Genomic DNA, 115,343 nt, shown 5'->3' on the forward strand with positions numbered 1-115,343 from the left:
GCATAAAGCGGAATACACTCCGCACGTTGATACTGGTGATTACATCATCGTTCTGAACGCAGAAAAAGTTGCCGTAACCGGTAACAAGCGTAGCGATAAGATCTATTACCATCACACCGGTCACATCGGTGGTATCAAGCAAGCGACCTTCGAAGAGATGATTGCTCGCCGTCCTGAGCGCGTAATTGAAATCGCGGTTAAAGGTATGCTGCCGAAGGGCCCGCTGGGTCGTGCTATGTACCGTAAACTGAAAGTTTACGCGGGCAACGAGCACAACCATGCGGCACAGCAACCGCAAGTTCTTGACATTTAATCGGGATTACAGGCAATGGCTGAGAATCAAAACTACGGCACTGGTCGCCGCAAAAGCTCTTCCGCTCGCGTCTTTATCAAGCCGGGTAGCGGTAACATCGTTATCAACCAGCGTTCTCTGGAACAGTACTTCGGTCGTGAAACTGCCCGCATGGTAGTTCGTCAGCCGCTGGAACTGCTGGATCTGGTTGGTAAATTCGATCTCTACATCACCGTTAAAGGTGGTGGTATCTCTGGTCAGGCTGGTGCGATCCGTCACGGTATCACCCGCGCTCTGATGGAGTACGACGAGTCCCTGCGTGGCGAACTGCGTAAAGCTGGCTTCGTTACTCGTGATGCTCGTGAAGTTGAACGTAAGAAAGTCGGCCTGCGTAAAGCACGTCGTCGTCCGCAGTTCTCCAAACGTTAATTGTTTCTGCCTCGGCAGCAGCAGTTGCAAAAAACCCGGCGCTTCGCGCTGGGTTTTTTTATGCGTAAAAAGCGCTAAAACGGAGGTGAATCCTGCCTTTTTAGCGGCAATTCTTTTTCCCCATCCCCACAAGCTGCCTAAAATCTGGTAAACTGACTGTCACTTTGCGCCCGTTAAACGGAGAGCGTCCTGACAGGAAGAGGATTGACGTCGCTCCGGCTGGCGGGTGGTTTCGTCAAGCAGGTTAGTCGCCGCGCGGTTGGCTATTCGCACTGTATTCTGGATAAACTTGGAGGTTTTCATGGCTGTCGCTGCCAACAAACGTTCGGTAATGACGCTGTTTTCTGGTCCGACTGACATTTTCAGCCATCAGGTGCGTATCGTACTGGCAGAAAAAGGTGTCAGCGTAGAGATCGAGCAGGTTGAAATGGATAATCTGCCGCAGGATCTGATTGACCTCAACCCGTATCGTACCGTGCCTACGCTGGTCGATCGTGAGCTGACGCTGTATCAATCACGCATCATTATGGAATACCTCGACGAACGCTTCCCGCATCCGCCGTTGATGCCTGTTTATCCGGTCGCACGTGGTGAAAGCCGTCTGATGATGCACCGTATCGAGCAGGACTGGTACAGCCTGATGCGCACCATCGAAACCGGCTCCGCTCAGCAGGCGGAAACGGCACGTAAGCAGCTGCGTGAAGAGCTGCTGGCCATTGCGCCGCTGTTTACCCGTACGCCTTTCTTCCTGAGCGAAGAGTTCAGCCTGGTTGATTGCTATCTGGCTCCGCTGCTGTGGCGTTTGCCGCTGCTTGGCGTGGAACTGGTGGGTAGCGGTACGAAAGAACTTAAAGGCTATATGACGCGCGTATTCGAGCGTGACTCTTTCCTCGCTTCGTTGACCGAAGCAGAACGCGAAATGCGCCTGCAAGCCCGGGGCTAACGTATGGAAATGTCTCAGCTTACCGCTCGCCGTCCTTACCTGCTGCGCGCTTTCTATGAGTGGCTGTTAGACAACCAGCTTACGCCGCATCTGGTGGTGGATATTAATCTGCCTGGCGTACTGGTGCCGCTTGAATATGCCCGTGACGGACAGATTGTGTTAAACATCGCACCACGTGCGGTGGGCAATCTGGAATTAGGAAATGACGAAGTGCGTTTTAACGCGCGCTTCGGCGGCGTTCCTCGCCAGGTTACCGTACCCATTGCGGCGGTACTGGCTATCTATGCGCGTGAGAATGGGGCGGGCACTATGTTTGAGCCTGAACCCGCTTATGAACTGCAGGATACCGATGATCTGGCAACGGGGCAGGAAGAAACGGTCATGTCCGTGATTGACGGCGACCGCCCTGATGATGCCGAACCCGACGGTGATAATCCTGATGACGATCCGCCGCCACGCGGCGGGCGTCCAGCCTTACGCGTCGTTAAGTAATCATAAAAAAAGCCCGCGGATAAACCTGCGGGCTTTTTTGATCGACAGCCTAATCAGACTTCCAGGTAATTCATAATCCCTTCTGCGGCTTTACGCCCTTCAGCAATGGCGGTGACCACTAAATCGGAACCGCGAACCGCATCACCGCCGGCGAAAATTTTCGGGTTAGTGGTCTGGAAGGCATTCTCATGCCCTTCCGGCGCGATGATACGGCCCTGCGCGTCAAGCTCAACGCTAAACTGCTCCAGCCATTCCATCTTATGCGGACGGAAGCCAAAAGCGACCACCACCGCGTCAGCAGGCAAAATATGCTCGGAGCCGGCCACGATCTCAGCGCGACGGCGACCCTGCGCATCGGGCTGGCCCATTTCCGTACGGGCAACCCGGACGCCGCAGACGCGGCCGTTCCCGTTCACTTCCACCCCTAACGGCTGCAGATTGAACTGGAACTCTACACCTTCTTCACGCGCATTTTTAACTTCACGGCGCGAACCCGGCATGTTCTCTTCATCACGACGATAGGCGCAGGTGACGTGCGTCGCGCCCTGACGGATAGAGGTGCGCACGCAGTCCATCGCCGTATCGCCGCCGCCCAGTACTACTACGCGTTTGCCTTGCATATTGATATAAGGCTGCTCTGCCAGCTCGTCAAAGCCCATGATATGACGCGTATTGGCAATCAGGAACGGCAGGGCATCGAACACGCCCGGCGCATCTTCATTTTCCAGGCCGCCACGCATCGACTGATAGGTGCCAACACCAAGGAATACCGCGTCGTAATCACCAAGCAGATCGCTTAACTGGATATCGCGGCCCACTTCGGTATTAAGCTGGAACTCAATGCCCATGCCGGTAAACAGCTCGCGGCGACGCGTCATCACCTCTTTTTCCAGCTTGAAGGCTGGGATACCGAAGGTCAACAAACCGCCAATCTCCGGGTGACGATCGTAAACCACCGCTTTAACGCCGTTGCGGGTTAAGACATCAGCGCAGGCGAGACCGGCCGGACCCGCGCCGATAATCGCCACGCGCTTCCCGGTGGGTTTAACGTGCGACAGATCGGGACGCCAGCCCATCTCCATCGCTTTATCGTTGATATAGCGTTCAATATTGCCGATGGTGACGGCACCAAACTCGTCGTTAAGCGTACAGGAGCCTTCGCACAGGCGATCCTGCGGGCAAACGCGCCCGCAGACCTCCGGCAGACTGTTAGTCTGGTGCGATAGCTCGGCCGCTTCGATAATTCTTCCCTCATTAGCCAGCTTCAGCCAGTTTGGGATGTAGTTATGAACCGGACACTTCCATTCGCAGTAGGGGTTACCGCATGACAAACAGCGATCCGCCTGGGCTTTCGCCTGGCTTCCCGAAAAAGGTTCGTAGATTTCTACAAACTCAATTTTACGGATCTTGAGCGGCTTCTTCGGCGGATCAACGCGCTGCAAGTCGATAAACTGATAAACGTTTTGACTCATTGTGACCTCTTACTGCGCCTGCACCCGCAGCTCGGCTGCGGAACGACTACGATGCCCCAACAATGCTTTGACATCACTGGATTTAGGTTTGACCAGCGCAAACCGGGACGACCATTCTGGCCAGTTAGCCAGCATCTCTTCGCCACGCGCCGATCCGGTATGCTGAACATGCTCGGTGATTAAGCCGCGCAGATGCTCTTCATGAATCGCCAGCTCATCCACGCTCAGCACTTCCACCAGCTCCGGGTTAACGCGTTTGCGGAACTCGCCATCTTCATCCAGCACATAGGCAAAACCGCCGGTCATGCCTGCGCCAAAGTTGACGCCGGTTTTACCCAGGATACAAACAATGCCGCCGGTCATATATTCACAACCGTTATCGCCAATGCCTTCCACCACGGTAATCGCGCCAGAGTTACGCACGGCGAAACGCTCGCCTGCGCGGCCTGCCGCAAACAATTTGCCGCCGGTCGCGCCATACAGGCAGGTATTGCCGGCGATTGTCGCTTCGTGGCTGCGGAATGCCGAACCGACCGGCGGACGAATAGCCAGAATACCGCCAGCCATCCCTTTGCCGACATAGTCATTGGCGTCGCCGGTCAGGGTTTGCTCTACGCCGCCAGCGTTCCACACGCCGAAGCTTTGACCTGCCGTACCGCTGTAGTGCACGCGGATCGGATCGGCGGCCAGCCCCTGATCGCCATGGATCGCGGCGATAGCGCCGGAAAGCGTAGCGCCGACGGAGCGATCGGTGTTGCGAATATCAAACCAGAAGGTTTTGCTCTGTTTCGCTTCCACGTAAGGCATCGCCTGCTGCAACAACGCTTTGTTCAGATCGCCATTATCAAACGGCGGATTGCTGCTCTCGGTGCAGTAAACCGCTTTACCGGGCATTGGCGTGGCCGTCACCAGCAGCGAAGAGAGATCCAGGTTCTGCTGTTTCGCCGTGAAGCCATCCAGCACTTTTAACAGATCGGTGCGGCCAATCAGATCCACCAGCCGTTTCACTCCCAGCTCCGCCATGATTTCTCGCGTTTCCTGCGCGATAAACTGGAAGTAGTTAGTGACGCGATACGGCAGCCCGTGATAGTGATTTTTACGCAGCTTTTCATCCTGGGTTGCCACGCCGGTCGCGCAGTTATTCAGGTGGCAAATACGCAGGTATTTACAGCCCAGCGCCACCATCGGCCCGGTGCCAAAGCCAAAGCTTTCGGCGCCGAGGATCGCGGCTTTAATGATATCGCGGCCGGTTTTCAGACCGCCGTCAACCTGCAGGCGAATCTTATGACGCAGACCGTTGGCCACCAGCGCCTGCTGCGTTTCCACCAGCCCCAGCTCCCACGGACAGCCGGCATATTTTACCGAGCTGAGCGGGCTGGCGCCGGTGCCGCCGTCATAGCCAGCGATAGTGATCAGATCGGCATAGGCTTTCGCCACGCCGGTAGCGATGGTGCCCACGCCCGGTTCGGAAACCAGCTTCACGGAGATCATCGCCTTAGGGTTAACCTGTTTCAGATCGAAAATCAGCTGCGCCAGATCCTCAATCGAATAGATGTCATGATGCGGCGGCGGTGAAATCAGGGTAACGCCCGGTACGGAATAACGCAGCTTAGCGATATAAGGGGTCACCTTATCGCCCGGCAGCTGACCGCCTTCGCCAGGTTTCGCGCCCTGCGCCACTTTAATCTGGATAACATCCGCGTTAACCAGATAAGCCGGCGTTACGCCAAAGCGGCCGGAAGCCACCTGTTTAATGCGCGAGACCTTATTCGTGCCGTAACGCGCCGGATCTTCGCCGCCTTCGCCGGAGTTAGAATAACCGCCCAGGCTGTTCATCGCCTCGGCCAGGGATTCATGGGCTTCCGGGCTCAGCGCGCCGATAGACATCGCCGCGGTATCAAAGCGTTTGTAAAGCTCGCTGGCGGGCTCAACCTCATCCAGCCTGACCGGCTGGGTGCCCGGCTGGATCGCCAGCAGATCGCGCAGAGTAGCGACCGGGCGCTCATTAACTTCGCGGGCGTAGTGCTGATAATCGCTATATTCGCCGCTCTGTACCGCTTTTTGCAGCGTGGCCACCACGTCCGGGTTATAGGCGTGATATTCCCCGCCATGCACATACTTCAGCAGCCCGCCCTGATCGAGCGGCTTACGCTGCAGCCAGGCGCGTTTCGCCAGGTTGACCAGGTCCTGCTGGAAATCAGCGAAGCTGGCACCATTAATACGGCTGACGACGCCCTGGAAGCAGAGCGAAGAAACCTCTTTATGCAGGCCAACCGCTTCGAACAGCTTAGAGCAGCGGTACGAGGCGATGGTAGAGATGCCCATTTTGGACATGATCTTGTACAGGCCTTTGTTGATACCGTTACGGTAGTTCAACATCAGCGTACGGTAATCTTTCTCGATCACGCCGCTGTCTGCCATTTTCGCCAGCGACTCATAGGCGAGATAAGGATAAATAGCCGTCGCGCCGAAGCCCAGCAGCACGGCGAAATGGTGCGGATCGCGCGCGCTGGCGGTTTCGACAATGATATTGGCATCGCAGCGCAGATTTTTTTCCACCAGGCGTGCCTGAATGGCACCAACCGCCATCGGGGCCGGCACCGGCAGACGCTGTTCCGCAATGGCGCGATCGGAGAGCACCAGCAGCACCGTACCGTTACGCACCATGCTTTCAGCGCGATCGCACAGCTGGTGCATCGTCGCTTCCAGCGTCTGTTCGGCTGGGTTAAAGGTACAGTCCAGCGTATCGGCGCGGTAGTATTCGCCCTCCATCGTCGTCAGCTGACGGAAATCAGAATAGAGCAGGATCGGCGATTTAAACGAGACGCGATGCGCCTGGCCTTCCGCTTCGCAGAAGACATTCATCTCACGACCGATACTGGTCGCCAGCGACATCACATGATTTTCGCGCAGCGGATCGATCGGCGGGTTAGTGACCTGCGCGAACTGCTGGCGGAAGTAGTCATAGATAATGCGCGGACGGCTGGAGAGCACGGCGAACGGCGTATCATCACCCATCGAGCCAACCGCTTCCTGGCCGTTTTCGCCCAGTACGCGGATAATCTGATCCAGCTCTTCGCTGCTGTAGCCGAACTGCTTCTGATAAGTGGCCAGGGTGGTGTCATCCAGTTCACGGCTGCCAACCTGATCGTCAGGCAACTCTTCGAACGGCACCAGGCGCTTAACGTTCTTCTCCATCCATGACTGATAGGGATGGCGGCTCTTCAGATCGTTATCGGTCTCGGCGGAATGCAGAATACGACCGGCACGCGTATCGATAACCATCAGCTCGCCCGGTCCGACGCGGCCTTTTTCCAGCACTTCATCCGGCTGGTAATCCCAGATGCCCACTTCAGAGGCGCAGGTGATCAGCTTATCTTTGGTAATCACATAGCGTGCCGGACGCAGACCGTTACGGTCGAGGTTACAGGCGGCATAGCGGCCGTCAGACATGACGATGCCTGCCGGGCCGTCCCACGGCTCCATATGCATAGAGTTGAAGTCAAAGAAGGCGCGCAGCTCGGGATCCATATTCGGATTGTTTTGCCAGGCCGGCGGCACCAGCAGGCGCATCGCACGGATCAGATCCATCCCGCCATTCAGGAACAGCTCCAGCATATTATCCATTGAGCTGGAATCGGAGCCGGTCTCGTTAACGAACGGGGAGGCATCCTGCAAATCAGGGATTAGCGGCGTCTGGAATTTATAGGCGCGCGCGCGCGCCCACTGACGGTTGCCGGCAATGGTATTGATCTCACCGTTGTGCGCCATATAGCGGAACGGCTGAGCCAGCGGCCAACGCGGTACGGTATTGGTGGAGAAGCGCTGATGGAACAGGCAAATGGCCGATTCCAGACGCAGGTCCGCCAGGTCAAGGTAAAAGCGCGGCAGATCGGCCGGCATACAGAGACCTTTATAAATATTGACCTGATTGGAGAAGCTGCAGATATAGAACTCTTTATCGCCCAGCGCTTCAATACGCTTTTCAATACGACGGCGCGCCATATAGAGACGGCGTTCCATATCACGCGGACGCCAGCCGGCCGGGGCGTTAATAAAAATTTGCTCAATGCGCGGCAGAGAGGACAGGGCGATCTCGCCCAGCACGTCCTGGTTGGTCGGCACGTCACGCCAGCCGACGATCGATAAGGTTTCGCGCAGCACTTCTTCTTCGACAATGCGACGGCTGGCACGCGCTTGCTCATCGTCCTGGCTCAGGAACAGCATGCCGACCGCGTAATTTTTGGCTAAACGCCAGTTCTGTTCCTGGGCAACGATACGGAAAAAACGATCGGGTTTTTGTAATAGCAGGCCGCAGCCGTCACCGGTTTTGCCATCCGCGAGAATTGCGCCGCGGTGCTGCATACGAGCCAGGGCGTGAATTGCGGTGCGTACTACTTTATGGCTGGGTTCGCCTTCAATATGAGCGATCAGGCCGAAACCACAGTTATCCTTTTCAAGGGATTTATCGTACAACATTTCAGTGAACCTCCCCAGGCTCTGCGGATTCCCGTTGCCGACGTCGGGCGTAGAAAGGGCTGGCGGCAGGATTGCGCTTCATACGCGCACATGTCGCATGCTCCCATTCATAGCCTCAGGCATCGGTGTCACAAGTATTGCGGACTTGTTTCAGAGGGAATCTCAATTACTGCATAAATATGATGAGTGGAACACTCATCCGAAAAGCTTCCAGCGGATTTCCAACTTATCGGGAAAGCGTAAAGAGGTCAAATAGCGTTCTTACTTATGCTTTTTCACGCTTTGCTTGCTTAACTTTTTGTTTAAAAAGGTTTTTGTGGGTTATTTTGTGTTGGGCGGCCCTACGCCGTTAGCTGAAAGAATGTGAGCTGTCTCACTATAGTGCAGCGGCCAAATCCCTGCACCATGCTGGTGCTGGCGAGTATCGCAGTATTATCTGCTGCTAAATGGTGTTGAAAGGCAGGATGCATCTGTTTTGCTTATGTCGCTTTTTTTGTCTTAATCGGCGACGAGTTATAAGTAAAATTAATCAAGCGAATAATGACTAAAAAGCTGCTTAATTTGAATGATTATTCGATGAGGTAAAAGGAAGTCAAAGACATTGCGCCGGCATTGCCTTGAAAAGCATCAGATATGTGTTAAGAGGCCTGTAACGAACAGGGCCTTCCAATGTATGCGACTTAAGAAAATAGTCAATGTTTTTAACCCGCTAACCTTCCTTTCCAGGAAAAACAGGTTTATTTGCACTTTAATAGTGCAGACGCGGCGATTTATCTGTTCAGGGCGAGTTTGAGCTTGTCACGTCCCGCTGGCGATAAAGTGGGGTATGATGGCCCAAGAGACCCGGAAGGAAGCTGATATGAAACAAATTCGCCTGTTGGCGCAATATTATGTCGATTTAATGGTAAAGCTGGGACTGATTCGCTTTTCTCTGCTGTTAGCCTCGGCGCTGGTGGTGCTGGCGATGGTGGTGCAGATGGCGGTCACCATGCTGCTGCGCGGTCATGTTGAAAGTATTGATATGGTCCGCTCTGTTTTCTTTGGGCTGCTGATTACTCCGTGGGCCGTCTACTTTCTGTCGGTGGTGGTGGAGCAGCTGGAAGAGTCGCGACAGCGGCTTTCACGGCTGGTAGATAAGCTGGAGGAGATGCGCAACCGCGATCTGGAGCTAAACCAGCAGATGAAGGAGACCATCAGCCAGCTTAACCAGGAGATCGCCGACCGTATCAAAGCGGAAGAGGCGCGTTTGCTGGTAGTTGACAAGCTAAAAGAAGAGATGGCGCGTCGTGAGCAGGCTCAAATCGAACTGGAACAGCAATCCTCTTTCCTGCGCTCTTTCCTGGACGCTTCGCCGGATCTGGTGTTTTACCGCAATATCGATCAGCAATTTTCCGGCTGTAACCGGGCAATGGAACTGCTGACCGGAAAAAGTGAAAAGCAGCTGATCGGCCTGACGCCAAAAGATGTCTACGATGAAGAAGCGGCAACCAAGGTGCTGGAAACGGATGAGAAAGTTTTCCGCCATAACGTTTCTCTGACTTATGAGCAGTGGCTGCAATATCCCGATGGCCGCAAAGCCTGCTTTGAAATTCGTAAGGTGCCTTACTACGATCGCGTGGGCAAACGCAGCGGCCTGATGGGCTTTGGCCGCGATATTACCGAGCGTAAGCGCTATCAGGACGCGCTGGAGAATGCCAGCCGTGAGAAGACGACCTTTATCTCAACTATCAGCCATGAGCTGCGTACGCCGCTTAACGGTATCGTTGGGCTTAGCCGCATTCTGCTGGATACCGAACTGAATCAGGAACAGCTGAAATATCTCAAAACTATCCATGTCTCAGCGATAACGCTGGGTAATATTTTCAATGATGTCATTGAAATGGATAAGATCGAGCGGCGTAAGGTACAGCTTGATAATCAGCCGCTCGACTTTACCGGTTTTCTCGCGGACCTGGAGAACCTCTCCGGCCTGCTGGCTCAGCCGAAAGGTCTCAAATTCGTGCTGCAGCCTCAACTGCCGCTGCCGCATAAAATCATCGCCGACGGTACGCGCCTGCGTCAGATTTTATGGAACCTGATCGGTAACGCGGTGAAGTTTACGCAACAGGGCGCCATTACCGTCCGGGTTGCCTATGAGGCAGAAAAACTGCGCTTTGAAGTAGAGGATTCCGGGATGGGGATTCCGCTTGATGAGCAGGATAAAATCTTTGCCATGTACTATCAGGTTAAAGATCAGCATGGCGGCAAACCCGCTACCGGCACCGGCATCGGCCTGGCGGTATCACGCCGTTTAGCCCAGGCGATGGGCGGCGATATCACCGTGCGCAGTCAGCCGGGCGAAGGGGCATGCTTTACGGTGACGCTGAGCGCGCCGCAAATCGCGGAAGAGGTGCAGGATGAAATGCCGGCTGATGAGATGCCGCTGCCTGCGCTGCACGTGCTGCTGGTTGAGGATATTGAGCTTAACGTTATTGTCGCGCGTTCCGTATTAGAGAAGCTGGGAAATAGCGTGGAAGTGGCCATGACCGGACAGGCGGCGCTGGATATGTTCGATCCTGATGAGTTTGATCTGGTGTTGCTGGATATTCAGCTGCCGGATATGACCGGTCTGGATGTGGCGCGCGCCATTCATCAGCGCTTCAGCGGGCAGACCTTGCCACCGTTGGTGGCCCTGACGGCCAATGTACTGAAAGACAAAAAAGAGTATCTGGATGCCGGTATGGATGACGTACTCAGCAAACCGCTGGCGGTGCCGGCGTTAACCGCGATGATTAAAAAGTTCTGGGATTATCAGGAAAGCGATCTGAGCGAAGCGCATACGCAGCTGGACGACAAAAAACTGGCGTTACTCGATCTGCCGATGCTGGAGCAATATAACGAGCTGGTTGGCCCTTCATTGATTACCCGCAGTCTGGATATGTTCGAGCAGCTGATGCCGGGCTATCTGGCGGTGCTGGATTCCAACATGATGGCGCGCGATCAAAAAGGCATTGCGGAAGAGGGGCATAAAATCAAAGGCGCCGCAGGCTCGGTGGGCTTACAACATCTGCAGCAGTTAGCGAAACAGATCCAAAGTCCGGAGTTGCCTGCCTGGTGGGATAACGTTCAGGAATGGATTGACGAACTTAAACAAGAGTGGCGACAAGATGTGGCCGTACTGCGTGAATGGGTTGAACAACAGAAAGTAGGACACTGAAAAAAATGACCCCGGCTTGTGCCGGGGTGCGCGAATACTGCGCCAACACCAGGGAAAAGGTTTGCTCAGGCCATTTCTTGGAAGAGTTAACAAGCGGCACAAGCATGGTATTGGTTAACGCTTTGACACACCTTAGCAAATCTCAACGACTCTGTTAAATGATTCATTAAAATCTGTGATGTGCGCCAGCGTTCGTATACAGAAAACATTAATTTACTGACACAGTCAAGCAAGGAATTAACTGAGACCCTATATTGGCGTCAATTTAAGCTTTTGTAAAGGATTTCATTACAAAATTCTTTTATGTTTACCCTGCTCTGATGAGGTTGTGAAGTTTTAGCCGCTATCGCAACGCAGGCATGGCTTTTACACCCATTAACTAATTGTATTTAAATGTTTTATTTTAATGCGGCTAGCGTAAAAAACAGGCGATAAGAAAGAGCAGACTTATGTTTTAGCCGGTTAATTTGCAGACCGGCGGCGAGAAAGGGCAAAAGGACTGTCAGGGTAAAAGAACAAAGCGTAAAAGGAGAGTCGGAGCGGCGAGTAACCCGCAGTTTACTTCAGTTAATTTTGCCTTTTTGTTGTTTTGGTTGATGGTTTATCACCCTACATATAAGTTAATTGAAAGTTTTGCTTTATGGTTCACTGGCGCTTTTTTAGGGTAACAGGTAAGAAAGTAGCAAGCAGGTTAAACTTTGGAACCGATTCCTAAGCAACGGAAACCTTTGATGTAAGTGGGATTTTACAAATTCAGAATTTATGAATCAGGAAATGTAACCAGGAAAAGTCGGTTTTAAGCCGTTTTTTTCTCCTCTGGGCAACAGGCAGTTGCAGGCAATAACAACCGTGATTAATAAGTGATAAAACCAGTGATGGAAGAAAGCAAATGAAGAAAAATAAAGGAGGCTTCCTAAGCATGACGCGGCGCTGGCTGGCGCGTATCGTGATAGCGATCGGGGGTATCTGGCTGGCTGGCATTGCGCTTTTTGCCTTTTTGCCGGTGCCCTTTTCCGCTGTGATGGCAGAGCGTCAGGTTTCGGCATGGCTGACGGGCAATTTCTCCTGGGTGGCGCATTCTGATTGGGTCGCCAGAGATGACATCTCTCCATGGATGCCGCTGGCGGTGATTGCCGCAGAAGACCAGAAATTCCCGTCTCACTGGGGTTTTGATGTCGAAGCGATCGAATCCGTACTGGATAAGCAAAATGGGCGGCTGCGCGGTGCTTCCACGCTGTCGCAACAAACGGCTAAGAATCTGTTTCTGTGGGATGGACGCAGCTGGGTGCGTAAAGGGCTGGAGGCAGGATTAACGCTGGGATTGGAAGGGGTATGGAGTAAAAGACGTATTCTGACGGTCTATCTGAATATCGCTGAATTCGGCGATGGAATATTCGGCGTAGAAGCCGCGTCGCAGAAGTATTTTCATAAGCCCGCCAGTCGGCTGACGATGTCAGAAGCGGCGTTGCTGGCTGCCGTGCTGCCGAATCCGCTGCGCTTTCGCGTCGCTGCGCCCTCCGGCTATGTACGACAACGTCAGGCGTGGATTATGCGCCAGATGAGCCAGCTGGGCGGCGTCGGCTTTATTCAACAGCATAACCTGTAGCGATGCCTACTCTTCGTCGAAGCCTGCTTCAAATAGCTCTATCACCGCTGCCAGCGCCTGCTGCTCCTGTGGGCCGCTGGCTTCGATTTCAATATGGCCGCCTTTGGCCGAATCAAGCATCAACAGCGCAATAACGCTGCTGGCTTCAGCTTCGGTGCCGGCCTCATTGCGCAGCAGCACTTCAGCGTCAAAACTCTGTACCAGTTCAAACAGCTTCATCGCTGGGCGCGCATGCATGCCCAGCTTATTTTTGATTTCAACGGTTTGTCTGACGGTCATGATTTACGTTTTTCCAGCGTACGATGACGGGACTGAACATTTTTACCGCGTGAGCGGAAGTAATCAGCTAACTGTTCGGCAATATAAACGGAACGGTGTTTCCCGCCGGTACAGCCAATGGCGACGGTTAAGTAGCTGCGATTATTGGTTTCCAGCATCGGTAGCCACAGTTCCAGGTAACTGCGCGTCTGGTAGATAAAGTTATGTACTTCGGTATGACGATCGAGGAAGGCGGCAACGGGACGATCGAGGCCGGTCATTGGACGCAGTTTGGGATCCCAATGCGGGTTCGGCAAAAAACGCACGTCAAAAACATAGTCGGCATCAATAGGGATACCGTGCTTATAGCCGAACGATTCAAACACCATTGTCAGTTCGCGCTCGCGTTTGCCAAGCAGACGGGTACGCAGCATTTCCGCCAGTTCATGCACGGACATTTCGGAAGTATCAACAATCAGATCGGCGCGTGAGCGTAACGGCTCTAAAAGATCGTTCTCTTCATCAATGGCGCTTTCCAGCGACAGGTTTTTACTGGAAAGCGGATGCAGGCGGCGGGTATCACTATAGCGGCGGATAAGCGTATTTCGATCGGCGTCCAGGAACAGCAGCTGAGGCGAAAAGCTGCTGGGCAGGCTGGTTAAGGCTTTTTCCAGGACATCCGGCGATTCCGGCATATTGCGCACATCAATGCTGACTGCGGCAGAAATATTGCGCTCGGCCAGCGAGCTTGCCAGATCGGGCAGTAACGTTACCGGCAGGTTGTCTACACAGTAAAACCCCATATCTTCCAGCGCGCGTAACGCGACGGATTTCCCTGAGCCTGAACGACCGCTGACGATCATCAGCACCATTAAGTTATCTCCCCATTCAACCCGCGATCACCGGGGAGACCCCGGTACGGGCAAAAGTGCAAGCTGACTAATTAGTGATTTTCTTCTGGCGTCGCAGTGATGATGTCATACAAATCTTCATCGCTTTGCGCAGCCCGCAGACGACGGCAAACGGTTTTGTCGGCCAGTCGCTTGGCTACCAGTGAAAGGGTATGTAGATGTGTTTTACATTGATCCGCCGGCACCAGCAAGGCAAACAGGATATCAACCGGCTGGTTATCAATCGCATCAAAGGCGATAGGCTGATCGAGGCGGATAAAAACGCCCACGGCGCGCAGCGTATCCTCTTCCAGCTTGCCGTGAGGAATAGCAATACCGTTACCGATACCGGTACTGCCCATGCGTTCGCGCGTCAGAATGGCTTCAAAAACCGTCTGATGGGGCAGGTTAAGCTGTTTAGCAGCCAGTTCACTGATGATTTCCAGTGCCCGCTTTTTACTCTGGCAGTGTACGCCGCTGCGGGTACAGTCAAGGCTAAGTACAGAGCTGAGTTCCAGTGAGAGTTCGTTGTTCATCATAGTTTCACTTGCGTGTTCACATTTACTGACACATCGCGCTACTTTACGCGTCTTGCGACGAGAAAGAAAAGCGGCAACGCTTCGCCAGCCGGCATGAATGGAAAAACGGGGCGAAAAAGCTCGCCCCCGGTCTGTCATGTTACCGCATCCGGCAACCTGACGGCCTGTTTTTCCTTCAGCCGCGTGAAGGTTAGTGTTGTTTTAACTTGTCTTTATGCTTGGTTAGCTGGCGCGCCAGCTTATCGATTAAACTATCAATCGCCGCGTACATATCATCTGCTTCAGACGTTGCGTGCAGTTCGCCGCCGCTAACATGCAGCGTCGCCTCCGCTATCTGCTGCACTCTTTCTACCTTTAGCACAATACGAACCTGGGTTATCCGGTCGGAATATTGCGCCAGTTTGGCAAATTTGGTGTTCACAAACTCACGTAACGCGGTCGTGATTTCAACGTGTTGCCCGGTAATATTGAGTTGCATAGCGTCTTCCTTCTCAGTGATGATCAAACCAATTGTTTACGCTGATTTGATGGCGGGATGGATAAAGACTCGCGATACTTCGCGACGGTACGGCGTGCCACCATAATGCCTTGTTCAGACAACAGGGTAGTGAGCTTACTGTCGCTCAGTGGTTTGGCGGGGTTTTCCGCCGAGATCAGCTTTTTCACCAACGCGCGAATAGCGGTTGAGGAGGCCTCGCCGCCGCCCTCGGTATTCACATGGCTGGAGAAAAAGTATTTCAGTTCGAAAATGCCGCGTGGGCTGTGCAGATATTTTTGGGTGGTAACGCGGGAAATGGTGGATTCATGCATATCAACGGCCTGAGCGATATCCGCCAGCACCATCGGGCGCATAAATTCTTCGCCCTGCTCAAAAAAAGCCTGCTGCTGCTCAACGATACAGCGCGTTACTTTCAATAGCGTATCGTTGCGGCTTTCCAGGCTTTTAATCAGCCACTTCGCATCCTGTAAATTGGTACGAATAAACTGGCTATCGCTGTCGCTACGCGCAGAGCTACCCAGCGCGGCGTATTGCTGATTAATCTGCAGGCGCGGCACGCTGTCGCCGTTTAACTCCACGGTCCAGCGGTTGGCGGTTTTGCGCACCAGCACATCAGGAATGACATATTCCGGCTCGCGGGTGTTCACCGACTGGCCCGGCCGCGGATCGAGCGACTGAATCAGCGCCAGCGCGGTTTTTAACACATCCTCTTTCAGGCGCGTCACCCGCATCAGGCTGCGGAAATCATGGTTCGCCAGCAGATCGAGGTACTGATCGACAATCAGCTGCGCTTCAGCCAAAAAGGGCGTATCACGCGCGAATTGAGAAAGCTGGACCAGTAGGCAGTCGCGCAGGTTACGGGCACCAACGCCAACCGGATCGAAACGTTGCACTCGTTTGAGTACTGCTTCGACCTCATCCAGCGCCACATCTTCATCGCCGATGCTATCGCGGATCTCATCAAGCGTAACGGTAAGATAACCGGTGTCATCAATGGCGTCGACGATAGAGGTGGCGATGGCGCGGTCGGTATCGCTAAACGGCGTTAGCTCTACCTGCCACATCAGGTAATCCTGCAAGGTCTGGGTAGTTTCGCCCTGATAAACCGGTAGTTCGTCATCGCGGTAATCATTACCGGTGCCGGAAGGCGTACCGGCGGTATAGATCTCATCCCAGGTTGCATCAAGCGGCAACTCTTCCGGCATATCCTTTTGTTCCAACGCCTCACGTGTGTCGAGCGCTTCGCTTTCGACATAGTCGCGTGAGTCGACTTCCTCGTGGATATCGGTCTGCTCAAGCAACGGATTACTCTCCAGCGCCAGCTGTATCTCCTGTTGAAGTTCCAGCGTAGAAAGCTGCAGCAAACGAATTGCCTGCTGTAGCTGCGGAGTCATCGCAAGCTGTTGACTGAGCCTGAGTTGCAAACCTTGCTTCATATTCAGAATAAAGATTCCTGATAAAACACCGTCATAACTGACACCATATCAGAGTCTGAACTCTTCACCCAAATAGACACGTTTTACCTGCTCATCGGCCAGGATCGCTTCCGGGGTGCCGTGGGCGATTAAACGGCCCTGGCTGACGATATAAGCGCGTTCGCAGACGGCAAGGGTTTCACGCACGTTATGGTCAGTAATCAGCACGCCGAGCCCGCTGTCGCGCAGATGCTCGATGATTTTTTTGATATCAATAACTGAAATAGGGTCAACCCCGGCGAACGGCTCATCCAGCAGAATAAACTTGGGGTTGGCCGCCAGCGCGCGCGCAATTTCAACGCGGCGGCGTTCACCGCCTGACAGCGCCTGGCCGAGGCTGTCGCGCAGATGCTCAATATGGAACTCCTCCATCAGCTCTTTGGCGCGGTCTTCACGCTGCTCGGTGGTGAGATCTTCACGTATCTGCAGCACCGCCATCAGGTTGTCATACACGCTCAGACGACGAAAGATGGATGCCTCCTGCGGCAGGTAGCCGATACCGCGTCTGGCGCGGGCGTGCAGCGGCAGAATACTGATATCTTCGTCATCAATCACAATGCGGCCCGCATCACGCGGCACAATTCCCACCACCATATAAAACGTTGTGGTTTTGCCGGCGCCGTTCGGACCAAGCAGGCCGACGATCTCGCCTGATTTAACCTGCAGGCTGACATCTTCCACCACGCGGCGGCCTTTGTAGGCTTTTGCCAGATTTTCAGCGATTAGTGTTGCCATAGGAATCAGCGGCTCTTCTGTTGGCTAGTAGATGAAGCGGGTTTGTCCTGCAACTGCGAAGGCACCAGCACCGTGGTGACGCGCTTATTATCGCCTTCGCTCCAGGCCTGCATTTTCTGCTCTTTGACCAGATAGGTAATGCGATCGCCTTTAACATTGCTGTCCAGCTGCTCAATATAGGCGTTGCCGGTGAGCTCGACGAAATCTTTCGCCAGTTCATAGTGCATTTTCGCCGCGTGGCCTTTTACTGGTTTGCCATCGTCCTGCAGCTGATAAAAGGTGGCCGGATTGCCGTAGGCGTCAACAACGGTCTTTTTACTGTCGCCGCCGGGACGCGTCACGACCACTTTATCGGCGGTGATTTTAATCGAGCCCTGGGTCACGATAACGTTGCCGGTGAAGGTCGCGACATTGCCCTGCATATCCAGCGCCTGATTGGCCGAATTGATATTAACCGGCTTTTCAGAGTCGCCGGTTAACGCCAGGGCCGGCAGGCTGGTGGCCAGCAAAGAGCCGATCAGCAGGAGTTTAAGGCTGTGGTTGTTCATTGATTTCATAATTTGTTTTGACCTTTTCAATCAGCTCGGCCGTTTTCGTCCGTAAATTACCGCGCATCTTCATACCAGTGGAATTAAAGCTGCGGCCATAAAGAGTGACCTGGTCGTTGGACATCACATCCTGCGTAACCAGGTTAACCTGCGCATTATCGGTCTTGATCCGCTCGAGCTGGGCATCTTTAGCCAGACTGTTGACTTCAACGTGACCGTAGAGATAAAGCATGCGATCTTTTGTCAGTTTGGCTTTATCGGCGCGTACTGACCAGGCTGGAACCTTATTTTCGTCGTAGGTGGTCATCAGCGGATTATCGAACCAGCTGATCTCATCGGTAGAAAAGTAGGTCACCTTATCGGACACCAGCTTGTAGCTCAGGCTGCCGGTAGGGTTATAGACCACGGTACTGGAATTCGCGCTGGTGTAGGTTGGTTCCTGACCGTTTGTTTCCACCTGACCCTGATCGTCATCGTTGCCGGCCAGCGTCCAGCCGATCAAGATAATGGCAATTAACGCCAACAGTAGCGTTATCCAACGCCTGGTTTTACTCATACCGATTGCCCTTTGGCATCATCAAACTTATCCTGGGCGATCAAAATAAGATCGCAGACTTCGCGTACCGCGCCGCGCCCACCGGCGATGCGGGTTACATAGTGAGCGCGCCCCAGCAGCAACGGATGCGCATCGGCCACCGCAACGCTTAAGCCAACATTGGCCATTACCGGCCAGTCAATTAAATCGTCGCCGACGTAGGCAACCTGATTCGGGGTTAGCGACAGTTTATCCAGGAGTTCCCGGAAGGCCAAAAGCTTATCGGACTGCCCCTGGTAAAGATGTGTAATGCCCAGCGTCTGGCAACGGTCTTCCAGCAGCTTAGCCCGGCGGCCAGTAATAATCGCGACCTCGATATCCGAGGTCAGCAGGCAGCGAATGCCATAACCGTCACGCACGTTAAACGCTTTCAGCTCTTCGCCGCTGTTGCCCATATAAATCAGGCCGTCGGACATTACGCCGTCCACGTCGCAGATTAACAGGCGAATCTCGCCGGCGCGTGTCATTACGTCCTGGCTGACCGCGCCGTAGCAGGTCTCCACGACGTCTGTTGCTTGCGTCATTCTTATTTCCATCCGGTTTATACTACGCCAGCGCGCAGCATGTCATGCATATGTACAATACCGATCAGCTGGTCGCCGTCGGCCACCATCACGGCAGTGATATGCTTACTTTGCATCAGGTTCAGGGCGTCAACCGCCAGCATGTTGGGCCGTACGCGAATGCCGCCCGGCGTCATCACGCTGGCAATGGAAGCGTTTTGAAAATCGATGCCCATATCAAAAACGCGGCGTAAATCGCCGTCGGTGAAAATCCCCTTGATATGCATCAGATCGTCCACAATCGCCGTCATGCCCAGGTTTTTACGCGTAATTTCCAGCAGCGCATCGCGCAGCGACGCTTCCTGGGTCACATGGGGGATCTCATCGCCGCTGTGCATAATATCACTGACGCGCAGTAACAGCTTGCGGCCCAGCGCGCCGCCAGGGTGAGAAAGGGCAAAGTCTTCGGCAGTAAAGCCGCGCGCCTTAAGCAGGGCAACCGCCAGCGCATCGCCCATCACCAGCGTCGCCGTGGTGCTGGAGGTTGGCGCCAGGCCGAGCGGACAAGCCTCATGCGGCACTTTAACACACAGGTGAATATCCGCTGCACGCGCCATGCTGCTTTCCGGGCGGCTGGTAATGCAAATCAGCGCCACTTTAAGCCGCTTCAGCACCGGGATCAGCGCCAGGATTTCGTTCGATTCGCCGGAATTGGAAATGGCGATCACAATGTCACTGGTGCTGACCATGCCCAGATCGCCATGGCTGGCTTCGGCGGGATGAACAAAAAAGGCGGGCGTGCCGGTACTGGCGAAAGTCGCCGCCATTTTCTTGCCGATATGCCCCGATTTTCCCATCCCCATCACCACGACTTTTCCCTGGCAATAGAACATCATTTCGCAGGCGCGGGTAAAATCATCATTAATATATTGATCGAGCTGTTCCAGCCCCTGACGTTCAATATCCAGCACTTCTTTACCGGCCTGTTGGAAATCAAATCCGGGCTCGAGCATGATGTGAGTCATTGATATTCAGTCCTTTATCCGTTGAGACTAAATGGCTGCAGGTAGAGCACCGCTACCCAGGCGATAAAGCCGGCCAATAAAATAGCCCCGGCGCGACGACCAATACGGCGGCTGCGCTGTAGGCAAATAAGCATAAACAGGGCGCTGACGCCCAGCATTACCCAATAGTCGCGCTCAAAAGCGGCGCTATCGAACTCGCCGGGCTGAATCAGCGCCGGCAGCCCGAGGACAATAGCCAGATTATAAATGTTAGAGCCGATAAGGTTGCCAATGGCGATGTCATCTTCCCCTTTTAATGCGCCCGCGATCACGGTCGCCAGCTCCGGCAGGCTGGTGCCGACAGAGATAATGGTTAATCCAATCACCAGTTCGCTGACGCCAAAGTAATCGGCAATCACCGTGGCGTTATCGATCACCATGCGGGTCGACATCGGCAGAATAATCAGCGCAACCGCCAGCCACAGAAAGGACACCGTATTGCCTGAATCGTCACGCGGCAGTTCAGCCAGCTGTTCCCGCGTGAGCGTATCGCTGTTATCCCGTTCGGCGCGACGGGCAATGCGAATAATAAATAGCAGGTAGAGCAGGGCAAACGCCAGCAGCGCAATGCCGTCAACACGGCTTAGCTGGCCATCGCACAGGATGATACCGCCCAGCAAGGTGACCAGCAGCATTAACGGCAGCTCGCGCCGCACCAGATTGGAATGTACCGTGAGGGGATGCAGCAGCGCCGCGCCGCCGAGAATCAGCAAGATATTGGTAATGTTAGAGCCCATCGCGGTGCCGACCGCCATATCCATCTGCCCGTGGGCGGCGGCAGTAAAGGAGACAATCAGCTCCGGCAGCGAGGTACCGATACCCACAATGGTCATACCGATGACCAGGGGGGGAACGCCCAGCGAACGACAGAGAATGGCGGCACTAAACACTAAACGATCGGCTCCATAGACCAGTAAAACTAAACCGATAACTAACAGTGCAGCGGCTAAAAGCATGAAAAATCCTTGGATCGGTTATACTCGTCGGTTTGCCAGACTCGTCATTTTGCAGGCGATATAAAGAATGGCGATGATTTTGACCGTCTGCGAGCAAAAAGTAAAACTTATGCCGGTTTTCGCCACGACGAAGCATCCTATTTCTGCAAAACTTGCGGCTAATGTTAGTTGGAGGCGATTAACATAAATAATTTGCATCGCCTAAAATGGATAACAGAGGTATCAATGCACCAGCCATCCACGAATCTGGTCGAGGTTCACGGCGTCAGCTTTAGCCGCGGCAATCGCACCATTTTCGACAATATCTCGTTAACGGTGCCAAAAGGGAAAGTCACCGCCATCATGGGGCCTTCCGGTATCGGTAAAACCACCTTGCTGCGTCTTATTGGCGGTCAGCTGCAGCCTGATGCCGGCGATATCTGGTTTGACGGCGAAAATATTCCCAAGCTTTCGCGCTCGCGCCTGTACGAAACGCGCAAGCGGATGAGCATGCTATTTCAGTCCGGGGCGCTGTTTACCGATCTGAACGTATATGAGAATGTCGCCTGGCCGCTGCGGGAGCATACCCGGCTGCCCGCGCCGCTGTTGCACAGCACGGTGATGATGAAGCTGGAGGCGGTCGGCCTGCGCGGTGCGGCGAAATTAATGCCTTCAGAATTGTCAGGCGGGATGGCGCGCCGCGCCGCGCTGGCCCGCGCGATTGCACTGGAGCCGGATCTGATCATGTTCGATGAGCCTTTTGTCGGCCAGGATCCCATTACCATGGGGGTACTGGTAAAGCTGATAGACGAGCTGAATCATTCGCTGGGCATGACCTGCATCGTGGTTTCACATGATGTGCCTGAGGTCTTGAGCATCGCCGATTACGCCTATATTGTTGCAGGGCAAAAAATCATTGCGCAGGGAACAACGCAAGCGCTACAGGATAATCCTGACGCGCGCGTACGCCAGTTCATCGATGGAATCGCTGATGGACCGGTGCCTTTCCGCTATCCGGCTGGCGACTATTTTGCCGACCTCACCGGTTCAGGGAGTCAATAAACTGATGTTTTTACATGCGCTGGCACTCCTGGGTCGCCAGGGGATCCAAACCTGTGCCTCGTTTGGCCGTGCTGGTCTGATGCTGTTTCACGCGCTGGCCGGTAAACCGCAATTTCGCAAACACGCCCCGCTGCTGATTAAGCAGCTCTACAGCGTAGGGGTGATGTCCTTACTGATCATTCTGGTTTCTGGCCTGTTTATCGGCATGGTGCTGGGGCTGCAGGGTTTCCTGGTGCTCACCACTTATGGCGCCGAAACCAGCCTCGGCATGCTGGTGGCGCTGTCGCTGCTGCGTGAGCTGGGGCCGGTGGTAACGGCACTGCTGTTTGCCGGACGCGCTGGATCGGCGTTAACCGCAGAGATTGGCCTGATGAAAGCCACAGAGCAGCTTTCCAGTATGGAAATGATGGCGGTCGATCCGCTGCGTCGGGTGATCTCGCCGCGTTTCTGGGCGGGCTTTATCAGCATGCCGCTGCTGGCGCTGATTTTTACCGCCGTCGGTATTTGGGGCGGCGCGCTGGTCGGCGTTAGCTGGAAAGGCATCGATCCCGGATTTTTCTGGTCGGCGATGCAGAATGCAGTAGATTTTCGCACCGATATTATCAACTGTCTGATCAAGAGCGCGGTGTTTGCCATTACGGTCACCTGGATCGCGTTGTTTAACGGTTATGACGCGATTCCGACTTCGGAAGGGATCAGCCGAGCCACCACGCGTACGGTAGTACACTCCTCACTGGCAGTACTCGGGTTAGATTTTGTGCTGACGGCACTGATGTTTGGGAACTAAGGCAATGCAAACTAAAAAAAGTGAAATTGGCGTAGGGGCATTCATGCTGTTGGCGCTGGTCGCCATTCTGTTTCTCTGTCTGCGCGTCGCAGATGTGAAATCACTGGGCACCGAGCCGACCTGGAAGCTCTATGCGACCTTTGACAATATCGGCGGGTTGAAGGCCAGCTCTCCGGTTAAAATCGGCGGGGTAGTGATCGGTCGCGTTACGGATATTTCACTGGATGAGAAAACGCTGTCGCCGCGCGTCACCATGGAAATTGAAGACAGATATAACCATCTTCCCGATACCAGCTCGCTGGCGATTCGTACTCAAGGGCTGCTGGGAGAGCAGTACCTGGCGCTAAATGTGGGTTTTGACGATCCTGATATGGGAACGGCGATCCTGAAGGATGGCGATACGCTCCAGGATACGAAATCCGCGCTGGTGCTGGAGGATCTGATTGGTCAGTTCTTATACAAAAGCGGCGATAGCAGTAAAAACGCTGAGCAGGAGCAAAATGCGCCTGCAGCGCCTACTTCCGCTAATCCGCAACAACCTTAAGAGGCTTTACGTATGTTTAAACGTTTATTGATGGTCGCTATGCTGGTTATCGCGCCGCTGGCGGCAAATGCGGCAGACCAAAGCAACCCTTATAAGCTGATGAATGAGGCGGCGGCAAAAACCTTTACCCGCCTGAAAAATGAGCAGCCGAAAATCAAGCAGGATCCTAACTATTTGCGCGACATCGTGCGTCAGGAGCTGCTGCCGTATGTACAGATTAAATATGCTGGCGCGCTGGTGCTGGGCCGCTACTATCGTGAGGCGACGCCAGCGCAGCGCGATGCCTATTTCAACGCGTTTGGCGACTATCTGGCGCAGGCTTACGGCCAGGCGCTGGCGCTGTATCATGGCCAGACTTATCAAATCGCCCCGGAACAGCCGCTGGGCGATGCGAAGATTGTGGCTATCCGCGTCAGCATTATCGATCCCAACGGACGTCCTCCGGTTCGTCTGGATTTCCAGTGGCGTAAAAACAGCCGTACCGGCGAATGGCAGGCGTATGACATGATCGCTGAAGGGATCAGCATGATTACCACCAAACAGAATGAGTGGAGTGATACGCTGCGCACTAAAGGCATCGACGGCTTAACTCAGCTACTGAAAAGTTCTGCAGCGCAGCCTATTACCCTGGATCAGAAAAATAATGGCTGATCTCCTGAGCTGGCAGGTGGAGGCGAAAACGCTTTACCTTCGCGGTGAGCTCGATCGGGAAACGCTGCTCAGCCTGTGGCAACAGCGTGAAACCGCAATGCACGATATTGCGGTTATCGATGTTTCCGGGCTGCAACGCGTGGACTCAGCCGGGCTGGCGCTGCTGGTGCATTTGCGCCAGATAGCGCTACAGCAGGGCGCCAGCCCCGTTTTCAGCGGCATCACGGATAAATTGCACTCTCTGATTACGCTGTATAATTTACAGCAGATTATTGTTTCTACTGGCGATCCCGCCTGATCGCGCGGGATCGCTGTCAATGCCCCTGCACAGTCAGGGGCTTTTTGTTTGTTTAAGATAAATGCGCTTTCAACTAATATGACAGCCTGTTTATCATCAACCGAATGTAAAAAAATCATGGAAAATAGTGAAATCCAGACAGTGCTCATGAGCGCACTGCCGTTAAAAGAAGTACATGTCAGCGGCGACGGCAGCCATTTTCAGGTGATCGCCGTCGGCGAACTCTTCGCTGAGCTAAGCCGGGTGAAAAAACAGCAAACGGTTTATGCGCCGCTGATGGAATATATCGCTGATAACCGTATTCACGCGGTCTCCATCAAAACCTACACGCCTGAAGAGTGGGAACGGGATCGGAAGCTAAACGGTTTTTAAGCTGTTGAGGCGGCTAATAGCCCGCGACTCGATGGCCTTTTAAGTTCTGACAACAGAGAGCAGTTGCAATGGATAAATTTCGTGTACAGGGTCCTACCCGGCTAAGCGGTGAAGTCACCATCTCCGGCGCTAAAAACGCCGCTCTGCCGATCCTGTTCGCCGCTCTGCTGGCTGAAGAGCCGGTAGAGATTCAGAATGTCCCGAAGCTGAAGGACATTGATACCACCATGAAGCTGCTCAGTCAGCTTGGGGTGAAAGCGGAGCGCAATGGCTCGGTACATCTCGATGCCAGTCAGGTCAATATTTACTGCGCGCCCTATGAACTGGTGAAAACCATGCGCGCCTCTATCTGGGCGCTCGGTCCGCTGGTTGCGCGTTTCGGCCAGGGGCAGGTTTCTCTGCCTGGCGGCTGCGCTATCGGCGCGCGGCCGGTTGATTTGCATATCACCGGGCTGGAGCAGCTGGGTGCGGAAATCAAACTGGAAGAGGGCTACGTTAAGGCCTCGGTGAATGGGCGGCTGAAAGGCGCGCACATTGTGATGGACAAAGTCAGCGTTGGCGCAACGGTAACCATCATGTCAGCGGCGACGCTGGCCACCGGTACGACGGTAATTGAAAACGCCGCGCGCGAGCCGGAGATCGTCGATACCGCTAACTTCCTCAACACGCTGGGCGCAAAAATCAGCGGCGCAGGCAGCGATCGCATTACAATTGAGGGCGTTGAGCGCCTGGGCGGCGGCGTTTATCGTGTCCTGCCGGATCGTATTGAAACAGGTACCTTCCTGGTGGCCGCCGCGATCTCCGGCGGCAAAGTGGTTTGTCATAATACGCAGCCGGATACGCTGGATGCGGTACTGGCGAAACTGCGTGAAGCCGGGGCGGAAATCGAAACGGGCGAAGACTGGATCAGCCTTGATATGCACGGTAAACGTCCGAAAGCGGTTAACGTGCGCACCGCGCCGCACCCGGGTTTCCCTACTGATATGCAGGCGCAGTTTACGCTGTTAAACCTGGTGGCTGAAGGCACCGGCGTGATTACCGAAACCATCTTCGAAAACCGCTTTATGCATATCCCGGAGCTGATTCGTATGGGCGCGCATGCGGAAATTGAAAGCAATACGGCGATTTGCTACGGCGTAGAGAAGCTGTCAGGGGCCCAGGTGATGGCGACGGATTTACGCGCTTCCGCCAGTCTGGTGCTGGCTGGCTGTATTGCTGAAGGGACGACAATGGTCGACCGTATTTATCATATCGATCGCGGCTATGAGCATATCGAAGATAAGCTGATCGCGATGGGCGCGAAGATTGAGCGTGTGAAGGGCGAATAAATTTCGTTACGGCGCGGCGTTTTAATCCGCCAGGTTGGTTAAAAACAGCTCCCGCTGGCGGGGGCTGTTTTTTTTCTTAAGCGGGATCAGGATCGCGAACGAATCAGCTTTTTACGGTCGATCAGCTTATTGGTTCTGGGATCGTAATAGCGGCTGGGCCAGATCTCGGCAGGATGAACCGCGATCGCCTCAGCAATGAGCCATTCTCCTTTTGGCCATGGACGATTAAGGGCGTTAGCCAGCGTTGATGAACTCAGCCCCGCCTTACGCGATACGGCGGCAAGAGAGGTTCCCCTTTTATGCAGGGCCGCGATAATATCCGCAGTATGCCAGTCCTGCCTGGTCTTATTCACATTACTCATAGCGCACTTCTCCCTATGCTAATTTCGCGTTACGAAAGATTTTGGAGCTTTTAAGAAACTTCACGGTAAATGAATCAGGGGAAAGAGTATATTTATATTTGTTATTCAAGCTCCATCTTGCCAGTGGGTATTTTTTTATAGCAAAATGAATCCACTTATTTCCAGTAAATTCCAGATGGCGCGAGAGAAATGTGTTTCTCTTCGCAAAAGCTTGATAAGAAATTGCAAACGGGAAGGAAAAAAGAGAGCGGGAGCCCTGACCTGGCGCCCCCGTAACGATCAGGAATCGCGCTGTACTGCCATATGAGCAAGCGCTTCCAGCGCGCTGCGCCAGGGTGTTTCAGGCAGCGACTGCAGAGCGGCGATAGCTTTATCCGCTTCCTGTTCAGCCCGGGCGCGTGTCCACTCCAGCGAGCCGCACTGACGCATCGCTTCCAGCACCGGCTCCAGCAGATGACGGCCATTACCCTGTTCAATCGCCTCGCGGATCATCGCTGTCTGCTGAGGGTTGCCGTGGCGCATGGCATGCAGCAGCGGCAGGGTAGGCTTGCCTTCGCTGAGATCGTCGCCGACATTTTTCCCCAAGGTTTGCCCATCGGCGCTGTAATCCAGCAGATCGTCGATCAGCTGAAACGCGGTGCCCAGATAGCGGCCATAATCTTGCAAACCTTGCTCCTGGGCTTCGGTGGCGCCCGCCAGAATCCCGGATGATTGCGCCGCCGCTTCGAACAGTCGCGCCGTTTTGCTGTAAATCACCCGCATATAGCTTTCTTCGGTGATATCCGGATCGTTGCAGTTCATCAACTGCAGCACTTCGCCTTCGGCGATCACGTTAACCGCTTCCGACATCAGCGCCAGGATGCGCAGCGAGCCGAGGCTGGTCATCATTTGAAAGGCGCGGGTATAGATAAAATCGCCCACCAGCACGCTGGCGGCATTACCGAACGCTGCGTTGGCGGTGGCTTTCCCACGTCGCATATCCGATTCATCCACCACGTCGTCATGCAGCAGCGTCGCGGTATGAATAAATTCAATCAGCGCGGCAATCGTCACGTGCTGTTTATCTTCATAGCCGAGCGCGCGCGCCGCAAGAATGGCAATCATTGGACGAATACGCTTGCCGCCGCCGCTGATAATGTAGTAACCCAACTGATTGATGAGCGAAACATCTGAATTCAGCTGTGAGAGGATGGTCTCGTTGACGGCCGCCATGTCTTGTGCGGTTAATTCATTAATTTGTTCTAAATTCATCAGTCTGTTCAGCTATTGCTCTGTTCAGCGCCATGTTAAGCGACTTTGCCCATGTCTGTGCCACGTAATGTATTACAGATTGTACTTGAAAAACGAGGCTCTTGAATCCTGAGTATGGCGCTGCGTTTTTTTTCTGCAATCCTTTGCTATGTCCTCTTGTCAACGCAGGGATTTTTGCGTAGAATTCGCGCCCTATTGTGAATATTTATCGCGCCGCCTGACAATTGAAGAAGGTAAGCGCAGAAGCGGAGTTTTATATGTACGCGGTTTTCCAAAGTGGTGGTAAACAACACCGAGTAAGCGAAGGTCAAACCGTTCGCCTGGAAAAGCTGGACATCGCAACCGGCGAAACTATTGAGTTCGATCAGGTTCTGATGATTGCAAATGGTGACGACGTTACAATCGGCGCACCGCTGGTTTCAGGTGGCGTGATCAAAGCAGAAGTTGTTGCTCATGGTCGTGGCGAGAAAATTAAAATCGTTAAGTTTCGTCGTCGTAAACACCATCGTAAGCAGCAGGGCCATCGTCAGTGGTTCACTGATGTGAAAATCACTGGCATCAGCGCCTGAGAGGAGATCTGACAAATGGCACACAAAAAGGCTGGCGGCTCAACACGTAACGGTCGCGACTCTAATGCACAGCGCCTGGGCGTAAAACGTTTCGGCGGTGAATCTGTACTGGCTGGCAACATCATCGTTCGTCAGCGTGGCACCAAGTTCCACGCAGGCACCAACGTTGGTCTTGGCCGTGACCACACTCTGTTTGCAACTGCAGACGGTAAAGTGAAATTCGAAGTTAAAGGCCCGAACAACCGTAAATACGTCAGCATCGTTGCTGAGTAAGGTTGTCGTGCTGCAGGCTGGTTAATCTGCCTGCCAGAGAATGAAAGCCCCGCAGAATATTGCGGGGCTTTTTACATTTTAGGCTTGCCTGATTTGCTGTACAATTTACGTACAGTTCTTTCCGCAACAGGTCATCGCTTATGGCCTCGGCGGAATAAAGCCGCACCGGCTTGTCCGGTCGCCAGGTGAATGATTTACGGAGAAGGTAAATGAAGTTTGTTGATGAAGCGACGATTCTGGTCGTTGCAGGTGACGGCGGTAATGGTTGCGTCAGCTTCCGCCGCGAGAAATACATTCCGAAAGGTGGCCCGGATGGCGGCGACGGTGGCGACGGTGGCGATGTTTATCTGCTGGCCGATGAGAACCTGAACACGCTGATCGACTACCGCTTTGAAAAATCTTTCCGCGCCGAGCGCGGGCAGAACGGGCAAAGCCGTGACTGTACCGGTAAACGCGGTAAAGATATCGTGATTAAAGTGCCGGTCGGCACGCGCGTTATCGATCAGGGCACCGGAGAGACGCTGGGCGACCTGACGCGTCATGAGCAAAAGCTGATGGTGGCGAAAGGCGGCTGGCACGGGCTGGGCAACACCCGCTTTAAATCTTCCGTTAACCGTACACCGCGTCAGAAAACCATGGGCACGCCGGGCGAGAAACGCGATCTGCAGCTGGAGCTGATGCTGCTGGCCGATGTGGGCATGCTGGGCCTGCCGAATGCGGGTAAGTCCACCTTTATTCGTGCGGTTTCCGCCGCCAAGCCGAAAGTGGCCGATTATCCCTTTACCACCCTGGTGCCAAGCCTGGGCGTGGTGCGTATGGATAACGAACAGAGCTTTGTGGTCGCGGACATTCCCGGCCTGATTGAAGGCGCTGCGGACGGCGCGGGCCTGGGCATTCGCTTCCTGAAGCACCTCGAGCGCTGCCGCGTGCTGCTGCACCTGATCGATCTGGCGCCGATTGATGAATCCGATCCGGTAGAAAACGCGCGCATTATTCTTGGCGAGCTGCAGAAATACAGCGAAAAACTGTATAACAAGCCGCGCTGGCTGGTATTCAACAAAGTCGATTTGTTGAGTAAAGAAGAAGCAGAAACGCGCGCGAAAGCGATTGTAGAAGCGCTTGGCTGGGAAGAGAAATATTACCTTATCTCTGCCGCCAGCCAGACCGGCGTTAACGCGCTGTGCTGGGATGTGATGTCCTTCCTGAACGCCAATCCGAAAGAGGCGGAAGAGGAAGAGAAGAAACCTGAGAAAGCGGAATTCATGTGGGACGATTACCACCGTGAAGCGCTGGAACAGGCAGATGAAGAAGTGGATGAAGAGTGGGACGACGACTGGGATGAAGATGACGACGAAGGCGTTGAAATCATCTATCAGCACTAATCATGCTCAATCACCACAGCCCGGCTTAATGCCGGGCTTTTTTTTTGCTGTTTCACCCTCTTGGGCAGCCAGCAGTAGCGCAACGGTAAAGAAAATGATTATCATTATCTCTCAATTTCTCGTTGGGATAGATCATGTCTTATCGTCGCCTTTGTTCCCTGTTGAGCCTGCTGATAGTTTTATCCGCCAGCGCGTTATCCGCTTTGGCCGAGCCTGACGGCTGGCCACGCCAGTTAACCAGCGGTAAACAAACGCTTACCCTGCAGCCGCCGCCCCGGCGTATTGTCTCAACCAGCGTTACCCTGACCGGCTCTTTGCTGGCGATTGATGCGCCGGTTATCGCCAGCGCCGCCGCCATGCCCGGTAAACGTTTCACTGACCAACAGGGTTTTTTCCGCCAGTGGGGGGAGATTGCGCGTCAACGCCACGTCCAGCGGCTGTATAACGGCGAACCGACGGTTGAAATGATTGCCGCCGCCCAGCCCGACCTGATCGTCGTCAGCGCGACCGGGAATGATTCGGCGCTGGCGCTCTATCCGCAGCTGGCGGCGATCGCGCCTACGCTGGTGGTGAACTATGACGATAAAAGCTGGCAGCAGGTGATGAAGGATCTAGGCCAGGCCACGGGCCATGAAGCCCTGGCGGAGCAGCGCATCGCCGATTTTGATCGACGCTTACAGCAGCTGCGTACAACGATTACGCTGCCGCCGCAGCCAGTATCCGCTTTCGTTTATAACCGTCACGGGCCTACAATTAACCTGTGGACCCACGCTTCCGCCCAAGGGCAGCTGCTACAGCAACTTGGCTTTACTCTGGCCGTTCCCTTACCTGGCGGCTTTGATCTGATGGCATTGCAGAAACGGCGTGACAAGGTACAGCTAAGCGGCGAAACGCTGGTTAATGGCTTAACCGGCAAAACCTTTCTGCTGTTTGCCGCTGATGATAAAGATGCCGCTGCGTTAATGCATGAACCGCTGCTGGCAGGCGCGCAGGCGGTACAGCAACGGCGTGTTATCGCCCTGGGCGAGGATAGCTTCCGGCTCGATTATTATAGCGCCGGGCACTTGCTAACGCGTATCGGTCAGCTGTTTAGCAAAGCGCAGCCCACAGCGCCTGCAGGCCATCCGTAAGGCCGCCGCGCCAGCAGAGCGCATCATGACCGCCTTCGAATTCACGATAGTGAACAGCGTGGCCGGAAGCCTGTAGCAGCGGCAGCAGCGTGCGGTTTGATTGCAGAATGATCTTTTCATGTAAGCCAGCTTCAAGCCAGAGCCGCTGTGGATGATCCGCGCCTAAACCCTCTCTAAGCTGTTCCCCCAGCCAGCCGCCACTGCTGGCGGTATGGCGGTCGGGCCACCAGAAAGAGCCTGACAGGCTAACGGCGCCGTTAAAAGCGTGCGGCCAGCGCAGGGCAGCATAGAGCGCGGACAGTCCGCCATAGCTCTGACCGGCGACCAGCGTGGGTAATCTTTGATCCCATGATGGCAACCACTCACTTACTTGTGGCAGCAGCTCTTCCTGCAGCGCCAGCCAGAACTCAGGGTTACAGGTTAGCTCCTGGCTGCGCTGTGCCGTGCCGATAGCATCGATAAAAAGATAACAGGCTGGCGGCAACGCGCCGCGCTGCGTTAACCACTCCAGCGGCGCGGCGAGAGGCATACCGTTCGCCCAAAATTGACCGTCCAGCAAAATAGCCAACGGACGGGACGCGGCGCGCTCTTTTCCCGTTGTGAGTAGCCAGACTGAACGCCGGTTGGCAAGGCGCGAACTGTACCATAAGCGGGTCACCAGCTGCGGGGCAGGAGCGGCAGGATTGCGATCCAGTGTCTGCCATGCAGGCTGCGGCGGCGCGGCGGGCATATGCAGTGGTGAAACCGCATGCCCACGGCCATTGCGCCAGCTGCGTAGCGGATTCAGCGGATCGGCGATAGCTGCCGGCAAATGGGTTTTCCACCAGCTGCGCAGTTTGTCGGCAGCCAGATTATCGGCCGGGAAATCACTATCATCCTGACTGGGGATCAGGCAGTAACTGCCTCGCCAACCGCTGCTAAGCCTAACCTCGCCTTGCCAGATATCGGTGTCGGCAACGCGCTGGAGCGAAAAAGGGCGTTGCTGACGATGATGATCGGTGATACCGGCAATATTGAGCCAGACGCGCCGTGTCGTGGAGCGATGTTCATCGCCCTCGGGATCGCGCCAGTAAAAAACGGTCCGGCAGCGTTCTCCCTGTGCCTCCGCGATTTCTGGCACACCAGCCTGCATTTTTGCCTGCCACCAGGCGTCGCTACCTATCTTCACTACGCGTTTCCTTAATGGTAAACCGCAAAAGTTAATTGATAACAATATTGATAATCATTTTCATTTTCAATAATCTGTTTCAGCTTGTTAACAGGGCGTATAACCTGGCATTTATAACGGAAATAAAATGAAAAAAGCACATTCTATAGCTTATCAGCTTCTGGTGCCGCTCACGCTGGCCAGCGGAGTATTAAGCGTCAACAGCGTGGCGGCAGAAATTTCAACGGAAAACGGCGCAGAAGATGGCACGCTGGTGGTTACGGCACAGCAGCAAACCTTACAGGCGCCGGGCGTCTCGACCATTTCGGCTGAACGGATCAAAAAGCATCCGCCAGCACGCGATGTATCAGAAGTTATCCGTACGATGCCGGGCGTTAATCTCACCGGCAACTCTACCAGCGGCCAACGCGGCAATAATCGACAGATTGATCTCCGCGGGATGGGGCCGGAAAACACGTTAATTATGGTGGATGGCAGGCCGGTAACCAGCCGCAACGCCGTACGCCTGGGCTGGCGCGGCGAACGTGATACCCGTGGCGACAGCAACTGGGTGCCGGCGGAAATGATCGAGCATATCGATGTGCTCCGTGGGCCGGCAGCGGCGCGTTACGGTAACGGCGCCGCCGGCGGCGTAGTGAATATCATCACCAAAAAAGAGAGCGACGGCTGGCACGGCTCATGGAATACCTATTATAACGTGCCGCAGCATAAGGAAGAGGGCGGTACCCGACGCACTAACTTTAGCCTGAACGGCCCGCTTGCTGACAATCTTAGCTTTCGCCTGTACGGTGGCCTGAGTAAAACCCAGGCAGATACCCAGTTTATCAATGAAGGACATCAATCCTTACGTACCGGCACCTATGCCGATACAGTACCCGCTGGGCGGGAAGGGGTAGAGAGCAAGGATCTCAATGCGTTGCTGCGCTGGGCTTTTGCGCCGATGCAGGCGCTGGAATTTGAGGCGGGCTACAGTCGTCAGGGCAACCTGTATGCCGGAGACACGCAAAACACCAATACCAATGCGCTGGTGGACAAATATTACGGCAAAGAAACCAACCGGCTTTATCGGCAGAATTTCGCCGTTACCTGGACCGGCGCATGGGATAACGGCATCAGCACCAAAAGTTTCGCGCAATATGAAAATACCCGTAACTCGCGTCTGAATGAAGGTCTGGCTGGCGGTACGGAAGGGATTTTCGCCAGTGACAGCTTCTCGACCATTGAACTGAACGATGTGCTGCTGCACAGCGAAATCAGCGTGCCGTTTGAATTATGGATCAATCAAACCGCCACCTTAGGGACCGAGTGGAATCAGCAGCGGATGAAAGATCCCAGCTCCACCAAACAGGCGCTGACCGGCGGCGCTATTGACGGCATCTCTGACGGCACCCGCAGCCCCTATACCCAGGCGGAGATTTTCTCGCTGTTTGCGGAAGATAACCTTGAGCTAACCGACAGCACCATGCTGGTGCCGGGGTTGCGCTTCGATCACCACTCTATCGTCGGCAATAACTGGAGTCCTTCGCTTAACCTTTCGCAAATGCTGGGCGATGAGGTCACGCTTAAACTGGGCATCGCCCGCGCTTATAAGGCGCCAAGCCTCTATCAGACCAACCCTAACTACGTCTTGTACAGCCGTGGGCAGGGCTGCCCGGCCAGTAGCGGCGGCTGTTATCTGATCGGCAACGACGATCTTAAGGCGGAGACCAGCATCAACAAAGAAGTGGGTCTGGAGTGGAAGCGCGATGACTATCAGCTGGGTCTGACCTGGTTCCGTAACGATTACCGTAACAAAATTGAGTCGGGCTACCTGCCCAGCACCACTTCAACCAACGGCGCTACCGATGTGTATAAGTGGGAAAACGTGCCGAAAGCGGTGGTAGAGGGGCTGGAAGGTACGGTGAATCTTCCGCTCAGCGATACGGTAAGCTGGAATAACAATCTGACCTGGATGCTGCAGAGCAAAAACAAAGAGACCGGCGATCGCTTATCGATCATTCCGCAGTATACGCTGAACTCAATACTGAGCTGGCAGGCGACGCAGAACCTGTCGTTGCAGACCTCTTTCACCTGGTACGGCAGACAGACGCCGAAGAAGTACAATTACAAAGGGGAAACGGTGACCGGCAGCGAGCTGGATGAGGTAAGTCCTTATTCAGTGCTCGGCCTTAGCGGGACGATGGACGTGAATAAATATATCAGCGTCACGCTCGGCGTGGATAACCTGCTGGATAAACGTCACTTCCGTGCAGGGAATGCGCAAACTACCGGCAATGCCGCGACCGGCTCTTATATGTATGGCGCAGGTGCCAACACCTATAATGAAGCGGGTCGTACCTGGTATCTCAGTCTGAATACTCACTTCTGATCGGTTGCCCGCCGCCCGAGTTCAGGGTAGCGGGCAACCAGCATTGCGCTTTCAGACCGGAGCGATCCTGGCGATTACTTAACTGCAACTTCCCGCCGTGCAGCTGCAAAATCCGCAGCACGATATTTAAACCCAGACCGCTACCGCCGTAGCGCCGATCGCCGCGATGAAATGCCTGCGTCAGCGCATCTGCGGTCTTTTCATCAATGCCGGGGCCTTCATCGCACACCACCAGCAGGCTGCCCTTCTCCTGCGCCTGTAGCTGCAGCGTCACCCGCGAACGCTGCGGGCTATAGCGGGAAGCATTTTCCAGCAGGTTACGCACCAGCAGACGCAGCAATACCGCATCGCCCTGTACCGTCATATCCTGTGGCGTCCACTCCAGCGTCTGTTGACGCTGTTTCAGCAATTCAGCCATTTCAGCCTGTAAAGGAAGAAAGATATCGCGCTGCCAGCTCAGCGTCTGATAATGGCCGCTGGCCAGTGCCTGCCCGGCACGCGACAGCATCAGCAGTTGCTCGATAACGTGCATTAGCTGATCGATACGCGCGACCAGCATCGGCGCCTGTTTAATTTCCTGCTGCGCCATCAGTTCCAGATGCAGGCGCAGCCCTGCCAGCGGCGTGCGTAGCTCGTGCGCCGCATCGGCCGTAAAGAGCCGTTCCTGCTGAAGCGTTTGATTAAGGCGGGCAAGTAGCTGATTGATCGCGCGGGTCACCGCCACAACTTCTTCCATCTCTGAATAGACCGGCAGCGGCGACAGATTATCGGCGGAGCGCTCAGCCAGACTGTTCTGTAAAGCATTAAGCGGACGAATAACCCAGCTAATCGCCCAGAAAGAGAGCACCAGCGTAAAGCCGACCATCACCAGCGACGGCAGCAGAAGAGACGCTATCGCCTCGCGGATTTCGTTTTCAACATGCTGATTACGTGATTTCGCCGTTAGCGTTTCGTTAACCAGAAAACCGATCTGCTCACGACTTTCGTGCCATAACCAGATGGCGCTCATCAGCTGGCAGGTCAGCAGAATAAGCGCCAGCATGATCAATAAACGCCGACGCATACTGTTCATAGGCGCTCTTCCAGCCGATAGCCGACGCCGCGCACCGTTTTGATACGATCTTTACCCAGCTTGCGGCGCAGATTATGGATATGCACCTCCAGCGCATTGGAGCCATTATCATCCTGCCAGCTGTAGATATCCTGCTGTAGCGTCTCACGATGCACCGTTTGCCCAATGCGCATCAATAGGCGTGAGAGAAGCGCGAACTCTTTAGGCGTCACCTCTATTGGCTGATTATCCACCGAGACCTGTAACGAGGAGAGGTTAAGCGCCAGATCGCCATGGCGTATCTGATTATCGCTGTGCCCTTGATAGCGCCTAATCAGCGCCCGTACGCGCGCTTTTAGCTCGGCCAGCGCAAAAGGCTTAACCAGATAATCATCGGCGCCGGCATCCAGCCCGCTTACCCGATCTTCCAGCGCATCGCGCGCCGTCAGAATCAACACCGGCAGATCGATATTCTGCCGCCGCCAGCGGCGCAGCAGATCGGCACCGTCCGCATCCGGCAGGCCAAGATCCAGCACCGCTAAACTGTATTGCCCGCTATGCAGCAGGCCATCCGCCTGCGCCGCCGTAGCAGCACAATCAATGGCGTAGCCCTCGCTGCTAAGCGCGAGGGCGATACCTTCCTGCAACAGCACATCATCTTCCACAATGAGAATTTTCATGCGCCTCAGTTATTCTGGTAGATGTCCTTGTATAGCCGGCTTTCAAAACGTACCAGCGGCACCCGACGTATCTTCTTATCTTCAGGCGGTACGGCATAGCCGGAGAGAAACTGCACAAAAGCCACGCGCTGACCGCTGGCGGTAGTAATAAAGCCTGCCAGATTATACACCCCAGAGAGCGAACCGGTTTTGGCGGAAACTTTGCCATCCACGCCCGCCTCATGCAGACCGCCGCGATAGCGCAGGGTGCCATCGTAGCCGGCCAGCGGCAGCATTGAGATAAAGTTCAGCTGTTGGTCGTTCTGAGCGATGTATTGCAGCACCTGCATCATGGTCGCCGGCGAGATCAGATCGTGACGCGACAGGCCGGAACCGTCCACCTGAATGCTGTTGCCGAGATCGATATTCGCCTTTTGACGCAGAATGCGACGCACTGCATCCGAACCCGCGCGCCAGGTGCCAGGAACGTTAAAATAGTGACCGCCAATGGTGCGGAAAACCGTATCGGCAATCATGTTGTCCGATTTTTTCAGCATGATTTTCAGCAAATCATGCAGCGGCGCGGACTGTGTCTCTGCCAGCAGGGTGCCAGGTTCGGTCACGCGCGTTTGACGCACCAGGTGCCCAGTGTAATCAATCCCGGCATCCTGCAGCATCGCTTTTAAAATAGCGCCGGACCATGCGGCGCCATCCTGAATAGCGAAGGCCAGCGGCAACGGTTCGCTGCGCTGTGTCATACAGCCGGTCAGCGTAAAGCGGTTCAGCTCTCCCGGCACCACATCCAGCTCACAGTAGGGCGCAGCGGGCGAGCCTTTCGCCAGGGTACGCACCTGGCTGAACATGGTCACCGGATAGTATGTCGCGACGCGAATAAAGGCGTTATCGTCGGGACGATCGGCGCTATAGAGCGAAACGGAAAAGCAGTTTTTATCGACAATCGCGGCGGCTGGTGGCGCGCTAAAGCACTGGGTGTTGTCGTTCCATGGCCAGCCGGGCGCCTTGTCGTGGCTGGCGAAAACCGAGGTATCAATCACCAGGTTGCCCTGAATATGAGTAATGCCCTGTTTAGTCAGTGCGCTGACCATATTACGCAGATCCTGACGCGATAATGTCGGATCGCCGCCAAAGCGGGCGATCAGGTCGCCCTGCAGCGTGCCGTTATCCACTTTGCCCTGGGTTTCCAGCGTGGTACGAAAGCGGAAGTCCGGGCCCAACTCCAGCAGTGCTGCGAGCGCCGTCACTACTTTCATGGTGCTGGCTGGCAAAGCCATTTGTTTACTGTGATAATCGACCAGCGGCGTTGATGAACCCACTTTTTGTGCCATCAGCGCCAGGTTTGCGCCATCCGGTAAATATTGTGTGTATTCTTCCACAGGTGCTGCCTGAGCTTGCAGCATAAACGCACAGGTTAGTCCGGTAACAAGTCGTAAAAATCGCATAATCTCGCGGTAACTGACGGGTGAAGCCGTCATACTACGGTGCATCGCAGTAGAAAGTAAACGATGACCCATAGGGAACTCTGGGTTAAAATACGTATCAAAATGCAAACCCGAATCCTGACCTGGAGCCTGCTCCGGGTCAGGTTTCTTTTGTTTGCGAATCAGCCGGTAGCGTTGCACAACGCGTCAGGCCGACGACCCAATGGTCAGGACGACAACAAGCAAACAGGACCGATGACGAGGTATTAAAATGAATCAGATTCCGATGACGTTAAGGGGCGCAGAGAAGCTGCGTGAAGAACTGGAAGAGCTGAAGACCGTCAGACGCCCCCGTATTATTGCCTCAATAGCGGAAGCGCGTGAGCATGGCGATCTGAAAGAGAACGCCGAGTATCACGCCGCACGTGAAGAACAGGGCTTTTGTGAAGGGCGTATTCAGGAGATCGAAGCCAAGCTCTCTAATGCGCAGGTGATCGATGTGACTAAAATCCCTAACAATGGCCGGGTGATTTTTGGCGCGACGGTATCCGTGCTCAATATTGATACTGATGAAGAGTCGACCTATCGTATCGTTGGCGATGACGAGGCGGACTTTAAGCAGAACCTGATTTCCGTAAATTCGCCGATGGCGCGCGGGTTGATTGGTAAAGAAGTGGATGACGTGGTGGTGATTAAAACGCCCGGCGGCGACGTCGAGTATGAAATTCTGAAAGTAGAATATCTCTAATCGCTTCTGACGCATCGCATGAATGTAAAGAAAGGAAAAAGGCCGCACCGCGGCCTTTTATCCTGTGCAGGAGCATGGCAACTTCTTCCGGCTGACGCTATTCGTCATACTTCAGGCTGCATGTGGGCGGGATATCCCAGCCACTTACCAGGGTAAGCTTGCAGAAAGTCGCTGCGATGCCCGGTTCATGCAACCCGCTTTATGGCGCGTATCATCAGCGCGACCGATTAGCGCGGCAGGGAGATTTTACGTTCTTCTGACGGTCGGTACAGCACCAGCGTCTTGCCGATAACCTGCACGTTGCAGGCTCCCGTTTCACGAACAATGGCTTCTACCATCAGGTTTTTCGTTTCCCGATCTTCGGTAGCGATCTTCACCTTAATCAGTTCGTGATGCGCAAGCGCCTGCTCGATTTCGGCCAGCACGCCTTCAGTCAGGCCGTGGTTACCCAGCATAACAACGGGTTTCAGCGGATGGGCCAGACCTTTTAGGTGCTGTTTTTGTTTGGTACTCAGATTCATCGTATATTTTTACTTACATTGGGATTGAAAACGGTACATTCTACCGCCATCTCTGGTATATCACCAAACAGGACATCATTATGTTTGGTTATTTATCGCTACGATGAAGAATAGTTGGAAAAAGTATGACAGGTAAAAAGCGTTCGGCCAGTTCCAGCCGCTGGCTTCAGGAACACTTTAGCGATAAATATGTGCAACAGGCACAGAAAAAGGGGTTGCGTTCGCGCGCCTGGTTTAAACTTGATGAAATACAGCAGGGCGATAAGCTGTTCAAGCCTGGAATGACCGTGGTCGATCTGGGTGCGGCGCCCGGCGGTTGGTCGCAATATGTCGCTACTCAGATTGGCTCAAAGGGACGTATTATTGCCTGTGACATTTTGCCGATGGATCCTATCGTTGGTGTCGATTTCCTTCAGGGCGATTTTCGTGAAGAATCAGTAGTGAAAGCGCTACTGGAACGCGTCGGAGAAGAGAAAGTCCAGGTTGTCATGTCCGATATGGCGCCCAATATGAGCGGCACGCCAGCCGTTGATATTCCCCGGTCGATGTATTTAGTTGAGCTGGCACTGGAAATGTGTCGCGATGTACTGGCACCAGGTGGCAGTTTTGTAGTGAAAGTATTTCAGGGAGATGGCTTCGATGAATACCTGCGGGAAATTCGCTCCCTGTTTACGAAAGTGAAAATTCGTAAGCCGGACGCTTCGCGTTCACGTTCACGCGAAGTGTACATTGTAGCGACAGGGCGCAAACTATAGTACCCTACGCTGTCTGTTAACACAGTTGTAATAAGAGGTTAATCCCTTGAGTGACATGGCGAAAAACCTGATTCTCTGGTTGGTCATCGCAGTTGTGCTGATGTCTGTTTTCCAGAGCTTTGGGCCCAGCGAGTCGAATGGCCGTAGGGTTGATTATTCAACCTTCCTGTCGGAAGTGAACCAGGATCAGGTCCGCGAGGCGCGTATTAACGGGCGTGAAATCAACGTTACCAAAAAAGACAGTAATCGATATACGACCTACATTCCCGTCAACGATCCCAAGTTACTCGATAACCTGTTGACTAAAAATGTAAAAGTTGTCGGTGAACCGCCGGAAGAGCCGAGCCTGCTGGCTTCTATCTTCATCTCATGGTTCCCGATGCTGCTGCTGATTGGCGTCTGGATCTTCTTTATGCGCCAGATGCAGGGCGGAGGCGGCAAAGGCGCGATGTCCTTTGGTAAAAGCAAAGCCCGCATGCTGACGGAAGATCAGATCAAAACCACCTTTGCAGATGTCGCAGGCTGCGATGAAGCGAAAGAGGAAGTGGGCGAGCTGGTGGAATACCTTCGCGAACCCAGCCGCTTCCAGAAACTGGGCGGTAAAATTCCGAAAGGCGTCTTGATGGTGGGCCCGCCGGGTACCGGTAAAACGCTGCTGGCGAAAGCGATCGCTGGTGAAGCTAAGGTGCCTTTCTTTACTATCTCCGGTTCCGACTTCGTAGAGATGTTTGTCGGTGTGGGTGCTTCTCGCGTGCGTGATATGTTTGAGCAGGCGAAGAAAGCGGCACCGTGCATTATCTTTATCGATGAGATCGATGCGGTAGGCCGTCAACGTGGCGCCGGTTTAGGCGGCGGTCACGATGAGCGTGAGCAGACCCTGAACCAAATGCTGGTGGAGATGGATGGCTTTGAAGGCAATGAAGGTATCATCGTTATTGCCGCAACTAACCGTCCAGACGTGCTTGATCCGGCGTTGCTGCGTCCGGGCCGCTTCGACCGTCAGGTTGTAGTTGGTCTGCCGGATGTCCGTGGTCGTGAGCAAATTCTGAAAGTGCATATGCGTCGCGTGCCGTTGGCGACTGATATCGATGCTGCCATTATTGCTCGTGGTACGCCGGGCTTCTCCGGTGCCGATCTGGCTAACCTGGTGAACGAAGCCGCTCTGTTTGCCGCTCGCGGTAACAAGCGCGTGGTCTCGATGGTGGAATTCGAAAAAGCGAAAGACAAAATTATGATGGGTGCGGAACGTCGCTCCATGGTAATGACGGAAGCGCAGAAAGAATCTACCGCCTACCACGAAGCGGGCCACGCCATTATTGGTCGTCTGGTGCCGGAACACGATCCGGTGCATAAAGTGACGATTATTCCGCGTGGACGTGCGCTTGGGGTAACCTTCTTCCTGCCGGAAGGCGATGCGATTAGCGCCAGCCGTCAGAAACTGGAAAGCCAGATCTCTACCCTGTACGGCGGCCGTCTGGCTGAAGAGATTATCTACGGTTCGGAACATGTTTCCACCGGTGCTTCCAACGACATCAAAGTCGCGACGAACCTGGCGCGTAACATGGTAACGCAGTGGGGCTTCTCTGAAAAATTGGGTCCGTTGCTGTATGCGGAAGAAGAGGGTGAAGTTTTCCTTGGACGTTCCGTTGCTAAAGCCAAGCATATGTCCGATGAAACGGCGCGTTTGATCGACCAGGAAGTGAAGCTGCTGATTGATAATAACTATCAGCGTGCCCGTCGCATCCTCAACGAGAACATGGATATTCTGCACGCGATGAAAGACGCATTGATGAAGTATGAAACCATCGATGCGCCGCAAATCGACGACCTGATGGCCCGCCGTGAAGTGCGTCCGCCAGCGGGTTGGGAAGATCCAGGCTCTTCCGGTCATTCGGATAATAACGGTTCGCCGAAGGCGCCGCGTCCGGTTGATGAGCCGCGTACGCCGAACCCAGGTAACACCATGTCTGAGCAGTTTAATAAATAAGCGCAGACAGTAGACTAAAAACCCCGGCTGGTCCGGGGTTTTTTACATCTATCACATGAGCAAACGCCGCAAGGAGAAATAAAGATGAAGTTGTACGCCAGGGATTCCCTACTGGATCTGTCCCATCCCCATGTTATGGGTATTCTTAACGTCACTCCTGACTCTTTCTCCGATGGTGGTCAGCATAACACGCTGGTGGCAGCGTTAACGCATGCCAATGAGATGGTAAACGCCGGCGCGACAATTATTGATATTGGCGGCGAATCAACCCGACCGGGCGCGGATGAAGTAAGCACGCAAGAAGAACTGGAACGGGTGATACCGGTGGTTGAAGCGATAGCTCAGCGCTTTGAAGTATGGATTTCCGTTGATACCTCGAAGCCTGAAGTGATTCGTGAGTCAGCGCGAGTGGGCGCTCACATTATTAATGACATTCGCTCGTTACAGTCGCCTGGCGCGCTTGAGGCCGCCGCAGAAACCGGCCTGCCGGTGTGTCTGATGCATATGCAGGGCGAGCCGGGCACCATGCAGGCTGCGCCGCACTACGCTAACCTGCTGCAGGAAGTTAACGATTTTTTTGTTGATAATATTGCGCGTTGTGAAGCCGTAGGGATTAAAAAATCGCAGCTGCTACTCGACCCGGGCTTCGGATTCGGTAAGAATCTCAGCCACAATTATCAGCTTCTGGCGCATCTGGCCGATTTCCATCATTTTGGTCTGCCGCTACTGGTAGGTATGTCGCGCAAATCGATGATTGGGCAGCTGCTAAACGTAGGGCCTTCTCAGCGTTTAACCGGTAGCCTGGCCTGTGCGGTGATTGCGGCAATGCAGGGCGCGCAGATTATACGCGCGCACGATGTCAAAGAGACCGTAGAGGCAATGCGCGTCGTGGAAGCCACACGTTCAGCGAAGGAATAATAACGCTATGAGTAATCGTAAATATTTTGGCACCGACGGCATTCGTGGCAAGGTCGGCGAAATGCCTATTACGCCTGATTTTGTATTGAAGCTGGGCTGGGCCGCTGGAAAGGTGCTGGCGCGCCACGGATCGAAAAAAATCATCATCGGTAAAGATACGCGCATTTCCGGCTATATGCTGGAGTCGGCGCTAGAAGCGGGGCTGGCCGCCGCCGGGCTTTCCGCCGCCTTCACCGGCCCGATGCCTACGCCGGCCATCGCTTATCTAACCCGCACCTTCCGCGCTGAAGCCGGTATCGTGATCTCCGCATCGCATAACCCGTTTGAAGATAACGGCATCAAATTCTTCTCTTCCGAAGGGACTAAACTGCCGGATGAGGTAGAGGAAGCGATCGAGCAGGAAATGGAAAAACCGTTAACCTGCGTGGAATCCGCTCAGCTGGGCCGTGCGAGCCGTATTGTGGACGCCGCCGGTCGTTATATTGAGTTTTGCAAAGGCACTTTCCCCAGCGAATTGAATCTGAACGGCCTGAAAGTGGTGGTCGACTGCGCCAATGGCGCCACCTATCACATCGCGCCTAACGTATTGCGCGAGCTGGGCGCAACGGTTATTTCGCTGGGCGTGCAGCCTGACGGCATGAATATCAACAAAGAGTGCGGCGCGACCGACGTGCGCGCCTTACAACAACGCGTGCTGGAAACCAAGGCCGATGTTGGGCTGGCATTCGACGGCGACGGCGACCGCGTGATGATGGTTGACCATCTGGGTAATAAGGTCGATGGCGATCAGATCCTGTATATTATTGCGCGTGAAGGCCTGCGTCAGGGACAGCTGCGCGGCGGGGTAGTGGGCACGTTGATGAGCAATATGGGGCTTGAGCTGGCATTAAAACAGCTGGGCATTCCTTTTGCGCGCGCCAAAGTCGGCGATCGCTACGTGCTGGAAAAACTGCAGGAAAAAGGCTGGCGTCTGGGCGCAGAAAACTCCGGACATGTCATTCTGCTGGACAAAACAACCACCGGCGACGGCATTGTTGCAGGTTTGCAAGTACTTACCGCTATGGCGCGTAACCATATGACGTTACACGACCTGTGCAGCGGCATGAAGCTGCTGCCGCAGATTCTGGTTAACGTACGCTTTAGCGGCGAGACGGACCCGCTGGAAAGCGCTGAAGTAAAAGCCGTGACGGCTGAGGTCGAAAAAGCGTTAGCGGGGCGTGGCCGCGTTCTGTTGCGTAAATCCGGCACTGAGCCGCTTATCCGCGTGATGGTGGAAGGCGAAGACGAGGCGCAGGTTACCGCGCTGGCGCATCGTATCGCCGATGCGGTAAAAACGGCCTGATGACCATAAACGGAAAGGGGCAGGCCTGCGGTTAACGGCCTCTCCCTTCCGCTATTGATGCTGATTCCCGTCGCGGACAAAGCGGTTTTGCTCTGAGGCGGGAACGGGTAGTTTCGGCGTAAAAAACAGCATGATGGCGCTTTTTTCCGCAATCGGCGTTGCGGGGAAAAATTGCGCTTGCAGATGCCTGAGCCTTTGGTTAGTATTCACACCCGCTTCTGATGGGTAATAACGATTATCCCGTCAATTGGTTTGAAGCTTTTGATGTGCGGTGACCGCGCAAGGAAACAGGTTGATTATGTACGAAGCTCTGTTAGTCGTTTTTCTGTTAGTAGCAATTGGCCTTGTTGGTCTGATCATGCTGCAGCAGGGTAAAGGCGCTGATATGGGAGCCTCCTTTGGTGCAGGCGCTTCCGGCACGCTGTTTGGATCTGCAGGTTCTGGTAACTTCATGACCCGTATGACTGCAGTGTTGGCGACCCTGTTCTTCGTTATCAGCCTGATTCTGGGTAACCTGAACAGCAATAAAACAGCCAAGGGAAGCGAGTGGGAAAACCTGACTCAGCCGGCACAGTCTCAGACTGCACCTGCTAAACCGGCAGCGCCGGGCAGCGATATCCCGCAATAAGTATCAAGCTTTCGACGCGACTCAGGATAAGGTCGCGGTCTTAAAGTGCCGAGGTGGTGGAATTGGTAGACACGCTACCTTGAGGTGGTAGTGCCCGATTGGGCTTACGGGTTCAAGTCCCGTCCTCGGTACCAAATCTCAGTTTTACTTGCATTTTGTGCAAGATTGGCGTAATATTCGCCACGTTTTCGGACGCGGGGTGGAGCAGCCTGGTAGCTCGTCGGGCTCATAACCCGAAGGTCGTCGGTTCAAATCCGGCCCCCGCAACCACTTTCCCTTAGAGTTATTTTTCAAATATACTGTATGCATCTTCGGACGCATCCGCAGCCAATTTTGAAAAAAATTCTTTGGATGGTGTGCCGAGCCGCAGTCGCGGCATACAGGGTCCAGTCGCATTAAGCCCCGATTTATCGGGGTTTTTTGTTATCAGGAATCGCAATACTGGGCTATATGCCCTTTTTTTATGTCTTGGGGGTGGGCTTGTCCACATTAGAGCAGAAATTAACAGAGATGATTTCAGCACCGGTAGAAGCGCTTGGCTACGAACTGGTCGGTATCGAGTTCATTCGTGGTCGCACTTCGACGTTGCGCATCTATATTGATAGTGAAGATGGCATCAATGTTGATGATTGTGCTGATGTCAGCCACCAGGTAAGCGCAGTCATGGACGTAGAAGATCCCATCACCGTGCCTTACAACCTGGAAGTTTCCTCGCCGGGCCTTGAGCGCCCACTATTTACTGCTGAACACTATGTACGATTCACCGGTGAGGAAGTCAGCCTGGTGCTGCGTATGGCCGTCCAGAACCGCCGCAAATGGCAGGGCATCATTAAAGCCGTCGAAGGTGAAATGATTACGGTAACCGTCGAGGGTAAAGATGAAGTGTTCGCGCTGAGCAATATTCAGAAAGCGAACCTGGTCCCCCACTTTTAAAAGTCCGGATTGAGGCTAACCAGGATGAATAAAGAGATCTTAGCTGTTGTAGAAGCCGTTTCTAACGAAAAAGCCCTGCCGCGTGAGAAAATCTTCGAGGCGCTGGAGAGCGCACTGGCCACTGCAACCAAGAAAAAATATGAGCAGGAGATTGATGTTCGCGTTAGCATCGATCGTAAAAGCGGCGACTTTGATACGTTCCGCCGTTGGCAGGCCGTAGAAGAGGTCACGCAGCCGACGCGCGAAATTACGCTGGAAGCCGCCCGTTATGAAGATGAAACCATCAATCTGGGCGACTTTGTCGAAGACCAGATCGAGTCGGTAAAATTTGACCGCATCACCACGCAGACCGCCAAGCAGGTTATCGTACAGAAAGTACGTGAAGCAGAGCGCGCAATGGTGGTCGATCAGTTCCGCGAGCAGGAAGGCGAAATCATCACCGGCGTGGTGAAGAAAGTTAACCGCGATAACATTACGCTGGACCTGGGTAACAACGCTGAAGCGGTTATCCTGCGTGAAGATATGTTGCCGCGTGAAAACTTCCGTCCCGGCGACCGTATCCGCGGCGTACTCTATGCGGTGCGTCCGGAAGCGCGCGGCGCGCAGCTGTTCGTCAGCCGTTCTAAACCGGAAATGCTGGTTGAGCTGTTCCGTATTGAAGTGCCGGAAATCGGCGAAGAAGTGATTGAAATTAAAGCGGCGGCACGCGATCCGGGTTCACGCGCTAAAATCGCGGTGAAAACCAACGATAAGCGTATCGATCCTGTTGGCGCCTGCGTAGGTATGCGCGGCGCGCGCGTTCAGGCCGTATCCAGCGAGCTGGGCGGCGAGCGTATCGATATCGTGCTGTGGGATGATAATCCGGCGCAGTTCGTGATCAACGCCATGGCGCCTGCCGATGTCGCTTCAATCGTGGTTGATGAAGATAATCACACCATGGATATCGCCGTAGAAGCTGGAAATCTGGCACAGGCGATTGGCCGTAACGGCCAAAACGTACGTTTGGCTTCGCAACTGAGCGGTTGGGTGCTGAACGTAATGACGGTCGATGATCTGCAGGCGAAGCATCAGGCAGAAGCGCATGCTGCTATTGGTGTCTTTACTAAACACCTGGACATCGACGAAGAGTTCGCCACCGTGCTGGTCGAGGAAGGTTTCTCTTCTCTGGAAGAGTTGGCCTATGTGCCAATGAATGAGCTGCTGGAAATCGACGGCCTGGATGAAGCGACTGTAGAAGCACTACGCGAACGTGCGAAAAATGCGTTAACGACCCTGGCGCTGGAAAAGGCGGAGAGCCTTGGCAACGGCGTACCTGCTGACGATCTGCTAAACCTTGAAGGTATGGATCGCGACCTGGCCAATAAGCTGGCGGCAAGAGGTGTTTGCACGCTGGAAGATCTGGCCGAGCAGGGTGTTGACGATCTGACAGATATTGAAGGCCTGGACGACGAGAAGGCCGGCGCCCTGATTATGGCGGCGCGTAATATCTGCTGGTTCGGCGATGACGCGTAATAACAGGAAGGAACAGCATGACAGATGTAACCGTAAAATCGCTGGCCGCAGAGATACAGACCTCGGTGGAACGCCTGGTACAGCAGTTTGCTGATGCAGGGATCCGTAAGTCTGAAAATGACTCTGTAACCCAGCAAGAAAAAGAAACCTTACTGACGCACCTGAACCGCGATAATGGCAGCCCGTCAGGTAAGTTAACGCTGCAGCGTAAAACGCGTAGCACCTTGAATATTCCTGGCACCGGGGGTAAAAGTAAGTCGGTGCAAATCGAAGTCCGCAAAAAGCGCACCTATGTAACAGAGGATGCTGAGGCTGAAAAAGCTAAGGCTGAAGCAGAAGCGCAGGCGCAGCGTGAAGCGGAAGAACAGGCTCGTCGTGAGGCGGAAGAGAAAGCCACGCGCGAAGCAGCGGAAAAAGCGAAGCGTGAAGCCGAAGAGCAAGCCAAACGTGAAGCCGTGGAAAAGGCTAAACGCGAAGCAGCGGAAAGTGAGAAAGTGACGAACCAACAAACCGACGAAATGACCCGGGCCGGACAGTCTGATAAAGCCCGCCGCGAAGCCGAAGCCGCAGAGCTGAAGCGTAAAGTGGAAGAAGAAGCCCGCCGCAAGCTGGAAGAAGATGCGCGCCGTGTCGCTGAAGAAGCACGCAAACTGGCAGAGCAGAAAGCAGGCGACTGGGAAGTAAAACCAACCGAGAGCGATGACGCTGACTATCACGTTACCACTTCTCAACATGCCCGCCAGGCTGAAGACGAAAACGACCGCGAAGTAGAAGGGGGTCGTAGCCGTACTCGCACCACCGCTAAAGCGCCGCGCCCGCGTAAGGGCAACAAACATGCAGAAGCTAAAACCGATCGTGAAGAAGCCCGTGCGGCCATTCGCGGCGGCAAAGGCGGCAAGCATCGTAAAGGCAGCACGCTGCAGCAGGGCTTTAACCGTCCGGCGCAGGCCGTTAACCGTGACGTCATCATTGGTGAAACCATCACCGTGGCGGAACTGGCTAACAAAATGGCGGTGAAAGGCTCCCAGGTCATCAAAGCGATGATGAAAATGGGCGCGATGGCCACCATCAACCAGGTTATCGATCAGGAAACCGCTCAGCTGGTCGCGGAAGAGATGGGACACAAAGTGATCCTGCGCCGCGAGAACGAGCTGGAAGAAGCGGTAATGAGCGATCGTGACACCGGCGCTGCCGCGGAATCTCGCGCGCCAGTGGTGACCATCATGGGTCACGTTGACCATGGTAAAACCTCGCTGCTGGACTACATTCGCTCCACCAAAATCGCCTCTGGCGAAGCGGGCGGCATTACCCAGCACATCGGTGCTTACCATGTTGAAACCGACAATGGCATGATCACCTTCCTGGACACCCCGGGCCACGCCGCGTTTACCGCAATGCGTGCACGTGGTGCGCAGGCGACGGATATCGTGGTACTGGTAGTCGCAGCGGACGATGGCGTAATGCCGCAGACCGTTGAGGCCGTACAGCATGCGAAAGCCGCTGGCGTGCCGGTAGTGGTTGCCGTCAACAAAATTGATAAGCCTGACGCCGATCCGGATCGCGTGAAAAACGAACTGACTCAGTACGGTATCATTCCGGAAGAGTGGGGCGGCGAGAACATGTTCGTTAACGTTTCTGCGAAAGCAGGTACCGGCGTTGACGACCTGCTGAACGCGATTCTGCTGCAGTCTGAAGTGCTGGAGCTGAACGCAGTGCGCGCCGGCATGGCGAGCGGCGTGGTGATCGAATCCTTCCTGGATAAAGGTCGCGGCCCGGTTGCTACCGTTCTGGTACGTGAAGGTACGCTGCGTAAAGGCGATATCGTACTGTGCGGCTTTGAATATGGCCGTGTGCGTGCGATGCGTGACGAGATGGGCCACGAAGTGACCGAAGCGGGTCCGTCTATTCCAGTGGAAATCCTGGGTCTGTCCGGCGTTCCGGCTGCGGGCGATGAAGCGACCGTGGTGCGTGACGAGAAAAAAGCGCGTGAAGTGGCGCTGTATCGTCAGGGCAAATTCCGCGAAGTCAAACTGGCGCGTCAGCAGAAATCTAAGCTGGAAAACATGTTTGCCAACATGACCGAAGGCGACGTGTCCGAGCTGAACATCGTACTGAAAGCGGACGTACAGGGTTCTGTCGAAGCGATTTCCGACTCCCTGCTGAAACTTTCTACTGATGAAGTGAAAGTGAAGATTGTGGGTTCAGGCGTGGGCGGTATCACCGAAACCGACGCAACGCTGGCTGCAGCTTCCAACGCGATCATCCTGGGCTTTAACGTCCGTGCCGACGCTTCAGCGCGCCGCGTTATCGAAGCGGAAAGCCTGGATCTGCGTTACTACTCGGTCATCTATAATCTGATCGATGAAGTGAAGGCAGCGATGAGCGGTATGCTGGCGCCGGAATACAAACAGCAGATCATCGGCCTCGCCGAGGTGCGCGACGTGTTCAAATCGCCGAAGTTTGGCGCGATTGCTGGTTGTATGGTTACCGAAGGCGTGGTTAAACGTCATAACCCAATCCGTGTACTGCGTGACAACGTGGTTATCTATGAAGGCGAGCTGGAATCCCTGCGTCGCTTTAAAGATGACGTCAACGAAGTGCGTAACGGCATGGAGTGTGGTATCGGCGTTAAGAACTACAACGACGTTCGCACCGGCGATATGATCGAAGTCTTCGAAGTGATCGAAATCCAGCGTACCATCGAATAACGATCGCATCGCAAGTGGCATTTGGGAAGCCGAGCGCTTCCCCGGACTGAGCCCCGCCATTTCATGGTCGGGGCTCAGCCATTATCAGGAGAAATAATTATGGCGAAAGAATTTGGTCGCCCACAGCGTGTCGCACAGGAACTGCAAAAAGAGATCGCCATGATCATCCAGCGGGAGATTAAAGATCCGCGCGTGGGTATGATGGTGACCGTGTCCGGTGTCGACGTTTCACGCGATCTGGCCTATGCCAAAGTGTTTGTAACCTTTCTGAATGATGACGATGCGGATTCCATTAAGGGCGGCATCAAAGCGCTGCAGGATGCGTCTGGCTACATCCGTTCGCTGCTCGGCAAGGCGATGCGTCTGCGTATCGTGCCTGAGCTGACCTTCTTTTACGACAACTCGTTGGTAGAAGGGATGCGGATGTCCAACCTGGTCACCAACGTAGTGAAAAAAGATGCGCAGCGTCGGGGTCCGGCGGACGAAGGCGGCGAGGAGGAGTAATGAGTCGTCCTCGTCGTCGCGGCCGCGATATTCATGGTGTGCTGCTGCTTGATAAGCCTCAGGGGCTCTCTTCCAACGATGCGTTGCAAAAAGTGAAGCGTATCTTCCGGGCGAATAAAGCAGGCCACACCGGCGCGCTGGATCCGTTAGCGACCGGCATGCTGCCGATCTGCCTGGGAGAAGCAACCAAGTTCTCGCAGTATCTGCTGGATGCGGATAAACGCTATCGGGTGATCGCCCGTCTGGGGCAGCGCACCGATACCTCGGATGCCGATGGTCAGGTGATCAGCGAACGCGCCGTGACCTTCAGCCAGGCGCAGCTGGATGCGGCGCTGGAAAGCTTTCGCGGCGAAACGCAGCAGGTGCCTTCCATGTACTCCGCCCTGAAATATCAGGGGCGTCCGCTGTATGAATATGCGCGTCAGGGCGTTGAAGTGCCGCGTGAAGCTCGCGCGATTATCGTGCATGAACTGCAGTTTATTCGCTGGCAGGATAATGAGCTGGAGCTGGAAATCCACTGCTCGAAAGGCACCTACATTCGTACCATCATCGATGATTTGGGCGAAAAGCTGGGCTGCGGCGCGCATGTGATTATGCTGCGTCGTCTGCAGGTGGCGCGTTATCCAATTGAAAAGATGATCACGCTTGAGCAGCTCTCCGCCTTACAGGGCGAGCCCGGCGATCTGAGCGAAGAAGCACAGGCGCAGCTGGATGCTTTGCTAATGCCGATGGATAGCCCGGCATCCGATTATCCGGAAGTTAACCTGAGCGAGATAGCCGCCGGCTATTTTCAGCAAGGGCAGCCGGTGCAGGCGTCAGGCGCGCCGCGTAGCGGCCTGGTGCGCGTTACCGTCGGTGAAGCGCGTAAGTTTATCGGCATGGCGGAAATGGCGGACGATGGCCGCGTGGCGCCGCGCCGTTTGGTCGTGGAATATTCTGCCTGAGCTATTTGCACTCATCTCAGCCTGAGAGTAGAATAACGCGGCTTTACATGGGGTCGCTGAATTAGAGATTGGCACCCTGAAATTTATCATTTAACTGGAGTTCATTATGTCTCTAAGTACCGAAGCTAAAGCAGAGATCGTTGCTAAATACGGTCGTGGCGCTAACGACAGCGGCTCAACCGAAGTTCAGGTTGCACTGCTGACTGCTCAGATCAATCACCTGCAGGGTCACTTCTCTGAGCATAAAAAAGACCACCACAGCCGTCGCGGTCTGCTGCGCATGGTTTCTCAGCGTCGTAAGCTGCTGGATTACCTGAAGCGTAAAGATGTTGCTCGCTACACCAGCCTGATCGAAAGCCTGGGCCTGCGTCGCTAAGTCTTAACGTACTGTTTTATGGCGGTTACGCCAGCAGAACGGTATGGTGCAAGTTTCGTAAAAAAGGGGGCCTCCGGGCCCCTTTTTTCAAGCAATCGGCAGCAATCCAGCGCAATCTATTGTATTGTTGCAGTATGTGATCTTTATTTGCAGAGGTTCGCGCGGCTAATGAGAGACTTTATGCCCGACAGGTATAAGGATTGTCATTAGTCGCGAGGATGCAATAAAGGTTTAAAACCCACAGCAGGCAAGCTGTTCGTGCCTGTTTAGACGTAAAGGAAGTTATTTTGCTAAATCCGATTATACGTAAATTCCAGTATGGTCAGCATACCGTAACGCTTGAGACCGGTATGATGGCTCGTCAGGCCACTGCTGCCGTTATGGTTAGCATGGATGATACTGCTGTATTTGTTACCGTTGTTGGCCAGAAAAAAGCTAAACCAGGTCAGGACTTCTTTCCGCTGACCGTAAACTATCAGGAGCGTACCTACGCTGCTGGTCGTATCCCGGGAAGCTTCTTCCGTCGCGAAGGCCGCCCAAGCGAAGGCGAAACCCTGATTGCGCGTCTGATTGACCGCCCGGTTCGTCCGCTGTTTCCGGAAGGCTTCGTAAACGAAGTGCAGGTTATCGCTACCGTAGTATCGGTAAACCCGCAGGTTAACCCGGATATCGTCGCGATGATTGGCGCCTCTGCCGCGCTGAGCCTCTCCGGTATGCCGTTCAACGGCCCGATCGGCGCTGCGCGCGTTGGCTACATCAACGATCAGTACGTGCTGAACCCAACCTCCGATGAGATCAAACAGTCTCGTCTGGATCTGGTAGTAGCCGGTACGCAGGGCGCGGTACTGATGGTGGAATCCGAAGCGGATATCCTGACCGAAGAACAGATGCTGGGCGCGGTCGTTTTCGGCCATGAACAGCAGCAGGTCGTGATTGACAACATCAACGCGCTGGTTGCTGAAGCGGGCAAACCGCGTTGGGACTGGCAGCCTGAAGCCGTCAATGAAGCGCTTAACGCGCGTATCGCTGCGCTGGCTGAAGCCCGCCTGAGCGATGCTTACCGCATCACTGAAAAGCAACAGCGCTATGCGCAGGTTGATCTGATCAAATCAGAAACCGTTGCCGCTCTGCTGGCGGAAGATGAAACCCTGGATGAGGGTGAAATCAGCGACATCCTGCACCACATCGAGAAAAACGTGGTGCGTAGCCGCGTTCTGAACGGCGAGCCGCGTATCGACGGTCGTGAAAAAGATATGATCCGTGGCCTGGACGTTCGTACCGGCGTGCTGCCGCGTACTCACGGTTCCGCCCTGTTTACCCGTGGCGAAACGCAGGCGCTGGTTGCCGCGACGCTGGGTACCGCTCGCGACGCGCAGAGCCTTGACGAGCTGATGGGCGAGCGTACCGATAATTTCCTGTTCCATTACAACTTCCCTCCGTACTCCGTAGGCGAAACTGGAATGGTAGGTTCACCGAAGCGTCGTGAAATCGGTCATGGTCGTCTGGCGAAACGCGGCGTGCTGGCAGTTATGCCTAAGCTGGATGAATTCCCGTATACCGTGCGCGTAGTATCTGAAATTACCGAATCTAACGGTTCTTCCTCTATGGCTTCCGTCTGTGGCGCCTCTCTGGCGCTGATGGATGCTGGCGTGCCGATTAAAGCGGCCGTAGCCGGTATCGCGATGGGTCTGGTGAAGGAAGGCGATCGTTACGTGGTGCTGTCCGATATCCTTGGCGATGAAGATCACCTGGGCGATATGGACTTTAAAGTTGCTGGTAGCCGTGAAGGTATCACCGCGCTGCAGATGGATATTAAAATCGAAGGTATCACCCGCGAAATCATGCAGGTTGCGCTGAATCAGGCCAAAGGTGCGCGTCTGCACATTCTGGGCGTGATGGAGCAGGCGATCAGCACGCCGCGTGGCGATATCTCTGAGTTCGCACCGCGTATTCACACCATCAAGATCAATCCGGACAAGATCAAGGACGTGATCGGTAAAGGCGGTTCCGTGATCCGTGCGCTGACAGAAGAAACCGGCACCACTATCGAAATCGAAGATGACGGTACGGTGAAAATTGCAGCGACCGACGGTGATAAAGCGAAGCATGCTATCCGTCGTATCGAAGAGATTACGGCAGAAATCGAAGTGGGCCGCATCTACAACGGTAAAGTGACGCGTATCGTCGACTTCGGCGCCTTCGTCGCGATTGGCGGCGGCAAAGAAGGTCTGGTTCATATTTCTCAAATCGCTGACAAGCGCGTTGAGAAAGTGACCGACTACCTGCAGATGGGCCAGGAAGTACCGGTTAAGGTACTGGAAGTGGACCGTCAGGGCCGCGTGCGTCTGAGCATCAAAGAAGCCTCAGAGCAGCAGCCGCAGGCAGAAACTGCAGCCGTTAACCCTGAAGCAGAGTAAAAGCGCGTTCGACATTGAGCTCTCCTCCCCGTGGGGAGAGCTGTTTCGTTGCGAGGGCGGGAATCCTTGTGCATGGCAGGCGGATGACAGGACGTGCATCCCAATGTTGGTATTCGGGAGTGGGAAATGAAGCCTTTTTTGCGCTGGTGTTTCGTTGCGACAGCTATTACGCTGGCAGGATGCAGCAACTCAAATTGGCGTAAGAGCGATGTGCTGGCGGTTCCGCTACAGCCAACTCTGCAACAGGAAGTCATCCTGGCGCGCATGGAACAAATTCTTGCCAGTCGCGCATTGACCGATGATGAGCGTGCACAGCTATTATATGAGCGCGGAGTGTTGTATGATAGCTTAGGTCTGAGGGCATTAGCGCGGAACGATTTTTCGCAAGCGTTGTCTATAAGACCAGATATGCCTGAAGTATTTAATTATTTAGGTATATACTTAACGCAGGCGGGCAACTTTGATGCCGCCTATGAAGCGTTCGATTCTGTACTTGAGCTTGATCCAACTTACAATTATGCGCATTTAAACCGTGGTATCGCCCTCTATTACGGCGGACGATACAAGTTAGCGCAAGATGATCTGCTGGCGTTTTATCAAGACGATCCTAACGATCCTTTCCGCAGCCTGTGGCTTTATCTCGATGAACAAGAGATAGACGCCGATAAGGCGAAAGTAGCGCTGAAACAGCGTTACGATAAGGCGGACCGCGATCAATGGGGATGGAATATTGTCGAGTTCTACCTTGGCGACATTAGTGAAAAAACACTGATGGAACGTCTCAAGGCGGACGCAACGGATAACACCTCGCTCGCTGAACATCTCAGTGAAACCAACTTCTATTTAGGTAAGTACTACCTAAGTCTGGGGGAGAAGGACAGCGCGGAAGCGTTGTTCAAACTGGCGGTTGCTAACAACGTACATAACTTTGTTGAGCACCGATACGCATTGTTGGAACTGGCGCTGTTAGGCCAGACACAAGACGATTTAACAGAATCTGACCAGCAATAGCTGACGAACACCTGAGTCCATTTTTTGTAAAAAATGTCATCACCTTCCGGGGTGACGGCTTTTTTGTTCGTCAAAACATCTAATTTGAGCCGGTTCACATTTTTCAATGAAAATGATTGCATATTTTCAGGACGAGTTATGTAGACTGGCCGCCGTAATCTAAGAGGCACTTGTACTACATGACTGATATCCAAACCACTTTTTCCGATCTGGGTCTTAACGAATTCATCCTTAAAGCACTGAATGACCTGGGCTATGAGAAGCCGTCACCCATTCAGGCCGCCTGTATCCCACATCTGCTGGAAGGCCGCGATGTACTGGGTATGGCGCAAACCGGTAGTGGTAAAACCGCAGCGTTCTCTTTACCGCTGCTGAATACCCTCGACCCTGAACTAAAAGCACCGCAGATTCTGGTGCTGGCGCCGACGCGTGAGCTGGCGGTGCAGGTTGCAGAAGCGTGCAACGAATTTTCTAAACATATGCATGGCGTTAACGTCCTGGCGCTGTACGGTGGCCAACGTTATGACGTGCAGCTGCGTGCGCTGCGCCAGGGCCCACAGATCGTCGTCGGTACGCCGGGTCGTCTGCTGGATCACCTGAAACGCGGTACGCTGGATCTCTCTAACCTGCGAGGCCTGGTGCTGGACGAAGCAGATGAAATGCTGCGCATGGGCTTTATCGAAGATGTAGAAACCATCATGGCGCAGATCCCGGAAGGTCATCAGACCGCTCTGTTCTCTGCTACCATGCCGGAAGCGATTCGCCGTATTACGCGTCGCTTTATGAAGGATCCGCAGGAAGTGCGTATCCAGAGCAGCATCACTACGCGTCCTGACATCAGCCAGAGCTACTGGACCGTCTGGGGCCGTAAAACGGATGCGCTGGTGCGCTTCCTGGAAGCTGAAGATTTTGATGCGGCGATTATTTTCGTCCGTACTAAAAACGCCACGCTGGAAGTTGCTGAAGCGCTGGAGCGTAGCGGCTACAGCAGTGCTGCGTTGAACGGCGATATGAACCAGGCGCTGCGTGAGCAGACGCTGGAACGTCTGAAAGATGGTCGTCTGGATATCCTGATCGCCACCGACGTTGCGGCACGTGGTCTGGACGTTGAGCGTATCAGCCTGGTCGTAAACTATGATATCCCGATGGATTCAGAGTCTTACGTTCACCGTATCGGCCGTACCGGTCGTGCCGGTCGCGCTGGCCGTGCGCTGCTGTTCGTAGAAAACCGCGAACGTCGCCTGCTGCGCAACATCGAGCGCACCATGAAGCTGACGATCCCGGAAGTTGAACTGCCGAACGGCGAACTGCTGAGCGCGCGTCGTCTGGAAAAATTCGCCGCGAAAGTACAGCAGCAGCTGGAAAGCAGCGACCTGGATCAGTACCGTGCTCTGCTGAGCAAGCTGTCGCCGGAAAGCGATCTGGAGATGGAAACGCTGGCTGCCGCGCTGCTGAAAATGGCGCAGGGCGAACGCCCGCTGATTCTACCGCCGGAAGCACCGCGTCCGCAGCGTCGTGAGTTCCGCGAGCGTGACGATCGTCGTAGCCCGCGTGATGCACGCGATAGCCGCGACAGCCGTGATGGCGATCGTCCGCGTCGTGAGCGTCGTGACGTAGGCGATATGGAGCTGTACCGTATTGAAGTGGGCCGTGATGATGGTGTTGAAGTTCGTCATATCGTTGGCGCTATCGCTAACGAAGGCGATATCAGCAGCCGTTACATCGGTAACATCAAGCTGTTTGCTTCTCACTCTACTATCGAGCTGCCGAAAGGCATGCCGGGTGAGATCCTGCAGCACTTCACCCGCACGCGTATTCTGAATAAACCGATGAATATGCAGCTGATGGGTGACGCGCAGCCGCGTGAGCGTTCTGAGCGTGGCGGTGAGCGTCGTCCTGGTGGTCGCGGTGGCTTCGGCGGCGAACGTCGTGAAGGCGGCGCGGGTCGTGAAGGCGGCCGTCGTTTCAGCGAGCGTCGTGAAGGCGGCGCTCGTGGTAACGGCAACCGTGACGGAGCAAGCCGTGGTCCGCGTCGTGAAGAGAGCACCGGTACCGGCGCAGTACGCCGTCGCGATTACTAATCGCTAAGCGTGAAATAAAAAAAACCAGCCGTCAGGCTGGTTTTTTTATGCGTGCGATTTGGCAATGCTTACAGTGATTGCGCGGCCTGCATCGCCAGTTCAAACGAGCGCAGACGCGCCTGGCGATCGAAAATCTGGCCGTTAACCATGATTTCATCCGCCTGGGTTTCGCGGATTAACGCCGCCAGCCCATGTTGCACTTTACTCACATCCCCTACCAGCGACATGCTTAACGCCTGTTGCACGCCATATTGCTCAGAAGGCGTCCAGAGGCTATCCATATTCTCTACCGGCGCTGGCAGCGGGCCAGGCTGGCCCCGCCGCAGATTAATAAACTGCTGCTGCATAGAGGTAAACAGGAAGCGGGCTTCCCGTTCGCTATCCGCCGCGACGATATTAATGCAGACCATCGCGTAAGGCTTATCCAGACGCGCGGAGGGCTGGAAATTCTCACGATACATATGCAGCGCCTGGAACAGCAGGTCGGGCGCAAAATGAGAGGCGAAAGCAAACGGCAGCCCCAGCTTCGCCGCCAGCTGCGCGCTATAAAGGCTGGAGCCCAACAGCCAGACCGGGATTTTCGTGCCCAGGCCCGGCACCGGCTGCACCGGCAAGTTAGCCTGTTTATCCGCGTCAAACCAGGCGATTAGCGTTTCCACATCGTCCGGGAAGCTATCGACCAGATGAGAACTTTGATGGCGACGCAACGCCATCATGGTGCGCTGATCGGAACCCGGCGCGCGGCCCAGCCCCAGATCGATGCGGCCCGGATAGAGCGATTCCAGCGTGCCGAACTGTTCAGCAATCACCAGCGGCGCATGGTTAGGCAACATAATGCCGCCGGAGCCGAGGCGCAGCGTTTTAGTATTTGCCGCCAGATAGCCGATCAGCACAGAGGTGGCGGCGCTGGCGATGCCGGTCATATTGTGGTGTTCCGCCAGCCAGTAGCGATGAAAGCCTAACTCTTCTGCCTGCTGAGCCAGCGCTAGCGAGGCGTGGAATGCATCACTTGCTGAGGCTCCTTGTGGAATCGGCGCCAGATCGAGTACTGACAGAGGTACATTTTTTTTCTCAGACATATCTGCTCACTTTGTTGGCTACAGGCCGAAAGCGTCAGCCTTGTAGAAAAACATGCATGCACTTTACCGTATTGCACTTTTAGCAGAGTAGCCAGAATATGCCCTGAGAGCAAAGCGGCGAGGGCACGGAAAGCAAGGGCGCAGCGGCAGATGCGCTGCGCTATTTTTCAGTATTACTGGGTGGTTCAGGATTGTAACGCCATACCCGCCAGCTTGCGCCAGTAGCCGTTACAATCATTGCGCTGCGCCATCATTAGCGGAGACTGGCCCTCTTCATTCGCGCGGAAGCGATCGATGAGCGCCAGCGTCTGTTTATTTTCTGGCGACAGGCGCACCACATCGACCAGTCCATGCATACCGATCAGATCGTTACCCAGGTTATAACAGTAGCCGCTCATAGTCTGAATGCCGTTTAGCACGAAAACCTGCTGATCCTCCTGCGAAAGAACGCGCCGCCCTTGCGGATACTTAATACAGCAGGTCTCGCATTCGTCTTTAGGCTTATCTTCTGAGCGGGCGGTAAAGCAGCGGGCTGATAACGCCAGCGGCAGGTGGCCATAGGCCAGCACTTCGGTTTCGAACTTGCCGTGAATGCCCAGTTCATCACACTGCTGCTGTATGCCGATCAGCCAGTCGCGCGACAGCTCAACCGGCATACACCAGCGCGTCATGCCAAGCCGCAGCAGCATGCGCAGCGTAACGGCGTTATAACAGTTAAGCGCATGGCCGACCACAAAGGGAAGCTTCTGCTCCGCCGCCATATTCACCGTGCCCAGGTCGTTGGCTTCAATCAAAAACTCGCCGTTATCAACGTAGCGTTTAATTTCCTGTAATTCCGATGCGGACTGCACCAGCGCCAGCGTACTGAACACCACCTGTTTACCGCTTTGCGCCAGCAGGCGGGCAAACTCCATCCATTGGTTAAAACGGGTCGCGCGGCGTTTGCTGCATACCGACTCGCCCAAATAGATAATATCTGCGCTGCTCTGCGCAGCGTCCTGATAAAAATCACCCAGTGTATCCGTCGGCCAGTACCACAAAACCGGCCCTAAAGCGTATTTCATCATCTTTCCTTATTGCCATTTGCGGTGGTAAGCGCCGAGGGTGGTCTGCGTTCCTTCCGCCAGCGCCCCTAATTCCGTCATCCAGTTTTCCTGAACGGCAAAGGCGCCCGGCTCCGCTTTACAACGATCGATAGCCTGACGCCAGATGCGCGCCACCTGCGCCACATAGGCCGGGCTACGCTGGCGGCCTTCGATTTTTACCGAGGCGATGTTCGCGGCTAGCAGATCAGGTAACAGCTCAAGGGTATTCAGGCTGGTAGGCTCTTCCAGCACGTGATAACGCTGCCCATCCACCTGATAGCGCCCCTTGCATAAAGTGGGGTAGCCGGCATTTTCATGTGCTTCGTAGCGGTCGATCAGTACCTCATTCAGACGTGATTCCAGCCCGGCGGAGGTTTGCTGCCAGCGCACAAAGCGAGCGGGCGAGCAGGCGCCGACGGTATTAGGGGATTCGCCCGTCATCCATGAAGAGAGATAGCAGCGTCCTTCCGCCATAATGCACAGGCTGCCGAAGGCGAAAACTTCCAGCGGAACCGGGGTGTTACGCGCCAGCTGACGCACCTGATGGATCGAGAGCACGCGTGGCAATACCACCCGAGCGACATCGAAATGCTGATGATAAAAGCGGATAGCTTCCAGATTGGTAGCGGAGGCCTGCACGGAGACATGACGCTCAACGTGAGGATAGCGTTCGGCGGCATACTCCAGCATCGCCAGATCGGCGATAATCAGGGCATCGGCGCCGTTATCCACCGCCATATCAATCGCGTTTTGCCAACGGGTAAAGCCTGCCGGCTGGGCAAAAGTATTGATGGCGACATGCAGTTTGCGCCGGTGCTGATGCACCACGCGCGCCGCCTCTTTCAGGCGTTCATCGGTAAAATTCAGGCCAGCGAAATGACGCGCGTTAGTGTCATCTTTCAACCCGATGTAAACTGCATCTGCTCCATTCTCGATCGCTGCCTTCAGTGCGGGCAAATTACCCGCCGGGCAAAGGAGTTCCATGAGATATCCTGTAGGCAATGAATACTTGCGACGAGTGTAGACAAGCTCAGCGTGAGAAATTTTGATTTAAGGCAGCGAATGGCGTATTGATCGGATTAGTGTTGCTGAATTGTTCATCTGGCAGCGTGATTTATTGATCCAGCCAGCCCGGGAAAAGTGGTGCTGTGGCAAAATAACACTTATTTATTTAAAGGAGTGAAGACCGTGTTAAATATGCTTCGCGCTCAGTGTGTTAATCGTGGGCCGCGTCTGCTGCGTCTGCCGGTGCAGTTCACGCCGTTTTCTCTGAAAAAAATCTTGCTGCAGCAGTTACTGAATATGCAATTTAGCCATGCACTGGCGGAAGGTGAGTTAGACTTTCTGGAAGGGCGTTGGCTGGGTATTGATATTCATGATATTGCGCTGCGCTGGACCGTTACATTGCAGGACGATCGGCTGCAGATTAGCAACCGTGATGAGGCCGATGTCTGGTTCCGTGGCAGTGCCAACGATCTACTGCTGATCGCCGCACGTAAAGTGGATCCGGATACGCTTTTTTTCCAGCGGCGGCTGGTGATCGAAGGCGACACTGAGCTCGGGCTGGAGGTTAAAAATCTGATGGATGCGATCGAACTGGAAAACATGCCAGCGCCGCTGCGCATTGGATTAATGCAGCTGGCTGACTTTGTCGAGGCCGGCCTGAACGAGGACGCGAAATCTCCAGGAGATCGCGCAGGTGTTTCATGTTAATTCGTACAGAAATAGGGGTGGATGCGGCCGGTATCGATAGCCTGCTGCGCCGCTGTTTTCCCACCGGCGCTGAGGCGGATCTGGTGCAACGGCTACGGGAAGATGGGCAGCTAACGCTGGGCGTGGTGGCCACCGATGAAGAAGGGCAGGTGCTGGGCTATGCCGCTTTCAGTCCGGTCACCTTGCAGGGCGAAGATCGCAACTGGGTGGGGCTGGCGCCGCTGGCCGTAGATGAGAGCGTGCGTCGGCAGGGCATCGGTAAACAGCTGCTTTTTGAAGGGCTGGATACGCTGAACGAATTTGGCTACGCGGCGGTAGTGGTGCTGGGCGATCCCGCCTGGTTCGGCCGTTATGGTTTTGAGCCGGCGGCGCGCCACCAGCTGCATTGTGCGTGGCCGGGAACGGAAGCCGCCTTTCAGGTCTACAAGCTGGCAGATGACGCGTTTGTCGATGTAAGCGGTGAAGTGGCTTATTCCACCCACTTTACCCTGAACGATCGCTAAGCCAGCGCACCAGCGAAACCGGCTGGCTGGCTACCAGCCTAAGTTTCTCCTGCCGTGACAGCTGTTTCACCTGATATTCCAGACGGGATGCCATCGCGCGATCGCCCGCCTCGCAGGTCAGCAGCAGTTGCAGCGGGCCTTTGCCACGCAGCGCTTTAGCGCCAGTGCCTTTCTGGTGTTGCTGAAAGCGACGCGGTACGTTATTGCTGATGCCGGTATAAAGCGAGCCGGCAGCGGTACGCACAATATAAAGCTGCCAGGCGGCGGGGGCGAGTTCACTCATCTTAATCATCTCCGTTGCGGGTAGCGCATTGTAACGGCAACGGTTGCGATGAGTGATGGAAAGCCGTTTTTTTATTACGGGAGCAAGCGTGTCTGACCTTAGCGCGATAATTCGCTATTTAAAAAAGCAGCATGTGCTGTCTGTTTGCTGTCGTGACGGCGAGGCATTTTGGTGTGCTAACTGTTTTTATGTGTTTGATGAAGCGGGTATGGCGTTCTGGATCATGACGGAGGCCGACACGCGTCATGGCGCCATGATGGCGCAGCAGCCGCAGGTAGCGGGCACGGTAAGCGGGCAGACCAAAACGGTGATGCTCATTAAGGGCATCCAGTATCTTGGCAAGGCGCATTTACTGCAGGACGAACAAGAGCAGCGTGCGCGCGCTGCTTATTGCCAGCGTTTTCCCGTGGCGCGAGCGGTATCAGCGCCGCTGTGGGAGATCCGGCTTGATGAGATCAAGATGACCGACAACACGTTAGGCTTCGGTAACAAAAATCACTGGCTGCGTAATCAAGAAAAGAGTCGGTAACGGCGGCCAAGCTTTTTAACGGCTCCTCTGAGGAAAACTGTGCGGCAGGCCGCCGCACAGCAGGGAAGCGCAATTAAAGGTTGTTAAGAATGCGCAGCGATTCCTGATTAAAGGCGGGCAAATCTTCTGGCGTACGGCTGGTTACCAGCTTGTCGTTATCGACAACCACCTCTTTATCATAAAAGTCGGCGCCGGCATTTTTCAAATCAATGGCGATGGCCTTCACGCAGGTCATTTTGCGTCCGCGCACGCCATTGGCGCTGATTAACAGCTGTGGGCCATGGCAGATGGCGAAGATGGGTTTTCCGCTGGCGACAAATTCTTTGGTAAAGCTAACGAAGCGATCGTCGCCACGCAGCGAATCTGGCGAATGTCCTCCCGGCAGCAACAGCGCATCAAATTCCGCCGGGCTGACGTGGTCAATATCTTTATCTATTTTTACCTGTGCCTTTCCCTGCTTACCCGTTACCGTTTTACCGGCTTCCATCTCGATGGTCACAACTTCATGGCCCGCTTTGGTATAGGCTTCTGCAGGGGAGGTAAATTCAGAGTCTTCAAATTCATCGGTAATCAACACCGCTATTTTCTTGCTCATCTTTATCCTCCTGTTTATGTGGTACTACCCGGTTAAGTCTGGTTGAGTATGCTGAAAAATCAAATCATCTGCGGCGCTTTCTCTGCTAATCTCATGGATAACAGTCAGTTAAAACTCATAGCGCAGCCCGCCGGCCGCCAGACAGGAGAGACGATGAGCCGAATACTGTTAACCGGAGCCAGCGGTCTGGTAGGAAGCCATCTGTTGCGGCTATTGATTGCCGAACCGCGCGTAACTGAAATTATTGCGCCCACCCGACGCGCGCTGGCGCCGATGAATAAAGTGATCAATCCAGTGGAGGCCGATCTGACAGATGTGCTGCGCCCGCTGCAGCAGCCGATCGATATGGTCTTTTGCTGTCTGGGCACCACGCGTAAACAGGCGGGCAGTAAGGCGGCTTTCATTCATGTTGATTACACGCTGGTAGTGGATAGCGCGATTGCAGGGCAGCGGCTTGGTGCCAAACATATGCTGGCGGTTAGCGCGCATGGTGCTAAAGTCAGCTCGCCTTTTTTCTATCATCGGGTCAAAGGGGAAATGGAACGGGCGCTGCAACAGCAGGGCTGGCCGCGCCTGACGCTGATTCGTCCCTCGCTGCTGCTGGGCGATCGTCAACAACCGCGTCCGGGCGAAGCGTTTTTAGCGCCCTTGTTTAAACTGTTGCCGGGCAACTGGCGGGCGGTAACGGCGAAAGAGGTTGCTGGCGCGATGATGCGCGCGGCGTTTTCGCCTGGCTACAACGACGTCACCATTATTGAATCGGCCGCCATTTCCCGACATGACGCATCACGCCGCCAGCCATAAAGGTTGGTCGGGGCATGGGCGCTATTTAGCGCAGATAGTGAATAACCTGATTGCTGCTCCCGCGCCAGACCAGAGCAGGATCTTTTAATTCACGGATAAATTTGCCGTCCACCAGCACATCCAGCTCAGCCGCCACCTGCTGCTGGGCGGCGCTAAGCTCCGCCAGCGTATATCCGGTCCACAGCCAGATATCTTTACCGGGGCAGTCACGGCGTACGCGGCGCACCAGACGCAGTACATCGGGCACGTTGGCCGGATGTAGCGGATCGCCGCCGGAAAGGGATAACCCCTGCCGTGGAATACGGCGATCGTTCAGATCGCCTATCAGCTTTTCTTCCATGTCGATGGTAAAAGGGATGCCGGAATTAAGCCGCCAGGTACGCTGGTTATAGCAGCCGGGACAGGCATGTTCACAGCCAGCGACAAACAGCGTACAGCGCGTGCCAGGCCCGTTCACCACATCAATGGGATAGTACTGGTGGATATTCACAGATGTTTTACCCGACGTTTCACCTCTTCCTGCTTACCAGCGTTAAAGGGGCGGGCGTCCGGGCTGCCCAGATAGCCGCATACGCGACGCGTAACCGAGACTCTGGCCGGATCGTGGTTACCGCAGGCCGGGCAGGTGAATCCTTTGCTGGTACAGTCAAACTCGCCGGTAAAGCCGCACTCATAGCACTCATCAATCGGCGTATTGGTGCCGTAATAGGGGACATGGTTGTAGCTGTAATCCCAGACATCTTCCAGCGCTTTCAGGTTGTGCTGCAGGTTAGGGTATTCGCCGTAACAGATAAAGCCGCCGTTAGCGATAGCCGGATAAACGGCTTCAAAATCGAGCTTATCGTACGGGTTAACTTTCTTCTCTACGTCCAGGTGGAAACTGTTGGTGTAGTAGCCTTTATCGGTGACGCCTTTCACCTGGCCAAACTCGGCGGCATCAAGACGGCAGAAGCGATCGCAGAGGTTTTCGCTGGGGGTGCTGTAGAGGCTGAAGCCGTAACCGGTTTCCTCTTTCCAGGCATCGACCGCTTCACGCAGACGCGTCACGATCGCCACCGCTTTCGCACGCAGCGCTTCGCTGTCATACAGGTGCGTCTCGCCGCCGCTCAGGGCGTTAATGGTCTCGTGCAGGCCGATATAGCCGAGGGAAATAGAGGCGCGGCCGTTTTTGAAAATCTCCGCCACGTTATCGTCAGCGTTAAGCCGCACGCCGCAGGCGCCTTCCATATACAGGATCGGGGCCACGCGCGCTTTGGTCTGTTCCAGGCGGGCGATGCGCGTCATCAGCGCTTTCTTCGCAATGGCTAAACGCTCATCAAGCAGCTGCCAGAAGCGCGTTTCGTCCCCGCGCGCCTCCAGACCGATACGCGGCAGGTTGATGCTGATAACGCCGAGGTTGTTGCGGCCGTCGTGGATCTGCTCGCCATTTTCTTCGAAGACGCCAAGGAAACTGCGGCAGCCCATCGGGGTTTTAAACGAGCCGGTTACCTCAACCACGCGATCGTAATTAAGAATATCGGGATACATGCGCTTGCTGGCGCACTCCAGCGCCAGCTGTTTGATATCGTAATTGGCATCGCCCGGACGACGATTAAGCCCTTCACGAATCGCAAACACCAGTTTAGGGAACACGGCGGTTTTACGATTTTTGCCGAGGCCGGCGATCCTGTTGCGCAGAATAGATTGCTGGATCAGACGCGCCGCCCAGCTGGTGCCTAGGCCAAAGCCAAAGGTGACGAACGGCGTCTGCCCGTTGGCGGTGTGCAGCGTATTTACCTCATATTCCAGCGACTGAAAGGCGTCGTAGCACTCTTTCTCAGTGCGTTCACGAGCGTAACGTTCGCTTTCGGCTATCTGCCATTCACGCGCCACCGCCAGATGTTTTTCATAGCTCACTTCTACAAAGGGCGCGAGGATCTCATCGATGCGGTTAATGGTGGTGCCGCCATAAATATGGCTGGCGACCTGGGCGATAATCTGTGCCGTCACCGCCGTGGCGGTTGCAATCGATTTGGGCGGCTCTATCTCGGCGTTGCCCATTTTAAAGCCGTTGGTGAGCATGCCTTTTAAATCGATCAGCATGCAGTTAAACATAGGGAAGAAGGGCGCGTAATCGAGATCGTGATAGTGGATCTCGCCGCGCTGGTGGGCGCGTACCACATCACGCGGCAACATATACTGCTGGGCATAATGTTTGGCTACGATGCCCGCCAGCAGGTCACGCTGGGTTGGGATAACCTTGCTGTCTTTATTGGCGTTCTCATGCAGCAGGGCGGGATCGCTTTGCTCTACCAGCCCACGAATCGCCTTGCTGAGCTTGCCGCGTTGCTCACGCGCCAGGTCGCGATCGTGGCGATATTCAATATACTGACGCGCCAGCTGCGGATAGCGGCCCGCCATCAGTAAGTCTTCTACGGCCTGCTGAATCTCATGAATATCGACGCGTTCGCGGCTGGTTATTTGTTCGCTAACCTGTTGGGCGACCGCTAAGCAGTATGCCTCATCTTCAATCTGAGCGGCCCGGGCTGCGGCGCGAATCGCCTCAGCGATGCGCTGTTGATCAAAGGCTACCTGACAGCCGTCTCGTTTTACTACCGTCGTTGTCACCACCGTTCTCCCTTGAAGCCATTACTATATGTAGGACTGGTTATGAATGATAGAGCCTATATATGGTGTTTTCGTCTTATTTAAGCGCCTTTTTCTTGATGCAGAACAAGGATTGCCAGAGGCGGTTGAAAAGTTAAACGGCGGTGATAAAAAAGGAGTAGGGTGGGTAGAAACGCAGAGTCCGCTGCGCGCAAATGACGCGCAGCGGTTTAACTTAATGATTTTTCTTCTGATACCACCAAACCGCTTCCCACGGACGCAGCATCATTTCGCCCGGCTCGTTTTTCGGGTCCGGATAGTTGCTCATCAGTACTTCCCAGCCGCTGCCGAACGATGCGTCAGGATGCCAGGTCTGCGCCTCGCGACTGAAGTTCGCCATCACCACCAGCGTTTCACCTTCATACTGACGTTGATAACACCAGAGATAAGGATGGCTCGGCAACAGATCGAGATAATCGCCCCAGGTCAGGATCAAATAGCGCTTACGTAGCTGGATAAGTTGCTTGTAAGTGTAAAAGATCGAGTCCGGGTCAGCGATGGCCGCTTCGGCATTGATGGTTTCATAATTCCGGCTCATGCCGATCCACGGGGTGCCGGTGGTAAAGCCGGCGTTCTCGCTGGCATCCCACTGCATCGGCGTACGGCCATTGTCACGCGATTTACTGGCCAGAATTGCCAGCAGGTTTTCGCTGTCGCGGCCCTGCGCACGCAGCTCGGCATACATGTTATGACTTTCAATATCGCGATAGTCGATAATGCGGGTAAAGCCGGGGTTAGTCATGCCCAACTCTTCACCCTGGAAAATATAAGGCGTGCCCTGCATGCCGTGCAGCACCATCGCCAGCATCTTCGCTGACTGAACGCGGTATTCACCATCGTCGCCCCAGCGCGACACCACGCGCGGCTGATCGTGGTTACACCAGAACAGGGCGTTCCAGCCGCGATTGTGCATACCCTGCTGCCAGTGGGTAAAGATTTTCTTCTGCGCCACCAGATCCAGCGGGGTCAGCGTCCACTTCTGTCCGTTCCAGAAATCCACCTCGACATGGTCAAAGCTAAACACCATCGACAGCTCATCGCCCGCCAGCGAACCGTACTGCTGGCAGTGCTCCAGCGTGGCGGAAGACATTTCGCCGACGGTCACCAGCTCGCGCGGGCGAAACACGTCACGGCTCATCTCGCGCATATATTCATGAATGCGCGGACCGTCGGTATACAGACGCAGGCCGTCGCCGTCAGGATCGTCGGGAAAATCCTGATGCTTAGAGACCAGGTTAACCACGTCAAGGCGCAACCCATCAATACCGCGATCGGCCCAGAAGTTAACAATCTGCTTCAGCTCGGCGCGCACATTGTCGTTTTCCCAGTTCAGGTCGGCCTGCTCCGGCGCCCACAGGTGCATATAGTACTGATTACTCTCTGGGTGCCAGCGCCATGCGGAGCCGCCAAACTTGGATTTCCAGTTATTGGGCGGTTCGGTTGGCGTGCCATCGCGCCAGATATAGTAATCGCGATAGGGGCTTTCCGGGTTCAGCGACTCATGAAACCAGTGGTGCTGTGTAGAAGAGTGGTTAAACACCATATCAAGGATAACGCGCAGCCCGCGTTTATGCGCCTGCTCGACCAAATGGTCGAAATCGCTCATCGTGCCGTAAGCGGGATCGATGGCGGTGTAGTTCGCCACGTCGTAGCCGTTATCAACCTGCGGTGAAATATAAAAAGGTGTCAGCCAGAGCGCATCGACACCCAGCTGTTTCAGGTAGTCCAGACGCTGAATCACACCGGCCAGGTCGCCTGTGCCACTACCGGTCGTATCCTGAAAGCTCTTGGGATAGATTTGATAAATGACGCCGTTCTGCCACCATGGTGGAGTTTTATTCATTGCTCAATCCTGATTGCTTATCGGGGCGAAAACCGCCGCCCGTTTTATCGAAAAGTCTACTTTTTCACACTCAGTAAGGTTAGCTACTCCTTACGATTACGACACGCCGGACGCTGAGGAATCCGCTGAAAAAGCGTTTTTTTTGCCCTCTCAGGAGTGGAAAAAGGCTGTTGCTTCATAAAGTAGCGGCTGATCCGCACGCTTCATGCAGCCTGGTAAAACTCTCTACAGGGATGTTGCAAAAATTTTCCGCCGCCGCCGATTTCACCACGCGACAGGCTGGCCGGGCTAACGCCAGCCTCGTGACATCCGGCTGCGTTTACTCAGCATAAAAAAGGCGTTGCGCTAAGTGAATTAAAGTAGCTTAGCAGTACTGGCGCAGCGGCGCATACGCGCAAAAGCGAAAGGCCAACGTTAACGGCTTGCGCGGATGAGCAAGCCAGGCAAGGCCTGCTTTACGCCAGTAAAAGAGGCCAGTCGGGATACCGGTGCTAAAAAGCCGCGTTCAGCGAGACGCGGCTTTTATTATGTTAACTAGCGACGTACGGCAATCGCTTCGATTTCAATTTTCACATCTTTCGGCAGACGAGCCACTTCCACGCAGGAGCGAGCAGGGAAAGGCGCGCTGTGCTCGCTGAAAAATGCTTCATAGGTGGCGTTAACGGTAGCGAAGTCGTTAAGGTCTTTCACAAACACCGTGGTTTTCACAATGTCGCCTACCTTCAGGCCGGCCGCTTCTACGATAGCCTGCACATTTTCCAGCGACTGACGCGCCTGCGCAGCAATGTCATCCGCGACCGCGCCGGTTTTAGGATCGACCGGGATCTGACCAGATGTGATGATCATACTCCCCAAATCGACGCCCTGAACATAGGGACCGATAGCGGCAGGGGCATTTTCCGTGTTGATTTCGCGTGACATAGATTCTCCTGATGGGTGGGTGCCAGGCGGACGGCCTGCCCGCCATATCGCTTCCATTATAGGGAGACGCAAATTGATTACCAGTTCGCCAGCACCACCTGATGCGCAAATTCTTTTTCGCAGTATTTGCACTTCAGCTGCACGTTTTCCGCGCGTTTCCGCACGGCAAAGCTGGAGTAAACCGGCTCTGTGCGGCTGATGCAGTTGCCGTTCGGGCAGGTCAGCACGCGATCAATGCGCTCCGGCAGCGTGGGAACGATTTTCGCCACCACTTCATAATCATCGATACGGTTAACGGTAGCGTGCGGGGCATAGACCGCCAGCTGGTTGATCTGATCGTCGGTGAGAAAAGTGTTTTCAATTTTAATCAGGTCCTTGCGGCCCAGCGCGCCGGAGGGCAGATTTAGCCCGATAGTAATGCGCTGATCGGTTTCCGTCAGGCGGAACAGCGTTAAAAGTTTAAAGCCCACCTGCGCCGGGATATGATCGATCACCGTGCCGCGTTTGATCGCCTCAACCTGTAATTTATCTTGCGTCATACTGTTTCCTCCTTACAGAACCGGATCGCTGTTAAGCACTAATGCCAGAAGCGCCTGACGCGCATAAATGCCGTTGCCGGCCTGCTGGAAATACCAGGCGTAAGGCGTTTTATCCACATCGGTGGCGATCTCATCTACGCGCGGCAGGGGATGCAGCACCTTCATATTGTCGCGCGCACCCTGCAAATCGGCGGCGCGCAGCACAAATTGCGCCTTCACGTTGGCGTATTCAGACGGATCGAGGCGCTCTTTCTGCACGCGCGTCATATAAAGAATATCCACCTGCGGTACCACCTCTTCGATACTGGCGTGATGGCTCCAGGCGATGCCTTTCTCATCCAGCATATCGGTAATATAGGCGGGCATCGCCAGCGCTTCCGGCGCGATAAAGAAGAAGCGGTTGCCGTCGAACTTGGCCAGCGCCTGGGTCAGGGAGTGTACGGTGCGGCCATATTTCAGATCGCCGACCATCGCCACGTTCAAATTGCTCAGGCGGCTTTGCGTTTCCTGGATGGTAAACAGATCAAGCAGCGTCTGTGTGGGATGCTGATTCGCGCCGTCGCCTGCGTTCAGCACCGGAATGGCGCCGGAGAATTCGGTGGCCAGACGGGCCGCGCCCTCCTGCGGATGACGCATCACAATCGCATCGACATAGGTGCTGATAACCGAAATGGTATCGGCCAGCGTTTCGCCCTTTTTACCCAGCGAGGTATTGCTGCTGTCGGAAAACCCCACCACCGACGCGCCCAGACGCTGAATCGCCGTCTCAAAGGAGAGGCGGGTGCGCGTAGAAGCTTCAAAGAAACAGCTGGCGATCACCTTGTGCTTTAGCAGCTCCGGCTGCGGATTCGCCTTCAGGCTGGCCGCCGCGTGCAACACCAGCTCCAGCTCCTCACGGCTGAGATCGTTAATCGAAATAATATGCTTGTGATACAGCGGATTCATGCGTCACTCTCCTTTAGGCGTGCCGGATTAAGGACGAAAAAAAAGCCCCTGCAATGAGGGGCTTTTTTACGATCGGTCGCTGACGGAAGGAAACAGGCGCGCCGCCTGCATTCAGGCGTGATTGAGCGATAGCTATTTGATGGCTCAGTTGCATGCGTCCTCCCGACAAATTGTGGCGCATTATACGCATTCAGTGGACGGCTTCAAGTAAAAACCGCACGCCGGGTAACCGTTTGCGTTACGCTAAATTAGCGGGTTTCGCCAGCGTGGCGACCATCACCGCTTTAATGGTATGCAGCCGGTTTTCCGCCTGATCGAAAACGATGCTGTTCTGCGATTCAAACACCTCGTTGGTCACTTCCATGCCGTCATGCAGCTGGTACTGCTCGGCCATCTGTTTCCCCAGCGTGGTTTGATCGTCATGCAGCGCGGGCAGGCAGTGGAGAAATTTAACGTTGGCGTTGCCGGTAAGCTGCAGCATCGCTCTATTCACCTGATAATCACGCAGCAGAGCGATACGCTCCTGCCAGCGCTCTTTGGCTTCGCCCATCGATACCCAAACATCGGTATAGATAAAGTCCGCCTGTTTCACGCCTTCGGCAATATCTTCCGTCAGGGTAATTTTGCCGCCGTTCTGCTTCGCCGCCTCGCGGCATTGCTTAACCAGTTGCTCCTCTGGCCAGCAGCTCTTCGGTGCGACCAGCCGCAGGTCGATGCCCATCAGCGCTGCGGCTTCCATCAGGCTGTTGCCCATGTTATTGCGTGCATCGCCGGTATAGGCCAGCACCATCGATCGTAACGATTTCTCCGGCAGATGCTCCTGCATAGTGAGCAGATCGGCCAGCAGCTGAGTTGGGTGGAATTCATCGGTCAGGCCGTTCCACACCGGCACGCCCGCATAGTCGGCAAGGGTTTCCACAATCTGCTGACCGTGGCCACGATACTGAATACCGTCATACATACGGCCCAGCACGCGCGCGGTATCCTTAATCGATTCCTTATGGCCAATCTGACTGCCGCTGGGGCCCAGATAGGTCACGCGCGCGCCTTGATCAAACGCGGCAACTTCGAAAGAGCATCGGGTACGGGTCGACTCTTTTTCGAAGATGAGCGCGATATTTTTTCCCTGCAGGTGCGGCACTTCCTCACCATTTTTTTTCGCGATTTTTAATTCAGCGGCGAGGGCCAGCAAGGCATTAATTTCAGCGGGGGTAAAATCGAGCAGCCTGAGGAAATGGCGTTGATAAAACTGACTCATACAGCGCTCCTTGTCTCTTTTAGAATGAATTAAAATTCAATTTAACCGTATGAATATTCATTTTCAACCCTGCGCGCAAGAAACTTTTGCTTTTGTGTAGTGGCGCGGAGTGCAGTGTGGGAAAATAATCACATTGTCTGCCAAAACAGAGGAACCCATCATGGCATATGAAGAATTGCTGGAAGAGCAGCGCGAAGAGACGCGAGCGATTATCGAAGAGCTGCTGGAAGATGGCAGCGATCCTGATGCGCTCTATACCATTGAGCATCATCTTTCCTGTGACAGCTTTGAGGCGCTGGAAAAAGCGGCGGTAGACGCTTTTAAGCTAGGTTATGAAGTGACTGAACCGGAAGAGCTGGAGCTGGAAGATGGCTCAACCGTGATGTGCGTTGATATCCTGAGCGAACTGGCGCTTAACCCTGAACTGATCGATGCGCAGGTTGAGCAGCTGGTTAACCTGGCCGGTAAACATAATGTCGATTATGACGGCTGGGGCACCTACTTCGAAGATCCGGATGCGGAAGATGAAGAAGAGGGTGATTACATTGACGAAGACGATGACGGCATCCGTCATTAATCGCCTGCCGCTTTAACTCTTGATCCGGCGTGCCGTTCAGGCGGCGCGCCTTTTAACCGTAGCGATAGTATGAATTACGCCGATCTTCTTGCTCCCATTCACCAGTTTCTTCATTGCCGCACGCCACAGGCGTGGATCGACGAGGCGCGCAAACCGGAAAACCTCTCTCTGTTGCTCACAGACCATATGGTATGTGAACTAAAAGCGGCGCAGACGGCCACCTGGCTGATTCGCAAATATGTTGCCGATAAGCCCAGCGGCGAAGCGATTCTTAGCTGGCTAAAACCTTATGAAGCCTTTGTACATCGTGAAGATCACGACAGCGGGTTTATTGAAGCGCATAAAAATCTGTCGAAGCGCATTATCGCCCGTAACGAGATCCCGTGGGGCGATGAGCTGCTGGATAAGATGATGCTGCTGATTAAAGAAGAGCTGCACCATTTTTATCAGGTATGGGAGATTATGCAGGCGCGCGGCATCGCTTATAAAAAGATCACCGCCAGCCGTTATGCTAAAGGTCTGCTGCGTGAGGTCATTACCCACGAGCCGGAAACGCTGGTGGATAAGCTGATTTGCGGCGCTTACATTGAAGCGCGTTCCTGTGAGCGGTTCGCCAGTCTGGCGCCCTGGCTGGACGAGGAGCTGGCGAAGTTTTACGTCTCGCTGCTGCGTTCCGAGGCGCGTCACTATCAGGATTATCTGGCGCTGGCGGCGCGCATCGCGCCATTTGATATTGCCGGCAGGGTGCGTCAAATCGGCGAGGCCGAAGCGCGATTGATTCAGGAACCGGATAGCGAGCTACGCTTTCACAGCGGCGTCCCGGCGTAGGCATGATGTCGTTAGCGATGGCTATTCGGTGCAGGAATAGCCATAAGCCATTACGGCTGATTAACAGCCATGCAACCGTCCAAAAAAACGCCAGTACCAAAAAGCGATTAACAGCAGGGTGAACAGCGGTAAATAAAGCGTACGTTGCTTTTACGCCAGCAAAGCCAGAGTAGTGGCGCGATGAGCAGAAGCGTTAACGGAGCGGTGAATGAGCGAATATCATCAACAACAAATGTTTTGTAAGCATCGCATAGTGTTTTGATTTCATCGCCATCGATATATTGTTCTTCTTTGAAATAAGAGAGATAAGCGATATTGAAAAAGCAGAAGCTGCTATAAAATAACGTTAAGGCGAACATTTTTCGACTCTATAGCTATATTGCGTAACTGGTCAAGTACGCACAAGCATTGTGAATTAAACTCTTATTAATTATTCAATAATATAGCCATCGACCTGCTTTTGCAGATTCAGCAAACATCCTGACCGTAAGGGGGTGGCTGGTTTGTTCTATCGGTTTTTTCATAAACCATCTGCGGAAAAACCAACTGACTTTCCAGGGATAGTAGTTGTCGATATTCATTGATGAGATATCCACGCCGAAGACTTGTTCATATTTTCTTATTGCCGGCAGTAAATCTTCTGGTTCGGTATATTCCTGAAGAATATCATCGATGCTCAGCATATTACTTTGCATGGGCAATAACCCCAGTACAGGAAGCTGTTCTCTAAAGAACGACAAAACCGCTTCATCCGTTACCATATTTTATCATCACCTCGCGCAATCCGATTATAGTTTGCTACCGTTTTAAATATAATCTTAGCAAAATCGCTTGCCAGCAAGGTCTATCCTACTACGGGGATGGTACGTCCGACGAAAGCGCCGAGATTATTGACCCACATTGGCTTAAGTAACTGAATGCTCTTATTAGTTAATGTAGATAATCTAAAGGGAAGATGTACATCCAAATATCGACGAGAAGCCCGTGAGGCAATAGATGTGCCTTTAGTTGCCGCGCCAGGCTTAACTCTTGTTTTTAGCAACGGCAAGCCAAAAATGACACAACTGACTGCAATAAGATCTTCTATACCGAATTGTTCATTAATGTTATCTATAAGGATGCAGAAAAAAGTTCTCCGGCAGAGATGTTCACTAATTCATGATAAAAATAGGTTCCATTTAACTCTTCTGTCGTGTCCATATTGTTCATTCCCTAATGTACTACGTTCTCCTTGTGTGTTTTTTATCAAAGCATTATTCATGCGTCAATAATGAGGTCGTTAATACAATTAAATAAAAGCATCCAGATATTATTTTTATCGTTTCTGTAAAAATTACAGCTATCTTAGCTAATAATTAACGCAATGCAATTATAAATATTTTAATAATGACAACTCATTTTATTTGAGATGCATAAGAATCGTGGTAAATCTGGGTTTAATAGGTTATAGAGAGTTCACTTTTTTATTGACAACTACCTTGAAAACGAGAGTATGATTTATGAACCGTAAGCAAGGAGGCCTGATTGGGGATGAAAAGAGGTGGTTTACGCTTAATGACGCCAGGCGAAATTAACTTATCACAACAATTGTATGGTCAGTCAATTCAATATAATAAGGTCTGGATACACCACGGAAGTTTTCTGCCTTTTGGCATGCAAGAAAACAATACGGCAATGACGCCAACAGGTGAGATATGGTTCGAAACTAATGTATACCTGGATGATTATGCTTATAGCTCTGTCGATCTACAACACCTTTTTATGCATGAAATGATGCATGTCTGGCAAAAACAAAAGGGGATGAATGTTATAATGCGTGGCCTGTTCTCATGGGCAGCTGATTATAATTACAGGTTGAACAAAAAACGATTGGACGATTACTCAATGGAACAGCAAGCCTCGATCGTTGCTGATTACTGGTTGCTTACATGGCACGGATTTAACAATTACCCCTATATTATTAAATACCAGGACTATGATCGTGATGAGGACTATAACAATCTTGTTGAAAAATACAGGAAAATATTAGTTGGCTTTCCGATATGAAAAAAATTATATTGCTTTTCTTACTCATGTTAGTCTCGTGCGGATCGGGTGATAAATTACAATTCAATTTACCTGGCAATGCCGCGATTACTTTAAACTCAATTTGCATTAATGCACAACCAGGTGAAATATTATCTTACTATCTGTTAAGCTCTTCTGTTAATCAGTATAAAAAACCAATTTCAACAGAAGATAACATACAGCGATTTTACCCGGATACGTGTGTTGTTAGCAGTTTGGAAAAGGATGGAAGCTACACATTAATTTATATCCTCAATCAAAAAAAGTACCGGTTAGAATTCAAGGTAAATCATCAAGGGAATATTATAAAGACACAGTAAAAAGGCGCTTACAGCGCCTTTAACATCCTGACTTCGCAGTCGTCATGGCCGGTGCAGCCGAGCGGCCCGTCAATATGCTGAAAACCCAGCTTTTCATACAGACGAATCGCCTGCGTCAGGCTGGCGGTGGTTTCCAGATAACAACGCTTAAAGCCCTGTTCGCGGGCGAAATCCAGCGCCTGCAGCGCCAAACGGTACGCCATGCCCCGGCCGCGCAGCTGTGGCAGAAAATACATCTTTTGCAGTTCGCAAATATCCGGCGCGCTGCACTGCAACGGCGCGATGCCGCCGCCGCCAACAATATTACCTTCCAGCTCAATCACCCAGTAGGCGCTCCTGGCCTCGCTGTATAGTTCAAACAGTCGGTCCAGATTAGGATCGGAAACGGTATAGCCTTTATCAGCGGTCAGGCCGAACTCCGCGGATACGGTACGAATGACCTGCGCAATATGCGGATTATCTGCTGCACAAATAGGGCGAACGCGTAGCGAAGTGTCTGGAGCGATATTCATACGTCTGACTCAGCTTAAGAAAAGGAAAAAGAGTGTAATAGCACCGCTTGCCAGCTGATGCAATGTCGATAAGCGATAGCATAAAACAACCGTGGTCAGGTTGCCCTGCCACGGTTGTTTTAGCACGTTGGCCGATTACAGCGCGGCGATAACGCCCTGCTGTTCGATCAGCTTGGCTTTACCCTGTTCCAGTTCAGCCATACGATCGCGCTCTTTCGCCACCACCGCTTCCGGCGCACGGGCAACGAAAGATTCGTTGGAAAGGCGAGCGTTGATTTTTTCCATCTCGGCTTCCAGCTTCGCCAGCTCTTTCGCCAGACGATCCAGCTCCGCTTCCTTATCAACCAGACCGGCCATCGGGATCAGCAGCTCAGCGCCATCCACCAGCTTGGTGACGGAAAGCGGGCCTTTGTCACCCTGCGCCAGCACGGTAATGTCGCTTAAACGCGCCATCGCCTGCAGGAAGTTACGGTTTTCGCTAACGCGACGCTGAGCGTCGGCGCTGGCGCCGCGCAGCAGCAGTTCCAGCGGTTTACCCGGAGAGATATTCATCTCGGCACGGATATTACGCACCGCCACAATCGCCTGCTTCAGCCATTCCGTATCGGCCAGCGCCGCATCGTCCGCCTGAAGCGCGTCATAGATCGGGAAAGGCTGCAGCATGATGGTATCGTCGCTGATGCCTTTCAGCGCTTTTACGCGCTGCCAGATGGTTTCGGTGATAAACGGAATGATCGGATGCGCCAGGCGCAGCAGCGCCTCCAGCACGGTAACCAGCGTATGACGCGTACCGCGCAGCTCCGCTTCTGAACCGTTATGCATCACTGGTTTGGTCAGCTCCAGATACCAGTCGCAGAACTGGTTCCAGGTGAATTCATACAGGATGTTCGCGGCGATATCGAAGCGATAGCTGTCCAGCGCTTCACGCCAGGCTTTCACCGTGTTGTTGAACTCCGCCAGAATCCAGCGATCGGCCAGCGACAGCACCATTTCGCCGCCGTTCTGTCCGCAGTCTTTCTCTTCGGTGTTCATCAGCACAAAGCGGCTGGCGTTCCACAGCTTATTACAGAAGTTGCGGTAGCCTTCCAGACGCTTCATATCCCAGTTGATATCGCGACCGGTCGAGGCCAGTGCCGCCAGCGTAAAGCGCAGTGCATCGGTGCCCGCCGGCTCGATGCCGTTCGGGAACTGTTTCTCGGTGCGCTTGCGGATTTTTTCCGCCAGCTGCGGCTGCATCATGTTGCCGGTACGTTTTTCCAGCAGCGCTTCCAAAGAAATGCCGTCCACCATGTCCAGCGGATCGATGACGTTACCTTTCGATTTCGACATCTTCTGGCCTTCTTCATCGCGGATCAAACCGGTCATATAGACGGTTTTAAACGGCACCTGCGGCTTACCGTTTTCATCCTTCATAAAGTGCATGGTCAGCATGATCATGCGCGCAATCCAGAAGAAAATGATATCGAAGCCGCTGACCAGTACGCTGGTCGGATGGAAGGTACGCAGCGCTTCGGTATTCTCCGGCCAGCCAAGGGTAGAGAAGGTCCACAGGCCGGAAGAGAACCAGGTATCCAGCACATCATCGTCCTGATGCAGCTCAACGGCTTCATCAAGCTGATTTTCCGCACGCACTTCATCTTCATTGCGGCCAACGTAGACGTTGCCCTGCGCATCATACCAGGCAGGAATACGGTGACCCCACCACAGCTGGCGCGAAATACACCAGTCCTGAATATCGCGCATCCAGGAGAAGTACATGTTTTCGTACTGCTTCGGCACAAACTGGATATCGCCGTTCTCTACCGCTTCCACCGCCACTTTCGCCAGCGGCGCGGTACGGACGTACCACTGATCGGTCAGCATCGGCTCGATAACCACACCGCCACGATCGCCGTAAGGTACGGTCAGGTCGTGCGCTTTGACCTCTTCCAGCAGGCCCAGCGCGTCAACGGCGGCGACGATCGCTTTACGCGCGGCGAAACGTTCCAGATTCTGGAACTGCTGCGGCAGGGCAGTGCCGTACACGTCAGTTTCTTCACCGTTGGTATCGTAAACCTGAGCGCTCTCGCGGATATCGCCATCAAAGGTCAGAATGTTGATCATCGGCAGCTTATGACGACGGCCAACTTCATAGTCGTTGAAATCGTGCGCCGGGGTGATCTTCACGCAGCCGGTGCCTTTTTCCATATCGGCATGTTCATCGCCCACAATTGGGATGCGACGATCCACCAGCGGCAGCACGACATATTTGCCGATCAAATCTTTATAACGCGGATCGGATGGGTTAACCGCCACGCCGGTATCGCCCAGCAGGGTTTCCGGACGAGTCGTAGCGACCACCAGGTAATCTTTACCGTCAGCGGTTTTAGCGCCGTCCGCCAGCGGATAGCGGATATGCCACATGGAACCTTTGGTTTCACGGTTTTCCACTTCCAGATCGGAGATCGCGGTGCGCAGCTTCGGATCCCAGTTGACCAGGCGTTTGCCACGGTAAATCAGGTTCTCTTTATACAGGCGAACAAACACCTCTTTCACCGCATTCGAAAGGCCTTCATCCATAGTGAAGCGCTCACGCTCCCAGTCTACGGAGTTACCCAGACGGCGCATCTGATTGGTGATGGTGCCGCCAGATTCTGCTTTCCACTGCCACACCTTGTCGATAAAGGCATCGCGGCCATAATCCTGACGTGTTTTTCCCTCTTCAGCGGCAATTTTGCGCTCTACAACCATCTGCGTGGCGATACCCGCATGGTCGGTACCGACCTGCCACAGGGTATTTTTGCCCTGCATGCGCTGATAACGCACCATAGTATCCATAATGGTTTGTTGGAAGGCATGACCCATATGCAAGCTACCGGTAACGTTCGGCGGCGGGATCATGATGCAGAAGCTTTCCTGGCTGGTATCGCCATTCGGTTTAAAGTAGCCCTGCTTTTCCCAATGCTCGTAAAGCGGCTGTTCGATCTCTTGCGGATTATATGTCTTTTCCATTTCTGCTATGTCGTTTGCGGCTGTGGCGGGGTTGCCGTATTCAAGTGGAAGCCGACGCTGCGATAGGCTTTATAGCGTTCACGCGCCTGCTGTTTCAAAGATTCTTCGCTCGGGACAAAGTCTATCACTTCATGGAAAGCGGTGGCAAAATCTGCAAACTGCGGCAGCAGGCTGATCAGCAGATCGCGCGGCGCATTGCCCCGCCGCTGCGGCCAGGCCAGCTCGACCGGCGCGCCATATTTCGGGCCTTCTCCGGCCAGATTATGCGGGACGAAGGCGTTGGCGGGGCGCTGCCACAGCGCCTCATCCAGGCGAATCGCCTGCTGTTCATCCTCACAGGCGATCAAAATTCGCTGGCCTTTACGCCAGTGTTCGGCAGCAAGGTCGCAGGTAAGCCGCTCAATGGCGCTCAGACCATCCGCTGCGGCGCCTTGGCCCGGAACCTGCTCCAGAAGATAGAACGTTGCGTTTTTCATGGTCTGGATTCTTTATGCGTGACAGAAAATTCCCCTTCCGCGCCCGGCGGCGGGAAGAAAAGCACTTTACCATAACTCTGTCGGAATTTGCCTGTTCCCGGCGGGAGTGCGTCGGGAACCCTGCGCCTGGCATTATCCCGGTAGGCAGAGAAAAAAGAAAATATCACAACGGCCAGACAGGACGCTGGCTTGCTGTGTTATACGCTGAATGATACAGTGCCGCTTGCTAAAAATAGATCAATAAATCAGTGTGTTAATGGTTAAAAGGCTAATGATATTGAACCATATTACTCTGATTTTAATGAATTCTTCTGTAATGTTATTAGCGTGTGGCGATTGGAATCGGCACCGTAAGATAAAGGGATTTACCGCTATGTTCTCACGCTGGAAAAAAAACGGCGCTACACCATCCACGTCAGGCAGCCATACGCAACAGGCTGGCCCGTTGTTATATCAGGGCGATAAAACGCTTACCGCGTTGCTTAACGCTGAATTTAATAAGCATTTTCTACGGGTGGTTAATCATAATATCGTCAGTAACACCTCAAGCTTCAGCAGGGGTAAAATGCTTGAAGCAATGCAGAAAGATTTGCCAAGGATGGAATATTACATTGAGGGAAGGCCTGTCAGTGCGCCGGGCAATCTGGAACGTAGCCTCGCTAATTTTCATCAGATCATAAACGGCAATGCTTCCCTGTTATGGTTGAATCACTATATCGATTCGGTTTCCGCATTTCTGCATCAGGGCATATTCGTCGATATATGTGAAAGCATTCCCTGGTGGGAAGATGATCATGGTGAGCGCTGGGATATTAGAATGATTTCGCTGGACCAGAAAAGAAGCCAGAATGCGTTTGATATTAATTGTCACGGCTACATAAAAATCACCGCGCAAAGCAGCGTCACCAATCTTATTTTAAAAAATGGCGATATTATTCTTACCGACAGGAGAGCCAGTCTTTTACAGCTACAGGTCACCCTGTTAATGATGAAAGGCGGAAACGGAAGCTGTATGGTCGCTAATGCGCTAAACGGTGCCGACCGGGCGATATTAAAGATAAGCTGTCAGGGCAAGATGTAGCTTTAAGCTTTTTTCGAGATCGATGGCGGGCCGTCAGGCAAAAAAAATCCCTGGGATTAAGCCAGGGATTTTTCGTCTGGCGAAGGGCTTAATCGTCGCCGTTCAGCCCGGCGCGGTTCAACAGGAACTGCGACAGCAGGGCAACCGGACGGCCGGTGGCGCCTTTGGCTTTACCGGAGCGCCAGGCGGTGCCGGCGATATCCAGGTGCGCCCAGTTATATTTGCGCGCAAAGCGGGCCAGGAAGCAGGCTGCGGTAATCGCGCCGCCCGGGCGACCGCCGATATTCGCCATATCAGCGAAATTGGATTCCAGCTGCTCCTGATACTCATCCGCCATCGGCAGACGCCAGGCGCGGTCGCCCGCCTGCTCAGACGCGCCGATCAGCTCGTGCGCCAGCGGATTGTGGTTCGACAGCAGGCCGCTGATATGATGGCCGAGCGCAATCACGCAGGCGCCGGTCAGCGTAGCCACGTCAATCACCACTTCCGGATCGAAACGCTCAACGTAGGTCAGCGCGTCGCACAGCACCAGACGGCCTTCGGCATCGGTATTCAGTACTTCTACCGTCTGGCCGGACATGGTGGTCAGCACGTCGCCCGGACGGAACGCGCGGCCGCCCGGCATGTTTTCACAGCCGGCCAGCACGCCGACCACATTCAGCGGCAGGCTCAGCTCCGCTACCATGCGCATAACGCCATACACGGAAGCCGCGCCGCACATATCATATTTCATCTCATCCATGCCTTCGGCAGGTTTGATTGAAATACCACCGGAATCAAAGGTCAGCCCTTTGCCCACCAGCACGATAGGTTTGCTTTCCGGGTCCGGGCTGCCTTTATATTCAATCACTGACATCAGCGACTCATTTTGCGAACCCTGGCCGACCGCCAGATAGGCGTTCATGCCCAGCTCTTTCATCTGCTGCTCGCCAATCACGCGCGTAGTGATGTTTTTGCTGTAGGCGTCCGCCAGCTGACGCGCCTGAGAGGCCAGATAGGCCGCGTTACAGATGTTCGGCGGCATATTGCCCAGATCTTTTGCCGCTTTAATGCCTGCGGCGATCGCTAAACCGTGCTGAATGGCGCGCTCGCCGCTGGTCAGTTCGCGACGCGTCGGGACGTTAAACACCATTTTACGCAGCGGACGACGCGGTTCGACTTTATTGCTTTTCAACTGATCGAAGCTGTAGAGGGTCTCTTTCGCCGTTTCCACCGCCTGGCGTACTTTCCAGTAGGTGTTGCGCCCTTTAACATGCAGTTCAGTCAAAAAGCAGACCGCTTCCATTGAACCAGTATCATTCAGCGTATTAATGGTTTTTTGAATGACCTGCTTATACTGGCGCTCGTCCAGTTCACGTTCTTTTCCACAGCCAATGAGCAAAATCCGCTCGGAAAGGATATTCGGCACATGATGCAGCAGCAGCGTTTGGCCCACTTTACCTTCCAGCTCGCCGCGGCGCAGCAGGGCGCTGATATAGCCGTCGCTGATCTTATCCAGCTGTTCGGCGATCGGCGACAGACGGCGCGGCTCGAAGACGCCCACGACGATACAGGCACTACGCTGTTTCTCCGGGCTACCGCTTTTTACACTGAACTCCATGCACTCTCCTGAATCTTAAAGACAACGGCGCTGGCTGCGGCTAGAATGTACCGCTTCGTAACGCTTACGCCGTTGCGTACGACGTTCTGAGTAACCGAGACGTCAGTTTGTGTTTCAGTGACATTGTTATTTTTTACGTCACCTGAACGCTTGTGTCATACAATAGATCTATGACAACGGCCATTGATGATGAAAAATGGCGAATAAGCGTTGAAACTATCGATTTTCCAGCAAAAAGACAAGTTTTCACAGGCATACGAAGCGTGATAATCATTAGATATCTGGTTCGGGAAACGCTCAAAAGCCAGCTGGCAATTCTCTTTATCCTGCTGTTGATCTTCTTCTGTCAGAAGCTAGTCAGGATCCTGGGCGCTGCCGTGGATGGTGAGATCCCGACAAACTTAGTACTCACTCTGTTAGGGCTCGGCGTGCCGGAAATGGCGCAGCTTATACTGCCGCTCAGTCTGTTCCTGGCTATTTTGATGACGCTGGGACGGCTGTACACCGAAAGCGAGATTACCGTGATGCACGCCTGCGGCTTAAGCAAGGCGGTGCTGGTCAAGGCGGCGATGGCGCTGATGCTGCTCACGGCGGCGGTGGCGGCGGTTAACGTCATCTGGCTTGGCCCCTGGTCATCGCGCTATCAAAGCGAAGTGACGCAGAATGCGAAAGCTAACCCCGGCGCTGCGGCGCTGGCGGCGGGGCAATTCCAGCAATCCAGCGACGGCAACAGCGTTCTGTTTATTGAAGATGTGAAGGGCAATCAGTTCGGTCACGTTTTCCTGGCGCAGCTGCGTCCGAAAGGCAATGCGCGTCCGTCGGTAGTGATGGCGGACAGCGGCCATATGGAGCAGCGTCCGGACGGCTCGCAGGTGGTGACGCTGGATAAAGGTACCCGCTTTGAGGGTACCGCGCTGCTGCGTGATTTCCGTATCACCGACTTCACTAACTATCAGGCGATTGTCGGCTACAAAACCGCCACGCTCGATCCGAACGATGCCGAACAGGCAGAGTTTAAGGATCTGTTCGGTAATGCGTCGCCGGAGTTCCGCTCTGAGCTGCACTGGCGGTTAACCCTGATCTTCGCCGTGTTGGCGATGGCATTGATGGTGGTGCCGCTGAGCGTGGTCAATCCGCGTCAGGGCCGCGTACTGTCGATGCTGCCGGCGATGCTGCTCTATTTAATCTTCTTCTTGTTGCAGAGCTCGCTGAAATCAAACGGCGCCAAAGGACGACTTGATCCGGCGATCTGGATGTGGGTGGTTAACCTGAGCTATCTGGCGTTGGCGATTGTTCTGAACGTGTGGGATACGGTGCCGATGCGGCGTCTGCGCGCCCGCTTTACGCGTGGAGGCTCATTCTGATGTTTGGCGTATTAGACCGCTATATCGGTAAAACTATCTTTAACACCATTATGATGACGCTTTTTATGCTGGTATCGCTTTCCGGCATTATTAAGTTCGTCGATCAGCTGCGTAAAACCGGGCAGGGCGCCTATACCGCGCTGGATGCGGGCTATTACACCTTACTTAGCGTGCCGAAGGATATTGAGATTTTCTTCCCGATGGCGGCGTTGCTCGGCGCGCTGCTGGGCCTGGGCACGCTGGCGCAGCGCAGTGAGCTGGTGGTGATGCAGGCGTCCGGATTTACCCGTCTGCAGATCGCCCTGTCGGTCATGAAAACCGCGATTCCGCTGGTGCTGTTAACCATGGCGATTGGCGAGTTTGTGGCGCCGCAGGGCGAGCAGATGGCGCGCAACTTCCGTGCTCAGCAGCTGCTTGGCGGCTCACTGCTCTCTACCCATACTGGCCTGTGGGCAAAAGATGGCGATAGCTTTATCTATATAGAGCGCATCAAGGGCAACAATGAACTTGATGGCATCAGCATTTATAACTTCAATGATCAGCGACGGCTGCAGAGCGTGCGCTATGCCGCTACCGCCATCTGGGATAAAGAGAACCGCCGTTGGAATTTGGGGCAGGTTGATGAATCTGACCTGACCGATGCTAAACAGATTACCGGCAAGCAGAGCATCAATGGCCAGTGGAAAACCAACCTGACGCCAGACAAGCTGGGCGTGGTGGCGCTGGACCCGGATGCGCTGTCGATTCGCGGGCTGTATAACTACTCTAAATATCTGATGCAGAGCGGCCAGGAATCGGGGCGCTACCGGCTCAATATGTGGGGCAAGATTTTCCAGCCGCTGTCGGTGGCGGTAATGATGTTGATGGCGCTGTCTTTTATCTTTGGTCCGCTACGTAGCGTATCGATGGGCGTGCGCGTAGTGACCGGTATTAGCTTCGGCTTTCTGTTCTACGTGCTGGATCAGATTTTTGGTCCGCTCAGCCTGGTTTATGGCTTACCACCGATTCTGGGCGCGGTGCTGCCCAGCGCCGCCTTCTTCGCGATCAGCGTCTGGATGCTGATGAAGCGACGCTAAGCTTCGGGGTGCGGCAGGTCACTGCCGCACCGGCCCAGAGGCCGCTTTCTTTTGCTTGTCTGGCTGTTCCCGCCGATTTACGCTGCTTCCTGCTTCCTGCTTCCTGCTTCCTGCTTCCTGCTTCCTGCTTCCTGCTTCCTGCTTCCTGCTTCCTGCTTCTCTATGCTTTCTTATGCTTTCTTATGCTTTCTTATGCTTTATAACCCCATTATTTTTATAAAGCTGATTTAAGATCATGGATTTTTATATTTGCAAATCCTATTCATTGCGAAATATCTGAATTTTATCGGGCGTAATTTATTTCGGACTTGGTTCGATAAATGTAATTCCCGGAATTAATTTCTATTACGCCTTCAGACTTGATAAATAGCGTTTGATTAGAACAGGTTAGCTAAAGAGGTTAATTTTTCCTGCCTGGCATAAAAAGCAAATAAGCCGCGAGGTCGGGCGCAGCGGCATTAATCAGGGCCGTTTACTTATTCATTGTCAACGGAATTTATATTTCTTAACAATTTGCAGCAGGGGATTATTACATAAACTCCCGTTTGGTCTATGCTTTATAACTATTACGGTAAGTTATCGGAAACGTTCGATAATGATTGCAGATTCTGAAACGGCGCCATTTGCGGAGGAAGAGTCATGACGAAGAAAATTGCGCCGGGCCAACCAGTAACGGAACAGCATGAAGCCATTCCGCTGGCAGAAGAGCAGGCGGAGGTTAGCACGCAGCGCGTGGTCGACCGTCGCGTCCGTATTAGCCGCTCGACCACAACGGCAGAGAAGCTGTTAGAAGCGGAGCTCTGGCATGAAGAAGTTGAGATAGAACATGTCGAAAAAAATGAACCGGTGAAAGAAGGCTATTTCCCGCAGGTTCGTCAGGAAGGCGATGTGTTAATTGTCCCGGTAATTGAAGAGCAGGTAGAAATTATCCGGCACTATGTATTGAAAGAAGAAGTTCATATTCACAAGCTGAAAAAAAATGAACATTTTCAGCAGAAAGTGACTTTGCGTAGCCAGGAGATAGAGATCAACAAGGAAGATACTTAACCGTTAACCTAAGCACGAGGAGACTATTATATGGCACACGAAAAAATCGTAACTGCTTTTAATCAGGTACAGCAGGCGGAAGTGGCTAAAGAGAAACTAATTGCCGAAGGTATCGCGGAAAATCATATTGATATTATTTCAGGTGAAAGATTACGCGTAGAAGGTAAAGAGATCCGTCATCCAAGCTTCTGGCAGCGCCTGTTTGGCGATGACGTTGATGATGATTACGCGACCGAATATAACAAAGCGATTCAGGGCGGCGGCGTGCTGCTGACCGTACGCGCACCAAAAGAAGATGCAGACCGCGTTGAAGCGTTGCTGGATCAATATTCAACCGATTACTCGGCTTCATATAACCGTTCTGGCACTGCTGACACTACCGGCGCCAATCGTGAACACCTGGGTGAAACCAACGATCTTACCGGTCGTACTACTTCTGCAGGCTTTACTGCCGGCGCCAGCGGCGTCACTGGCAACAACAACCCGACCTCAGGTGTACCGGGTACGCTGGGTGATAAAAGCACCACAGCAGGTAAAACCGGCGCCACTGACCTGGTTAATGATGCCCACACTGGCGGCGTAACGGATACCGGCACCAGCGGCGTAGTGACAGGTACCGGCACCGGGGCGACTGGCACAGCGGCAACCGGCATTGCCGGCACCACGGGCGCCGCGCTGACCGGCAGCGATGACCGTGAAGCCCTGAAACTGGCGGAAGAAGAAGTCGCTATTGGCAAACGTCAGGTAAGCGATGGCGTAGTACGTCTGCGTCGTTATACCGTAGAAGATGAAGTGGCTGAAGACGTATCGCTGTTTGAACAGCATGCAGACGTATTCCGCACCGCAGTTGACGAGCCCGCTTATCTGAGCGACGTCGACTGGTCCGATAAAACTATCGAAGTGGAAGAGTCACACGAAGTACCGACGGTAAGCAAAACCGCACGTATTAAAGAAGAGGTGGGCGTACGTAACGAAACCTCTGAGCGTGTCGAAACGGTGAAAGATACCGTGCGTCGTCAGGAAGTGGAAGTGGAACAGACCGGCGCAACCGGCCTGGCAAAAGATAACCTGACCGGCACCACCACCGGGGTGGGTAAAGATAATCTGACCGGCACCACTACCGGCCTGGAGAAAGATAACCTCACCGCGACCGACAGCGATCTGGAAAAAGATCGCCTGACCGGCCTGAAGAAGTAATTACTGTCCCTGGCCCGCGCTGAGCATATGCCACAGCGCGGGCAGCTGCGTTATCAACCACAGCAGCAGTCCAATAAAGCCTCCCACCAACGTCCCGTTGATACGAATAAACTGTAAATCCTTACCGATATTCAACTCGATCTGTTGCGACATTTCACGCGCATCCCAGCTTTTTACCGTGTCGCTGATATGGCGTGTCAGGAAAGCGGCAAAATCGGGCGCAACCGTGCGAGCCGCCTGTTCCATATGCTGATTCAGCGAACTACGCAGCGCACTGTCATTTACCAGCGTTTCGCCCAGCCATAAGCCCGCTTCCGCCACACGCTGCTGTACGCGAGAATCTTCTGCATTCAGATCCGCTTTTAGCCATTCGCGTAAATCGCTCCACAGCTCGCCGATATAGCGATTCAGCTCTTCATCTTCCTTCAGATAACCTTTAATGGTTTCCGCCCGTTCCGCCATATCCGGATCGCTTTTCAGTCGGATAATCAGCTTCTCGACGGCGCGGTTAAAGCCCATGCGCAGCTCATGTCCCTGATCCTGACTGACATCATCCAGCAAAGAGTTCACCGCGCTGGAGACCAGCTCGGCGCTGTGTTCGCCCAGCCATTCGGTGGGCAGCACTTTCGCTTTAATCGGATGCTCGCGCTTCAGCCAACGCACGATTTGCATGGCGATAAACTCGCGCGTGCTTTCCCGGTTAATCAGGCGCAGCAGCTGTTCAATGGCGGCATCCAGCAGCGCCTGATGGCGATTGTTTTTGGTCAGGCTTTCCAGTAGCAAGGCGCTTGACTGCGTCAGGTCAACTTTATCGATCGCCTTATGCACGGCGCGCCGGATAAAACCCTGAATACGCGTATCGTCAGTCAGATCGAGGAAGCCGCGCATTAGCTGCAGCAGATGCTGGCCCAGCCGTTGCGCATTATCCGGCGCGCTGAGCCAATTACCGATCAGCTGCGCCGGATCGTGCCGACGGATCAGCGCCAGCAGCGAGTCCGCATCAAGGAATTTTTCCTGCACAAAGCGGCCCAGATTTTCGCCGATGCGATCTTTATTACGGGGAATAATGGCCGTATGCCGCGAGATAAAGGGCACCGGCACGCGCCGAAACAGCGCCACCACGGCAAACCAGTCTGCCAGCGCCCCCACCATAGCGGCTTCCGCTATCGCTTTCAGGGCGCTAACTCCTGGCCAGGGCGGCATAAACAGCGTAGCGATAAAGGTAGCTGCAGCGGTCAGCAGCAGTGAAAGCGCCAGGCGCTTGGCTCGTTTAAGTTCGTTTATTTTCTGCATGCTACCAGCATAGCGTAGCGCGTTAAGAAAATCGTGCCTGCTAGTTAAACGCCAGCCATAAAGCAAACAGCGTCACCAGTAGTAGCAGCCACAGCACCAGAAATTGGCTAAGACTGCCTTTTCTGTTTAACAGACTCTCTTCCTGCTGCGTCAGGGGTAAAGGCGGTGAAGAGGGGAGAAAGGTTTTGTCCGACAGCTTTTCAACCTGCGCGGAAAGGGTAATGCCTTTTTTCGGTACGGTGATAATAATGTTTTCATCAATACCGACACGTTTTAATGTTTTGCGCAGAATAGAGATATTTTGATAAAGCGTATTGACTGTCACTTCCATACCATGTTTTCGCCAGACTTCATTCATAAAATCCTCCTGAGTAATAACGCATCCCTTTCTCTCAATTAATAATGATAAACAGCGGCTGGTAGGCTGATTAAGCTTAGTATCCTTTTCCGGATAGAATTTACTTGAGGTTAAAGTATGTTTTAATGGATCGAAGATAACGTTATTATTAATGCAGTAGAACATGGTTAATCCCTCAGTAACCTAATCCATAAGTGAAGACACGCAACGGGCGAATAGAGAATGAAGCTAGCATAACGCTGTTTTTCATTCAAACTTCTTACCAAAGAGAGCGCGAATTAAAAGGATGCATAATCTTATTTTTCATATCATTCAAGCTTTTCATTTTTTAATTACCTATTCACTTTGGTTTAATTTTTTGATTTTAATCAGGTTTAACTGTTTGTTCATCATGGTGTCGACCTGTTGTTTTCTTATATTGTGAACTTTCATTTCGCTTTCCTGAATTATTCATTCTTCACTTTTCATTTTCGGTTTTTCTTGTAGTTTTGCTGTTGCAGCGCAATTCACCTGCTGTCGTTAATTCTTTAATTAATATGACTACAGCGGATGCGGTGTCAGCTAACAAATTAATAACCTGGATGATGTTTTATAACTCAGTCTTTCTGTATTTCCGTGATGCCTGTCGATAGTTCTTTAGCTATCGGTATGGGAATTATTTTCTTTCATGACTGCACCGGGGAATAAAGAACGAATGCCCATCCCGGACATTCAGGTCGGTCACATTTAAATTAGCTCATAAGGATATCTATGAAACGTCTTAATAAAATCTCATTAGGCATGGCGCTGCTGTTTGCCTCGGCTTCTACGCTGGCCTACGACGGAACGGTGAATTTCAATGGTGAAATTATTGATAATACCTGTGTGGTTTCACTGGGCGACAATGGTAATAGCCTGATAGTACCGATGGGATCGGTGAATAAAAGCAGCTTTACCGGCAAAGGTTCTGTGGCTTCAACCACCCAATTTACGCTGACCCTGACCGATTGTCCTGCGGTTAATGCGCGCGTGAAGTTTGATGGTCCGACCTATGATGGCGATCAGGATGTACTGGCGCTCAATGCAGGCGGCGCGGGCGCTGCGGAAGGCGTCGGCATTCAGATTTACGATCAGAACATGACCAAGCTGCCGCTGTTTACCGCCTCGAATCCCTATGAGTTGCAAGAGAAGGTGGCTAACAACCTGAAGTTTTATGCCAGCTATATCGCTACGGCCGCCACCGTCTCGCCGGGCCCGGCGAATGCCGTCGCCACTTTTACCATGAATTATAATTAATCCATCCTGCAATGGGCCAGATCGTGGCCCATTGCTTTCTGCAGGGAAAGCCGGAATGTATAAAAGGATGTTTAGCCTGCTATTAATGTTAATGCTGGTGAATAGCACGGCAACAGCGGGCGTTATTGTCGGCGGCACGCGCATTATTTTCCACGGCGCGAAAAAAGAGACCACGATTAGCGTCACCAATCCGGATGACAGCATCTGGTTAATTCAGTCGTGGGTTGAAAGTCCGGATAATAATAAAGCGCCCTTTATCTTCTCGCCGCCGCTTTTCCGCCTGGACGGCCAGCAAAAAAACGTTTTACGCCTGATCTATACCGGCGCGCCGTTACCGCCGGATCGCGAAAGCCTGTTCTGGGCCAATATCAAATCGATCCCGAATGCGGCAGATGAAGAGAATATCTTACAGATTGCGATCAAAACGCAGATTAAATTGATCTGGCGCCCTGCCGGCCTGCAAAAAACCGTTTCCCTGGCTGAGATGAACCAACTTCGCTGGCGCTGGCTGTCGGGGAAACTGCAGGTATCCAACCCAACGCCTTATTACATGAATTTTCATTCAATAGAGGTTAATGGCAAAGCGATTGCGGATGCGCAGTGGGTCGCGCCGTTTGCCGTTAAAGAGTATGCCTTACCTCAACTGGCGCGCTCAGGAAAAGTAAGCTGGCGCCTGATCAATGATTACGGCGCGATTACCCCACCTTTTACGGCGACTTATTCAACACAAGGCCAGTAAAAACGCGATTTTACCATTAAGGAAAAGCCTATGGCGGAGGGAAAAGTACGCCACTTATTATTGCTGTGCCTTATCACGGCGGTTATACAGGTACACCACGGCTATGCCGTCACCTTTAATCCCGCGCTGCTGGAGCGCCACGGACTGAATAATGAAGCGGTCGATCTCTCCGCTTTTGAACACAGCTCGCTGTTGCCCGGCACCTATCGGGTTGAGATCCTGCTGAATCAGCAGCCGCAGGAGACGCGCGACGTTACCTTTCGTCAGGACGGCGAGGATCTCATGCCTTGCCTGAGCGTAGAGGATCTGGCGCGCTACGGTGTGAACGTTGCGCGCTATCCTGAACTGCAGCAGAGCGATGACTGCGCCGATTTAAGCCAGATCAACGATGCCGCCGCGCGGCTGGATATGAATGCCCAGCGCCTGCTGCTAAGCATACCGCAGGCGGCATTGCAGTATCAGGCGCGTGAGACAGTGCCGCCGGAGCGATGGGATAACGGCATCAACGCGCTGCTGCTTAACTATCGCTTCAGCGGCGCACACAGCAAGGCGCTGGAGGCGCATCGCCAGAACGACGATAACCAGTTTTTAAGCCTGCGCCCCGGCATCAACATCGGGCCGTGGCGGGTGCGCAACTACAGCACCTGGTCGCGCAGCCGACAGCGTCAGGGCGACTGGAACAACCTGTATACTTATGCGCAGCGCGAGATCGTGCCGCTGCAGGCGCAGCTGACGCTGGGCGAAAGCAGCTCACCCAGCGATATGTATGACAGCATTAACTTTCGCGGCATACAGCTGGCATCGGATGAGGATATGCTGCCGGACAGCCTGCAAGGCTATGCGCCGGTGGTGCGCGGCATTGCCCGCAGCCATGCGCAGGTGAACGTGTATCAGAACGGCCAGATTATCTATCAGACCTACGTGGCGCCCGGCGCCTTCACGATTGCGGATATCTATCCTACCGGCGGCAGCGGCGATCTTACCGTAACCATTAATGAAGCGGACGGCAGCGAACAACAGCTGGTAGTGCCGTTCGCCTCGGTTCCGGTATTACAGCGTGAAGGACATATCAAATACAGCCTCACCGGCGGCGAATATCGTGGCTACGGCAACCGCCACGACGGCGACCTCTTTTTCCAGGCGACCGGCATTATCGGCCTGCCGCAGGCGTTTACCCTGTATGGCGGCACGCAGCAGGCGGAGAACTATCGCTCGCTGGTGGCGGGCATCGGTAAAAACCTTGGCGCGCTGGGCGCGCTCTCGCTGGATGCCACGCTGGCGTATAGCCAGCCTGCTCATCAGCAGCGTTCCCGGGGGCACGCCTGGCGGCTGCGTTACGGCAAAAACTTTATTAACATCGGCACCAGCGTGGCGCTGGCGGGCTATCGCTATGCCACCAGCGGCTTTTACAGCCTGAACGATGTGCTGGAGAGCCACGCGCGCGATCGCCTGTGGCAGTGGGAGCAAAGACGCCAGCGCGCCGAGCTAACGTTGACGCAGAACCTGTGGCGGCAGGCGGGGGCGCTCACGCTCAGCGCGATTCATGAACAGTACTGGGACGATCAACATCAGACGCGCTCCCTGAACCTCGGCTACAACAACAGCTGGCAGGGCATCAGCGTCAGCCTGAACTATAGCTATAACCGCAACATCTTTAAACCTGCCTGGCGCGATAAAAGCGCACGCGAGGATCAGGTGCTGGCGTTATCGCTTAGCGTGCCGCTCAACCGCTGGACGGGCCATGCCTGGGCCAGCTATCAGATGAACAGCGCCCGCCACGGCAGCACCAGCCACTCGGCCGGGCTGAGCGGCACCGCGCTGACCGATAATAACCTCAGCTGGAGCCTGCGCCAGGGCTACACCAGCCGCAACGAAGGCAGCGGCGGCAGCGCTGAGATCGATTATCGCGGCGGTTACGGCGAAGCGGATGCGGGCTACGCGTGGGATCGTCATACCCGTCGCCTGAGCTATGGCCTGAGCGGCGCGCTGGTGGCGCATCGGGATGGCATTACCCTTAGTCAGCCGCTGGGCGAGACGGTAGCGCTGGTCAAAGCGCCGGGCATCGCCGATGCATCCGTACTTAACCAGACCGGCGTCAGCACCGACTTTCGCGGCTATACGCTAGTGCCCTGGCTGCGCGCTTATCGCGTCAGCGAGATTATGCTCGATCCGCTGTCACTGTCGGATACGGTGGAGCTGCAGCAGATCAGCCAGCAGGTAGTGCCGACACGCGGCGCGGTGGCGCGCGCAGATTTCAGCGGCAGAGTCGGCCAGCGCGCGTTGATCACTTTGCTCCGGCGTAACGGCCTGCCGGTACCCTTTGGCGCAACGGTGACGCTGGCCGATGAGCAGGGGGATTACAGCAGCATCGTGGGTGATAACGGCGAGGTATGGCTAAGCGGACTGGCGGAGCAGGTAACGCTGCAGGCGAGCTGGAGCAGCCGCGCCGACAGCCAGTGCCGCGCTGATTTTACTCTGCCAGCGGCACGCAACGATATCGTGACGCAGCTACAGGCCACCTGCCAGTAAACGGCGCGAAGAGGAAAATGATATGACTAAGCTAACGAACGCGCTGGTGGTTCTCGCGGGCGCAATAACCGCTATCAGCGGTTGGGCGGCGAGCTGCGATATCGGCGCGCCCAAAACGCAGCGGATTGCGCTGTCTGATTTGTTTGTCGATCCTAACCTGCCGCCGGGCAGCCTGCTGGATAGTAAGATCATCAGCGTGGCGGGATGGATGGCGCAGCGCTGCGACGGCAGCGTTCCGTATCACTCCAGCATGGCCGGCGGATGGAGCCGGCCGAGCACGACAATGCCGGGAGTCTATGATACCGGCGTACCGGGCGTAGGGGTAAAAATCACCGACTATCACTTCTCCGATCGCTTTGTACCGCAGACCGCCACGCTGACGCCGACAGGCGATGCCCCGGTGCCCGGTTCTGATATCCAGCTGATGTTTTACCGCACCGGCGATATCACGCCCGGCAGCTTTCCCGGCGGTGAGGTGGCGCGTTTCTCGCTGCCGGACAGCAGTGGCAACCTGACCAATGTGCTAAGCCTACAGGTGGTCTCCGGCGAGGTGCGGATAAAAAGCTGCTATGCCAAAACGCCCAGCCAGACGGTGCAGCTGGGCGCCATCAGCCGCAGCGCCTTTAGCGGCTACGGCAGCAGCGTGGCACCCACGGCGTTTGATATTGAACTGCTGTGTCAGGGCGATCTGCCGGTGAACGTCTCTTTTTCCTCCGCCAGCAGCACGCCATCGCCGGAGCCGGGCATGGTGCCGATTGATAGCGCGCCCGGCGCGGCCAGCGGCGTAGCGATTAAGATTACCTATCGCGACGGCAGCCCGCTCTATTTCGATACGCCGCGCAGCTATCACCACGACGGCGAACGCCAGATCGCCATTCCGCTGTTGGCGGCCTATATGTCGCTTGGCAAGCAAGTGACGCCCGGCACGGTGCAGGCGGCGATGACGTTTACGATTACGCAGAACTAGGGAAGGGAGACTTCACGCCCCGCCAGGCAGGGCGCGCAGAAGGGATGCATCAGGAGATGAAGTTTTTACCCTGTTTCAGTACTACGTCGCAGGCTTTGGTTTTCAGCTTCTCGCCCATCGGCGTATTGCTCAGGCTTTTCAGGTTAAGCTGCTGACCGCTGCCGGTATTCAACAAGCCCATCAGTCCCTGCTGATAATCGGTCTGCTGCGTCTGTTGCGTGGTGTTTTGCAGGCCCAGCTTGCTCAGCACCTGATCCTTGATGCTGTTGGCGTTGTTTTTAATCACATTATTCTTCACGCAATATTCCATCACCCCGGCGGCATTGGTCATGCTGGTACTGCTGACCGCCTTATCGCCGCCGTTCAGCAGCCCGGAGAGGGAAGAGAGCGACAGACCATTTTGACTGGCAGTGCTCTGCGTATTGGTGTTGTTCTGCTGGCTGAGCTGCGTTGCCGCATTATTCAGCTGATCCTGCCAGCTGGCCGCCAGCGCCGTTCCCGTTGCCATAAGAGAGAGCATACCCGTTGTTAGCGCCAGGCGCCGTAATGTTGTTTTCATTGCCAACCTCGATTCATTTGGCGCGTCAACCACGGCGCGCCCGCTATCAGCTAGTTGGGACTGCCCACCGTGGCCAGAGTTCCGAAACGCGCGCCATTCGCGGCCTGAAAGGCATTGAATGAGAATTGTCTGTAGTTTGAGGTGAAATTTTCGACACTTAGCGCACAGTACAGACAATTGAGGTTGCGCAGGTGACAGGTAAGGGTATAATCCACAACGTTTTCCGCATCCCTTCCGTGCCGGAGTGGCGAAATCGGTAGACGCAGTTGATTCAAAATCAACCGTAGAAATACGTGCCGGTTCGAGTCCGGCCTTCGGCACCAAAAGCATGTAAATGGACCTCAACTGAGGTCTTTTTTTATGTCTGAAATCCGCGCCACACAAGGCTTTCCACGATTTTCTCCTCAACTGAAGTCAACCTAACTCAACCCACATCAACAAGCTTGTGAGTATACTAATGAGTATATTTGCCGATTCGATATTGCTTGTATACTCACGAAATACCAATGGAAGGAGGACCATTATGGCCCTAACGGATACTAAAGTTCGTTCTGCGAAACCTGAGGAGAAAGAGTATTCACTTGTTGACGGTGACGGCATGTTCTTACTTGTAAAACCTAACGGTTCCAAGTATTGGCGATTTCGTTTCCGTTTTGGCGGTAAACAGCATTTGATGGCGTTCGGTGTCTATCCTGAAATTTCACTGGCGGATGCCAGGAAGAAAAGGGAAGAAGCCAGAAAGCTGGTAGCTGCTGGTATCGATCCTCGTGAGCATAAACGTGCTGTGAAAGAAGAGCAGGCGAAAGAGATTATTACTTTCGAGAAGGTTGCCAGAGAGTGGCTCAATACCAATCAGAAGTGGTCAGAAGATCATGCTAATCGCGTAAAAAAGAGCCTGGAGGACAATATCTTCCCGGCAATTGGTACTCGCAATATTGCTGAACTGGGTACCCGCGATCTGTTAACTCCTATTAAAGCCGTAGAGACATCTGGACGTCTTGAGGTGGCTTCCCGCCTTCAACAGCGCACGACGGCTATCATGCGTTATGCAGTGCAAAGCGGGCTGATTGATTATAACCCAGCGCAGGAGATGGCTGGAGCCGTCGCATCTGGTAATCGACAACATCGCCCGGCGCTGGAATTAAAGCGCATCCCTGAGTTACTTGAGAAAATAGACGGCTATACCGGTAGGCCGCTAACCCGTTGGGCAACGGAACTCACTCTGCTTATCTTTATTCGTTCCAGTGAGCTGCGTTTTGCTCGCTGGTCAGAGATCGATTTTGAAACGTCAATGTGGACCATCCCGCCCGAGCGAGAGCCTATTCCCGGCGTGAAACATTCTCAGCGGGGATCAAAGATGCGTACACCTCATCTAGTGCCGCTTTCAAAGCAGGCGCTGGCGATCCTAAAGCAGATAAAACAGTTTTGTGGGGAACACAAGTTGATTTTCATTGGCGATCACGATCCGCGTAAGCCTATGAGTGAGAACACGGTGAACAGTGCATTGCGGGTGATGGGCTATGACACCAAAGTTGAGGTTTGCGGTCACGGTTTCCGCACAATGGCCTGTAGTTCGTTAATTGAGTCAGGGCTATGGTCGAAGGATGCGGTGGAGCGGCAGATGAGCCATATGGAACGCAATTCGGTACGGGCGGCGTATATCCATAAAGCGGAACATCTGGATGAGCGCAAGCTGATGTTGCAGTGGTGGGCGGATTTTCTGGATGCGAACCGGGAGAAGGGGATTACGCCGTTTGACTATGCGAAGAACAATCGAGGTAATGGCGCATGAGTTGTTTATCATACATGTAAAATTAAAACCACTTGTCCTGCCTTATAGGGGGGACTGGTTGGCTATTTTTTCTAGAAGTAATGGGTGATGCTGCCAACTTACTGATTTAGTGTATGATGGTGTTTTTGAGGTGCTCCAGTGGCTTCTGTTTCTATCAGCTGTCCCTCCTGTTCAGCTACTGACGGGGTGGTGCGTAACGGCAAAAGCACCGCCGGACATCAGCGCTATCTCTGCTCTCACTGCCGTAAAACATGGCAACTGCAGTTCACTTACACCGCTTCTCAACCCGGTACGCACCAGAAAATCATTGATATGGCCATGAATGGCGTTGGATGCCGGGCAACTGCCCGCATTATGGGCGTTGGCCTCAACACGATTTTACGTCACTTAAAAAACTCAGGCCGCAGTCGGTAACCTCGCGCATACAGCCGGGCAGTGACGTCATCGTCTGCGCGGAAATGGACGAACAGTGGGGCTATGTCGGGGCTAAATCGCGCCAGCGCTGGCTGTTTTACGCGTATGACAGGCTCCGGAAGACGGTTGTTGCGCACGTATTCGGTGAACGCACTATGGCGACGCTGGGGCGTCTTATGAGCCTGCTGTCACCCTTTGACGTGGTGATATGGATGACGGATGGCTGGCCGCTGTATGAATCCCGCCTGAAGGGAAAGCTGCACGTAATCAGCAAGCGATATACGCAGCGAATTGAGCGGCATAACCTGAATCTGAGGCAGCACCTGGCACGGCTGGGACGGAAGTCGCTGTCGTTCTCAAAATCGGTGGAGCTGCATGACAAAGTCATCGGGCATTATCTGAACATAAAACACTATCAATAAGTTGGAGTCATTACCCCATCGGTAAAGCCCATCCCATTAACCTGAAATAAATAACGCACGCTAAGTAATTAAACCCGTTGATTAGCACAAATCTAATTCTTTAAGAACATTCCCACCTAAACGCTATAAATAAGCACTTGATTATTCATTCCGAATTAAAGCAATAAACCAAAGCGTAAAATATATGAAAATAATATGAGGAAAGTCACCTTTTTACGTCTGTATATTTCCTTTTGTTACTGGCAGAAATAAAGCTTTTCTGCCAAACCTGATATTCACACCGGCTCGCTCAGCGCGGTGCTTCATTTTTTCAAATTGAATTTTTTAAAAATCCTTATCTGAAAACCAATAATGGACGGATCTGCAATGGCAAATAAAAGCAGAAGGTTGGCGGTGCCTCAGCCTGCAATAGGGCCTGAGATGGGAAGTAAACGTGTGCGTTTAAGCGCGCTGGCGGTAGCGGTATGCCTGGGATCGGTGGGCCAGGCGGCGGCGAACAACTATATCGAACAAGGCGTTGCCGGCGATCCGGCCAGCTGGCGCAGCAGCGAATACAACGCTGAATGGGGCCTGGGCGCCATCAATGCCGACAAAGCCTATGCCGCAGGCTACAGCGGCAAAGGCATCAAAATAGGTATCTTCGATCAGTCGGTCTATGCCAAACATCCGGAATTTGTCGGCAGCAACAAAGTCATCAACCTTGCAACCCATGGCATACGTGCCTACACCGACCCCTACATCCCGGTAAAAGCGGGTGATACCTTCGATTATAACGGCACGCCAAGTCTGGATTCCGGTGGTGAACTGGGATCGCACGGCACCCACGTCGCCGGTATCGCCGCAGGCAGTCGCGACGGCGGAGTCATGCACGGCGTCGCCTGGGGCGCGCAGATCGTCAGCGCGGAAAACGGCGACCCCGGCCCGGAGGATGGCATCATCCTCGGGAACGATGGCGCAGTCTATAAAGCGGGCTGGGACGCGCTCAGGAAAAGCGGCGTACGCATCATCAACAACAGCTGGGGGATCGGCATCACCGATAAATTCGCCCTGGGCGGTAGCAATCCAGCTTATCCGCACTTCACCGTTAACGATGCGCAAAAACAGTTTGATCAAATCAAAACCATCCTCGGCACCGTACCCGGCGGCGCCTACCAGGGCGCGATTGACGACGCACGCAGCGGCATCATCACCATCTTCTCCGCCGGTAACGACGACAACCTCAACAACCCTGATGCTATCGCCGGCCTGGCTTACTTCGTGCCGGACATCACACCAACCTGGCTCACCGTCGCCAGCGTCGCGCGCGATGCGGCATCCGCAAACAGCGTGCCTTACACCTTAAGCAGCTTCTCCTCCCGCTGCGGCTATACCGCCAGCTTCTGCGTCTCTGCGCCTGGCACGCGCGTTTACAGCTCGGTAATCGAAGGCACCAGTCTCGACAACCTCACCACCGGCTACGCCAACTACAGCGGCACCTCTATGGCTTCACCGCACGTATCAGGCAGCGCGGCGGTATTAATGGAACGCTTCCCCTATATGACCGGCGCGCAGATCGCGCAGGTGCTAAAAACCACCGCCATCGATATGGGCGAAGCGGGCATTGATGAACTCTACGGCTGGGGAATGATAGATCTCGGCAAAGCGATTAACGGACCGGGCATGTTCTACACCGTAGAAGATATCCCCGCAGCGCTGCGCGTGCCGGATCCGCAAGGCGTCGCCTATGGTCCGACACAGTTTGTCGCTAACATTCCCGGCATCGGCGCCACCGTGGATGCCGACACCGCTTATAAACGTCTCTGTAATGACGTGCAGTGCGGTTTCGACATCTGGTCTAACGACATCTCCGGCCACGGCGGCCTGACCAAAGAGGGCGCAGGCTCGCTCTGGCTCACCGGCGCTAACACCTACACCGGGCCGACGCTGATTAACGCCGGTCTGCTGGCGGTTAACGGATCGCTCACCTCTGACGTCACGGTACAGCAACGCGGCGTACTGGGCGGATCGGGCAGCATCGGCGCGTTAACCGTCGCCAGCGGCGGTACCGTCGCGCCAGGCAACTCTATCGGCACGCTCAACGTCAACGGCGACGTGACCTTTGAACTGGGATCGCGCTATGCGGTAGAAGTGGCGCCGGAAGGACGTAGCGACCGCATCGCCAGCACCGGCGCTATCGCCATTAACGGCGGCGAAGTTACCCTCTCGCTGGAAAACAGCAACAACCTGCTTAGCCAAAGTGAAATACAAACCCTGACGGGACGCTACAGCATCCTGACGGCAGAACAGGGCATTAACGGTCAGTTCGATAGCCTGCTGCCGAGCTACGCATTTTTAGGCGCCTCGTTCAACTACCAGGCGAACCAGCTCACGCTGGCCGTAGGACGTAACGACGCCACCTTCGCCAGCGTGGCGGAAACCGCCAACGAGCGCGCGGTCGCGCAGGCGGCGGAAGCGTTGGGCGCTGGCAATCCGGTCTATGAAAGCCTGTTGCTGAGCGGGTCGGCGGCTGAAGCGCGTCAGGCGTTCCGTCAGCTCTCCGGCCAGGTTCATGCCGATATCGCCTCGGCACAGGTCAACGACAGCCGCTATCTGCGCGATACGCTCAACGATCGCCTGCGCCAGGCGGAAGGGCTGGCGGGATCAAGCGATATCAAAGCGGATGAGGGCGGCGCATGGGCGAAACTGCTGGGCGCGTGGGATCACGCTTCCGGCGATGCCAGCGCCACCGGCTATCAGGCTTCCACCTACGGCGTGCTGCTGGGGCTGGATTCCGCCTGGGAGAACGATGCGCGCATGGGCGTGGCGACGGGCTACACCCGCACCTCGCTGGACGGCGGCTACGGCGCTAACGCGGACAGCGATAACTACCATCTGGGCGTCTACGGCGGCAAACAGTATGGCGCGCTGGCGCTGCGTGCCGGCGCTGGCTACACCTGGCATCGTTTCGATACCTCGCGATCCGTCAGCTACGGCAGCCAGTACGACCGGGCTAACGCGCAGTACAGCGCGCGTACCGAACAGTTTTTCGCCGAAGCGGGTTACAGCATCCCGGTCGGGCTGGTTAATCTCGAACCGTTCGCCAACCTCTCTTATGTTAACTTCCAGAACAACCGTATCGCCGAGCAGGGCGGCGCGGCGGCGCTGCATGGCGACAAGCAGCACACCGATGCGACGCTCTCTACGCTGGGACTGCGTTCCGATCTGCAATGGGAGGTTAACGGCGGCACCGCCGTCGCGCTGCGCGGTGAACTGGGCTGGCAGCACCAGTACGGCGAACTGGATCGCGGAACCGGGTTGAAATTCAACGGCAGCAACACGCCGTTTGTAGTGAACAGCGTCTCCGCTTCGCGCGACGGCGCCGTGATCAAAGCCAGCGCCGAGGTGGCGTTAAACAGTAACTCTCATCTGTCGCTGGGCTACAGCGGCCTGTTATCGGAAAACCATCAGGATAACAGCGTCAACGCAGGCTTCAGCTGGAACTTTTAAGCTATAACCAACGGGGCCATTAGCGGCCCCGTTTTCCACGATGTTATTTTCTGAAAAGTAGCTTTGGGTTTGATCTTACACGATGCGCCATCGTCCTGTGTACAGATGACAAATGTCGTTCTGGTAGTATAAGAAGGAGATCGTCAGCAACTGCTTGAATTTAAATTAATTAGTGGCAGGCAATGATCCGCATCTAGCGCTATTGTGATAATGTCGGTTTTTTTTGTTGGTTCCCGTCTGAATTCAGCTGAAAAAGGCCGTATAAAGCCAAAGGTAAAGCAGCCAAAACTAATATTGATGAACATTGGAAAATTAAGCTGATACCCTCCTTTTCAATAAAGAAACCGTATGTTACATACGATAAGCTAATCAAAGCAGAACTAAGAAAGCTATTTACAGAAATACAAGAGGCACGGATGAGTGAGGGATAATGATTATTAACATAATCCATATATATCATATCGACAAATGAGGGCAGACAAAGTGTTGAATAAAACATAAAAATCATAAAATCACCTGATACAGGTAATAAAAATATTGAGGCTGACAGAATCAACCAGGTGATAATTACCAGGTGGGTAAACTTGATTTTTTTAGAGATAAAATCCGAAAAATCATAGAGTGCTGCATTCGTTAATTCAATGGCAGCATAGGCGAGGCCGATAGCTGAAAGCGAAAAATCAGCGGTATTAAGTAAAGCTTGCCCATAAATATAAGTGGGGGTTAGCACCGCCTCATAGATCGCAAAGCCCAAAAACAGAGGCAGAAGGCTTAGGCCTTTTTTCGACAGGAAAAAATGCCGAACAGAATTTTTTTCTGTGAGGGAGATATCGTCACGTTGATCTAAAGAAATTTCGCTTGGTTTAGCTTCAGTGAGAAAGCATGTAAGCAGTAGTCCAACAACTTTTGTAAAAATAAACACCAGAAATAAAAACTGCCAGGAGGTCTCATCTTTTAACCAACCACCTAAGGCCATAGAGGCAGAAATAGCAAGCGCACTTATTGCTTTTTCACGGGAGTTTATCTTTATAAAACTCTTTTCAGATCCATTTGCTTTTAAATAATCATAGAGTAATGCCTGATCGGAACCTGATTGAAGGCTAAAAGCTAGGCCGTTAAGAATAAACATAATCAAAAAAGGCGTAAAGGTACTGAATAATAGATATCCTAAACCATACAGTATCATAAAAATAAAACTGCAAATAAGAGCCAATTTACGACCATACTTATCAGCTAAAAAACCAGAGGGTAGCTCGCCCATCATCATAGCAATAAATAGTGAAGTTTGTAAAAATCCTGTCTCCGTATTATTTATGCCGATGCTAAGGATATAGATAATAAAAACCCCTCTTTTAACATCACTATTCAATAATGACATGGCTGAATAATAAATCCAAAAAAAATTCAGGTTGGAGTTTAGTTTCATTTTATAATATACCCCATTGTGGTTTCCAGCACTGGAAAATTAAAATTTAAACATCTGTTAATGACGTTGCATCGCTTTCGAGCGATGAAGAATTTCATTACCTCCAGAGCTATCATATTGGCAATAATCGCGTTTGTCGCGCCGTTGGAAGGGAAGCTTAATGCCCAGTATTTATTTACAATAAGCGGATGGACGAGCTGACAAGCTTTTTTATACTTCATGGCTGCATCAGCCCCCAACAAAAGTGGACCAATAGTACCATTCATGAATCCAACCGCACCGTATAAAACGGGAATGCCGGTTTTAATACTAAAATCAGAGCAGATTAAATGGATAGAATGTGCCGGAGTATCAGCACAACACAATAGTAAATTTGCATTATTGCAAAGAGCTAATAACGTGTCGACGCTTTGTATATTTTGATTAAACGCTTTTATCTTGTTGGTTTTATAGTCGGTGTGTAATAATTTTTTTAATTTCTCAATTTTTAATTTACCAATATCGGCACGATGATAAGTAAACTGGCGATTTAAATTATCTTCTTCTATTTTATCAAAGTCTAACAAGAGAAAATTTTCAATTCCAGACGCCGCAAGCGATTGACATGCCAGAGAACCAATACCGCCGCATCCTAAAATTGCAATATTTAAATCCTTATATTCATCCCACTTAATATTTCCATCTGTTAAGTACGAGAACCACTTATATTGGGAATTTTCAAGGGGATTGGCAGGATGATTTTCATCATATATTACTAACCCGTTGTTTTGTAGTTGTGAAAACAACTCACATCCCATCATTTTTTTAAATCAACATGACTTTCTCTGGCATGCTTTAAGTTTAATATTAGCGGCTCTGCTATTTTTCCTAAATTGATGCGTAACTCTTCTGTTGTCAAAAAACAATCACCATCTATCACTTTTAAATCACAATCCGTTCTGAGCCTCATTTTCTGTTTTACTGAAATGATACGAAGGGATCTCACCCAGATAAAAAAAGAGCAAGTGGCAATATATTTTCTGCAAACCACTTTTTCTTTTCAATGAACGCATTATCAGCGTTGAGTGTGTTCAATAAATTTTTAACAATCCTGATATTTGCCGTAATCACAGGTGAGAAAAGAAAATTATAGTATTGCTCCCATTCACCAGAAATAAATCCATTAATAATTAACAGGCTTATGTCACTTTTTAATGTTGGATGATAATAGTTATCTTCTAATATTTTGTATTTTATATTGTATTTATCAAGAACGTGACCAAGCGTGTAAATAATAGTCGCGTTTGGATGGAAATCATTATAACTGATAGTAAGATGGGTATTTTTAAAATAATTTATCAACAGATCAATATCCGGGGGGAGGGAAACAATACAGCATAAATCCTTAATGTTTTTTTCCCATCTGATCGAGTGCGTTACTGCGTGTAACTCTTTATGAAAAAGGGCGCATAGCGACTGCCTTATTTTTAAATTATCATTTAACGCTAGCCGGTTTTTAAATAATAAATAACTATGTAAAGAAGAACGACGTAAAACCGAGTGATAACCTGCAGGAGCCTCTTTCATACACGGAGTTGCGGTATCTGCAGTTTGCTGTAAGTAACCTGTTTTGCTCAAATAATAATTGTCCAATGGATCCCTAATAATGACAAAACGAAGAAGTTTATTCTCGTTTTTTATAGCATCGTTTTTCCCTACTGCCAGCCAGAAATTTTCTTTCTGATATAGACTATATTCTCCAGCTGCTTCACTGGATTCTGGTGATAGCTTTGGGGTAAATAATATGCTGCGCAGCAGTATTTCTAATGGCTCAATGGGACATTGTGCAATAAATAATAAGCTGTTCTTTTTTGTTTTTATTTTTACAAAGTTTAATAGGGAAAATTTCAGCAGAGGGTGATATTTTTTTAAAAAATAAATCTATTCAAGTAATGTTCAGCAATAACGGGTTGCTTATTATGAAAGAATTGGGGGCAACTTAATTCCACCTGTATTTTAGTTGCATCTTTATAACTGATTTCACCATGATGTAAAGATTTATATTCAGGAAGAGGAAAATATTCCGGTTCCAGTAAGGGAAGTGCGCATAATGAATAAATTTGACTGGATGAATAATCAAAATTTATCTCACCCAATTTAGGGTAGGAATCAAGCGCTATGGTCTTCAATGCTATTCCTCCTGACGGATAGCGTACAAAAATTTCTTACGATTTAAGTTATCTTTGTACGCTTTTAAAATGATGAAAATTTAACAGCGGCGAACCATCAGATCAATGAGAAATTCCTCATCCGCACCTTCAATGAATACAGAAATATCATTGTCTTTCAGCTCTTCGCCTTCTTCAATAACAGGAGCGCAGAGTTCGTTATTTTCTTTCATAATATTTCTCCTTACAAGGATAGTTAATTTATCTGGCCAGTAAAGTAGTCCTTACTGGTCAGGTAATTCAACAATTTTTTCCTTATGTAAAAATAGAGGTCGATCACATAATTGATAAAAGAGATCTCCGCACCTGATCTGAATAAGTAAAATAAAAAATAACTTAAAAAGATGCAAATAATTTACATCTGTTTTTTTATAATGGCGGTAGAAAAATATGATTTATTTAAGTATAGAAAGAGGAAGGGATCTGTTTCTGATTTTTCATTATCATAGTGGTCATCATTATTATCGAGGCTCTTGATCTAAACAGCATATGATCTTTTTTTTAAATTAACTTCTCACGTAACCGGAGCGCCGAACAGGCCGGTCTATATACTGAATTTAAACAACAATTGCCGGCAGCGGTTCTGCTATATCTGAAGACGCAAAACATGGACAAAGATTTAGAGCATCCTTCTACAGGATTTCAATAGCTCTCGTCCCGATGATAAATATTCGCCAGCATCAAGATGGCTACTATCAGCCGATCGCTGTCTTGCGATAGCCATCGGACAGGGGCTGCGCGTACCTGACTCAGGCGGACGCTTATTTGCTATCCATCACACTTATTCCAAAAAACGTAAAAACATAAATTCGCCGTTAATTTTTGCAATTGTTATTCCGCCGCCCTTTTACAACATTAACAGGCAGCAAAAGAGCGTTTTCCATTAAATGCAGATGGCGGGTAAAAGGGGAGCAACAATGACAACCTGTTCCGTGCTGGGTAAAAAAGAGAAAATTGGCTATGGGCTTGGTGATATGGCCAGCGCGCTGGTCTGGCAAACGGCGACGCTGTTTCTCGCTTATTTCTATACCGATGTCTATGGCCTGCCAGCGGCCATTATGGGCACTATGTTTTTGCTGGTTCGCGCGCTGGATGCTTTTGTCGATCCCTGCATCGGCGCGCTGGTGGATCGTACCCGCACGCGCCACGGGCGTTTTCGTCCCTGGCTGCTGTGGTTTGCGGTGCCGTTCGGCGTCTGCTGCCTGATCACCTTCTACGTGCCGGATGCCGGGCCGACGGCGAAAATTCTTTATGCCTGCTTCACCTACACCTTGCTGAGCCTGGTCTATTCAGCAATTAACGTGCCTTACTGCGCGATGCCGGGCGCGCTGACGCTCGATCCGCGTGAGCGCCATTCGCTGCAATCCTGGCGCTTCGGCCTCTCGTTTATCGGTGGATTAATCGTGACGGTGATTGCACTGCCGCTGGTTAACTGGCTGGGCGAGGGCAACGCGCAAAAAGGCTATTTCTATGCCATGAGCCTGATGGGCCTGCTGGGCGTAGTGCTGTTTTTCTGCTGCTTCGCCATGACCCGCGAGCGCTACTATTCCGCCGCTGAAAACAGCCGCTCAATGCTCAGCGATTTGAAAACCCTGGCGCGCAACAGCCAGTGGCGCATTATTTTCTTCTTCAATATTTTGCTGCTGACGGCGGTGGTCACTCGCGGTTCCGCGACTATGTATTACGTGAAATATCTGCTGTTACGCCCGGAGTTAGTATTCGCCTTTATTGTTTCCGGTATGGCCGCCGCGCTGCTGGGCGCCCTGTTATCCGAGCGGCTGCTGGGCAAATTCGATCGGGTGCGCGCCTACCAGTGGACAATCGTCAGCTTTGTTATTCTCGGCTCGCTGATTTTCTTTTTACCGACAACCGCCATCTGGTGGATATTCGGCATTAACATCATTTTCAGCTTTATCCAGAACCTGACCACGCCGCTGCAGTGGGCCATGTTTTCCGACGTGGTGGATTATGAAGAGCAGCGCAGCGGACGACGGCTGGACGGGCTGGTGTTTTCCACCGCGCTATTCGCCATCAAATTCGGCCTGGCGCTGGGCGGGGCAATGGTGGGCTGGATCCTTGCGCTGGTGGACTATCTGCCCAACCAGGCGCAGCAGTCGCCAGCCGTGCTGACCACCATTAACGCCTTATTCACCCTTATCCCTTCGGCGCTATTTTTGGCGATGGCGCTGCTGCTATGTATCTACAAGCTTAACAGCCGCACAGTGGCCGAGATCGCCAGCGCACTGGCGCGCAAGCGTCAGCAGCGTGAAGAGCTTCCCCCTCTGGTTTCCGCAATTCAGGAGTAATCTATGACCGCTATTTATCAGGATCCACAGCGCCCCATTGCCGAGCGCGTTGCCGACTTGCTGGCGCGCATGACGCCGGAAGAGAAATTCGCCCAGATGCATGCCTTCTGGCTGATCCTGTCACCCGACGGTGCGCATCGCGAGCGCAGCGATCTGAGCGATAGCTTCTCGGGCGCGGGTCAGCTGAACGACCTTAATGCGCGGCTGCAGCGCGGCATCGGGCAGATCACCCGGCCGCTGGGCACTCATGTGGTGGATGCGCAGGAAGGTGTCAGGGCCGCTAATCGTCTGCAAAAAACGCTGGTAGAGGAGACACGGCTGGGTATTCCGGCGCTGTTCCATGAAGAGTGCCTGGTGGGTCTGCTGTGCAAAGGCGCGACGCTGTTTCCTTCTCCGCTGAACTACGCCTCCGCCTGGGATCCGCAGCTGGTTGAGCAGGTGGCGGCGGCGATCGGCGAAGAGGCGCGATCCACCGGCTGCCGTCAGGGGCTGGCGCCGGTGCTGGATGTCTCGCGCGATGTGCGCTGGGGCCGCACCGAAGAGACTTTTGGCGAAGATCCCTGGCTGGTCGGCGTGATGGCTACCCATTTTGTGAAGGGATTGCAGGGGAAACAGCGCGATCTGCTGGCGACGCTGAAGCACTATGTCGGCCACTCTTTTAGCGAAGGTGGACGTAACCATGCGCCGGTACATCTCGGTTTTTGCGAGCTGAATGATACTTTCCTGCTACCGTTTGAGATGGCCGTTAAGCTGGCCAACGCCGGTTCGGTGATGCCCGCCTACCATGATATTGATAATCAGCCTTCTCACAGCGATGCCTTTCTGCTGACGACGCTGCTGCGTGAACGCTGGGGCTTCGACGGTATCGTGGTGGCCGATTATGGCGGCGTCAGCCTGCTGCATCAGCACCACGGCGTCACGCACGATGCGGCAGAATCGGCGGCGCTGGCCTTTAACGCCGGACTGGATATCGAACTGCCGAAAGATGACTGCGCGCAGCATCTGGCGCAAGCGGTGGAGCGCGGTCTGATCGAGATGCGCAAGGTAGATGAGATTGTGGGGCGCCTGCTGACCGAGAAGTTTCGCCTGGGGCTGTTTGAGCAGCCTTACGCCGATGAAAGCCGCATCAACCTGCAAAGCCAGGAGGCGCGGCGGCTAGCGCGCGAAGTGGCGACGCGTTCCATCACCCTGCTGGAAAATAACGGCGTACTGCCGCTGAAGCCAGCGCAGCGCGTGGCAGTGATCGGGCCGACGGCGGACGATCCGCTGGCGCTGCTGAGCGGCTATAGCTTTCCAGTGCATCTGATTATCAGCGATATGCTTGACCAGGCGTCGCAGGTCGTAACGCCGTTGCAGGCGCTACGCGCTGCGCTGGGTGAGGATCGGGTTAGCTATGCCCGCGGCTGTTATATCATTGAACAGCGTATGGCGGGCGCGCCGGTTTTCCCTGGCGACAGCGCGGGAAAACCGATGCAGCAATCGCCGGTATCGCAAGATCTGTCGCTGATCCCGCAGGCGGTAGCGGTGGCGGAACAGAGCGAAGTGATTATCGCCTGCGTGGGCGATCTGGCTGGACTGTTCCAGAGCGGCACGGTAGGGGAAGGCTCGGATGCAGAAAGCCTCTCGCTGCCGGGCGTGCAGCAACAGCTGCTGGAAGCGCTGGTGGCAACCGGTAAACCGGTGGTGGTGGTGATGACCGGGGGGCGTCCTTATCACCTCGGCGGGCTGGAGGATCGCGTCGCGGCCTTGCTGATGGCCTGGGCGCCAGGGCAGGAGGGCGGTCCGGCGCTGGCCGATGTGCTAACCGGGCGCGCCGAGCCGGAAGGACGGCTGGTGTTGTCGGTGCCGAAAAGCGCCGGCGCGATGCCCTATTACTATAACCACAAGCTGAAAAGCGGCGGCACGCCTTTTGCGTTCCACTTTGGTGCGCGCTATCCCTTCGGTTACGGTAAAAGCTGGACGGCGTTCAGCTACGGCCCGCTCAGCTTCAGGCATGCTAAGGTGGCTATCGACGGCGAAATCGAGGTCGCGCTTGATATTACCAACAGCGGTCAGCGTGCAGGCAGCGAGGTGGTGCAGCTGTATGTGCGCGATAAGGTTGCTTCAATGGTCAGACCGATACAGGAGCTGAAGGCGTTTCAGCGCGTCAGGCTGGCGCCGGGCGAAACGGCGCGTCTGACCTTTTTCCTGCCGGTGGATATGCTCAATTTTACCAGCCGGGAAGGGGAGCGCGTGGTGGAGCCGGGCGAGTTTGAAATTCAGGTAGGCGCCTCCAGCGCGGATATTCGTCAGCGCGGCACGGTGCAGGTCACCGGTGCGCTACGCGCGCTGCCGTCGAACTGGCGGATGCTAAGCCACTGTGAAATCGGGCGTAGTCTGTAGCGCCAAACACGGATGCGCTTTCGCCGCGGTGTTCGATAACCAACAGGTCAATGGTACCCCAGCGGCGTTAGATCACGTCATAATGTTAACGAGGTCGCAAATGCGGCCTTTTTTATCATTCTATCGATGATAACGCCGCCGCTACGGGTAAATTTTTCCGTCATAAGCAAACCGCCAACAATATCTTTTTGGCAACGCCTTTTTAACAAACAGACATAAATTCTGGACAATTTTTAGGTGCCCGATAATAATAGGCGCGCTTAAAAATCCATAAGGTTTTCTGCAGTTAACCGGCTAAATATGCAGGATGGTTTCTAATAGCTCTTTCTGTTATCTCGCCGCATTTCCTGTTATGTGAGCCAAAAAATAATAATAATCTGCTGATAATTTGGTTTAAGTGCGTCAAAGGTATTGTCATCTGTTTTATTTAGCCGGTGGGTTAGCTTATAGCCCTGCGTAACCCTGCGCAGCGAAGATAACGATATTCGCCAGGGAATTTACGCGTTATATAAAAAACATATTGGCACGCCCTTAATTAAACATTTTTTATTTTCAGGCATGGACAAGGACTAAGGAGAGAACGTGAAACGCCGTCATCTCAGAAAAGTGGGGTCGCTAACAGCTGTTGTTATGTTGACTTCAAGCTGCGCCAGTCTGCATCAGGCTGGCGAAAATTATGGCACGGCCATCGGCTGTATTGGCGGGGCGGCATTAGGCGGGGGGATAACTTATCTCGTTACTAAGGATGCCACTAAAGCCGTAGCCGGCGGATTAATCGGCGGTATCGCCGGCTGTATGGCTGGTAACGTCTGGCAAAGTCGCGAGAAAGCATTGGCCCAAATCGCGGCAGAAGAACATATCGCGATTAGAAGCCAGCCGCTGCAGGCGCAGCAGAAAAGCGGTACAGAAACCGTAGGGCTGGTGGCCCAGGTTGAAGACAGCGGCATGTTTGATACTAACAGCGCTCAGCTTTCCGCCAGCGGACTGCGTCAGGTCAGAAAGATCGCTGCCGTTATGAAAGAGGGCGACCAAAACGGCGTAGTGTTGATTGTCGGCCACACCGACGCCACCGGAAGCGCCAGCTGGAACCAAAAGCTGTCAGAGCAGCGGGCGCAAAATGTCGGTCGCATTCTGCAGCAGGCTGGCCTCAATCCGCAGAAGCTCTATTTTCAGGGCGCGGGCTCGTCTCGTCCTTTAGCCGATAACACCACGTACGACGGACGAGCGGCGAACCGCAGGGTAGAGATCGTTGGTCTGGCAAATGAAACCTTGCTTCGTCAGCGCGTAGAGCAGGAAGGCAACAACCTGGCCTATTTACGCTATGGCACCCAGCCCGCCGCTTCGCAGCAGGCTAAAAGCACCTCCGCGCCAGCACCCGCAAAACGTCGTTCTGTAGAGATCCGCAGCGCTAAAAAAGAGCCGTCCAGCACGCCGGCAGCGCAGAGCCAGGAGACAGCAACCGTATCAACCGTGTCGGAAAATAATAAAAACTGGGTAGATTTTGGCGGCCAGGCAGTCAGCGCCTCCACGCTTCCTTTGGCGGCGAATCTTAAGCCGCGCAGCAGCGGGTTTTCGCTAATTTCGCAGGCCAACGCCAGCGGCGTAACGGGAAGCTGCCTGACTGATAACGCACGTGTAGCTGGCGCGGCGAAAAATCTGGCCAGTGGAAAAGCGCTCGACGATCATCAGACGCGGGAATATTTCAACGGAATGAATGGCCGTGCATGGGCTGGGCTGGTTAATAACCATCTGGTCACGCTTTCGCCGGTAAAAGTGCTGAAAGATAATGCCGCCGTGGTGGCGAACCCGAATGTGTATATTACCCGCAACTACCAAAGCAGCGACAACCGTAAGGCTGATGCGCCGATAAGCGCCGTCGCTAACGCATGGGAAGGCGAAGACAGCATTCTTTATCGGGTTTATCTGCCATCCGAAAAACAGCAGCCTCTCTCCTGTATCGATCTGCTGGTGCCGAAAAATGCCACTAAAGCGCAGCAGGGCCAGCTTTTTTATACCAGTCACAGCAATGCCTGGGTGGCGAATTACAGCCCGACCCGTAGCTAATCAAGGAAACAAAGAATGGAACTTTTCCAGACTATCGCCGAGGCGATCTCCCTCTATCGCTATATTTTTTGGCCGCTACTGGCCCTGGCGATCTTAATCGTCGTTTTTATTCGCTGGTGGAATCAGGTCAGCTATTTCTTTCTTAATTTCTTCAGCGGTTTTCCTGTAATCGGTCTTATTGCCCGTCTTTCACGCAGCAATGAGCCTCGCCGCACAGAGTCGGATGGCAAAGCCTGGTATCCCGCCGAGAAAATGCTTTGCGCTAAGTACTGGCGCTATTATGAGTCTTTTAATCACAGCGCTAACTTCTATCATCAATGCGTGAATTACCTGAACAAGGTGGATGAGCGCGGGCGCAAGCCGACCGGTCCGCTTTTGTGGTTCTGTAGCGTGGCGTTAGTATTGCTTGAGGCGTTTATTTTTGCGCTGGTGCTGTCGCCCTTTATCGCGAATAACATCTCTGCTAATCAGGCTGAGTTTTCCGCGATTGTTATCTCAGTCTTAATCGGTGTGGTGCTGGTGCCGGCCACCCATTTAATGGGCGCAGAACTGCATAAAAATACGCTGCTGAAAAAGATCCGCTACTGGTATAACGATGCGCGTCATGATGGCAATGCGAAAGGGTTAGCTAAAGCTAATAATGTCTCGCTCGAAACCAGTGACGTTGATGACGATCAGCCCAATTACATCCAGATGCGTAATCGCGTTAACACCAACGTTGAGGCCAAGCCGCAATACTGGGCGACAGTTATTGCGCTGGCGCTGATTATTTTCTTTGCGGTCGGCGCCTATTTTGTTCGTGCGGCCACTATAGATGCCATCGATACGCAGACGGTGAATGGCTCGCCCTTTAGCCAGATGAGCGATACGCAAAGTTCGCCTTTCGAACTGCCTGATGCGGCCGTGGCGGATAATGCTAAAGCTGACAGCCAGGCAGCAGAAGAGATCAACCATAACCGTGTATTTGCCTCTAAGCTGACGTTTATCATCCTTTCCGTGATTTTTGTCGGGGTACAGCTAATTGGTATTCTTATCGGCATCTATCGCTCTTTTGCCGGTATTGAATCGAAAATGGCGGCGAAGTATGTCGGTAATTTCAGTGGTTCGGAAGAATTTACTGCCTGGCACAGCGCGCGCCGCGAGCGCGTCGAGCGTGATGCGCAGGAAAAGCTGAGCGCGTTACAAAACCGTATGTTAATGAAGCGCACCAGTAGCCAGAGCCAACAGCTTAATGAACTGCTGACCTTTGATGACTACATCAGTGGGAAAATCCTCGGCAAGGCCCGTGCCGAGCGCGAATTAAATGAAAGCAGCATCAAGGGTAGCAATCAGGCGCAACCCAGTGCAGCCCCTGCGCCGGTTGCTCAACCAACGCCCATGGTAGCTGCGCAGATGCCAGAGTCGGTGCCGGTGCCCGCCGCGCCGACACCGTTGCCGGAACCTCCGGTTCAGCACGACGCCCGGCAGAATGAAAAAGAGCGTCTTGAGGCACTGGGAGAGTTAACCGGATTGGACGAAGAAGAACTGGCACTGATTGCCGAAGATCAGGGATTCGCACTGGAAACCTTAATGAAACGCCAGCGCGTTCAACAATTGCTTAACCGGACAAGGGCGAAGGGGGAAGCATGAGAAGCTGGCTTGCGCTAATGTTGCTGGGGATGGCGTGCGTAACGCAGGCGGCCGAGCGAAATGATATTCCCAGCTGTTATCACTTTCTGAAGCAGGATGCCGTACGTCCTAATGACAGCGGGCGCGAACTGGTCATCATCATCGATCAAACCGTTAAGGTGCCGTTGTCCCTGAAAGAGTCAGTCTGGCAGCACGTACTCCGCTACGTGCAGCCGGGCGATCGTGTCGTGCTGTATCAGTTCTCTGCGCTGCTTCAGGATAACTATCTGAAGCGGGTCTATGACGGCAAGCTGGAAGCGCTGTTTACCGATCAGAAGGCGCGTAACAACATGGGCATGGAGAGCCTGAAAAAACTCGATGCCTGTTTGCTGCAGCAGAAACAGTATTTCAGCCAGGGAATCGGTAAGCTAATGGCCGCCAGCTTTGCCGCCGACAGCGATAACGTGGCCAAAAGTGAAATTTTTGGCAGCCTGAAACGCATTGCTGAAGATTTGAAAAGCGATCCAGCCCGCGATAAATCGGTGTTGCTGGTATCGGATATGCTGGAGAACAGCGACTTCGTCAGTTTTTACAGCAATAACCGTATCCGCGCGATCGCTGCTGAAAAAGAGATGGCGAAAGTGACGGAACAGAACCTGATCGCTGATTTTAACGGGGCGAAAGTTTACGTGGCGGGAGCAGGGCTTATCGATACCGCCGCAAAAAATAACTACCGCTCCGGCAAAATAATGCAGCAGCTTGAAACATTCTGGCAGCGCTATTTTGAAGCATCGCACGCTGAGCTGATTAGCTTCGGTGCGCCGGAGTTAACGGTAGAGATAAAGTAAGCGCTTTATCCTTCCTGGTAACGCCTCCCGCTTCGGAAGGCGTTACCGGTTGCTTTATTAAACCGCTACAGCCCGTGGTTTATTTCCCTAAGTCATTTCAGCAGAAAAATCGCTGCGAATACGCTCCTGTAAAGAAGCCAGTTGAATATGAATCTCATCTTTCAGCTCGCCGCTATACAGTACTGATGTTTCGAAATTTTTATACTCTCCCTGACGCTGTGCGCTAGCCCAGTTATAAGAACCGATACAGATAAAATTATTATCTGCCATCAGCAGCTTACTATGCACTTTGTTAACCACGCGCACGGCGATGCCATGTGCTGTCAGCTCCGTACAGCAAGCGCTGAACTGGGTATTTTTCTCTTCATCAAAACGATTGTTTGTGAACGTATTAAAGCGATAGTCCGTGTAGAGTTCGACGCTAATGTCGCGCCTCACGGCCTGTTGCATGGTGCTCAATATCCCACTTTCCCTGAGCCTGAAAAGTGAGACCCAAGGCGAGACAATGACTACCCGTTGCTGCGCCAGCTGTAGGATTTCGGTCAGGCATGCATCATGCGCTTCCGCATTATTAATCACCCGCGGCTCGCGGCAGCTTAATAGCAAGTCAGGACGTGCGCCTACGGAAAAAATTAGCTCGCTGTCGGTGCGCCTGGCTAAATATTCGCCAAGTAAATGTCGGGGCGTTCCGCGTGGAGAGGCATCAATAGCCTCCATATCGCCAAAAACAAGAAAGCTATCTTTGGCGCGTGAAACGGCGACATTTAACATTGAACTGTCTTTATCGATAAATCTGCCATTACTGTGGCGTGAATAAACCGCAGAGAAAAGAACGATTTTGCGTTCAGCCCCTTGAAGTGCATGCACTGTTCCAACAGTCATTTTCCCCTCGGTGCGTCCGACATCAATACCACGGCTTTTACAGGCTTCAGCGATGAGTCGCTCCTGCGCTTTAAACGGCGTGACAACGCCGACAATATTTTCCAGCTTAGCGCCATAAAACGCTTCCAGCTCAGCGCGCTTATCTGCCAGCCAGTCGGCAATGGTATTGGCTTCAAGACGGTTAATGCGACTGCCGGCAGGAGGAGATTCGGCCAGACCGTCTATATGCAGATAGCCTAACGCCGGAAAAGGCGGCCGCTTTTCTGCGGCATCGACGCTTCCACGTTTAGGCTCCAGCAAGCCGTGGTAGCACAGCTCATTACAGAAAGAGATGAGTTCGTCATAACAGCGTCGATGCTCTCTCAAAAACATACCTGCTTCTGCTTCCGGCAGATAGTGATAACGGCTGGCTTGCTGAGCAATCTGCATTACTGAACCTTCAACAACGGAACGACCCTGTTGGCAAAGCTCATTGTAGTCAGCGGCGTTAGCTAATAGCTGATGCTGCATCAGATTGCCGATATCAATCACCGGCGACTGGCTGCTAACGGGCTGAATTTGATGCACATCACCGATCACCAGCGCACGCCTGGCCAACGCAAAAGAGGCAGCAGCAACGTCTGGCGCCACCTGTCCCGCTTCATCAATGATCAGCAGATCGATCTCATTGATCAGATATTCATTATTAAAAACGCCTTCGCTCTCAAAGACCTTATAGGTCATATATCCAGGCAGAGAATAAAGCGTTGAAACAATACAGGGCGTCAGGCACATGCGACGCGCCCAGCGGGCACGCACCGCCTTCAGACCCTGCGCATCATTGCCGTTGCGGTTTTTAATCAGCATCTCGCGGTCGTGCTCTTGATAGTCCAGGAGCC

General features: G+C 53.5%; 106 protein-coding genes, 3 tRNA genes and 1 pseudogene (2 of these 110 running past the window's edge). 62 read left to right on the forward strand and 48 right to left on the reverse strand.

All coding sequences use genetic code 11. The features are described 5' to 3' along the window. The 4 genes from rplM to sspB form a co-directional block, all read left to right on the forward strand. On the forward strand, positions 1–313 hold the 3' portion of the coding sequence (rplM, locus tag K6958_RS02430) for a 50S ribosomal protein L13 (RefSeq protein ID WP_006121722.1). Its footprint begins 116 nt before the window's first position; the window shows 313 of its 429 coding nt (coding positions 117–429); its start codon lies beyond the left edge, outside the window; its stop codon occupies positions 311–313. A gap of 15 nt (positions 314–328) precedes the next feature. Next, positions 329–721 carry a 30S ribosomal protein S9 gene (gene rpsI / locus K6958_RS02435; RefSeq protein WP_085068355.1) on the forward strand — a complete coding sequence of 131 codons (393 nt, stop codon included), beginning with the start codon at positions 329–331 and terminating at the stop codon, positions 719–721. A 301-nt stretch (positions 722–1,022) separates the two neighbouring features. Then, positions 1,023–1,664, forward strand: coding sequence for a stringent starvation protein SspA (sspA, locus tag K6958_RS02440; protein ID WP_249893174.1), 642 nt, complete (start codon positions 1,023–1,025; stop codon positions 1,662–1,664). Positions 1,665–1,667: 3 nt separating this feature from the next. Beyond that, entirely contained in the window at positions 1,668–2,156 is a 489-nt protein-coding gene (sspB, locus tag K6958_RS02445) for a ClpXP protease specificity-enhancing factor (RefSeq protein ID WP_249893175.1), read from the forward strand. Positions 2,157–2,209: 53 nt separating this feature from the next. Here sspB and K6958_RS02450 read toward each other — a convergent pair whose 3' ends face one another. Both K6958_RS02450 and gltB read right to left on the reverse strand, forming a co-directional pair. Next, positions 2,210–3,628 (reverse strand): glutamate synthase small subunit, encoded by a 1,419-nt coding sequence (locus K6958_RS02450; protein ID WP_249893176.1) that lies wholly within the window; start codon positions 3,626–3,628, stop codon positions 2,210–2,212. A 9-nt stretch (positions 3,629–3,637) separates the two neighbouring features. Next, on the reverse strand, positions 3,638–8,107 hold the full coding sequence (gene gltB / locus K6958_RS02455) for a glutamate synthase large subunit (protein WP_249893177.1): 4,470 nt from the start codon (positions 8,105–8,107) through the stop codon (positions 3,638–3,640). 859 nt (positions 8,108–8,966) lie between these two features. Between gltB and arcB the strand changes: the two genes are divergently transcribed. Then, positions 8,967–11,303 (forward strand): aerobic respiration two-component sensor histidine kinase ArcB, encoded by a 2,337-nt coding sequence (gene arcB / locus K6958_RS02460; RefSeq protein WP_249893178.1) that lies wholly within the window; start codon positions 8,967–8,969, stop codon positions 11,301–11,303. An 889-nt stretch (positions 11,304–12,192) separates the two neighbouring features. Continuing rightward, positions 12,193–12,909, forward strand: a complete 717-nt coding sequence (mtgA, locus tag K6958_RS02465; RefSeq protein WP_249893179.1) for a monofunctional biosynthetic peptidoglycan transglycosylase — start codon at positions 12,193–12,195, stop codon at positions 12,907–12,909. A 6-nt stretch (positions 12,910–12,915) separates the two neighbouring features. Here the strand turns inward: mtgA and npr are convergent, their stop codons facing one another. The 11 genes from npr to K6958_RS02520 all read right to left on the reverse strand — a co-directional run bounded on the left by npr (position 12,916) and on the right by K6958_RS02520 (position 20,971). Further along, positions 12,916–13,188 carry a PTS phosphocarrier protein NPr gene (gene npr / locus K6958_RS02470; protein ID WP_249893180.1) on the reverse strand — a complete coding sequence of 91 codons (273 nt, stop codon included), beginning with the start codon at positions 13,186–13,188 and terminating at the stop codon, positions 12,916–12,918. Beyond that, positions 13,185–14,039, reverse strand: a complete 855-nt coding sequence (gene rapZ / locus K6958_RS02475; RefSeq protein ID WP_249893181.1) for an RNase adapter RapZ — start codon at positions 14,037–14,039, stop codon at positions 13,185–13,187. The genes npr and rapZ overlap by 4 nt, the downstream gene beginning before the upstream one ends. 71 nt (positions 14,040–14,110) lie before the next feature. Further along, entirely contained in the window at positions 14,111–14,593 is a 483-nt protein-coding gene (gene ptsN / locus K6958_RS02480; protein ID WP_249894572.1) for a PTS IIA-like nitrogen regulatory protein PtsN, read from the reverse strand. A 193-nt stretch (positions 14,594–14,786) separates the two neighbouring features. Beyond that, entirely contained in the window at positions 14,787–15,074 is a 288-nt protein-coding gene (gene hpf / locus K6958_RS02485) for a ribosome hibernation promoting factor (protein ID WP_249893182.1), read from the reverse strand. A gap of 23 nt (positions 15,075–15,097) precedes the next feature. Further along, positions 15,098–16,531 carry an RNA polymerase factor sigma-54 gene (rpoN, locus tag K6958_RS02490; RefSeq protein ID WP_249893183.1) on the reverse strand — a complete coding sequence of 478 codons (1,434 nt, stop codon included), beginning with the start codon at positions 16,529–16,531 and terminating at the stop codon, positions 15,098–15,100. A 48-nt stretch (positions 16,532–16,579) separates the two neighbouring features. Next, positions 16,580–17,305: an LPS export ABC transporter ATP-binding protein gene (gene lptB, locus K6958_RS02495; protein ID WP_249893184.1), complete on the reverse strand. Its 726-nt coding sequence runs from the start codon at positions 17,303–17,305 to the stop codon at positions 16,580–16,582. A gap of 5 nt (positions 17,306–17,310) precedes the next feature. Next, entirely contained in the window at positions 17,311–17,862 is a 552-nt protein-coding gene (lptA, locus tag K6958_RS02500) for a lipopolysaccharide ABC transporter substrate-binding protein LptA (protein WP_249893185.1), read from the reverse strand. Continuing rightward, positions 17,834–18,409 (reverse strand): LPS export ABC transporter periplasmic protein LptC, encoded by a 576-nt coding sequence (gene lptC, locus K6958_RS02505; protein WP_249893186.1) that lies wholly within the window; start codon positions 18,407–18,409, stop codon positions 17,834–17,836. Before lptC ends, lptA begins: the two co-directional genes overlap by 29 nt. Then, entirely contained in the window at positions 18,406–18,972 is a 567-nt protein-coding gene (gene kdsC, locus K6958_RS02510) for a 3-deoxy-manno-octulosonate-8-phosphatase KdsC (RefSeq protein ID WP_249893187.1), read from the reverse strand. Before kdsC ends, lptC begins: the two co-directional genes overlap by 4 nt. A gap of 17 nt (positions 18,973–18,989) precedes the next feature. After that, positions 18,990–19,976 (reverse strand): arabinose-5-phosphate isomerase KdsD, encoded by a 987-nt coding sequence (kdsD, locus tag K6958_RS02515; protein ID WP_249893188.1) that lies wholly within the window; start codon positions 19,974–19,976, stop codon positions 18,990–18,992. A gap of 14 nt (positions 19,977–19,990) precedes the next feature. After that, the gene (locus tag K6958_RS02520) at positions 19,991–20,971 is read right to left on the reverse strand and encodes a calcium/sodium antiporter (protein ID WP_249893189.1); all 981 of its coding nucleotides are present in this window, start codon (positions 20,969–20,971) and stop codon (positions 19,991–19,993) included. Between the two features lie 225 nt (positions 20,972–21,196). Here K6958_RS02520 and mlaF point away from each other — a divergent pair, with 225 nt between their 5' ends. The 7 genes from mlaF (at position 21,197) to murA (ending at position 25,992) form a co-directional block, all read left to right on the forward strand. Next, a complete protein-coding gene (mlaF, locus tag K6958_RS02525; protein WP_249893190.1) occupies positions 21,197–22,012 on the forward strand; it encodes a phospholipid ABC transporter ATP-binding protein MlaF in 816 nt (271 codons plus the stop codon). 4 nt (positions 22,013–22,016) lie between these two features. Then, positions 22,017–22,799, forward strand: a complete 783-nt coding sequence (gene mlaE, locus K6958_RS02530) for a lipid asymmetry maintenance ABC transporter permease subunit MlaE (protein ID WP_249894573.1) — start codon at positions 22,017–22,019, stop codon at positions 22,797–22,799. 4 nt (positions 22,800–22,803) lie between these two features. After that, a complete protein-coding gene (gene mlaD, locus K6958_RS02535; RefSeq protein WP_249893191.1) occupies positions 22,804–23,343 on the forward strand; it encodes an outer membrane lipid asymmetry maintenance protein MlaD in 540 nt (179 codons plus the stop codon). Between the two features lie 12 nt (positions 23,344–23,355). Beyond that, the gene (gene mlaC / locus K6958_RS02540) at positions 23,356–23,994 is read left to right on the forward strand and encodes a phospholipid-binding protein MlaC (RefSeq protein ID WP_249893192.1); all 639 of its coding nucleotides are present in this window, start codon (positions 23,356–23,358) and stop codon (positions 23,992–23,994) included. Next, entirely contained in the window at positions 23,987–24,292 is a 306-nt protein-coding gene (mlaB, locus tag K6958_RS02545) for a lipid asymmetry maintenance protein MlaB (protein WP_249893193.1), read from the forward strand. The genes mlaC and mlaB overlap by 8 nt, the downstream gene beginning before the upstream one ends. Before the next feature lie 117 nt (positions 24,293–24,409). Beyond that, positions 24,410–24,664, forward strand: a complete 255-nt coding sequence (ibaG, locus tag K6958_RS02550; RefSeq protein ID WP_249893194.1) for a BolA family iron metabolism protein IbaG — start codon at positions 24,410–24,412, stop codon at positions 24,662–24,664. Between the two features lie 68 nt (positions 24,665–24,732). Continuing rightward, positions 24,733–25,992 carry a UDP-N-acetylglucosamine 1-carboxyvinyltransferase gene (murA, locus tag K6958_RS02555; RefSeq protein WP_249893195.1) on the forward strand — a complete coding sequence of 420 codons (1,260 nt, stop codon included), beginning with the start codon at positions 24,733–24,735 and terminating at the stop codon, positions 25,990–25,992. A gap of 86 nt (positions 25,993–26,078) precedes the next feature. Here the strand turns inward: murA and K6958_RS02560 are convergent, their stop codons facing one another. Next, positions 26,079–26,354 carry a helix-turn-helix domain-containing protein gene (locus tag K6958_RS02560; protein ID WP_434085186.1) on the reverse strand — a complete coding sequence of 92 codons (276 nt, stop codon included), beginning with the start codon at positions 26,352–26,354 and terminating at the stop codon, positions 26,079–26,081. 279 nt (positions 26,355–26,633) lie between these two features. Next, positions 26,634–27,605 (reverse strand): octaprenyl diphosphate synthase, encoded by a 972-nt coding sequence (ispB, locus tag K6958_RS02565; protein WP_249893196.1) that lies wholly within the window; start codon positions 27,603–27,605, stop codon positions 26,634–26,636. Positions 27,606–27,862: 257 nt separating this feature from the next. On the opposite strand from ispB, the gene rplU reads away from it, so the two are divergent. The 4 genes from rplU to fepB all read left to right on the forward strand — a co-directional run bounded on the left by rplU (position 27,863) and on the right by fepB (position 30,959). Beyond that, a complete protein-coding gene (gene rplU / locus K6958_RS02570) occupies positions 27,863–28,174 on the forward strand; it encodes a 50S ribosomal protein L21 (protein WP_085068300.1) in 312 nt (103 codons plus the stop codon). Between the two features lie 15 nt (positions 28,175–28,189). After that, the gene (gene rpmA / locus K6958_RS02575) at positions 28,190–28,447 is read left to right on the forward strand and encodes a 50S ribosomal protein L27 (RefSeq protein WP_249893197.1); all 258 of its coding nucleotides are present in this window, start codon (positions 28,190–28,192) and stop codon (positions 28,445–28,447) included. 209 nt (positions 28,448–28,656) lie between these two features. Further along, the gene (gene cgtA / locus K6958_RS02580) at positions 28,657–29,829 is read left to right on the forward strand and encodes an Obg family GTPase CgtA (protein WP_249893198.1); all 1,173 of its coding nucleotides are present in this window, start codon (positions 28,657–28,659) and stop codon (positions 29,827–29,829) included. Positions 29,830–29,963: 134 nt separating this feature from the next. Continuing rightward, entirely contained in the window at positions 29,964–30,959 is a 996-nt protein-coding gene (gene fepB, locus K6958_RS02585) for a Fe2+-enterobactin ABC transporter substrate-binding protein (protein ID WP_249893199.1), read from the forward strand. Here fepB and fes read toward each other — a convergent pair. Continuing rightward, a complete protein-coding gene (gene fes / locus K6958_RS02590; protein WP_350355799.1) occupies positions 30,919–32,127 on the reverse strand; it encodes an enterochelin esterase in 1,209 nt (402 codons plus the stop codon). The genes fepB and fes overlap by 41 nt on opposite strands. Positions 32,128–32,254: 127 nt before the next feature. Between fes and K6958_RS02595 the strand changes: the two genes are divergently transcribed. Continuing rightward, positions 32,255–34,495: a TonB-dependent siderophore receptor gene (locus K6958_RS02595; protein ID WP_249893200.1), complete on the forward strand. Its 2,241-nt coding sequence runs from the start codon at positions 32,255–32,257 to the stop codon at positions 34,493–34,495. Here K6958_RS02595 and pmrB read toward each other — a convergent pair. From pmrB to dacB, 3 genes are read right to left on the reverse strand one after another with little or no spacing between them, the layout of a single operon-like run. Then, positions 34,473–35,567, reverse strand: a complete 1,095-nt coding sequence (gene pmrB / locus K6958_RS02600) for a two-component system sensor histidine kinase PmrB (RefSeq protein ID WP_249893201.1) — start codon at positions 35,565–35,567, stop codon at positions 34,473–34,475. The genes K6958_RS02595 and pmrB overlap by 23 nt on opposite strands. Next, positions 35,564–36,226, reverse strand: a complete 663-nt coding sequence (gene pmrA, locus K6958_RS02605) for a two-component system response regulator PmrA (RefSeq protein ID WP_249893202.1) — start codon at positions 36,224–36,226, stop codon at positions 35,564–35,566. The genes pmrB and pmrA overlap by 4 nt, the downstream gene beginning before the upstream one ends. Positions 36,227–36,231: 5 nt before the next feature. Next, entirely contained in the window at positions 36,232–37,665 is a 1,434-nt protein-coding gene (dacB, locus tag K6958_RS02610; RefSeq protein ID WP_249894576.1) for a serine-type D-Ala-D-Ala carboxypeptidase, read from the reverse strand. A 250-nt stretch (positions 37,666–37,915) separates the two neighbouring features. Here dacB and greA point away from each other — a divergent pair, with 250 nt between their 5' ends. Continuing rightward, entirely contained in the window at positions 37,916–38,392 is a 477-nt protein-coding gene (gene greA, locus K6958_RS02615; protein WP_249893203.1) for a transcription elongation factor GreA, read from the forward strand. A 227-nt stretch (positions 38,393–38,619) separates the two neighbouring features. Here the strand turns inward: greA and yhbY are convergent, their stop codons facing one another. Next, positions 38,620–38,913, reverse strand: coding sequence for a ribosome assembly RNA-binding protein YhbY (yhbY, locus tag K6958_RS02620; RefSeq protein WP_085068292.1), 294 nt, complete (start codon positions 38,911–38,913; stop codon positions 38,620–38,622). A 125-nt stretch (positions 38,914–39,038) separates the two neighbouring features. Between yhbY and rlmE the strand changes: the two genes are divergently transcribed. From rlmE to K6958_RS02700, 17 genes are all read left to right on the forward strand, one after another. Then, complete coding sequence (gene rlmE, locus K6958_RS02625) at positions 39,039–39,668, forward strand: 23S rRNA (uridine(2552)-2'-O)-methyltransferase RlmE (RefSeq protein ID WP_249893204.1); 630 nt, start codon at positions 39,039–39,041, stop codon at positions 39,666–39,668. A 55-nt stretch (positions 39,669–39,723) separates the two neighbouring features. Further along, entirely contained in the window at positions 39,724–41,655 is a 1,932-nt protein-coding gene (ftsH, locus tag K6958_RS02630) for an ATP-dependent zinc metalloprotease FtsH (protein ID WP_249893205.1), read from the forward strand. Between the two features lie 84 nt (positions 41,656–41,739). Continuing rightward, entirely contained in the window at positions 41,740–42,573 is an 834-nt protein-coding gene (folP, locus tag K6958_RS02635; RefSeq protein WP_249893206.1) for a dihydropteroate synthase, read from the forward strand. Between the two features lie 7 nt (positions 42,574–42,580). Then, on the forward strand, positions 42,581–43,915 hold the full coding sequence (glmM, locus tag K6958_RS02640) for a phosphoglucosamine mutase (RefSeq protein WP_249893207.1): 1,335 nt from the start codon (positions 42,581–42,583) through the stop codon (positions 43,913–43,915). Between the two features lie 298 nt (positions 43,916–44,213). Further along, positions 44,214–44,543, forward strand: coding sequence for a preprotein translocase subunit SecG (gene secG, locus K6958_RS02645; protein ID WP_249893208.1), 330 nt, complete (start codon positions 44,214–44,216; stop codon positions 44,541–44,543). Positions 44,544–44,590: 47 nt separating this feature from the next. After that, positions 44,591–44,677: transfer RNA gene (locus K6958_RS02650), tRNA-Leu, on the forward strand. A gap of 59 nt (positions 44,678–44,736) precedes the next feature. Next, positions 44,737–44,813 (forward strand) — tRNA-Met (locus K6958_RS02655). A 210-nt stretch (positions 44,814–45,023) separates the two neighbouring features. Continuing rightward, a complete protein-coding gene (rimP, locus tag K6958_RS02660) occupies positions 45,024–45,476 on the forward strand; it encodes a ribosome maturation factor RimP (protein ID WP_249894577.1) in 453 nt (150 codons plus the stop codon). 24 nt (positions 45,477–45,500) lie between these two features. Then, on the forward strand, positions 45,501–46,988 hold the full coding sequence (nusA, locus tag K6958_RS02665; protein WP_249893209.1) for a transcription termination factor NusA: 1,488 nt from the start codon (positions 45,501–45,503) through the stop codon (positions 46,986–46,988). Positions 46,989–47,005: 17 nt separating this feature from the next. Continuing rightward, on the forward strand, positions 47,006–49,696 hold the full coding sequence (gene infB / locus K6958_RS02670; RefSeq protein WP_249893210.1) for a translation initiation factor IF-2: 2,691 nt from the start codon (positions 47,006–47,008) through the stop codon (positions 49,694–49,696). A 99-nt stretch (positions 49,697–49,795) separates the two neighbouring features. Next, entirely contained in the window at positions 49,796–50,200 is a 405-nt protein-coding gene (rbfA, locus tag K6958_RS02675) for a 30S ribosome-binding factor RbfA (RefSeq protein ID WP_249893211.1), read from the forward strand. Next, positions 50,200–51,144, forward strand: a complete 945-nt coding sequence (truB, locus tag K6958_RS02680) for a tRNA pseudouridine(55) synthase TruB (RefSeq protein WP_249893212.1) — start codon at positions 50,200–50,202, stop codon at positions 51,142–51,144. Before rbfA ends, truB begins: the two co-directional genes overlap by 1 nt. A 106-nt stretch (positions 51,145–51,250) precedes the next feature. Further along, positions 51,251–51,520, forward strand: coding sequence for a 30S ribosomal protein S15 (gene rpsO / locus K6958_RS02685; protein WP_038628742.1), 270 nt, complete (start codon positions 51,251–51,253; stop codon positions 51,518–51,520). Between the two features lie 287 nt (positions 51,521–51,807). Further along, positions 51,808–53,937 (forward strand): polyribonucleotide nucleotidyltransferase, encoded by a 2,130-nt coding sequence (gene pnp, locus K6958_RS02690; RefSeq protein ID WP_249893213.1) that lies wholly within the window; start codon positions 51,808–51,810, stop codon positions 53,935–53,937. A gap of 126 nt (positions 53,938–54,063) precedes the next feature. After that, positions 54,064–54,948, forward strand: a complete 885-nt coding sequence (gene nlpI, locus K6958_RS02695) for a lipoprotein NlpI (protein WP_249893214.1) — start codon at positions 54,064–54,066, stop codon at positions 54,946–54,948. Between the two features lie 112 nt (positions 54,949–55,060). Continuing rightward, on the forward strand, positions 55,061–55,111 hold the full coding sequence (locus tag K6958_RS21350) for a hypothetical protein (RefSeq protein ID WP_491562430.1): 51 nt from the start codon (positions 55,061–55,063) through the stop codon (positions 55,109–55,111). 16 nt (positions 55,112–55,127) lie between these two features. Further along, a complete protein-coding gene (locus K6958_RS02700) occupies positions 55,128–57,029 on the forward strand; it encodes a DEAD/DEAH family ATP-dependent RNA helicase (protein WP_249893215.1) in 1,902 nt (633 codons plus the stop codon). A 68-nt stretch (positions 57,030–57,097) separates the two neighbouring features. Here the strand turns inward: K6958_RS02700 and K6958_RS02705 are convergent, their stop codons facing one another. The 3 genes from K6958_RS02705 to ubiU form a co-directional block, all read right to left on the reverse strand. Next, positions 57,098–58,108: a luciferase-like monooxygenase gene (locus K6958_RS02705; protein ID WP_249893216.1), complete on the reverse strand. Its 1,011-nt coding sequence runs from the start codon at positions 58,106–58,108 to the stop codon at positions 57,098–57,100. Between the two features lie 185 nt (positions 58,109–58,293). After that, positions 58,294–59,172 (reverse strand): U32 family peptidase, encoded by an 879-nt coding sequence (locus K6958_RS02710; RefSeq protein WP_249894578.1) that lies wholly within the window; start codon positions 59,170–59,172, stop codon positions 58,294–58,296. Between the two features lie 9 nt (positions 59,173–59,181). After that, entirely contained in the window at positions 59,182–60,177 is a 996-nt protein-coding gene (gene ubiU, locus K6958_RS02715; protein WP_249893217.1) for a ubiquinone anaerobic biosynthesis protein UbiU, read from the reverse strand. A 204-nt stretch (positions 60,178–60,381) separates the two neighbouring features. Here ubiU and ubiT point away from each other — a divergent pair, with 204 nt between their 5' ends. Both ubiT and K6958_RS02725 read left to right on the forward strand, forming a co-directional pair. Next, positions 60,382–60,906 (forward strand): ubiquinone anaerobic biosynthesis accessory factor UbiT, encoded by a 525-nt coding sequence (gene ubiT, locus K6958_RS02720; RefSeq protein WP_434085187.1) that lies wholly within the window; start codon positions 60,382–60,384, stop codon positions 60,904–60,906. After that, the gene (locus tag K6958_RS02725; RefSeq protein WP_249893218.1) at positions 60,900–61,409 is read left to right on the forward strand and encodes a GNAT family N-acetyltransferase; all 510 of its coding nucleotides are present in this window, start codon (positions 60,900–60,902) and stop codon (positions 61,407–61,409) included. The genes ubiT and K6958_RS02725 overlap by 7 nt, the downstream gene beginning before the upstream one ends. On the opposite strand, the gene K6958_RS02730 is transcribed toward K6958_RS02725, so the two are convergent. Continuing rightward, positions 61,390–61,692 carry a GIY-YIG nuclease family protein gene (locus K6958_RS02730; RefSeq protein WP_249893219.1) on the reverse strand — a complete coding sequence of 101 codons (303 nt, stop codon included), beginning with the start codon at positions 61,690–61,692 and terminating at the stop codon, positions 61,390–61,392. The two genes, K6958_RS02725 and K6958_RS02730, sit on opposite strands and share 20 nt — an antisense overlap. An 88-nt stretch (positions 61,693–61,780) precedes the next feature. Here K6958_RS02730 and K6958_RS02735 point away from each other — a divergent pair, with 88 nt between their 5' ends. Beyond that, the gene (locus K6958_RS02735) at positions 61,781–62,221 is read left to right on the forward strand and encodes a YhbP family protein (RefSeq protein WP_249893220.1); all 441 of its coding nucleotides are present in this window, start codon (positions 61,781–61,783) and stop codon (positions 62,219–62,221) included. A 73-nt stretch (positions 62,222–62,294) separates the two neighbouring features. Here the strand turns inward: K6958_RS02735 and K6958_RS02740 are convergent, their stop codons facing one another. Next, entirely contained in the window at positions 62,295–62,816 is a 522-nt protein-coding gene (locus K6958_RS02740; protein WP_249893221.1) for a type 1 glutamine amidotransferase domain-containing protein, read from the reverse strand. Between the two features lie 153 nt (positions 62,817–62,969). Here K6958_RS02740 and K6958_RS02745 point away from each other — a divergent pair, with 153 nt between their 5' ends. Further along, positions 62,970–63,620, forward strand: a complete 651-nt coding sequence (locus K6958_RS02745; protein WP_249893222.1) for an NAD-dependent epimerase/dehydratase family protein — start codon at positions 62,970–62,972, stop codon at positions 63,618–63,620. Positions 63,621–63,645: 25 nt separating this feature from the next. Here the strand turns inward: K6958_RS02745 and nrdG are convergent, their stop codons facing one another. The 7 genes from nrdG to argF all read right to left on the reverse strand — a co-directional run bounded on the left by nrdG (position 63,646) and on the right by argF (position 71,772). After that, complete coding sequence (gene nrdG / locus K6958_RS02750) at positions 63,646–64,110, reverse strand: anaerobic ribonucleoside-triphosphate reductase-activating protein (RefSeq protein ID WP_249893223.1); 465 nt, start codon at positions 64,108–64,110, stop codon at positions 63,646–63,648. Beyond that, entirely contained in the window at positions 64,107–66,227 is a 2,121-nt protein-coding gene (gene nrdD, locus K6958_RS02755; RefSeq protein ID WP_249893224.1) for an anaerobic ribonucleoside-triphosphate reductase, read from the reverse strand. The genes nrdG and nrdD overlap by 4 nt, the downstream gene beginning before the upstream one ends. 214 nt (positions 66,228–66,441) lie before the next feature. Continuing rightward, entirely contained in the window at positions 66,442–68,109 is a 1,668-nt protein-coding gene (gene treC / locus K6958_RS02760) for an alpha,alpha-phosphotrehalase (RefSeq protein ID WP_249893225.1), read from the reverse strand. A 534-nt stretch (positions 68,110–68,643) separates the two neighbouring features. After that, positions 68,644–69,030: a 2-iminobutanoate/2-iminopropanoate deaminase gene (ridA, locus tag K6958_RS02765; protein ID WP_249893226.1), complete on the reverse strand. Its 387-nt coding sequence runs from the start codon at positions 69,028–69,030 to the stop codon at positions 68,644–68,646. Positions 69,031–69,107: 77 nt separating this feature from the next. After that, the gene (gene pyrI / locus K6958_RS02770; protein ID WP_249893227.1) at positions 69,108–69,569 is read right to left on the reverse strand and encodes an aspartate carbamoyltransferase regulatory subunit; all 462 of its coding nucleotides are present in this window, start codon (positions 69,567–69,569) and stop codon (positions 69,108–69,110) included. A gap of 12 nt (positions 69,570–69,581) precedes the next feature. Next, the gene (gene pyrB, locus K6958_RS02775) at positions 69,582–70,514 is read right to left on the reverse strand and encodes an aspartate carbamoyltransferase (protein ID WP_249893228.1); all 933 of its coding nucleotides are present in this window, start codon (positions 70,512–70,514) and stop codon (positions 69,582–69,584) included. A gap of 238 nt (positions 70,515–70,752) precedes the next feature. Next, the gene (gene argF, locus K6958_RS02780) at positions 70,753–71,772 is read right to left on the reverse strand and encodes an ornithine carbamoyltransferase (RefSeq protein ID WP_249893229.1); all 1,020 of its coding nucleotides are present in this window, start codon (positions 71,770–71,772) and stop codon (positions 70,753–70,755) included. Positions 71,773–71,932: 160 nt separating this feature from the next. On the opposite strand from argF, the gene rraB reads away from it, so the two are divergent. Together rraB and miaE are read left to right on the forward strand one after the other, a co-directional pair. Continuing rightward, positions 71,933–72,349 (forward strand): ribonuclease E inhibitor RraB, encoded by a 417-nt coding sequence (gene rraB, locus K6958_RS02785; RefSeq protein ID WP_249893230.1) that lies wholly within the window; start codon positions 71,933–71,935, stop codon positions 72,347–72,349. Positions 72,350–72,418: 69 nt separating this feature from the next. Then, the gene (gene miaE, locus K6958_RS02790; protein ID WP_249893231.1) at positions 72,419–73,177 is read left to right on the forward strand and encodes a tRNA isopentenyl-2-thiomethyl-A-37 hydroxylase MiaE; all 759 of its coding nucleotides are present in this window, start codon (positions 72,419–72,421) and stop codon (positions 73,175–73,177) included. Positions 73,178–73,284: 107 nt separating this feature from the next. On the opposite strand, the gene K6958_RS21190 is transcribed toward miaE, so the two are convergent. The 3 genes and pseudogenes from K6958_RS21190 to K6958_RS02800 all read right to left on the reverse strand — a co-directional run bounded on the left by K6958_RS21190 (position 73,285) and on the right by K6958_RS02800 (position 74,377). Further along, the gene (locus K6958_RS21190; protein ID WP_350355800.1) at positions 73,285–73,536 is read right to left on the reverse strand and encodes a DUF2645 family protein; all 252 of its coding nucleotides are present in this window, start codon (positions 73,534–73,536) and stop codon (positions 73,285–73,287) included. Positions 73,537–73,611: 75 nt separating this feature from the next. After that, positions 73,612–73,938, reverse strand: coding sequence for a DUF1493 family protein (locus K6958_RS02795; RefSeq protein ID WP_249893232.1), 327 nt, complete (start codon positions 73,936–73,938; stop codon positions 73,612–73,614). Beyond that, positions 73,932–74,377: pseudogene (locus tag K6958_RS02800) on the reverse strand (STM2901 family protein). The gene K6958_RS02795 and the pseudogene K6958_RS02800 overlap by 7 nt, the downstream one beginning before the upstream one ends. 330 nt (positions 74,378–74,707) lie before the next feature. Between K6958_RS02800 and K6958_RS02805 the strand changes: the two are divergent. Further along, the gene (locus tag K6958_RS02805; RefSeq protein ID WP_249893233.1) at positions 74,708–75,223 is read left to right on the forward strand and encodes a type IV secretion protein Rhs; all 516 of its coding nucleotides are present in this window, start codon (positions 74,708–74,710) and stop codon (positions 75,221–75,223) included. Between the two features lie 26 nt (positions 75,224–75,249). Further along, positions 75,250–75,564 carry a putative T6SS immunity periplasmic lipoprotein gene (locus K6958_RS21195; RefSeq protein ID WP_350355810.1) on the forward strand — a complete coding sequence of 105 codons (315 nt, stop codon included), beginning with the start codon at positions 75,250–75,252 and terminating at the stop codon, positions 75,562–75,564. 8 nt (positions 75,565–75,572) lie between these two features. On the opposite strand, the gene K6958_RS02810 is transcribed toward K6958_RS21195, so the two are convergent. From K6958_RS02810 to K6958_RS02820, 3 genes are all read right to left on the reverse strand, one after another. Continuing rightward, on the reverse strand, positions 75,573–76,076 hold the full coding sequence (locus K6958_RS02810) for a GNAT family N-acetyltransferase (RefSeq protein ID WP_249893234.1): 504 nt from the start codon (positions 76,074–76,076) through the stop codon (positions 75,573–75,575). A gap of 135 nt (positions 76,077–76,211) precedes the next feature. Further along, the gene (locus K6958_RS02815) at positions 76,212–79,067 is read right to left on the reverse strand and encodes a valine--tRNA ligase (protein ID WP_249893235.1); all 2,856 of its coding nucleotides are present in this window, start codon (positions 79,065–79,067) and stop codon (positions 76,212–76,214) included. A gap of 5 nt (positions 79,068–79,072) precedes the next feature. Continuing rightward, positions 79,073–79,543: a DNA polymerase III subunit chi gene (locus tag K6958_RS02820; RefSeq protein ID WP_249893236.1), complete on the reverse strand. Its 471-nt coding sequence runs from the start codon at positions 79,541–79,543 to the stop codon at positions 79,073–79,075. 250 nt (positions 79,544–79,793) lie between these two features. Between K6958_RS02820 and K6958_RS02825 the strand changes: the two genes are divergently transcribed. Beyond that, the gene (locus K6958_RS02825) at positions 79,794–80,624 is read left to right on the forward strand and encodes a hypothetical protein (protein WP_249893237.1); all 831 of its coding nucleotides are present in this window, start codon (positions 79,794–79,796) and stop codon (positions 80,622–80,624) included. 88 nt (positions 80,625–80,712) lie between these two features. Here the strand turns inward: K6958_RS02825 and pepA are convergent, their stop codons facing one another. Then, positions 80,713–82,224 carry a leucyl aminopeptidase gene (gene pepA, locus K6958_RS02830; protein WP_249893238.1) on the reverse strand — a complete coding sequence of 504 codons (1,512 nt, stop codon included), beginning with the start codon at positions 82,222–82,224 and terminating at the stop codon, positions 80,713–80,715. 263 nt (positions 82,225–82,487) lie between these two features. Here pepA and lptF point away from each other — a divergent pair, with 263 nt between their 5' ends. From lptF to K6958_RS02850, 4 genes are all read left to right on the forward strand, one after another. Beyond that, the gene (lptF, locus tag K6958_RS02835) at positions 82,488–83,588 is read left to right on the forward strand and encodes an LPS export ABC transporter permease LptF (RefSeq protein WP_249893239.1); all 1,101 of its coding nucleotides are present in this window, start codon (positions 82,488–82,490) and stop codon (positions 83,586–83,588) included. After that, positions 83,582–84,664 (forward strand): LPS export ABC transporter permease LptG, encoded by a 1,083-nt coding sequence (gene lptG, locus K6958_RS02840; RefSeq protein ID WP_249894580.1) that lies wholly within the window; start codon positions 83,582–83,584, stop codon positions 84,662–84,664. The genes lptF and lptG overlap by 7 nt, the downstream gene beginning before the upstream one ends. Positions 84,665–85,303: 639 nt before the next feature. Next, entirely contained in the window at positions 85,304–85,711 is a 408-nt protein-coding gene (locus tag K6958_RS02845) for a DUF2382 domain-containing protein (protein WP_249893240.1), read from the forward strand. A 30-nt stretch (positions 85,712–85,741) separates the two neighbouring features. Further along, complete coding sequence (locus tag K6958_RS02850) at positions 85,742–86,908, forward strand: YsnF/AvaK domain-containing protein (protein ID WP_249893241.1); 1,167 nt, start codon at positions 85,742–85,744, stop codon at positions 86,906–86,908. On the opposite strand, the gene K6958_RS02855 is transcribed toward K6958_RS02850, so the two are convergent. Both K6958_RS02855 and K6958_RS02860 read right to left on the reverse strand, forming a co-directional pair. Beyond that, a complete protein-coding gene (locus tag K6958_RS02855; protein ID WP_249893242.1) occupies positions 86,909–88,201 on the reverse strand; it encodes a DUF445 domain-containing protein in 1,293 nt (430 codons plus the stop codon). 40 nt (positions 88,202–88,241) lie between these two features. Further along, the gene (locus tag K6958_RS02860; protein WP_249893243.1) at positions 88,242–88,724 is read right to left on the reverse strand and encodes a winged helix-turn-helix domain-containing protein; all 483 of its coding nucleotides are present in this window, start codon (positions 88,722–88,724) and stop codon (positions 88,242–88,244) included. A gap of 585 nt (positions 88,725–89,309) precedes the next feature. On the opposite strand from K6958_RS02860, the gene K6958_RS02865 reads away from it, so the two are divergent. From K6958_RS02865 to K6958_RS02880, 4 genes are read left to right on the forward strand one after another with little or no spacing between them, the layout of a single operon-like run. Continuing rightward, positions 89,310–89,834, forward strand: a complete 525-nt coding sequence (locus K6958_RS02865) for a fimbrial protein (protein WP_249893244.1) — start codon at positions 89,310–89,312, stop codon at positions 89,832–89,834. A gap of 55 nt (positions 89,835–89,889) precedes the next feature. Continuing rightward, positions 89,890–90,573, forward strand: coding sequence for a fimbrial biogenesis chaperone (locus K6958_RS02870; RefSeq protein WP_249893245.1), 684 nt, complete (start codon positions 89,890–89,892; stop codon positions 90,571–90,573). A 30-nt stretch (positions 90,574–90,603) separates the two neighbouring features. Next, positions 90,604–93,102: a fimbria/pilus outer membrane usher protein gene (locus tag K6958_RS02875; RefSeq protein WP_249893246.1), complete on the forward strand. Its 2,499-nt coding sequence runs from the start codon at positions 90,604–90,606 to the stop codon at positions 93,100–93,102. Positions 93,103–93,124: 22 nt separating this feature from the next. Beyond that, positions 93,125–94,069: a fimbrial protein gene (locus K6958_RS02880; protein ID WP_249893247.1), complete on the forward strand. Its 945-nt coding sequence runs from the start codon at positions 93,125–93,127 to the stop codon at positions 94,067–94,069. Between the two features lie 49 nt (positions 94,070–94,118). Here the strand turns inward: K6958_RS02880 and K6958_RS02885 are convergent, their stop codons facing one another. Further along, positions 94,119–94,628, reverse strand: coding sequence for a YjjA family protein (locus K6958_RS02885; protein ID WP_249893248.1), 510 nt, complete (start codon positions 94,626–94,628; stop codon positions 94,119–94,121). Between the two features lie 238 nt (positions 94,629–94,866). Here K6958_RS02885 and K6958_RS02890 point away from each other — a divergent pair. The 4 genes from K6958_RS02890 to K6958_RS02905 all read left to right on the forward strand — a co-directional run bounded on the left by K6958_RS02890 (position 94,867) and on the right by K6958_RS02905 (position 100,742). Continuing rightward, positions 94,867–94,951 (forward strand) — tRNA-Leu (locus tag K6958_RS02890). A 200-nt stretch (positions 94,952–95,151) separates the two neighbouring features. Beyond that, positions 95,152–96,420 (forward strand): tyrosine-type recombinase/integrase, encoded by a 1,269-nt coding sequence (locus K6958_RS02895; protein ID WP_249893249.1) that lies wholly within the window; start codon positions 95,152–95,154, stop codon positions 96,418–96,420. Between the two features lie 138 nt (positions 96,421–96,558). Then, positions 96,559–97,256, forward strand: a protein-coding gene (locus K6958_RS02900) for an IS1-like element IS1A family transposase (protein WP_103215986.1) whose coding sequence is annotated in 2 segments (ribosomal slippage) — positions 96,559–96,808 and positions 96,808–97,256 — 699 coding nt in all. Because the reading frame shifts where the segments join, the coding sequence is not laid out codon by codon here. A gap of 420 nt (positions 97,257–97,676) precedes the next feature. Next, the gene (locus tag K6958_RS02905) at positions 97,677–100,742 is read left to right on the forward strand and encodes an autotransporter outer membrane beta-barrel domain-containing protein (RefSeq protein ID WP_249893250.1); all 3,066 of its coding nucleotides are present in this window, start codon (positions 97,677–97,679) and stop codon (positions 100,740–100,742) included. A gap of 199 nt (positions 100,743–100,941) precedes the next feature. On the opposite strand, the gene K6958_RS02910 is transcribed toward K6958_RS02905, so the two are convergent. The 5 genes from K6958_RS02910 to K6958_RS21120 all read right to left on the reverse strand — a co-directional run bounded on the left by K6958_RS02910 (position 100,942) and on the right by K6958_RS21120 (position 104,548). Then, the gene (locus K6958_RS02910; protein ID WP_249893251.1) at positions 100,942–102,168 is read right to left on the reverse strand and encodes an MFS transporter; all 1,227 of its coding nucleotides are present in this window, start codon (positions 102,166–102,168) and stop codon (positions 100,942–100,944) included. Continuing rightward, positions 102,165–102,953, reverse strand: a complete 789-nt coding sequence (locus K6958_RS02915) for a ThiF family adenylyltransferase (RefSeq protein WP_249893252.1) — start codon at positions 102,951–102,953, stop codon at positions 102,165–102,167. Before K6958_RS02915 ends, K6958_RS02910 begins: the two co-directional genes overlap by 4 nt. Positions 102,954–103,149: 196 nt before the next feature. Further along, the gene (locus tag K6958_RS02920) at positions 103,150–103,785 is read right to left on the reverse strand and encodes a hypothetical protein (protein ID WP_249893253.1); all 636 of its coding nucleotides are present in this window, start codon (positions 103,783–103,785) and stop codon (positions 103,150–103,152) included. Between the two features lie 290 nt (positions 103,786–104,075). Continuing rightward, positions 104,076–104,336: a hypothetical protein gene (locus K6958_RS02925; protein WP_249893254.1), complete on the reverse strand. Its 261-nt coding sequence runs from the start codon at positions 104,334–104,336 to the stop codon at positions 104,076–104,078. A gap of 80 nt (positions 104,337–104,416) precedes the next feature. After that, on the reverse strand, positions 104,417–104,548 hold the full coding sequence (locus K6958_RS21120) for a hypothetical protein (RefSeq protein WP_256470558.1): 132 nt from the start codon (positions 104,546–104,548) through the stop codon (positions 104,417–104,419). A 744-nt stretch (positions 104,549–105,292) separates the two neighbouring features. Here K6958_RS21120 and K6958_RS02930 point away from each other — a divergent pair. The 5 genes from K6958_RS02930 (at position 105,293) to K6958_RS02950 (ending at position 113,583) form a co-directional block, all read left to right on the forward strand. Further along, positions 105,293–106,681, forward strand: coding sequence for an MFS transporter (locus tag K6958_RS02930; protein ID WP_249893255.1), 1,389 nt, complete (start codon positions 105,293–105,295; stop codon positions 106,679–106,681). A 3-nt stretch (positions 106,682–106,684) separates the two neighbouring features. Then, positions 106,685–109,063: a glycoside hydrolase family 3 N-terminal domain-containing protein gene (locus K6958_RS02935; protein WP_249893256.1), complete on the forward strand. Its 2,379-nt coding sequence runs from the start codon at positions 106,685–106,687 to the stop codon at positions 109,061–109,063. Positions 109,064–109,693: 630 nt separating this feature from the next. Then, complete coding sequence (locus K6958_RS02940; RefSeq protein WP_249893257.1) at positions 109,694–111,127, forward strand: OmpA family protein; 1,434 nt, start codon at positions 109,694–109,696, stop codon at positions 111,125–111,127. Between the two features lie 15 nt (positions 111,128–111,142). Then, on the forward strand, positions 111,143–112,756 hold the full coding sequence (locus K6958_RS02945) for a hypothetical protein (protein ID WP_249893258.1): 1,614 nt from the start codon (positions 111,143–111,145) through the stop codon (positions 112,754–112,756). Beyond that, positions 112,753–113,583: a hypothetical protein gene (locus tag K6958_RS02950; protein WP_249893259.1), complete on the forward strand. Its 831-nt coding sequence runs from the start codon at positions 112,753–112,755 to the stop codon at positions 113,581–113,583. Before K6958_RS02945 ends, K6958_RS02950 begins: the two co-directional genes overlap by 4 nt. An 87-nt stretch (positions 113,584–113,670) precedes the next feature. Here K6958_RS02950 and K6958_RS02955 read toward each other — a convergent pair whose 3' ends face one another. Beyond that, positions 113,671–115,343: the 3' portion of an AAA domain-containing protein gene (locus K6958_RS02955; protein ID WP_249893260.1), read on the reverse strand. It continues 1,867 nt past the right edge of the window; only the last 1,673 of its 3,540 coding nucleotides appear in the window; the start codon falls outside the window, past its right edge; its stop codon occupies positions 113,671–113,673.

This window comes from Mixta hanseatica, assembly GCF_023517775.1.
In the GTDB taxonomy this organism is placed as follows: domain Bacteria; phylum Pseudomonadota; class Gammaproteobacteria; order Enterobacterales; family Enterobacteriaceae; genus Mixta; species Mixta hanseatica.

Excerpts from the sequence above, each read along its gene's own strand:
- rpsI (WP_085068355.1), top strand. The coding sequence starts at position 329 with ATGGCTGAGAATCAAAACTACGGCACTGGTCGCCGCAAAAGCTCTTCC.
- sspA (WP_249893174.1), top strand. The coding sequence starts at position 1,023 with ATGGCTGTCGCTGCCAACAAACGTTCGGTAATGACGCTGTTTTCTGGT.
- sspB (WP_249893175.1), top strand. The coding sequence starts at position 1,668 with ATGGAAATGTCTCAGCTTACCGCTCGCCGTCCTTACCTGCTGCGCGCT.
- K6958_RS02450 (WP_249893176.1), bottom strand. The coding sequence starts at position 3,628 with ATGAGTCAAAACGTTTATCAGTTTATCGACTTGCAGCGCGTTGATCCG.
- gltB (WP_249893177.1), bottom strand. The coding sequence starts at position 8,107 with ATGTTGTACGATAAATCCCTTGAAAAGGATAACTGTGGTTTCGGCCTG.
- arcB (WP_249893178.1), top strand. The coding sequence starts at position 8,967 with ATGAAACAAATTCGCCTGTTGGCGCAATATTATGTCGATTTAATGGTA.
- mtgA (WP_249893179.1), top strand. The coding sequence starts at position 12,193 with ATGAAGAAAAATAAAGGAGGCTTCCTAAGCATGACGCGGCGCTGGCTG.
- npr (WP_249893180.1), bottom strand. The coding sequence starts at position 13,188 with ATGACCGTCAGACAAACCGTTGAAATCAAAAATAAGCTGGGCATGCAT.
- rapZ (WP_249893181.1), bottom strand. The coding sequence starts at position 14,039 with ATGGTGCTGATGATCGTCAGCGGTCGTTCAGGCTCAGGGAAATCCGTC.
- ptsN (WP_249894572.1), bottom strand. The coding sequence starts at position 14,593 with ATGAACAACGAACTCTCACTGGAACTCAGCTCTGTACTTAGCCTTGAC.
- hpf (WP_249893182.1), bottom strand. The coding sequence starts at position 15,074 with ATGCAACTCAATATTACCGGGCAACACGTTGAAATCACGACCGCGTTA.
- rpoN (WP_249893183.1), bottom strand. The coding sequence starts at position 16,531 with ATGAAGCAAGGTTTGCAACTCAGGCTCAGTCAACAGCTTGCGATGACT.
- lptB (WP_249893184.1), bottom strand. The coding sequence starts at position 17,305 with ATGGCAACACTAATCGCTGAAAATCTGGCAAAAGCCTACAAAGGCCGC.
- lptA (WP_249893185.1), bottom strand. The coding sequence starts at position 17,862 with ATGAAATCAATGAACAACCACAGCCTTAAACTCCTGCTGATCGGCTCT.
- lptC (WP_249893186.1), bottom strand. The coding sequence starts at position 18,409 with ATGAGTAAAACCAGGCGTTGGATAACGCTACTGTTGGCGTTAATTGCC.
- kdsC (WP_249893187.1), bottom strand. The coding sequence starts at position 18,972 with ATGACGCAAGCAACAGACGTCGTGGAGACCTGCTACGGCGCGGTCAGC.
- kdsD (WP_249893188.1), bottom strand. The coding sequence starts at position 19,976 with ATGACTCACATCATGCTCGAGCCCGGATTTGATTTCCAACAGGCCGGT.
- K6958_RS02520 (WP_249893189.1), bottom strand. The coding sequence starts at position 20,971 with ATGCTTTTAGCCGCTGCACTGTTAGTTATCGGTTTAGTTTTACTGGTC.
- mlaF (WP_249893190.1), top strand. The coding sequence starts at position 21,197 with ATGCACCAGCCATCCACGAATCTGGTCGAGGTTCACGGCGTCAGCTTT.
- mlaE (WP_249894573.1), top strand. The coding sequence starts at position 22,017 with ATGTTTTTACATGCGCTGGCACTCCTGGGTCGCCAGGGGATCCAAACC.
- mlaD (WP_249893191.1), top strand. The coding sequence starts at position 22,804 with ATGCAAACTAAAAAAAGTGAAATTGGCGTAGGGGCATTCATGCTGTTG.
- mlaC (WP_249893192.1), top strand. The coding sequence starts at position 23,356 with ATGTTTAAACGTTTATTGATGGTCGCTATGCTGGTTATCGCGCCGCTG.
- mlaB (WP_249893193.1), top strand. The coding sequence starts at position 23,987 with ATGGCTGATCTCCTGAGCTGGCAGGTGGAGGCGAAAACGCTTTACCTT.
- ibaG (WP_249893194.1), top strand. The coding sequence starts at position 24,410 with ATGGAAAATAGTGAAATCCAGACAGTGCTCATGAGCGCACTGCCGTTA.
- murA (WP_249893195.1), top strand. The coding sequence starts at position 24,733 with ATGGATAAATTTCGTGTACAGGGTCCTACCCGGCTAAGCGGTGAAGTC.
- K6958_RS02560 (WP_434085186.1), bottom strand. The coding sequence starts at position 26,354 with ATGAGTAATGTGAATAAGACCAGGCAGGACTGGCATACTGCGGATATT.
- ispB (WP_249893196.1), bottom strand. The coding sequence starts at position 27,605 with ATGAATTTAGAACAAATTAATGAATTAACCGCACAAGACATGGCGGCC.
- rplU (WP_085068300.1), top strand. The coding sequence starts at position 27,863 with ATGTACGCGGTTTTCCAAAGTGGTGGTAAACAACACCGAGTAAGCGAA.
- rpmA (WP_249893197.1), top strand. The coding sequence starts at position 28,190 with ATGGCACACAAAAAGGCTGGCGGCTCAACACGTAACGGTCGCGACTCT.
- cgtA (WP_249893198.1), top strand. The coding sequence starts at position 28,657 with ATGAAGTTTGTTGATGAAGCGACGATTCTGGTCGTTGCAGGTGACGGC.
- fepB (WP_249893199.1), top strand. The coding sequence starts at position 29,964 with ATGTCTTATCGTCGCCTTTGTTCCCTGTTGAGCCTGCTGATAGTTTTA.
- K6958_RS02595 (WP_249893200.1), top strand. The coding sequence starts at position 32,255 with ATGAAAAAAGCACATTCTATAGCTTATCAGCTTCTGGTGCCGCTCACG.
- pmrB (WP_249893201.1), bottom strand. The coding sequence starts at position 35,567 with ATGAACAGTATGCGTCGGCGTTTATTGATCATGCTGGCGCTTATTCTG.
- pmrA (WP_249893202.1), bottom strand. The coding sequence starts at position 36,226 with ATGAAAATTCTCATTGTGGAAGATGATGTGCTGTTGCAGGAAGGTATC.
- dacB (WP_249894576.1), bottom strand. The coding sequence starts at position 37,665 with ATGCGATTTTTACGACTTGTTACCGGACTAACCTGTGCGTTTATGCTG.
- greA (WP_249893203.1), top strand. The coding sequence starts at position 37,916 with ATGAATCAGATTCCGATGACGTTAAGGGGCGCAGAGAAGCTGCGTGAA.
- yhbY (WP_085068292.1), bottom strand. The coding sequence starts at position 38,913 with ATGAATCTGAGTACCAAACAAAAACAGCACCTAAAAGGTCTGGCCCAT.
- rlmE (WP_249893204.1), top strand. The coding sequence starts at position 39,039 with ATGACAGGTAAAAAGCGTTCGGCCAGTTCCAGCCGCTGGCTTCAGGAA.
- ftsH (WP_249893205.1), top strand. The coding sequence starts at position 39,724 with ATGGCGAAAAACCTGATTCTCTGGTTGGTCATCGCAGTTGTGCTGATG.
- folP (WP_249893206.1), top strand. The coding sequence starts at position 41,740 with ATGAAGTTGTACGCCAGGGATTCCCTACTGGATCTGTCCCATCCCCAT.
- glmM (WP_249893207.1), top strand. The coding sequence starts at position 42,581 with ATGAGTAATCGTAAATATTTTGGCACCGACGGCATTCGTGGCAAGGTC.
- secG (WP_249893208.1), top strand. The coding sequence starts at position 44,214 with ATGTACGAAGCTCTGTTAGTCGTTTTTCTGTTAGTAGCAATTGGCCTT.
- nusA (WP_249893209.1), top strand. The coding sequence starts at position 45,501 with ATGAATAAAGAGATCTTAGCTGTTGTAGAAGCCGTTTCTAACGAAAAA.
- infB (WP_249893210.1), top strand. The coding sequence starts at position 47,006 with ATGACAGATGTAACCGTAAAATCGCTGGCCGCAGAGATACAGACCTCG.
- rbfA (WP_249893211.1), top strand. The coding sequence starts at position 49,796 with ATGGCGAAAGAATTTGGTCGCCCACAGCGTGTCGCACAGGAACTGCAA.
- truB (WP_249893212.1), top strand. The coding sequence starts at position 50,200 with ATGAGTCGTCCTCGTCGTCGCGGCCGCGATATTCATGGTGTGCTGCTG.
- rpsO (WP_038628742.1), top strand. The coding sequence starts at position 51,251 with ATGTCTCTAAGTACCGAAGCTAAAGCAGAGATCGTTGCTAAATACGGT.
- nlpI (WP_249893214.1), top strand. The coding sequence starts at position 54,064 with ATGAAGCCTTTTTTGCGCTGGTGTTTCGTTGCGACAGCTATTACGCTG.
- K6958_RS02700 (WP_249893215.1), top strand. The coding sequence starts at position 55,128 with ATGACTGATATCCAAACCACTTTTTCCGATCTGGGTCTTAACGAATTC.
- K6958_RS02705 (WP_249893216.1), bottom strand. The coding sequence starts at position 58,108 with ATGTCTGAGAAAAAAAATGTACCTCTGTCAGTACTCGATCTGGCGCCG.
- K6958_RS02710 (WP_249894578.1), bottom strand. The coding sequence starts at position 59,172 with ATGAAATACGCTTTAGGGCCGGTTTTGTGGTACTGGCCGACGGATACA.
- ubiU (WP_249893217.1), bottom strand. The coding sequence starts at position 60,177 with ATGGAACTCCTTTGCCCGGCGGGTAATTTGCCCGCACTGAAGGCAGCG.
- K6958_RS02725 (WP_249893218.1), top strand. The coding sequence starts at position 60,900 with ATGTTAATTCGTACAGAAATAGGGGTGGATGCGGCCGGTATCGATAGC.
- K6958_RS02730 (WP_249893219.1), bottom strand. The coding sequence starts at position 61,692 with ATGAGTGAACTCGCCCCCGCCGCCTGGCAGCTTTATATTGTGCGTACC.
- K6958_RS02740 (WP_249893221.1), bottom strand. The coding sequence starts at position 62,816 with ATGAGCAAGAAAATAGCGGTGTTGATTACCGATGAATTTGAAGACTCT.
- K6958_RS02745 (WP_249893222.1), top strand. The coding sequence starts at position 62,970 with ATGAGCCGAATACTGTTAACCGGAGCCAGCGGTCTGGTAGGAAGCCAT.
- treC (WP_249893225.1), bottom strand. The coding sequence starts at position 68,109 with ATGAATAAAACTCCACCATGGTGGCAGAACGGCGTCATTTATCAAATC.
- ridA (WP_249893226.1), bottom strand. The coding sequence starts at position 69,030 with ATGTCACGCGAAATCAACACGGAAAATGCCCCTGCCGCTATCGGTCCC.
- pyrI (WP_249893227.1), bottom strand. The coding sequence starts at position 69,569 with ATGACGCAAGATAAATTACAGGTTGAGGCGATCAAACGCGGCACGGTG.
- pyrB (WP_249893228.1), bottom strand. The coding sequence starts at position 70,514 with ATGAATCCGCTGTATCACAAGCATATTATTTCGATTAACGATCTCAGC.
- argF (WP_249893229.1), bottom strand. The coding sequence starts at position 71,772 with ATGAGTCAGTTTTATCAACGCCATTTCCTCAGGCTGCTCGATTTTACC.
- rraB (WP_249893230.1), top strand. The coding sequence starts at position 71,933 with ATGGCATATGAAGAATTGCTGGAAGAGCAGCGCGAAGAGACGCGAGCG.
- miaE (WP_249893231.1), top strand. The coding sequence starts at position 72,419 with ATGAATTACGCCGATCTTCTTGCTCCCATTCACCAGTTTCTTCATTGC.
- K6958_RS21190 (WP_350355800.1), bottom strand. The coding sequence starts at position 73,536 with ATGTTCGCCTTAACGTTATTTTATAGCAGCTTCTGCTTTTTCAATATC.
- K6958_RS02795 (WP_249893232.1), bottom strand. The coding sequence starts at position 73,938 with ATGGTAACGGATGAAGCGGTTTTGTCGTTCTTTAGAGAACAGCTTCCT.
- K6958_RS02805 (WP_249893233.1), top strand. The coding sequence starts at position 74,708 with ATGAAAAGAGGTGGTTTACGCTTAATGACGCCAGGCGAAATTAACTTA.
- K6958_RS21195 (WP_350355810.1), top strand. The coding sequence starts at position 75,250 with ATGTTAGTCTCGTGCGGATCGGGTGATAAATTACAATTCAATTTACCT.
- K6958_RS02810 (WP_249893234.1), bottom strand. The coding sequence starts at position 76,076 with ATGAATATCGCTCCAGACACTTCGCTACGCGTTCGCCCTATTTGTGCA.
- K6958_RS02815 (WP_249893235.1), bottom strand. The coding sequence starts at position 79,067 with ATGGAAAAGACATATAATCCGCAAGAGATCGAACAGCCGCTTTACGAG.
- K6958_RS02820 (WP_249893236.1), bottom strand. The coding sequence starts at position 79,543 with ATGAAAAACGCAACGTTCTATCTTCTGGAGCAGGTTCCGGGCCAAGGC.
- pepA (WP_249893238.1), bottom strand. The coding sequence starts at position 82,224 with ATGGAGTTCAGTGTAAAAAGCGGTAGCCCGGAGAAACAGCGTAGTGCC.
- K6958_RS02845 (WP_249893240.1), top strand. The coding sequence starts at position 85,304 with ATGACGAAGAAAATTGCGCCGGGCCAACCAGTAACGGAACAGCATGAA.
- K6958_RS02850 (WP_249893241.1), top strand. The coding sequence starts at position 85,742 with ATGGCACACGAAAAAATCGTAACTGCTTTTAATCAGGTACAGCAGGCG.
- K6958_RS02855 (WP_249893242.1), bottom strand. The coding sequence starts at position 88,201 with ATGCAGAAAATAAACGAACTTAAACGAGCCAAGCGCCTGGCGCTTTCA.
- K6958_RS02860 (WP_249893243.1), bottom strand. The coding sequence starts at position 88,724 with ATGTTCTACTGCATTAATAATAACGTTATCTTCGATCCATTAAAACAT.
- K6958_RS02865 (WP_249893244.1), top strand. The coding sequence starts at position 89,310 with ATGAAACGTCTTAATAAAATCTCATTAGGCATGGCGCTGCTGTTTGCC.
- K6958_RS02870 (WP_249893245.1), top strand. The coding sequence starts at position 89,890 with ATGTATAAAAGGATGTTTAGCCTGCTATTAATGTTAATGCTGGTGAAT.
- K6958_RS02875 (WP_249893246.1), top strand. The coding sequence starts at position 90,604 with ATGGCGGAGGGAAAAGTACGCCACTTATTATTGCTGTGCCTTATCACG.
- K6958_RS02880 (WP_249893247.1), top strand. The coding sequence starts at position 93,125 with ATGACTAAGCTAACGAACGCGCTGGTGGTTCTCGCGGGCGCAATAACC.
- K6958_RS02885 (WP_249893248.1), bottom strand. The coding sequence starts at position 94,628 with ATGAAAACAACATTACGGCGCCTGGCGCTAACAACGGGTATGCTCTCT.
- K6958_RS02895 (WP_249893249.1), top strand. The coding sequence starts at position 95,152 with ATGGCCCTAACGGATACTAAAGTTCGTTCTGCGAAACCTGAGGAGAAA.
- K6958_RS02905 (WP_249893250.1), top strand. The coding sequence starts at position 97,677 with ATGGGAAGTAAACGTGTGCGTTTAAGCGCGCTGGCGGTAGCGGTATGC.
- K6958_RS02910 (WP_249893251.1), bottom strand. The coding sequence starts at position 102,168 with ATGAAACTAAACTCCAACCTGAATTTTTTTTGGATTTATTATTCAGCC.
- K6958_RS21120 (WP_256470558.1), bottom strand. The coding sequence starts at position 104,548 with ATGAAAGAAAATAACGAACTCTGCGCTCCTGTTATTGAAGAAGGCGAA.
- K6958_RS02930 (WP_249893255.1), top strand. The coding sequence starts at position 105,293 with ATGACAACCTGTTCCGTGCTGGGTAAAAAAGAGAAAATTGGCTATGGG.
- K6958_RS02935 (WP_249893256.1), top strand. The coding sequence starts at position 106,685 with ATGACCGCTATTTATCAGGATCCACAGCGCCCCATTGCCGAGCGCGTT.
- K6958_RS02940 (WP_249893257.1), top strand. The coding sequence starts at position 109,694 with ATGTTGACTTCAAGCTGCGCCAGTCTGCATCAGGCTGGCGAAAATTAT.
- K6958_RS02945 (WP_249893258.1), top strand. The coding sequence starts at position 111,143 with ATGGAACTTTTCCAGACTATCGCCGAGGCGATCTCCCTCTATCGCTAT.
- K6958_RS02950 (WP_249893259.1), top strand. The coding sequence starts at position 112,753 with ATGAGAAGCTGGCTTGCGCTAATGTTGCTGGGGATGGCGTGCGTAACG.